Here is a 115,343-nt window from a genome sequence, read left to right as displayed (position 1 = left end):
GAAGAAGCTAAACCTGATGTAGTTCTTGTACATGGTGATACAACAACAACCTTTGCAGGTGCTTTGGCGTCCTTCTATCAAGAGATTCCTGTAGGCCATGTAGAAGCGGGCCTTCGTACCGGTGATATTTACTCTCCGTTCCCAGAAGAAATGAACCGTAAATTGACTGGTTCTATTGCAACCTATCATTTTGCACCAACAGCTAGTTCTGAAAGTAATCTTAAAAAAGAAAACATTAATACAGATCATCTATATGTAACAGGCAATACTGTTATCGATGCCCTTGATACAACAGTGCAAGATAATTATATTTTTGATGATGCTGCTATCAATGCATTAGATCCTGAAAAACGTACAGTTCTTGTTACTACACATCGACGTGAAAACTTGGGTGAGCCTATGCGCCACGTGTACCAAGCTATTCGCGATTTAATTAATGAATTTGAAGATATTCAAGTGGTCTTCCCTGTACATAAGAATCCTAAGGTTCGCCAAGTTGTACAAGAGGAACTCGGTTCTGTAGAACGGGTTACCTTAATTGATCCGCTTGATTATGAACCATTTGCGAACTTAATGGCTAAATCTTATTTGATTCTTACTGACTCTGGTGGGATTCAAGAGGAAGCGCCAGCCCTTGGCAAACCAGTTCTCGTATTGCGCGATACCACAGAACGCCCTGAAGCGGTTGAAGCTGGTACGGTTCGCCTAGTAGGTACTGATAAAGATGCAGTACACGAAGCGGCTCATGAATTGTTGAGCAATGCAGCAGCTTATAAATTGATGTCTAACTCCGTTAACCCTTATGGTGACGGCAAAGCATCTGAACGCATTATTCAAGCGTTGCGCCATGAGTTCTTAGGCGATTCTAATCGTCCTGAACGGTTTGGTAAATAATATGGATAAGGACCTTGTGAAAGCCCTCGCCATGGCAACATCGGCGGGGCTCACACTCGTTTTCTGTATAGGTGGTTTCATTTGGATTGGATATACACTGGATGGTTGGTTTAGAACTGAACCGTTATGTATGATTATATTTGGTCTTATTGGAGCTATAACAGGTTTTTATATGTTATATAAACAAGTTAAGTAGTGAGGTATATATGAATCAATATATTAAATTCATAGTGCGTGTGCTACTAACTTGTTTTTTTATTGCCTTTTTAGGCGGTATAATACAAGTTTTATGTGGCCTAGAACAGTATCTATGGGGATGGTTTTGGGGTATTTTTATAATGGTACTCTACTTGCTAAGTTTAGCTTTGCATGGTCAATCCATTGTATCAGGGGATCCTTACAAAGCTGTTCGTAAAGCTCGTAGACAGATGATATGGCGTCTTATGTTAGTAGGTTCATTAGTAGTCTTAGGATTAAAGATTCCCGGCGTAGAGGCTATTAGCATGTTTGTTGGTATCGCACTTATTCAGCCCGCATTATATGTTGTTTACTGGTGGCTTAGTCGACATTTCTAAGCTTATGATGTGTTAAATTATAGATGTATTCCAATAATGCATTATACACAATACATTCATGAGTAATTTGAATTGTTTACCTTTCAAGTGTTGATTATATATCTATAACGATGTATGATGATACATATATATTATATTTATATTTATTGTAAGTATATTAGTTTTTTATTATGTCTATGGAAGGGGTTGAGAACGTGGAATTACATGCGGGACACCATGAAGTCGTGCAGTGGTTAGGGTTGACATTTAATTTGGATACTCTAATTGCTACATGGGTTACTATGGCTATTGTAATACTGATAACAGTACTAGCCACCCGGGGACGAAAATTGGTGCCTGTAGGCTTGCAAAATATAGTTGAATCTATATTGGAAGGCTTAGAGGGGCAATTAGCTCCGAACTTAGGTCGTCATTGGCCGATGGTGAGTTCCTTGTTATTTACGTTTTTCTTATTTATTTTTGTAGGAAACGAATTAGGTTTAATGCCTACGTTTAAGGCTTTAACATCACCAACATCCGATATTAATACTACTGTTGCATTAGCTCTATGTAGCACATTAGTAGTATGGGTTATGGGGATTAAAGTTAAAGGCTTATCCTATTTCAAGCATTTCGTACGACCTTATAAGGCTTTGCTAATACTGAATATTTTTGAAGAGATTGCTAGACCTGTTACACTTGCCTTCCGTCTATTTGGTAATATCGTAGCTGGTGAAATTCTGTTAGAAGTATTGTACAATTTGCCTTGGTTTGTACCGGTACCATGGGTATGGATTGCTTTTAGTTTATTTATTGGTATTATTCAAGCCTTTATTTTTACCGTTCTTACTGCCTCCTACTTGGGGATGGCTCTTAGTGAGGAACATTAATTTTTTACGGAGGATATATTATGGAAGCTCAAGGTTTATTCGCATTAGCAGCAGCAATCGCAGTAGGTTGTGGTGCCATTGGTGCAGGTATCGGTGACGGTCTTGTATCTAGCAAAGTAATTGAAGGTATTACGCGTCAACCTGAATTGCGTGGTCAATTGATGTCTACTATGTTCGTAGCGATTGGCTTGATCGAAGCGATGCCTATCATCGGTGTAGTAGTAGCATTTATTTTGTTATTCAGATAATAACGAGGAGGAATAACCTTGGTTGACTTAAGCCTTGGAACGATTCTTGCTCAAATGTTGAACTTTTTTATATTAGTTTGGCTATTGGCTCGTTTTGCATATAAACCATTATTGGCTATGATGACAGAACGTAAAGAACGAATTGCTAAAGACTTAGAAGCTGCAGAAAAAGCTCGTGCAGAAGCAGAAGAATTTAAAGCTGATTATGCAGCTCAAATTTCTAATGCTCGTGTAGAGGCACAAAAAATTGTTGAAAAAGCAATTCAAGAAGCAGAAAATACAACACGTGAACAATTAGCAACAGCTCGCGAGCAAATTGAACAAGAAAAAAATCGTGCTCGTCAAGATATTGCCATTGAACGTGATCGTGCTATGAACAGCTTGCGCAATGAAGTTGTTTCTTTATCTGTAGCTATGGCTGGTAAAGTTGTTGCTAAAGATATGAACAGCGAAACTAATACGAAATTGATCGAAGACGCTATTCGTCAACTTGATAGTAAAACGATAGGGTTGTGATACGATGAGCATAGAAATTGTAGCAGATAAATATAGTTCGGCTATGTTTGAATTAGCTCAAGAACAAAATAAGTTGGAACTCATGGAGGAGCAATTAGGTTATGTAGCATCCGTAATGGTTGATCAACCTGAGTTGCGTTCATTTCTAGAGAATCCAATCGTTACAGAAGATGCAAAGATTAAGCTTATTGGTAAAATTTTTGACTCTAGTATCGATAAAGTTGCTCTACACTTTATTTATGTGATGATTAAGCGCGGTCGTTATCGCTATATAGCATCGACTATCGAAGCGTTTATTAAGAAATCACGTGCAGCACGTGGTATTTTGGAAGCTACTGTAACAGTAGCTGAACCAATTACAGCTGATGTAGAAGCATCTGTACAAGCTAAACTAAGAGAAGTAACAGGAAAAGATGTCATCTTATCCGTGCGTCAAGATCCATCCATTATGGGTGGTATCGTTATCCAAGTAGGGGATAAACGCATCGATGGCTCTGTAGCTCGCCGTTTAGAGGAATTAGAAAAATCTTTATTAAGAACGAACTCTATTAGATAGGGGTGAATGGGTATATATGAAAATGAAGCCTGAAGAAATCACTGCTATAATTAAACAGCAGATTCAGGACTATGATGTTGACCTCAATGTCGATGACGTGGGTACTGTTCTTGACGTAGGGGATGGCATCGCCCATATTTATGGTCTTGAAAGAGCCATGGCTGGTGAGTTGTTAGAGTTACCACACGGCGTATATGGCTTGGTTTTGAACTTAGAATTAGATAATGTTGGTGCCGTACTATTAGGTGACGACTTCTTGATTAAAGAAGGCGATGAAGTACGCCGTACTGGCAAAATTATGGACGTACCAGTAGGTGATGCTCTTATTGGTCGTGTAGTAAATCCATTGGGGCAGCCTATCGATGGCAAGGGTGCTATTCAAGCGACTGAACGTCGTCCTGTAGAACATCCAGCGCCTGGTATTGCGGATCGTCAATCTGTAAACGAACCATTGCAAACAGGTTTGAAAGCGATTGATGCGATGGTACCAATTGGCCGTGGCCAACGTGAGCTTATCATTGGTGACCGTGGTACAGGTAAAACTGCAATTGCTCTTGATACAATTATCAATCAAAAAGGTAAAGATGTAATTTGTATCTATGTAGCAATTGGTCAAAAAGAATCTACCGTAGCTCGTGTAGTACAAAAATTGGAAGAAACAGGTGCGTTGGAATATACAATCGTTGTTTCTGCTAGTGCTTCTACAGGGGCTCCATTACAATACATCGCTCCGTATGCAGGTGTTGCTATGGGTGAATACTTCATGTACAAAGGCAAACATGTACTTTGTGTATATGATGACTTAACTAAGCAAGCGGCTGCTTACCGTGCTATGTCTTTATTATTACGCCGTCCACCAGGGCGTGAAGCGTATCCAGGCGACGTATTCTACTTACACAGCCGTCTATTAGAACGTGCTGCGAAACTTTCACCAGAACTTGGTGGTGGTTCCATTACTGCGTTGCCAATCATTGAAACACAAGCAGGTGACGTATCTGCATACATCCCAACAAACGTAATTTCCATTACTGATGGTCAAATTTTCTTGGGTACAGATATGTTCTACTCTGGCATCCGCCCAGCGGTTGATGTAGGTTTGTCCGTATCCCGTGTAGGTGGTAGTGCGCAAACTAAAGCGATGAAACAAGTAGCAGGCCAATTGCGTTTGGACCTTGCTCAATATCGTGAGTTAGCTGCGTTCGCTCAGTTCGGTTCCGATCTTGATGCGGCTACTAAAGCACAATTAGACCGTGGTGAACGTTTGACTGAAATGTTAAAACAAGGTCAATATGAACCTATGAGCGTAGCAGAAATGGTTATTAATCTTTACGCTGGTACAAAAGGGTATTTAGCAAGTATTCAAGTGGATGATATTTTAGCATTTGAAGCTGAACTTTTACGTTATATAAAAGCTAACTATCCTGAAATCATCACAAATATTGAAACGTCTAAGAAAATTGATGAAGATACTGAAAATCTATTGAAACAAGCAATTCCAGAATGTGTAGAAGCATTTGGTTCTACGCATACATTAGTGTCTCATAAGGAGGCGTAATGTATGGCTAGTGCACAAGATTTGCGAAAACGCATAAAAAGTGTTACCAATACGCAACAAATTACAAAAGCGATGAAGATGGTAGCCTCTGCTCGTCTTCGTAAGGCGCAAACGAAAGCGGAAGGTACTCGTCCTTACGCAGAGAAGATTGGGCAAATCTTGCGTCATATGTCTAATAGTGATTTAGAAGGCTTTAGCAGCCCTTTGTTAGAGGTACGCCCTATAAAACGCACATGCTATATCGTAATAGGTGCCGATAAGGGCCTTGCAGGGGCATTCTCGTCTAATGTGTTGAAGTTTGCTATGGAACAATTGCATGGTAAATCTTCCGATACATACCGTGTTATCACGGCAGGTAAAAAGCCTAGAGACAGCATGAAATCAAGAGGAATTCATATCGATAAGTCCTATGCAGGCTTCTCTGATAAACCTTCTTATGAACATGCCCGTGCCATTATGCATGAAGCACTTTCACTATACGAACGTCATGAAGTTGACGAAGTCATCATGATCTATACACGTTTTGTAAATTCTATGACGCAAATTGCACAGGCTGAGCGCTTGTTGCCGATAGAGCAACCACAAGATGAGGTAAAGGGCGAAGAGTATGATTTCATGCCATCTGCTGTATCTGTCTTGGAGGCGTTGTTACCAAAATATTTAGAGATTACTGTTTATAATGGATTGTTGCAATCTGCAGCAAGTGAATTGGGTGCTCGTATGACAGCTATGACATCTGCTACAGATAATGCAGGGGAACTCATTGATTCCTTAGGTCTTGAATATAACAAGTTACGTCAATCTAGCATTACAAACGAAATTTCTGAAATCGTTGGTGGCGCTAATGCCTTGCAATAAATAAGGAGACATTTGTCGATGAGTAATAATATTGGTAAAGTTGTGCAGGTCATTGGCCCAGTTGTAGACGTGCGCTTCGATGCTGGTCATTTGCCAAGCATCTACAACGCCATCAACATCTACCATGATCATAAGGCACATGATAGACAAAAAATTGTAGTAGAGGTTATGCAACACTTAGGCGACGATACTGTACGTTGTGTTGCGATGAGCTCTACTGACGGTATGACCCGTAATATGGATGCCGAAGATACTGGTGCTGCAATTGCGGTTCCTGTAGGCGAAGGCGTGTTGGGTCGTATCTTTAACGTATTGGGTGAAACTGTAGACCATGATCCAGCTCCAGTTGTAGCTGATGAAAAATGGCCTATTCACCGTCCAGCACCTAAATTTGATGACCTTTCTCCAGATACTAAAATCTTGGAAACAGGTATTAAGGTCGTTGACCTTATCGCTCCATATGTAAAAGGTGGTAAAATCGGCCTCTTCGGTGGTGCCGGTGTAGGTAAAACCGTATTAATTATGGAATTGATTCACAATGTTGCCACAGAGCACGGTGGTTACTCCGTATTCTCCGGTGTAGGCGAACGTACTCGTGAAGGTAACGACTTGTGGAACGAAATGAAAGAGTCCGGCGTTATCAACAAAACAGCTCTTGTATATGGCCAAATGAATGAGCCACCTGGGGCACGTATGCGCGTAGGTCTTACAGGCCTTACAATGGCTGAATATTTCCGTGATGTGAAGAAACAAGACGTGCTCTTGTTTATCGATAACATCTTCCGCTTTATCCAAGCGGGCTCTGAAGTATCTGCCCTCTTAGGCCGTATGCCATCTGCCGTAGGTTACCAACCTACATTGGCTAATGACGTAGGGGCATTACAAGAACGTATTACATCTACTAAAGAAGGTTCTATTACTTCAGTACAAGCTGTATACGTACCTGCCGATGACTTAACTGACCCTGCTCCAGCGGCAACATTCGCTCACTTGGATGCGACAACAGTATTGTCTCGTTCCATTGCGGAACTTGGTATCTATCCAGCGGTGGATCCGTTAGATTCTACAAGCCGTATTTTGGACCCACATGTACTTGGTGAAGAACACTATGAAGTAGCGCGTGGCGTGCAAGAAGTATTGCAAAAATATAAAGATCTTCAAGATATTATCGCAATCCTTGGTATGGAAGAATTGTCTGACGAAGATAAATTGACTGTATCTCGTGCGCGTAAGATTCAACGTTTCTTGAGTCAACCGTTCTTCGTAGCTGAAGTATTTACTGGTTCTCCTGGTAAATACGTACCATTGTCCGAAACATTGAGAGGCTTTAGAGAAATCCTTGATGGTAAACATGATGATTTACCTGAAGGTGCATTCTACATGGTTGGTACCATCGATGAAGCCGTTCAAAAAGCAAAGGAAATGCAAGAGAAGGGGGAATAATCCATGGCGGAACCTATGACCCTACAAATAATCACACCTGATGCAATTGTCTTTGAAGGCAAGTCTACATTCTTTGTAGGTAAAGCTATCGATGGTCAATTTGGTATTTTGCCAAATCATGCACCTATGATTATCGCATTAGATTTAGCGCCATTACGCATAGACCAACCAGATGGAACATCTCGTGAACTTGCCGTATTTGGTGGCTTCTGTGAAATCGAACATAATAAGGTGAGTATTGTAACACCAGATTGCCAAGATCCAGCATCCATTGATGTGGAACGTGCTCAGCGTGCCAAAGAACGTGCTGAAGGCCGTTTGGCTAATCCTACACCTGATATTGATGTAGAGCGAGCAGAAGCGGCATTGCAACGTGCATTATTGCGCTTGCATGTAACTAAACAACTATAAAGAAAAAGGCTAGCCATAGGGCTAGCCTTTTTCTATAGAATTTCATTTTGTTTATAGGAAACACTCATCTAACATTAAGGTCATCTACTTATACTAAAATTTGTCATTTAAATTTAATGACTTATTGTGTTAATTTGGAGGTTTTCTAATGAACGTATCAAAAAAATCTTTCATTGCTTTTGCTGTATTAGCATGCTGTTTTGGTGCATCTACACTAGGAACACATGTAGACGCATCTTATGGTTATAAATATACTGACTCGGTTCGTCCACCAGTAGAAACTCCTACAAATGATGCTTTTAGAGCTAACATGGTTAAACAAAATGAAGCTGATAATGCTAAATATGCTGCGACTACTAATACAAGTACAGCAAGTGTAAAAGATGATGATTCAATTTATTACGTAAGCGATTTGTCTGATTCCTTCCGTAGTTCATTTACTGCACTTTTAAGAAATGCTGGTTTTACAGAGCATCAACTTAGATTAATCGGCTTGATTCACTAAGTTATGTATAGTTAATAGGTGAATACAAAAAGACCGTTAAGCAATTGCTTAACGGTCTTTTTTGTGTCTCTTATAATACGCTAACACCTTTTAAGGAGTAAGCAGTATTTCTAGGTTGTTCTACTTGGAAGTCAAGTACAACTGGAGATTCAGAGTTGATGCCAGGCGCTTGATAGCGGTCGCGGTCTGTTGGAATACGTTTGTATGGTAATTTATCAAGTAATACAGTCATAACTTTGTTCCATACAGCCTTATGTGTTGGCATTGTTAAGGAATCATCAGTTTGATTGAATCCACTGCGTACAGTGTGAATTACTTGATCATTCACATCGTAATAATATAAAAGTGCATTTACCTTTGCGGCGATATACATTTCACGATCATCATTATTATATGCATATGGGCTATTAACACCATTGATTTGTACATATACGTCTTGTAATGGTACAGGCATAATAACAATTTCAGAATTTTGTGCAGCTGCAATTTGTGCAAGGTCAACAGCTCTAATTTCAGCTGTTGGCGTATTAGTACTTACGATTGCTGTATCATAGTATGGATACTTAAGCGTATTAGATAGACGGTCTGTCATGTAACGACCTAATTGGGCTGTGTTTTCGTTGCGCAATTTTGCAGGTACAACAATTGTAACTTTGCGACTAGGGAAATTATCTAAGTGACCATCATAATTAGAATTAGAAGTATTGATAGTCGCTTTTTCAGGTGTTCCAACAATTGGTGTTGAAACAGGTGTGTTTGCAACCTTCAAAATAGGTTGACCATTATTATCGGCTTGTAATGTAGGGGTAGTCGTATCTACATTGGATGGCATAGAGTTAATGACTACCGGTTGAGCGGTATTTGATGTTAACTGGCTCATATTAATAGTGGCAGCACTTGCTGTAGCGAGTGTAGATGCCAATAGTACACCTAGTACTGTAAGTAGCGAACGTTTATAGCGTCCGAATGTATAAAACATAGTTCCTCCTCTAAATAAGACTCTTTAAAATTCACAAACAAAACAACTGGTACTATTATATCACATATACAAAAAAAAGAAGCAAGCTTTATGCTTGCTTCTAGGTCTGGTGGACGATGACAGGATCGAACTGCCGACATCCTGCTTGTAAGGCAGGCGCTCTCCCAGCTGAGCTAATCGTCCATATGGTGACCCGTCCGGGAATCGAACCCGGGATACCGCCGTGAAAGGGCGGTGTCTTAACCGCTTGACCAACGGGCCAGAATGGCTCCTCGAGTAGGACTCGAACCTACGACCGATCGGTTAACAGCCGATTGCTCTACCAACTGAGCTATCGAGGAATGGTACGATTGTTATTATATGTTAGATTAATTATAAAAGCAAGCGTTTTTTTTAAAATTACTATAAATCAAAAGACGTTAACTATGACTAAAACACATAACGTTATACAAAAAATCAATTATTAAAAATTTTGATAAGTAAGTCATTAAAATTAATATAATCTATATAAATGAATAAACACAGATAAATACTGTGTTTATAGAGATATCTTGAGGGATATTTTACTAAGAGTTAGCAATATAAGTATATTGAATATAATCGGTATACATATGCATTACAAAAAAGTTTAAACCTTTTATTTGAAAAATAATATCAAGTAGTCTGAAAGTGTATTTATCATCTTAGATATACTCTGCATTTATACGGTGATTTCAACCTAATTTTGGCCTCTAAAAGTGGATTAATATATAGGGTATAAAAATTCTTTCAACCTATGATTAACTATGACTTTTATCATATTGGAAATATAGTTTTTATAGTCGAAAATATGATGAAAAAGAACTATTGAAATACCGAAATATATACAGCAATATTCATGAAAATAATTCTCAAAACATGAAAAAGCATTGAGAAAACTGTATAGTTAAGCCGTTGAAAGCATGTATGTTGTGTGTTACGATTGATGCATAGAGTTAATCTCGATGTGTATGAGAAACATATGTCTTATACACTTGAGAGTTAAAAGTTATCTCACGGTAATTTAGAATTAATATTCAACTATGTTCCTGAGGAGGGATTATCTTGCGCGAGATTCAAGTATCTGAAATCACAAAAACAGTCCGTCAAATGTGTATGGACGCAGCTTACCACTTGCCAAAAGACATCTATGAAGGCTTGAAAAAAGGCCGTGAAACAGAAGAGTCTCCAGTTGGTTGCATCGTTCTCGATCAAATCATCAAAAATGCAGAAATTGCTGATGCTGAAGATCGTCCATACTGCCAAGATACTGGTATGACATTGGTATTCGTAGAAGTAGGTCAAGATGTTCATTTCGTTGGTGGCGATCTTAAAGAAGCTATCAATGAAGGTGTTGCTCAAGGTTATGTAGAAGGTTACCTTCGTAAATCCGTTGTAGCAGAACCATTGTTCAACCGTAAAAACACTCAAAACAACACACCTGCAATCATCTACATCGATATCGTTCCTGGCGATAAAGTAGAAATCAACGTAGAACTTAAAGGCTTCGGTTCTGAAAATAAATCTGACGTAGCTATGTTGGTACCTGCAGATGGCGTTGAAGGCGTTAAAAATGCAGTTCTTGAAATCGTAAAACATGCTGGCCCTAACCCATGCCCTCCAATCGTACTTGGCGTTGGTATTGGTGGTACTATGGACCAAGCAGCTGTTATGTCCAAAAAAGCTTTGCTTCGCGATATTAGCACTCCTCACAAAGATCCTGAGTATGCAAAATTGGAAGAAGAAATTTTGGAAATGGTTAACAAAACTGGTATCGGTCCACAATTGGGCGGCACAACAACTTGTATCGGTGTAAACATCGAATGGGGTGCAACTCATATCGCCGGCCTTCCTGTTGCTGTTACTATTATGTGTCATGCTGCTCGTCATAAACACGTAGTACTTTAATCGGTAGGAGGTAATTACAATGGCTGAAACAATTCGCATTAATACTGAAGAATATAATGAAGAGTTTTCCCGTAAATTAAAAGTTGGTGATAGCGTTCTTATCACTGGCAAAATTTACTCCGCTCGTGACGCTGCTCATAAAGTTATGACTGAAGCTTTAGCACGTGGCGAAAAATTACCAATCGATTGGACTAACAAATTCGTTTACTACCTTGGCCCAACACCTGCAAAACCTGGTGACCCAATTGGTTCCGCTGGTCCTACAACTTCTGGTCGTATGGATGCTTACACACCAACAATGCTTGATCAAGGTATTAAAGGCATGATCGGTAAAGGTTCCCGTAAACCAGCAGTAGTTGAATCCATGAAGAAAAATGGTTGCACATACTTCGCAGCAGTTGGTGGCGCTGCAGCATTGATTGCAAAATCCATCAAAAAATACGAAGTACTTGCTTATGGTGAACTTGGTCCAGAAGCTTTGGCTGAATTGACAGTTGAAGATTTCCCTTGCATCGTAGTTGGCGATACTGAAGGTAACAACTTCTACGAACAAGGCCAAAAACCTTATAGAAAAATCTAATATCACCGTTGAGTGATTGAAAGAGGCTTGCTAATGCAAGCCTCTTTTTTATCTATAGAGATCAATAATTATCACTGTACATGTATATATTTAATGATTATTACATTGTTTATTAGTATGATAGTAATATATGAAATTACTTTTATAGTTTATATATTATTATGTTAGATTCACTTTTGTTTAGTAGAGTAAAGTCTACCGATTCTGTCCATTTTGTGATAATATACATATAGATTTATACATTCAAAGTGAGTGAGGCGATATCATGACTTCTGTAGAAACTATTCGTCAGTCAGTGCGTACAGCGATGGCTGAATTGCTAGATTTGGCAAAGGTTCGAGAAGGTCAATTATTCGTGGTGGGTTGTTCCACTAGCGAAGTTATGGGTAAGAAAATTGGCACTGATTCCCACATTGATGTGGCTCAGATCCTATTTGATGAAATATATAAAGCTGTTAAAGCTAAAGGTCTTAATTTGGCTGTTCAATGTTGTGAGCATATTAATCGAGCTCTTGTTATGGAACGTAGTGCAGTAACTTGGGAGGAAGAGGTTAATGTAGTACCTCAACGTCATGCAGGTGGAGCCATGGCTGTTACTGCCTATGAACGTTTTGACGATCCAGTGATGGTTGAATTTATTAAAGCTGATGCAGGTATCGACATCGGGGACACTTTCATAGGTATGCATATGAAACATGTTACTGTACCAGTGCGCCTCAGTATTAAAGAAATTGGTGAGGCTCATGTAACTGCTTGTCGTGTTCGACCTAAGAGCATTGGTGGTGAACGTGCTGCATATAATGAAGCGTTGATGTAGGGGGATAGTATGTCAAACGTAATACCATATTTTGTATTAGCTGTTGTAGCGCTTGGATTTTTTGCCATTTGTTACGCCGTTTTTAATCGTAATGATAGTGAAAGCCAAGCTAAAGATGAGCACCATGATAGATCTGTTACTAAGTTTGATGGCGAACATCATAGAGAAAAGTCCGTTAATGAATCTAGGGTAGGCGATGTAACTGTTACACATGAAGGTGGAACCAATGTGTATACGGCCTCTGTGTTAGAGAATAATGAGGATTCTAATGCTTCTGAACCTGTGGAAGCTCATAAAGATACATCTTATAACCGACGAGATGGTAATCAATTACATGTGGAAAACTCCGAAATAGGATATTCCTTGGCCTTAGGTCATCATGCAGGCGAGACTGAGACTAAATCAAGTCAAGCTGACTTAAAAGGACAAGAACCTGTTCAAGATACATCTGTTTCTGCTGATTCTATTCCGCATGAATCTGTTTCACATGAATCTATTCAAGTAAATTCTGGTTCTCTAGAGAAGACAGAATCTGCTCCAACAGAACATAGTAATGATGAAACTATTATAATGCCTGCAGTTTCTGATGGTAAACGCTCTAATAGTGAGCATCATTCCACTCCATTGATGGATAAGACTATTGTTCTTGATGCTGTTACAGATGAACTTCGCAATCGCGCTAATTCTGTAGAGGATACGATTGCTATGGGCGAATCTGTAGAGGCTCTTGAAGCTGATGAAGCAGAACATATTGAGGCTACACAAATGATTGGTGGTGTCGATGAGATTAAAACAGCAGAAGGCCCATCTGTATTGGATGAAACACGCTTGTTTGATGCTTCAGAAATAGAGGCTCAATTGGCAGCCGCTAGTATGGTTGAAGAAGAGGTACCGACAGGGCAATGGGCTAAAGCGGCACATGAAGATAAATGTATTGAATTGGCAATCGCGCCATTTATTCATGCCTTCGGCGTGTTGCATGGAGATACACAACATTATGTGGAATCTATTACAAGAGATGCATTAGCAGCTCTTAATATTACAAAGTTAGCTGAAGTCAACGCACTTCTTGATAATATTGTTATTCAAGAAGCCTTGATGAGTATGCAAAAGGCCTATGCTGCTACGAATACAGAGTGGATGAAATCCGCCGCCTTAGGTTCGTTCTTAGATGTAGTACAATCGCCTAAGTCTAGTACGCCGTACCTTGTAGCCTTTGATGCGTTACGTGTATTGCCACATTTGACATTAGGTCATTTCCAAGTCATGGCATTGACCCTATTGCTACAATATTCTAGAAACTCTAATAATTATGGATTAATTCATTTCCAACATTATGTAGAGAAATATATTGAGCCATTTATTTCTGATTTACCTCAAAATAATTCTTTCTATCGTCAATTAGATTACTTACGCTGTACACAAGAGGAACGTGAACCGATTACATTAGCCCAAGTATTATCCAATTCTTATCCATTCGTGTTCAATTATCGTGGTTTCTCCAAGGAGGAACTCTTCCGTGCTACCGATGGTCATGGTGTGGATCCGCGCTATGTAGTGCGTAGCTTGAACTCCAATCTATATAAATTGGCTTTGGTTGATGAGTCTTTAGCACCACGATTCTTTAGACAAACACGCATTTCCGATTCTATGGTACAACGAGATCTCATCGCTCTTATGAAGAGTAAACCGACTGCTTTCAGAGGTCAAGAAGCACGTGATATTATGGATGATATTTCTCCAGTTCTCTTAGATTTAGCAGATGTATTTGATCATACGCCTATGTCTAAAATCAGTTTAACATTACTTGGCCTATATTTAGGTCGTGCTCATGTGAAAGCTACGATTGGTGAAGAATTCGATTTATCTCATTGGTTCTAATGTGTAAAATTAATTGTAAAGAATTAATGCTAAAGAACTAATACTAAAGAAATAATAACTGTATACTAAAAGGTCTCCCTAGATTATATAGGGAGACCTTTTTACGTTTATTGTATATTATTAGTTTTATTATAGGTTAAAAGATATGCTAGAAGCTATTAAAACCGAATTCTTCGATTCCTTCCACGTCTTTTAGTGTTACTGTACGGCCTGTAATATCGATAATGCCTTCATCTCTTAGGCGACCGAGTTCGCGGCTAAGTGCTGTGCGAGATACATTGAGTACCTCTGCCATTTGCTCGCGGTTATGTGGTAAATGGATTGTTGTAGACTGCTGACGTTTATAAATGTCTGTTAAGTACGCGAAAATCTTCTCGCGCATACCTTTCAAGGTAAGATAATGAACCTTTCTTGTAAGGAGAATAGCTTTTTCAGATAAGTCCTCTAATAGGTTAGATAAGATTTTAGTTTGGCATTGTTGGCAATCTGGCAATGTATCAATAAATGTTTCGAGCGGAATGAACATAATTTTTGTAGCCTTCGTAGCCTTAATAGTAGCAGGCCATAGAGGTTGCTTACTAAATAGTAATGCTTCACCAAAAATATCAGATTGTTCAAGGTTAGCCATAATAACGCGTTGGCCCATAACATTTTCTCGAGTCAGTAAAGCGCTACCTTCGAGAATAACGCCAATGCCTTCCATAGGATCCCCAGAGAGGGCGATGAAGTCATTTTTCTTATAGCTATGAACAATAACCTTTGCATTATGTAAATAGCCTTTTAATTCAGGCTCACCTAATTTATTGAATAGAGGACAGTGTATAAGAGTGGGCAGATATTGGTTGATAATATCGTTTGAAAGTATTTGCTTCATGAGCACCTCCGGTGTGACGAAGTCTATAGTAAATTTAAATGATTATTGTATAATAATAGTATAAGGTCAAATGACCTACCTGTTCCACAAGGGGAGTCAGGTAAAAATTTTGAAAAAGTTTTTTATTTGTTGCTCAAGCTACAGAAATTGTATCATCTTTACGTTATACTTTCAAATGTAATCAATCAGACACCTGATAATTCATCAGTGTAATGTATAGGTTTTATATTATCTAGCTTGAATGCGAGGAAGTCTCGCAAAGGAGGATTTTTAAATGAGCATGTTCTGTTATCAATGCGAACAATCTGCAGCACCAGGCGGCTGTACTGTACAAGGTGTATGTGGTAAAACTGCACCAGTTGCTAACTTACAAGACGAATTAACTGCTGCTTTAGTTGGTTTAGCACGCGCTTTAGACGTAAAAGGCCAAACTAAAGAAGGCGTTGACTATTTAATGCGTGGTTTGTTCATGTGTGTAACAAACGTAAACTTCTCTGAAGACCGCGTTCAAGAATTCATCGACGAAGTAAACGCTTATCATGCAAAAATCGATAGCGCAGCTCAAAACTTCGATTGGGAACAATTGTGGAAAGGTGAAGAAGATATCGTATCCCTTCGCTCCACATTATTGTTAGGTATGCGTGGTATGGCTGCTTATGCATGGCATGCTGCACGCCTTGGTTTCCATGATCCTGAAGTTGATGCTTGGTTCATCAAAGGCATGGTAGAATTCGCTAAAGACCACAGTGCTGAAGAATGGTTGAACTTGTTGATGGAATTCGGTCAAATCAACTTGAAATGCATGGCTATTCTTGATAAAGCTAACACTGAAACATATGGTACTCCAGTACCAACTACAGTACCTTTGACTGTAGAACCAGGTCCTTTCATCGTTGTAACTGGTCATGACCTTCACGACTTGAATCAATTGTTGGAACAAACTGATGGTAAAGGTGTAAACATCTATACTCATGGTGAAATGTTACCTTGCCACGCTTACCCTGAATTGAAAAAACATCCTCAATTGAAAGGTAACTTCGGTACTGCATGGCAAAACCAACAAAAAGAATTCGTTGACGTTCCTGGCGCATTCTTGTTCACTACAAACTGCATTATGCCACCAAAAGAAAACTACAGAGCTAATATCTTCACTACAGATATGGTAGGTTTCGACGGCTGTGCACACGTAGAAGAAAAAGCTGATGGCACTAAAGACTTCTCCGCTGTTATTGAACGCGCAATCGAATTGGGCGGCTACAAAGAAGCTCAAGAATTCACTGGCATCAACGGTGGTCACGAAGTAACTACTGGTTTCGGTCACGGTACAGTATTGGGTATTGCTGATAAAGTAATCGACGCTGTAAAAGCTGGCGCAATCAAACACTTCTTCTTAGTTGGTGGTTGTGACGGTGCTAAAGTAGGCCGTAACTACTACACAGAATTCGTAAAACAAACTCCAGATGATACTGTAGTATTGACATTGGCTTGTGGTAAATTCCGCTTCAACGACCTTAACATCGGTGAAATCGGTGGTATCCCTCGTATCCTTGATATGGGTCAATGTAACGATGCTTACTCCGCTATTCAAGTAGCAGTAGCTTTGGCTGGTGCATTTGAATGTGACGTAAACGACTTGCCATTAACATTGGTATTGTCTTGGTACGAACAAAAAGCAGTATGTATCTTGTTAACATTGTTGGCATTGGGTATCCGCAACATCTACATCGGACCTTCCTTGCCTAAATTCTTCTCCAGCAATGTATTGAACATTTTGGTAGAAAAATTCCAATTACATCCAATTACAACTCCAGAAGCTGACATGAAAGCTATCTTGGGCTAATAGGATCCATTAACTTATTAACTACAGTCCTACTTCCCCTCTCTTTTATGATTTAGGACTGTTGTTATAAATAACGCACCTTAGGTTCGCCTAAGGTGCGTTTTTTACTATTTTTGTGAAAGATATCTGTTAGTGGCTGTATATTGATGGGGCCCGACATTATTACGACAATTAGATTACTAATGGGCACCACCTATCTCATGCCTCCATACGACGCGTAAGTCGGCCCTCAATAGGTGGTGCCCATTAGTAAAACGTTTGTGGAATATAAGTCCCATCAATATACAAACTCTTAGAACAACGTTTACGAGAATAGTAATGGGGTGGCAGGGAATTGAGTTGCTACTAGATGAGTTCTACTTATATAATTATTCGTAACGGTATTTATTTCTTTTTACGTAATGAGTTGTAGTTTTATAGGGGGACGTTGTGTTTGGTATTTCACTGTTTTTAATGTTTTTATACTGCCTCTATTTTATAAAGCATCCTTATTTTGAGCTAAAGAAAGTTAATATTAAACGATCTAAAGTAATGCTTTATACGGAAGTTGGGTTTGGTATTTTTTGGTTCATTCTTTTAAATACACTATATTATCAATGGGTTGTAGCTAAAATATTAAGCATAACAGGAGCCCTGTTTTGGCTTGTAGAATTGTGGCTAAGAAGAGGGGCTATTATTCAAGATTCAGCATTGGATGAGGAAAGAAAGGATGTACTTATAAAAAAGGCAAAATGGGATTTTTATACTGTTCTCCCTATAGTAATTTGCCTTATCCTAATGTTTATTTTTAATATTATTGCTGATATTAATTCTTTAGGGGATGGGATCTATTAGTTGAAAGAGAAAATATAGAAATGTATTTTATATTTTCTTAAAAAATAGAGATGTTAAAGAAGTTTAATGTATCTTGAATAAGTTGTTTGTCCATTTAGGACAAACAAAAATGCCTCTAATGTGCATATAGACATTAATTAATATCGATTGTTATACTATAGGTAAAGTAAGAATTTTCTCACATTGTTTATGTGTATATAGAGGCGTGTATGAATAGTATTTTTGATATTATAGGGCCTGTTATGATTGGCCCGTCTAGTTCGCATACAGCTGGTGCTGCGCGGCTAGGTAAGATGGCGCGGTGCATTTTCCGTTCCACACCTAAAAAGGTAGATTTAACCTTATATGGCTCTTTTGCTAAGACCTATAAAGGCCATGGTACAGACCGTGCCTTGATTGGGGGCCTATTAGGTTTTAAAGAGGATGATACGAATATTCGTATTGCTCATAAATTAGCTGAAAAAGAGGGCATGGAGTATAACTTTATCGAGTCTCCTCTTGATGTAGGTCATCCTAATGTAGTTCGTTTTGATATGTACGATGAACATAATCGTCATATGACTGTGATTGGTCGATCTCTTGGTGGCGGTCAAATTATGATTACCGAAGTAGATGGCAATGATATGTCTATTACTGGCGATGAGTTTACTCTTGTTGTATTCCATGAAGATAGACCTGGTGCCATCTCTTTGGTGAGCCAAGCATTGAGTGAGTCCGATATTAATATCGCTACCATGCGCGTGTTTCGGAAGGGTAAGCACAAGGATGCAGTGATGGTCATTACTACAGATACAGTAGTAAATCCTATTACCGTTCAGTTTATGCGCGAGTGTCCAGGTATTCAAGATGTTATGACCTTTGAAGCGTTATAGGAGGGCGAATGATGAGTTATGCATACGATACAATTGCAGATATTATTCGCTTAGCTGAGGAAAATAACATTTCCTTTGGCGAAGTAGTGCTGCGTTATGAATTAGAAAATTATGACCGCAGTGAAGAAGCGGTTATTCGTGAAATAGAGCATCGTTTAGACATCTTTGAAGGTTCTATTCAAGATGGTATAGACTATGCAGAAAAAACAGCGTCTGGTATGTCCGGTGGCCAGGCAGCACAGCTTAATGGACAAACACCAAGATTTATGAGTGATATTGCGTACAAAGCTATGACCTATGCTATTGCTGTTAATGAAGCAAATGCAAAGATGTTCCGCATTGTTGCGTGCCCTACGGCTGGATCTTGTGGTGTTATGCCTGGTGCGGTGAAAGCAGTAGCGGACCATTACAAGCTAGATAGAGCAACCATGGTAAAGGGCTTCTTGGCTGCCTCTGGCATTGGCAATGTCGTAGCGAATCGCGCTTGTGTGGCCGGTGCCGTTGGCGGATGCCAAGCAGAAATTGGTACGGCCGCTTGTATGGCTGCCGGTGCCATTGTAGAAATGATGGGTGGTACGCCTCGTCAAGTAGGACATGCTATTGCATTGTGCATGAAAAACTTATTAGGCCTTGCCTGTGATCCAGTAGCAGGACTTGTAGAGGTACCGTGCGTTAAACGTAATGGTTTCTATGCAGTTCATGCCATTACTGCATCTGAATTGGCGTTGATGAATATTGAAAGTCAAATTCCACCAGATGAAGTTATTGAAGCAATGAATAATATCGGGCGCGCTATGCCAGCAGCATTGCGTGAAACAAGTGATGGCGGCCTTGCGGTAACACCGACGGGTACAGCTATTGCAGAACGAGTGCAATCCTTATAGGATTGCACTTTTTTCATGCTTTCATTTGTAGTAAAATAAAGGTTAGACTAGTTCAGAAAGGAGTGTGCATGATGGAACAAGCCAATCGAATATTGACTGTATTGGAAGAAGCAGGTTATGAAGCCTATATCATTGGCGGAGCAGTGCGTGATATTTTGATGCATCAAAAGCCTCATGACTTTGATATTGTGACGTCTGCACGCCCTGATACGGTAATTGAAGTCCTACGCGGTCAAGATATTCAAACGACAGACTTAGTAGGAAAATCCTTTGGTGTAGTAGTAGCTACACTAGAAGGAAAGCAATATGAAATTGCAACGTATCGCACTGAACGATATGGAGCGGATAGTCATCGACCAGAAGAAATCGCTTATGCCGATACCTTGGAGGAAGACGTGTTGCGTCGCGACTTTACGGTCAATGGCATGGCGATGAATCGTTTTGGTGAGGTCATAGACCTAGTAGGGGGACGTCGAGATATCAAGCATAAGACATTGCGAACCATTGGCAATGCACAGCAACGCTTTGAAGAAGACGCATTGCGATTATTTAGAGCATGCCGCTTTGTGGCAAAGCTAGATTTCTTACCTACCGAAGACTTATTAGAAGCTATGCCAAAGGCATTTTATCGTGTGTCTGGGTTATCTCTTGAGAGAGTCCGTAGTGAACTGGACCGACTCATGTTAGAGCCTGCTGTGGCTAAAGGCCTTGATGTATTAGTACAATCTCGCTTGGCCGAGTGCTCTTGTCGCGTTGTAGAAAATGGCGTCGCTCATGAAGTGCCTATTTTACCAGAGCTATACCATCTTGTGAATTTACCACAAGAAAAAGACTTTCACGAATTTGATGGTTGGTATCATACATTAGCCGTTGTATCTCATACAGAACCAGATTTAATATTGCGTTGGGGTGCACTGTTACACGATGTAGCAAAGGGTATGCCAGCGGTACGGGCTGTTATTAACGGACGTTTGACGGATCGTGGCCATGATACATTAGGGGCTGAAATGACAGAAACCTTGCTTACTCGTTTAGGTTACCCTAAGAGTTTTGTGCGCCGTGTAGCTTGGATTGTAAAAAATCATATGCGCTTTCACTATTTTGTACAAAATGGGGAAGCTAATGAGAAGAAGTGGATCCGTAAAGAGGCTCGCAGCGGTGAGTTTCGAGATAGTCAAATTATGCGAATTGCATGGGAACAATTATCTAAGGTTTGTGCTGCCGATGTATTAGGCTGTGGGAAGCCTTATGCATCGACTGATGGCACCTTAGCCTTTGGTGAATGTATGGCAGATCTTAGCCTAGAGATGCCTATCCATACAAAGGATTTAAATTATGACGAACGAGTTATTAAGCTTGCAGGGAAAAAAGTGGGGGAAGGATTGCAGTATTTATTAGGTCAGGTACAAAATGGGGTGATTCCCAATGAACCAGATGCATTATATGATGCATTAGATCATAAGTTACGCCGTCCAGTGGAGAAATGATGAAGTTATTAAATAAAGCGTTATTACGCATGAGTGATTGGAGTCGCACTACGTGGTGCCTTGCCATACTCATGACCGTTGCCTTCGTCCTTATCGGGCGTTTAGCACAGTTACAGGTCTTTGATACCTTTGACCTAGAGAAGAAAAACTTATTACAAGTTCAAGTAGATAGAAAATTACAATCGCCGCGTGGTACAATCTATGACCGTAATGGCAAGCCTTTGGCGATGAGTGTAGTTACAAAATCTTTATATGCAGATCCAAAGATGATTAAACAGTCTCCTCAAGAGATTGCCGAGCTCATCTCACCGTATGTAACGATGTCAAAAGAGAATATTGTGAAAGCTTTGCAAGAGGATACCGCCTTTGTCTGGTTGAATCGTATGATGGATGCAGATAAATCAAAAGGGGTACAACAAGTTATTAAGGATAATAATATTGCAGGCCTTAATTTCGTTGAAGAATCTAAGCGCTATTATCCAAATGGTGTCTTAGCGGCACAAGTATTAGGCTTTGTCGGTACTGATGATAAAGGTCTTGATGGTCTAGAACTGGTTCTTGATGACGAATTAAAGGGGGGCGTACAACAAGAAATTGTAGCTACTGATAATAAAGGGAATGCCATCTTTGGTTCCGTACTATCTAAATTTTTACCAGATAAGGGTAAAAGTGTAACCTTAACCATCGATGCAACAATTCAATTTATTGCAGAACGCGCTCTTGATAAGGCAATGGTTGATACAGGAGCTAAGCATGCCAGCGTTATCGTTATGGATCCAAAGACCGGTGAAATATTAGCGATGGCCAATCGTCCAAGTTATGATCCTAATAACTACAACCAAAGTGGTGAAGAGGCTTTCAAAAATATTGCGGTTACCAATTTATATGAACCAGGTTCTACATTCAAACCTATCATTGCATCTGCAGCTCTTGCAGCAGGCAAATGGAAGTTAGACACTGTGTATAACGATAAAGGGGCCTTCGCTGCCAATGGACATATCATTAGAAACTGGGATGGTGAGGGATATGGTCCTGTTCGTTTGCTAGATATTTTGAAGTACTCTCTTAATACTGGTATGGCTGAAATTGGTACATTAACAGGGGCAGATATTCTCTCGAAATATGTACGTGATTATGGCTTTGGTTCTGAAACAGGTATTGAATTGCCTGGTGAAGGAGCAGGTATTTTGTATAATCCAGAGGATATGAGTAAGCTAGACGTTGCGACTATGTCCATCGGTCAAGGTATTGCGGTTACACCATTACAAATGGTTCGCGCTTTTGGTGCCCTTGCTAATGGCGGTGCTATGATGAAACCGCATATTATCAAGTCCTATAGTAATTCTCAAGGGGATGTGACAAGTACGACAGAAACATCTGTTGTAGGCCAACCAGTTCCTGCGGAAACTGTTAAAACCATCGTAGATATTCTAGAAAAAGAAGTATCTGAAGGTGGCGGTACAAAAGCGATGGTAGAAGGCTATCACTTTGCTGGTAAAACTGGTACGGCGCAAAAACTAGATACCAAACATGGCGGTTATCTCGACGGACAATACATTGCGTCCTTTATTGGCTTTGGCCCTGTAGAGGATCCAAAATTTGTAGTTCTTGTCGTTATTGATGACCCACAAAAGGGTTCTTATTATGGTAGTCAAATTGTAGCCCCTGTATTTAAGGACATCGTATCTCAACTTGTACGGTATTACCAAATGAGTCCGTATGTTAAAGAAAGTACACCAGTAGCTGTTAAAGCTGCTAATACATTACCTGAACCAAAACCGGGAAGTGATGGTTCTGTTACATTGCCTAACTTTACTGGTTTTACCTATGGTGAAGTGCGTGATTGGTTACATAAGGCGGGACTTGCCTTTAAACCGGATGGAACTGGTACGGCTACATCTCAAGATGAAAGTAGCGGTACAACTGTTCAGGCTGGTACAGCAATTACTGTTCATTTCCGTAGATAAAACGAATTCGGTCATAATTAGAAATTATAGACAGTTCGTTATATAATAGAATAAGAGACTTAGGTGCCTCTCCGGAGGCGCCTTATTTTATAGATAGTTTAAATGAATGGAGATACTTATGATCGAATTACGCGGTAAAGCAGTAGCAGATGCTCACAAGGCGATTTTACAAGAAAAAGTTGCAGCAGTAGGCGACTCTGTAATTACTATGGCAGTATTACTCGTTGGTGAGGACCACGGTGCTCATATGTATGCTACATTTATGGAAAAGACAGCCAAGAACTTTGGCTATGGCTTTGTATTAAAGCAATTACCTGAAACGGCTACACAGGATGAAGTGGTGGCAGCATTGCAAGAATTAAATAATGATGCGGCTGTTCATGGAATTTTACCGTTAATGCCGATGCCTAAACACATTGATACAGAGGCTCTTATCGATATGCTAGATCCTAAAAAAGATATCGATGGTTTAACTACGTATAATATTGGCCTTGTAACTGCAGGCAAAGGTGGTTTTGCCCCTTGTACTGCAAAGGCGTGTATGGCAATTTTGAATCACTACGATATTCCTGTAGAGGGGAAACATGTGGTAGTAATCGGTCGTAGCCAAGTTATTGGCAAACCAGTAGCTCTTATGACCCTTGGTGCACATGGTACTGTTACAATGTGCCATTCTAGAACTCCTGATTTGGCAGAGCAAGTAAAACGAGGCGATATCGTTATTGCTGCAGCTGGTCGTGCTCATATGATTACAGCAGATATGATTAAGCCAGGTGCTGTTGTTATCGATGTAGGCATTAATGAACTAGAAGGTAAGACGGTAGGCGATGTTGATTATGAAGCGGTAAAAGATATTGCATCTGCAATTACTCCAGTGCCTGGTGGTGTAGGCTCTGTAACGACTACTATGATGCTTGAAGCTGTATATGAGGCATACCATGCATGAGATGTCTATAGCAGAAGGTATACTTGATGTGGCCCTTGATACATTGCGCCAACACGATGCATCTGTGATTCATTCCGTTCAACTCGATTTGGGTCTTATGAGTGGCGTGGAACCAGATTCCCTTCTTTTTTGTTGGGAAGCAGTTACAAAGGGGACTGCAGCTGAAGGTTCGCGTATAGAAATTAACACGATTCCTATTGAAGGAAAGTGCTTGGATTGTGATAAAACATTTCCTGTAGAAAATTATAAGTTTATCTGTCCCTATTGTGACAGTCATTTCGTACAAACCATTGGTGGCCGCGAACTACAAGTGACCTCCATGGATATCGATTGATAGAAAGGTTAGGACATGCAAGTTCAAGTTAAAACTAATGTATTGGCAAAAAATGATGCCATTGCAGAGTCCTTACAACAGTTGTTTAAGGAAAAAAATATTTTTGTATTTAATCTATTAGGTTCTCCAGGGGCTGGTAAAACATCTCTATTGGAGGCAACTTTACATGATTTGAAAAAAGATTACCGCCTTGCTGTTATTGAAGGTGATTTATTTACTGCTAAGGATGCGGAACGGATTCATGAATTAGGCGTTCCTGTTATTCAAATCAATACAGTGGGAGGTTGCCATCTTGATGCACAAATGATTCAAGATGCACTAGGTGATTTAAATCTTGATGAACTCGATATGATCATTATCGAGAATGTAGGTAACCTTGTATGCCCTGCAGAATTTGAGATTGGTGAAAGCATGAAGGTAACTGTATTATCTGTTACTGAAGGTGAAGATAAGCCTCTTAAATACCCATTAATCTTTAAAGAGTCAAAGGCTATTCTCATTAATAAGATAGATTTATTGCCTTATGTACCATTTAAAAAAGACAAGGCAATACAAGATATACGTAATTTGAATCCAACAGGAGAGATTTTTGAAGTAAGTTGCACGGCCCATAATGGACTTGAGCCATGGTTGACATGGTTGCGTGCGCAATTGGAGAGTAATCGATGAATCATTCTATTAAGAGCCGTATCGTAGCGGCACTTTTAGTTGGCCTATCTGCTACAACGGTAGGGTATGCGGCAGAACCGGCTATTTCGACTGTGAAACAAACTGCGGTGGAATCTACAGAGAATGCAAATGATGTTGCACATACGGATGATAAGACAACTGTAGAAGCAGCGGGAACTGATGCGGCTGAGTCTGTTGCGTATATAGATAATGCACCGATTAAAGCTGTTAAAATCGATACAAAGACAAAAAAGGAAAGCACTAAAACAGGATGGCTAGCTGAACAAATGGCAGTTACCGAGTTTGGTGATTCCATACAGTTTTGGCAAGCAGCTAGCGAAAATGAAGGTCCATTGCCTAGCGTAACGCAAAATAACTTGGCTGATATTGGTAAGTCTTATACGGCTAATAATTTGCCAGCTTTAGGGTCTGAAGATGATTATGCTATTGATGGGTATCGCTTAGGAGATCAGTTTGTAGCGCCTAAAGATGTAGAAAAAACAGTGGTTCGTGATAACTTTACGACGTACTATATGAAAGACTTGGAGGTGACCGTTTATACGGGACCTGCTCAAGAGCGTTTAGTAAATAATCAATTGCGCGGTCAAGGTGCTACTTATTTCTTTGAACCGAATACTATTACTAATATTCATAGTACGAAAAAAGGCGTCCACACTGTACGCGATATTGGTGTTGGTAGCACGCGCATGGAATTGGTATTTGCCTATGGTAGCCCTATTGCGATGTGGCGTGATTTGAAAAATGAAAGTTATATTTTCCTATATGAAGGTCATTCCGAAAATTCATGGTCTCGAAAAAAGGAATTTAATAGCTCGATAGAGAATACAAATAATAATAGCCAACAACAATCTATGCTAGGACAACAGAAAGAATATATTGCTTTCACCATCAAACAAAGCAATGTAGAGGCTGTTGATATGATTAGTGGGCAAGTATGGCCAAGATTTGGATTGCCTAAAGCTCCAGTATATGATTTTCAAGCAGGTAAATTGACTGCTGATGATTTTGTGTTGCGTGGCTATAAATTAAATGATTATTTTGTTAATGATCCCAATAATGATTGGAAACATCAAGGTATGTTGTTTGGGTCCACATTTATTGGCTATAACGAATATGGCGTGAGTGTTGATAAAAAAAATCTCATCAATCGTGTTCTATTAAATATTTACACACCTACTCGTCGCGGCATTGCGATGGGGGATACTAAATACTTATTGCTCTTTGTATATGGTATGCCTACTCGTATTGTTGAATCTACAACAAATGCGGGCACATCTACTGTATATGAATATAAAAATCCAGCGGCAAGCGACTCATATTTGCAGTTTGCCCTAGATGATAAAAACCAATATATCAAATCCGTTATGTTATCTGACCGTCCAGTTAAGTAGGAACGGTTACAGCGAGGAGGCAAGGGATATGGTTACAGTTCAAGATGTAAGAGAACGTTGGGAACAAATTCAAGGTGATGATGAACGCATATTGTTTATCGTTGGTGGTCCTGGTTCTGGTAAAAGTTTGTTAATTCGTGAATTATCTGAACAAAAAGGTTGGAAGTACTTAGAGGCAAAACAACTTATTGAAGAAGAGTTTTTATTAGTACCTCGTGATGAAAGACCACAACTTGCAGAAGAAGTAATTCGTCGTGCATTAAGTCGCAGTGATACAGAAGTTGTTCTTATCGATGGTATTAATGTATTGTTTGCACCGATATTAAATTTAAATCCTCTTGAACTATTAAAGACTATTAGTAAAACATATCCGATTGTTGTAGGTTGGCGTGGTCATCTCGAAGGTGATCAATTGTACTTAGAACACAATAATGATCCAAAACATGCGGTAGTGACAATCACTAAACCTGATCGTGTTATGGTTATTGATTAATAGAGTTATATTGATTGCTGAGGGCATTATATATTGCCATGAGTTATGACCGCATATAAAAGGCAGGTGATATCATGGACCAATATGTAATTGCCCTCATTTTAGGTGTTATAGAAGGTATAACAGAATGTATTCCTGTATCTAGTACAGGGCATATGATTATTATTGGGCCGATTCCTGTGATAATAGGTCTTTTGGTAGGCGCCCTTTTTATGATTTATGCAGAAAAAAGACGAGTGACTACAAGACTGGTAGATTCTGTAAATAATTTATCTATATACCAATGCTTCCAGATTGGGCTCTATCAAATGCTCTGTTTGTGGCCTGGATTTTCGCGGTCTGGCGCTACCATTGCAGGGGGCATGTTAATCGGTTGTACTCGAAGAGCTGCTGCTGATTTTTCGTTTATCATGGCTGTACCAGTCTTTATCCTCCTTTGGGTACTATCGGATAATGGTAGCTATATTAGCAATTATCTCTCTTTATCTATGATTGCCGATGAGGAAAAAATGAAGTTTAAAAAGTTTAGAAAAAATACTTGCATAGGGTATCGTTTCATGTTATTATGATTAAGCACTAAGGGATACCGCAGTGAACGAAAAAACTTCAAAAAAGTTTTTAAAAAGTTCTTGACACTTAGTGAGGCGGATGATAAAATACATCTTGTCGTAATGATGCTGGCGTAGCTCAATTGGTAGAGCAGCTGACTTGTAATCAGCAGGTTGTGGGTTCAATTCCTATCGCCAGCTCCATTTTATTTTTGGAGGGATTCCCGAGCGGCCAAAGGGAGCAGACTGTAAATCTGCCGTCTTCGACTTCGAAGGTTCGAATCCTTCTCCCTCCACCATTTATAGCGGGGTGGAGCAGTTGGTAGCTCGTCGGGCTCATAACCCGAAGGTCGCAGGTTCAAGTCCTGTCCCCGCAACCACAAAAATTCACAGTGAAATGATCGTTCATTGTGCTGGTGTAGCTCAGTCGGCAGAGCGTATCCTTGGTAAGGATAAGGTCACCGGTTCAATCCCGGTCACTAGCTCCATACATGGCGGCATAGCTCAGTTGGCTAGAGCAATCGGTTCATACCCGGTGTGTCCGCGGTTCAAATCCGTGTGCCGCCACCATTAAACCTCACATTGGTGAGGATTTTTTTATTTCTCCATAAAATACAAATTGAAGCTGATGAGTGTAAGGATTACATTTGTCAGTTTTTTATTTTAGAAGAATATTTGTATTTTTAGAAGTTTTTCTATATATGGTATAATAATGTATAAGGGAATCTTATATTCCATTGATAAATTAGGGTTAATATATTATATTAATACTAGAATGTAATTTGTTTTTGTGAAGGAGGATACAATCCTAATGGCAAAAGAAAAATTTGAACGTACGAAACCGCATGTTAACATTGGTACAATCGGTCACGTTGACCATGGTAAAACTACTTTGACAGCTGCAATCACTAAAGTATTGGCTGAAAAAGGCCAAGCTGATTTCCAAGATTACAGCATGATCGATAAAGCTCCAGAAGAACGTGAACGCGGTATCACAATCAACACTGCACACGTTGAATACGAAACTGAAAACCGTCACTATGCGCACGTTGACTGCCCAGGCCATGCTGACTATGTTAAAAACATGATCACTGGTGCGGCTCAAATGGACGGCGCTATCTTGGTATGTTCCGCAGCTGACGGCCCTATGCCTCAAACTCGCGAACACATCTTGTTGGCTCGCCAAGTTGGTGTTCCTGCAATCGTAGTATTCTTGAACAAAGCTGACATGGTTGACGATGAAGAATTGATCGAATTAGTAGAAATGGAAGTTCGTGAACTTCTTTCCTCCTACGAATTCCCTGGCGACGAAGTACCTATCGTTGTAGGTTCCGCTTTGAAAGCTTTGGAAGGCGACGCTCAATATGTAGCTAAAATCGACGAATTGATGGCAGCTGTAGACTCCTACATCCCAACTCCAGTTCGTGATACTGACAAACCTTTCTTGATGCCTGTGGAAGACGTATTCACAATCACTGGTCGTGGTACAGTAGCAACTGGCCGTGTTGAACGTGGTCAAGTAAACGTAGGCGACACAGTAGAAGTTGTAGGCTTGAAAGAAAAAGCTGAACAATACGTAGTAACTGGTCTTGAAATGTTCCGTAAAACTTTGGATTCTGCAGTAGCAGGTGATAACGTTGGTGCATTGCTTCGTGGTGTAGACCGCAAAGACATCGAACGTGGTCAAGTATTGGCTAAACCAGGTTCCATCAAACCACACACAAAATTCAAAGCAGAAGTATACGTATTGACTAAAGAAGAAGGTGGCCGTCATACTCCATTCTTCTCCAACTACCGTCCACAATTCTACTTCCGTACAACAGACGTAACAGGTGTTGTAAACCTTCCTGAAGGTGTAGAAATGTGTATGCCTGGCGATAACGTAACAATGGATATCGAATTGATCACTCCAATCGCTATCGAAGAAGGTCTTCGTTTCGCGATCCGCGAAGGTGGCCATACAGTAGGCGCTGGCGTTGTAACTGAAATCGAAGGTTAATTCATAATCTTTGTAGTAAATAGGACCCCAATTGGGGTCCTATTTTTGTATTAATTTATATATTGTTTATTGTATTTGTAACCAAAGATACAGAATTATTATACTAATAGTGCTATTATTACCTCAAGGAGAGCAAAGGCTCTCCTTTTGTGTTTTTATAGAAAAGGAGGTAATGTGATGGGTGAATACAAAAAGTATTGGATAGCCGTAGTAGCTGTTCTTATTATTGGTTTTTCTATTCTTGGTTATCTAGGTACTGATGTGTATCATCAAGCACCGCCAGTGCCGACTGCGTATGTATCTCAAGATGGACAGGTCTTGTTCACTAAGGAAGATATTTTACATGGTCAATCGGCATGGCAATCTACAGGTGGTCAATCGGTAGGGACCGTTTTAGGTCATGGCGCATATCAAGCGCCTGACTGGACAGCAGATTGGTTACATAAAGAAGTATCCGTGATGTTGGATATTAAATCTCAAGAGGCCTTTGGAGCTCTTTATGACCAATTGGGACCTGTACAACAAGCAGCTGTTAAAGAAGTTGTGAAAAAAGAGTATTTAGGTAGTGCAGTTCGTGAAGATGGAACTGTTGTTTTATCTCCAGAACGAATTACAGCAATGAATTTAACTGGTCGTTATTTTGTTGAGTTGTACGGTGATAATCCTGATTTGACATTGACTCGTGATCATTTTGCGATGAAGGATAACACACTACCTGAGTTACAAGATCGCATTGATATGGCACGCTTCTTCTTCTGGACTACTTGGATGGCATCTACACAACGTCCTGGTACAGATGCAACGTATACAAACAACTGGCCACATGAACCTTTATTGGATCATAATCCTACACCTGAAAGTATCGCATGGTCTGTTGTGAGTGTTATTATCTTATTATGTGGCATTGGTGTAGTTGTATGGTTATGGGCCTTTGGTAAAAAGGATGATGACCATGCATTGGTTCCACCAACAGAAGATCCAATTAGCAAGATCACGTTAACGCCATCTCAACGTGCATTAGGTAAATATTTGTTTACAATCCTAGCATTGTTCTTATTCCAATTGGGGATGGGTGGGATTATTGCCCACTATACTGTAGAAGGTCAAGCGTTCTATGGTATTCCATTAGCGCAATATTTCCCTTATTCTATTGCGCGTACATGGCATATTCAGGCATCTTTGTTCTGGATTGCGATGGCATTCTTGAGTGCTGGTCTATTCTTGGCACCAATCATTAATGGTGGTAAAGATCCTAAATATCAAAAGCTTGGGGTGGACATCTTATTCTGGGCTCTTGTAGTTCTTGTAGTAGGTTCCTTCGCTGGTACATATTTAGGCGTAGCACATCAAATTCCAGCAGCGTGGAATTTCCTTCTCGGACACCAAGGTTACGAATATATCGAGTTGGGTCGTATTTGGCAGTGGATTGAATACATTGGTATTTTATTCTGGCTTGTACTCATGATACGTAGCATTATTGGTGCCTTCAAGCAAAAAGGGGATAAAAACCTCATTGCAGCCTTCATATTCTCCGTTATCATGGTAGGTATCTTCTATGGTCCAGGGTTATTCTATGGTGAACATAGCCATTTGGCAATTATGGAGTATTGGCGTTGGTGGGTAATCCATCTTTGGGTTGAAGGCTTCTTCGAAGTATTCTCCACTACATTGATGGCATTTATCTTTGTTACATTAGGGCTTGTGTCCTATCGTGCCGGTACAGTGGCAGCGATTTCCTCTGGTGCTATTTATCTCATCGGTGGCATTCCTGGTACATTCCATCATCTATACTTCACAGGTGTTACATCTACTATTGTGGCGACAGGCGCATCCTTCTCTGCGTTAGAAGTAGTACCACTTGTACTATTAGGTTATGAAGCCTTTGAAAACTATACACGTCTTCACAGCGCACCTTGGATGCATCGTTTGAAATGGCCAGTATACTGCTTTATTGCGGTATCTTTCTGGAATCTTGTCGGTGCAGGGGTCTTCGGCTTCTTGATCAATATGCCTGTATCCTTGTTCTACATTCAAGGTCTTAATACAACTGCAGTGCATGCGCATACTGCATTGTTCGGCGTATATGGTTTCTTAAGCTTAGGCTTTGTATTCCTTATTGCCCGTTATATTCGACCTGAAGTAGAATTCAACGATAAATTGATGAAATTCGGGTTCTGGGTTCTCAATATAGGCCTTGCCTTAATGGTGCTCATTAGCTTATTGCCGATTGGTCTTATCCAAGCGTGGGCAAGCATTACACATGGCTTGTGGTTTGCACGTAGCGAAGAATTTATGCAACAACCATTGTTACAAAACTTACGTTGGCTTCGTATGATTGGTGATACAATACTAATCATTGGTGCCGTAGCATTCTTCTGGCAAATTGTGAAAGTTCTATTTCCGAAGAAATCCTAATTGACAGACATAATATAATTCTATGCATTAACGGCATAAATTGTATGAAAAATATGTGATAATTTATTACCATATTAATGGCGTTCCTTTCTAGACAAGGAACGCCATTTTTTGTTATACTATCCCTGTCAGGTACATGTGCCTGGCTTTTTTGAGTTACTCAAAATTCTTGACATAGCTTGCTACGTATGATATATTTCTTTAGTATGTAGTCGAGCGTTTTCGAGTACAAGAGACAGATTTAGTAAATACAAAGCGAGGTGTATCCGGATGCGTAATGCCATTACTTTAGCTTGCACAGATTGCAAACAACGTAACTATCAAACGAACAAGAACAAAAAGAACAATCCTGATCGTATTGAAATGATGAAATATTGCAAATTCTGCGGTAAACATACATTACACCGTGAAACAAAATAATTCTTATCATTCATTACCTGTTGATTTGAGGATGTGAAACAATGGCAAAGTCTAACTCAGCAGTGCAGCAGCGTGGTGGATTTGGAAAATTCTTCCGCGGTGTGAAAGCTGAACTTAAAAAAGTAGTCTGGCCAACAAAAAAAGAACTCATCAATTATACAATAGTAGTATTTTTAGTGACGATTTTTATCGCCTTTATTATCTATATACTTGATGCAGTCTTTGCCCAACTTTTTAATACGTTGTTGCACTTTGTTGGATAAGGGGGCCATTTCATGGAAGCAGATAAGAAGTGGTATGTAATTCATACCTATTCAGGCTACGAAAATAAAGTTAAAACCACTCTTGAACTTAAAGTTCAGTCTATGGGTCTACAAGATGTGATTAGCCGTATTTTGGTACCTCTTGAAGACGAAATAGATGAAAAAGATGGGGTTAAAAAAGTAGTAAAACGTAAGATATTTCCTGGGTACGTATTGGTTGAAATGGAGGTTAACGACCGCTCTTGGTATGTTGTACGCAACACACCAGGTGTAACAGGTTTCGTTGGTTCTGCCACTAAACCAGTTCCACTTTCTGATTCCGAAGTAGAACATATACTTAAGTCTCAGGGCTTGGATAAGAAACCAAGCATCAACATCGATGTAGAAGTTGGTGAAACGGTACGCATTACGTCCGGGGCCTTTGAAGATAAACTAGGTGTTATTACCGAACTTAACCCTGAAAAAGGAACATTGAAACTTAATGTGGAAATGTTCAACCGAGATACCGAGGTAGAGGTAGAGTTCTCTCAAATTGAGAAAGCTCTTTAATATATATATTATAACTCTAAAAAAGAGCAATCGATTTTGGTTGCCAGTGGGAGGATATATATCCGTTACCACCACAGTATAAGCATAGGAGGTTTAATTACCCATGGCTAAGAAATTAGTTAAACAAGTAAAACTACAAATTGAAGCCGCTAAAGCTACTCCAGCACCACCAGTTGGTCCTGCACTAGGTCAAGCAGGTGTTAACATCGTTGCTTTCACAAAAGAATTCAACGAACGTACTGCTAAACAAGCTGGCTTAATTATCCCAGTAGTTATTAACGTATATGAAGATCGTAGCTTCGACTTCATCACTAAGACTCCACCAGCTGCAGTATTATTGAAAAAAGCTGCAGGTATCCCAAAAGGTTCTGGTGTACCTAACCGTGATAAAGTAGCAAAAGTAGGTCGCGATAAAGTTCGTGAAATTGCTGAATTGAAAATGCCTGACTTGAATGCTAATACCGTAGAACAAGGTATGCGCATGGTAGAAGGTACTGCTCGCAGCATGGGCATTGAAATCGTTGACTAATAAGCGTACGACTTGCGCATAAGCGCAAATCGGTGGGAGGGAATTCCCGTTTGACCACATAAGGAGGATATTATAATGGCAAAAGTAGGTAAGAAATACGCTGAGGCAGTAAAACTTATTGAAGCTGGTAAGTTCTACGAACCAGTAGAAGCAATCGAGTTGGTTAAGAAAACTGCAACTGCAAATTTCGATGAAACAGTTGAAATCGCTTTCAACTTGAATGTCGACCCTAAATACGCTGATCAACAAGTTCGTGGTGCAGTAGTATTGCCTCATGGTACTGGCAAAACTAAACGCGTTCTTGTATTCGCAAAAGGCGACAATATTAAAGCAGCTGAAGAAGCTGGTGCAGATTTCGTAGGTTCTGAAGAGTTAGTAGCTAAAATCCAAGGTGGTTGGAGCGACTTCGACGTAGTAGTTGCTACACCAGACATGATGGGTCAAGTTGGCCGTCTTGGTAAAATCTTGGGTCCTAAAGGCTTGATGCCAAACCCTAAAGTTGGTACAGTAACTCCAGACGTTGCTCGTGCAGTAAACGAAATCAAAGCTGGTAAAATCGAATACCGTACTGATAAAGCAGGTATTATTTCTTGCTCCATCGGTAAAGCGTCCTTCGATGAAGAAAAATTACTTGACAACTACCGTACAATCGTTGATACTATTATCAAGGCTAAACCTGTAGCAGCTAAAGGTCAATACATTAAATCTGTAACCTTGTCCGCTACAATGGGCCCTGGTGTGCCTTTGAACGTGTTCAAATTGAGCAACGTTACGAAAGAGCAATAATCACATATGTCTCTTAGCTGTAGACGGCTGGTATGTATAATGGATGAAAATCCGCCCGCTGAGGCTGACACTAGAACAATCTAGGACTAGTTCGACCTCATCGCGTGCGATGGGGTCGTTTTTTACGCTAAGATAGTACATAGAGCACCAAAAAATCTACAAGGAGGTAATCTAATGGCTGTCACTGAACAAAAGAAAGCAATCGTTGCTCAAATGAAAGAAACTCTTTCTGAAGCAAAAGGCGCTGTATTGATTGGTTACTCTGGTTTGACTGTTGCGCAAGCAACTGATCTTCGCCGCAAAATGTTGGCTGAAGGTGTTGAATACAAAGTAATCAAAAATACTTTGACTCGCATTGCTGCAAATGAATTGAATCTTGAAGGTTTCGCTGAGCATTTGGAAGGTCCAACTGCATTGGCTACTTCTAAAGAAGATGCTGTTGCACCTGCGCGTGTAATTGAACAATTCATCAAAACTACTGAGAAAGAAGTTGTAACAGTTAAAGCTGGTATCGTTGAAGGCGAAGTTATGGACGCTGCAGGCGTTAAAGCAATTGCATCTCTTCCAAACCGCGAAGGTATGCTTTCCATGTTGCTTTCCGTATTGCAAGCACCTGTTCGCAACGTTGCATACGCTGTCAAAGCTGTTGCAGAAGCTCAACCTGCAGAAGCTGCAGAATAATAATTTCTGCGCATTATCAATTGGTCGCTTAAGACTGATACAATAAACTATTTTATGGAGGAAAACTAAAATGGCATTGAACATTGAAAACATCGTTGCTGAATTGAAAGAAGCAACTATTCTTGAACTTAATGATCTTGTAAAAGCAATTGAAGAAGAATTTGGCGTAACTGCAGCAGCTCCTGTAGCTGTAGCAGCTGCTGGTGGTGCTGAAGGCGGCGCTGCTAAAGATTCCTTCGACGTAATCTTGAAAGATGCTGGCGCATCCAAAATCAACGTAATCAAAGTTGTTCGTGAAGCAACTGGTCTTGGCTTGAAAGAAGCTAAAGCTATCGTTGACGGCGCTCCTGCACCTGTAAAAGAAGGCGTAGCTACTGAAGCAGCTGAAGCTTTGAAAGCTCAATTGGAAGAAGCTGGCGCAACTGTAGAATTGAAATAATTCTAGCCATAATAAAAGGCGTACCCTCGGGTACGCCTTTTTTGTTATTGTCTTTAGACTGGTTCGCGACGTAGTCGCGAATCATTAAACCACCCGCTATGCGGGTGCGGCAACGAAAGTTATACAAAAAAATCACCTTGCTTAAGTATAATGTAGGTGTTCAAGCCGCATTATATGCAAAAGAAAGGTGATTTTATATGGCAACAAAGACACAGAGCCTTGCGCACACAAAATGGTTATGCAAATACCACATAGTATTTACACCTAAGTATAGACGTAAAGTTATATATAATCAATACAGAAATAGTTTACGTGAAATACTGAGACGTTTGTGTGAATATAAGGGCGTCAAGATTATAGAGGGGGAGCTTATGGCAGATCATGTGCATATGCTAGTATTAATCCCACCTAAAATATCAGTTTCATCTTTTATGGGATATCTAAAGGGTAAAAGTGCACTAATGATGTTCGATAAACACGCAAACTTAAAGTATAAATTTGGAAATAGACACTTTTGGTCCGAGGGATATTATGTAAGTACGGTAGGTTTAAATGAAGCTACCGTAAAAAAATATATACGTGAGCAAGAGTTACATGACCAGATGAAAGATAAACTTAGTGTAAAAGAATATGAGGACCCTTTTAAGGGTAGCAAGTAATACATATCCCCTTTAAGGGGAGCGTTACGAGTCAATGGCTATGCGGCTTGAACGTAGTGAAAGCCAGCGCCTTTAGACGCTGGCCTAGTACTACGGGCTTATAGCCCGTGAGCAAACCACCCGTTTTACGGGTGGTTCTGATTTAGTTACTGAATTTGATAAATTCTAGCTGATCCATTTTTACCAATTTCTGTGGCCATTATATTTGTTGGAGAATTAGTAAATTCTTTACTATATTTGTTCGGTACAATAATGAGAGCACCTTTTTCTGCAGATACTCTTCTGTCAAATTCCTCCAGTGTTATGGTTGGCATTAATGTTTTTCCTGCTGTCCATAGGGGGTTATCTGTAGTATGTACAAATACTTGTGTTGGTGTATTTTCGGTATAATACAAAATCGATGTATAGTATGTACCATATATATAAGTATGCTGTGTATTAGATTTAATATATGGTTTGAATTGAAGGCCTGATTGGTCATATAAAATAGGAGTTACCGTTATCGTAATAGCCGTATATAAAATGATTAACGGTGTAGCTAAACCTATAGATAATGGTAACTTCTTGTTTCTATACTGTTTTGCTAATAGTGTAAATAATACTATTGTGATTAATGCAATGATTAGTGGTATTGGATTTAATTCAGGTGTTGCAATGCTGGCTACTAGGAATAAGATTGTATATATGCCTAATGGAATCGTTACAATATATTTAAAACTACTACTCTTGTTATGGCAGCTAGTTGTGATAGCTTCAGCGCCCCAGATAAGACATGGGATTATTGCTGGTAACGTATAGGTTATATACTTTGTGGCCACTAGTGAATAGAATAATACAATTACTACAAACCAGATGGCGCCGAGAAGATAAAAATTATTTTTCCATGTAATGTTTTTGAGTCGGTAAATAACGGCTGGTGTCCATGGTAATAGAGCAAGAGGGACAATGATTAGGTAATAATACCAAACATTGAATTTTGGATGCTCAGATACAAGTGCTCGCTCCATGTTGTGAAGCCCTAGGAAACCAGATATGAATTCTTGACCGTGAATCGAGTACATAGCGATGTACCATGGACTGGCAAGAACTATAAATAAGAGAATTCCCAAAGGATTAAATAATAATGTAATATCCTTAGCAAGTGAGTAATCATCCTTATCTTTTTTGGTGAACCATCGTGCAGCAATGAATAGTAATAGTATTAATCCAGGAAGAACAATACCAACGGGCCCTTTAGTTACGACCGCTAAGGCTGCTGCCCCATAGGCTTTCACCATGGAATGTTTATCGTTCTTGGTGAAAGCTAGATAAGAATAGCCGAAGATGGCTAGTGAAAAGAAGAATAGGAAGCCGTCTGTTATGACTGCGTGAGAAATGTACCAGAACTGTAAGGCACCAAACAAAAGTATGGCACTCGTAATTGCTATATGCGTGGACTCTTTAATGCGATACACAAGATGGTACATAAACGCAACACTGCCACCAGCAATAAGTGTATTGGGTATGCGCGATGTAAAGTCAGATATGCCAAATAGTTTATAGCTTATCATGAGAGCCCAATAGGTGAGGGGCGGTTTATCATACCAAACTTGGTCATATATCATGGGGGATATCCATGAGTTATGTTTTAACATTGTAATAGCAGATAAAACATAGTTGGATTCTACCGGATCTGTTATGGGGAGATAGGCGTTATAGAAACCGTAACTCAGTACGGTCAATAAAAAAAGCGCACCTATGCGCAGCATGTGATTGTTAATCATAGTGACTCCTTACTTACATAGTTTATATTATTGTACTATAGGGCGTGTAATAATTAAACCGATGAAAGTTAAAGATAGATCTTTTACAATACAGAAACAGTTATAAAAAGAATTATTTATGACATAATATATTGTATAGAATATTGTTTGTACAGAATATATGAAATGACTTTTATGTATACAAAATACATGCTATAATGAGCGCGTAAGATAAAACCGTTTCATTGAAATACTATTTTGTATAAAAATGGTAGAAAGAGGATTTATTATGAGAAAAGAACATGATTTTCTAGGTGAATTAGAAGTAGCTGATGAATTATATTACGGTGTACAAACAATTCGTGCATTAGAAAACTTCCATATTACAGGCAAACATTTGGACCAAGACTTTATTAAAGCGTTGGCGATGGTTAAAAAAGCATCTGCGTTAGCGAATATGAAAACTGGTCGCTTAAATGTATCTATTGGTAAAGCTATCGTACAAGCTGCAGACGAAGTAATTGAAGGTAAATTTGCTGATCAATTCCCTGTTGATCCAATTCAAGGTGGTGCAGGTACTTCTGTAAATATGAATATGAACGAAGTATTGGCTAACCGGGCATGTGAAATTTTAGGTCATCCAAAAGGAAGTTATGATATTGTAAGCCCTAACAACCATTGTAATATGGCACAATCTACAAATGATGCTTTCCCAACAGCTATCAAGGTATGTGCGATCTTAAAATCTAAACCTTTACTTGAAGCATTACAACGCCTTGTTGACGAGCTTGAGAAAAAGGCTGATGAATATAGCGAAATTTTGAAGATGGGGCGTACTCACTTACAAGATGCGGTGCCAATTACATTAGGTCAAGAAATGGGTGCTTATGCATCCGGTGTTCGCCGCGGTATTAAACGTATTAAATCTGCCGTTGAAGGTGCACATGTAATTAACATGGGTGCTACTGCAGTTGGTACAGGTCTTAATGCGGAACCTAATTATATTCATGATGTAGCATACGAACTTAGTGAAGTAGTAGGCGAACCATTCTACACTGCGGAAAACTTAATTGATGCTACAAACAATACAGATATCTTTGCAGATATCTCCAGTGGTTTGAAAGTAACAGCTCTTGTATTGATTAAAATGGCTAACGACTTCCGCTTGATGGCATCCGGTCCTCGTTGTGGTATTGGGGAATTAAAATTGCCTGCTCGCCAACCTGGTTCTTCCATCATGCCAGGCAAGGTTAATCCTGTTATCGCCGAAGTATTGAACCAAGTATGTTACCAAGTTATCGGTAATGACTTAACCATTACATTGGCTGTAGAAAATGGTCAATTCGAATTGAACGTAATGGAACCTGTATTGGCTTACAATTTGTTCAATAATCTTTGCTACCTCAAAAACGGCGTAAATACATTCGTTGATAAATTACTCGTGGATCTTGAAGTGGATCGTGAACAATGCGAATACTGGTTGAATCGTTCCGTTGGTATCGTAACAGCATTGTTGCCACATCTTGGCTATGAAACAGCATCTTCTCTTGCGAAAGAAGCGTATACTACTGGTCGTGCTATCCGTGATATCATCTTGGAAAAAGGTTTATTGACTGAAGATGAAATCAATCATATCCTTTCTCCTAAAGAAATGACTCGTCCTGGTATTGCTGGTGCTAATCTTTTAAAACAAAAAGGCAACTAACATAGTCAGTTGTTTTAATACATGAATAAAGCATGAAAATGAAAGACTGTCAACCCTTTTGGTTGACAGTCTTTTTTAATACTGATAGAATTATATATTGCAAAAGTAGCGTTTCCTGCTTTTGGATATAAAAACTATAACTTGAATAGTGATGAGGTTTTCTTCCAAGGTTGTGCTTGGTTAATGGAAAGCAAGGTTATTTTTAAAAATGAAATGGGCCTTGCTTTATTTGACGTTATCCGAGCAGGAAAACTGAGACCTGTAAGATGTCTTTTCCGTGCCGTTATAGAAAATGGTAGACCAGTGTGTTTTGATAGGGGTGAAAGCAAATATGTTCAAACCTGAACAGGTAGGCAAACGAACTCGTTATACGTACGCTAAAATTAACGAAGTTATCAAGATGCCGCATTTATTGGACATTCAGCGTAAATCGTATGAGTGGTTCTTGGAGAGTGGTTTACAAAATATTTTCAACGATATTTCTCCGATTAAAGACAATTCAGGTAATCTAGTACTTTCTTTCGAAGGTTTCAGCTTAGGTGAACCTAAGTATGATATTAATGAATGTAAAAACCGTGATGCTACTTATGCAGCACCACTTCGTGTAAATGTTCGCTTGGTAAATAATGATCCAGAAAATATGGACATTAAAGAACAAGAAGTATTCATGGGCGATTTCCCATTGATGACTGATACAGGTACTTTCATCATCAATGGTGCAGAACGTGTTATCGTATCCCAATTGGTACGTTCTCCAGGCGTTTACTACAATAAAGAAATCGATACAATGGGTAACCGTTTGTACGATTCCACAGTTATTCCTAACCGTGGCGCATGGATTGAGCTTGAAACTGATGCAAGCGAAGTTGTTGCTGTTCGTATTGACCGTAACCGTAAATTACCAGCTACTGTATTGGTACGTGCATTAGGTTGGGATACTAATGAAAGCATCCTTGACCTCTTCTGGAATGGTAAAACTGATGAAGATGGTTTACCAGTATATGATGAACGCATCGTTCGTACATTAGAAAAAGATACAACTCAATCTGCTGATGAAGCATTGGTTGAAATCTATAAAAAATTACGTCCAGGCGAGCCTCCTACTGTAGAGTCCGCTCGTAACTTGTTCGATAACTTGTTCTTCGATGCACGTCGTTATGACTTGGCGCGCGTTGGTCGTTACAAATTGAACAAAAAACTTGGCTGGCGTCAACGTATGTTGGGTCAAACATTGGCACAACCTATCGTAGATCCAGAGACTGGCGAAATTATCCTTGATGCAGGTGTACAAGTTGGGGAAGAACAACTTGATATCGTTGCTAATAGCCATGTATTCGATGGCGAAGGTTTCGCTGAATTCTACATCGTAAATAACGATGGTGTAGAGTCCAAAGTTATCTGTAATAACTGCAACTTGCCATATGATCACCGTACAGTCACAAGAGAAGACATGATCGCTAACATCTCTTACTTGCTCAACCTTATGGATGGCGCAGGTCATACAGATGATATCGACCACTTGGGTAACCGTCGTCTTCGTTGCGTAGGTGAATTGTTGCAAAACCAATTCCGTATTGGTTTAACTCGTATGGAACGTGTTGTTCGTGAACGTATGACAATTCAAGAAATCGAATCTATCACGCCTCAAGCGTTGATTAATATTCGTCCTGTAGTGGCAGCAATCAAAGAATTCTTTGGTTCTTCCCAATTGTCTCAGTTCATGGACCAAACAAACCCATTAGCAGAATTGACTCACAAACGTCGTCTATCTGCCCTTGGCCCTGGTGGTTTATCTCGTGAGCGTGCAGGCTTCGAAGTTCGTGACGTGCATCACTCTCACTATGGCCGCATGTGTCCAATCGAAACTCCAGAAGGTCCAAACATCGGTTTGATCAACTCCTTGTCTAACTATGCGAAAGTAAATGAATTTGGTTTCATTGAAGCTCCATACCGTAAGGTTGAAAAAATCTATGGTACAGGTGAAGATGCAGACAAAGTTATCAAGGTTCGTGTATCTGATTCCGTTGTATATATGACAGCTGATGAAGAAGAAGGCATGACAATTGCCCAAGCGAACTCTCCAATCGATGCTGAAGGTTACTTTACTAATGAACACGTAGCTTGTCGTCGTGGTCATGATGTATTAGAAGTTACACCTGATAAGGTTGACTACATGGACGTTAGTCCAAAAGAAGTTGTATCCATCGGTACAGCCATGATTCCATTCCTTGAAAATGACGATGCTAACCGTGCCTTGATGGGTGCGAACATGCAACGTCAAGCGGTACCACTTTTGCGTGCGCAAGCTCCACTTGTTGGTACAGGTATGGAATATACAGCAGCTACTGACTCCGGTGTTTGCGTACTTGCCCGTGAAGCTGGTAAAGTTGTACGTTGCTGGGGTAATGAAATCCACGTTCTTCGCGATAGCGATGGTCGTGTTGATGTATACCGTATGAATAAATTCCTTCGTTCTAACCAATCCACATGCTTTAACCAAAAACCAATCGTTAATCGTGGCGACCATGTTGTAAAAGGTCAAGTGTTGGCTGATGGTCCTGCTACTGATGGCGGCGAATTGGCATTAGGTTACAACGTTCTTGTAGCGTTCATGCCTTGGGAAGGTTATAACTACGAAGATGCGATCTTGCTTAGTGAAGAACTTTGCAAAGAAGATATCTACACATCCATTCATATTGAAGAATACGAATGTGATGCGCGCGACACTAAATTAGGTGCTGAAGAAATTACTCGTGAATTGCCTAATACTGGTGACGACACTCTTAAAAACTTAGATGAAGAAGGTATTATCTGCATTGGTGCAGAAGTACACCCTGGCGATATCCTCGTAGGTAAAGCTACACCAAAAGGCGAAACTGAACTTACTCCAGAAGAACGTTTATTGCGCGCTATCTTTGGCGACAAAGAACGTGAAGTTCGCGACACATCCTTGCGCGTACCTCATGGCGAATCTGGTAAAGTAGTAGACGTTAAAGTCTTCACTCGTGAAAACGGCGACGAATTACAACCAGGTGTAAATAAACTTGTTCGCGTATACATCGCTCAAAAACGTAAGATTCATGAAGGCGATAAAATGGCGGGCCGTCATGGTAACAAAGGTGTCGTTTCTCGCGTTATGAGAAAAGAAGATATGCCATTCCTTCCAGATGGTACTCCAGTACAAATCGTATTGAACCCATTGGGCGTACCTTCTCGTATGAACATCGGTCAGGTTCTTGAAACTCACTTGGGTTGGGCTGTTCAAGGCTTAGGTATGAAAATCAAAGCTACAGATCTTCACATTCAAAATGTATTGAAAGAAGCTCGTACTGATGCATCTTATTGGGAACAAATTGACGCTATTCGCGGCTTATATGCTGAAATTGAAGAATTAGAAGCAAAAGCTAAAGAAGATGTGACTGTTCCTCATTTCGACATCGATGAAAAAATCATCGACTTGAAATCTCAAATTCTTGGTCATGTAGAATCTGCAGCGCAAAAGAAACTTGAAGCTCTTGGCGGCGAAGCTCGTTATCAAGAACTTAAAGCTATTGAAGCTAAATACAATGCACTTCATGTAGAATTCTTTGACTCTGAAGAAGATGCTCCAGAAATGGATCCAGCTCTTGTAGAAGAATTAGAAGCTATTAATAAAGTTAAAACTACATTGAACCATATTGAATCTGCTCGTGCTAAACGCGTTGAAATTCGTCATGAACTCGAAGGCCTTGGTTACGATTATGAAACATATGGCATGCCAAAACCAGATGTAGCTGGTATTCACATTGCTACACCTGTATTTGATGGTGCGCATGAAAAAGACGTATTTGAAACATTAGGCATTGCTGGTCGTTCCGATGATGGTAAAACAGTATTGTACGATGGTCGTACTGGTGAACCTATGGATAACCGTGTAACTGTTGGTTACGTATACATGCTTAAACTCCATCACTTGGTTGATGATAAAATCCATGCTCGTTCCACAGGTCCGTACTCCCTTGTTACACAACAACCATTGGGCGGTAAAGCTCAATTCGGTGGTCAACGTTTCGGGGAAATGGAAGTTTGGGCTCTCGAAGCATATGGCGCAGCTTATACACTTCAAGAGCTATTAACTGTTAAGTCTGACGACGTTGTTGGTCGTGTGAAAGCATACGAAAAAATCGTTAAAGGCGAAAACATCCCTGAACCAGGTGTACCTGAGTCCTTCAAGGTATTGCTCAAAGAACTTCAAAGTATTGGTCTTGATGTAAAAATCTTGAATGAAGATCAAGAAGAAGTTGTTATGAAAGAACTTGATGACGAAGATGAAGTGGTAGAAACTGGCATTGAAGAAGTTATGGAAGGCAGTGCAGTAGAAACTGATGAAGTAACTGTAGTAGAGCCAGAAGTAGAGGAAGAAGCACCAGCTGATAACGGCGGTGAAGACGATATCCTTAGCCAATTGGCATTCCCAATGGGCGATTCCTCTAACGATGAAGACTAAAACTATCTATAAGGAAGGGAGCGATAGTAGTGCTAGACGTAAATGAATTCGATTCCATGCGAATCGGTTTAGCCTCTCCAGAGCAGATCTTAGCTTGGTCTCATGGGGAAGTTAAGAAACCTGAAACTATTAACTACCGTACGTTGAAGCCAGAACGTGATGGTCTATTCTGCGAACGCATTTTTGGACCAACAAAGGACTGGGAATGTCACTGCGGCAAATATAAACGCATTCGCCATAAAGGCGTAGTCTGCGATAAATGTGGTGTAGAGGTTACACGTGCAAAAGTACGTCGTGAACGTATGGGCCATATCCAATTGGCTACTCCTGTATCTCACATTTGGTACTTTAAAGGTATCCCATCTCGCATGGGCCTTATCCTTGATGTATCCCCACGTTCCTTGGAACGCGTATTATACTTTGCTTCCTACATCGTAGTAGATCCAGCTGGTACTCCATTGGCAAAACGCCAATTGTTGTCCGAGCAAGAGTACCGCGAATATGAAGCTCAGTTTAACGAAGACGGTTATACTATCGGTGGTAAATCCGTCGTAATCGAAACAGTAGCTCAACGTAACGAACGTTTAGCTATCGTTCGTGAAGCACAACGCAAAGAGCGCTATAATGCTGCTCTTCGCGATGATGCAACAATCCCAGAAGCAGATAAAGAATACGAAGAACTAACTCGTGAAGAGCGTTATGAATTAGGCGCTGCTGAAGAAGTTCTCTTCGCATGTATCGACATGGGTGCTGAGGCTGTAAAAGCTCTTTTAGCAGAACTTGATCTTGAAGCATTGAATGCTGAATTGCGCGAAGAATTGAACACTGCAAGTGGTCAACGTAAAATTCGTGCGGTTCGTCGTTTAGAAGTGGTAGAAGCATTCCGTCAATCTGGCAATCGCCCAGAATGGATGATTATGGATGTTGTTCCTGTTATCCCACCTGAATTGCGCCCTATGGTTCAATTAGATGGTGGTCGTTTCGCTACATCTGACCTCAATGATTTGTACCGTCGTGTTATCAACCGTAACAACCGTTTGAAACGTTTGTTAGATTTAGGTGCTCCTGATATCATTGTGCGCAACGAAAAACGTATGCTTCAAGAAGCTGTTGACGCATTGATTGATAATGGTCGCCGTGGCCGTCCTGTAACAGGTCCTGGTAATCGTCCATTAAAATCTTTGTCCGATATGCTTAAAGGTAAACAAGGTCGTTTCCGTCAAAACTTGCTTGGTAAACGTGTTGACTACTCCGGTCGTTCCGTTATCGTAGTAGGTCCTGAACTTAAAATGCACCAATGTGGTTTGCCTAAAGAAATGGCATTGGAATTGTTCAAACCTTTCGTTATGAAACGTTTGGTAGAGCGTGGTCAAGCATCCAACATTAAGGCTGCTAAACGCCAAGTAGAAAGAATCGGTCTTGGTGTATGGGAAGCCTTGGAAGAGGTAATCAAAGAACATCCAGTTCTCTTGAACCGTGCCCCTACATTGCATAGACTTGGTATCCAAGCCTTCGAACCAATCCTTTGGGAAGGCCGTGCTATCAAATTGCATCCATTAGTATGTACAGCCTTCAACGCCGACTTTGACGGTGACCAAATGGCATGTCACTTACCATTGTCCGTAGAAGCACAAGCGGAAGCTCGTACATTGATGCTTTCTAGCCATAATATCTTGTCCACTAAGGACGGTAAGCCAGTAGCAGTACCATCTCAAGATATGATCTTGGGTACATACTACTTAACAGTTGTACGTGAAGATACTCGTGATAAAGCAAAAACATTTGCTACTTATGATGAAGTAATGCTTGCATACGAATCTCATATTATTGGCTTGCAAGATATTCTTTATATCCGTTTACCTGACCATGGCCGTGTAGAAACAACGGCAGGTCGCTTGATCTTCAACAATGCACTATTCCCAGAATTGTGGCAATATGAAAAACGTGAAGATGGCACTTACTCTTTAGGTAAGGTTATGGATAAGAAAACAGTTGGTAAATTGGTTGACCAATGCTTCCAATTGTTTGGCAATGAAAAGACTGCAGAACTCTTGGACCGTATTAAATCCTTGGGTTACTCCTTCGCACGTCGCGCAGGTATGACTGTAGCTATTGCAGATATTAAAGTACCAGAAGTAAAAACTGGCTTGTTAGACACAGCGGAACAAGAAGTAGAAAAAGTATCTCGCTTGTATCGTCGTGGTCTTATTACAGAAGAAGAACGTTACCGTAAAACTATCCAATTGTGGACTCAAGCAACAGAAGATGTTACTGATGCCATGATGGATAATATGGCGCGCGATAAAGATGGCTTCAACCCTGTTTACATGATGGCTATCTCTGGTGCCCGTGGTAACAAACAACAGATCCGTCAGCTTGCTGGTATGCGTGGTTTGATGGCCGATCCATCTGGTCGTATCATCGACTTGCCAATCAAAGCAAACTTTAAAGAAGGCTTGACTGTATTGGATTACTTTACATCCTCTCATGGTGCTCGTAAAGGTTTGGCCGATACAGCGCTTCGTACAGCTGACTCCGGTTACTTGACTCGTCGTCTTGTTGACGTATCTCAAGACGTTATCGTTCGCGAGGACGATTGTGACGTTGTAGGTATCGATCTCGTTCGTGAACGCGCTCGTTTGGCTACATCTCCACGTCAAGCATTGGAATTGTTGAAAGATAAACTTATTGGTCGTGTATTAGATAAAGATGTTGTGAATGTAGAAACAGGGGAACTTGTTGTACCTTCCGAAACTATCTTAGACGAACAATGTTTAGCTGATATTGCTGAATCCGGTGTAACATCTATCGCATTGCGCGGTGTACATTTAGGTTCTGACAGCGATATCAACCATACTAACTTGGTTCAAAAAATTATTCTTGGTGAAAGCGATGACAGCATCCGTGCAACATTAAAAGAAACTATGGTTCAAAATATGTTGAATAAGGACACTGTACATGCTATCGTTGACAGCGAAGGTGTAGAAATCTTCCCTGCTGATACACGTCTCACTGAAGAAGGCATCGAAGCTATCCTTAACTCCGATGTAAAAGAAGTACAAGTACGCAACAACGAAATCCACGGTATCGAAGTGGAGGCAATCGTTGAGGGTACTGGCGTTATTGAACCATTAAAAGATCGTATCGTAGGTCGTATTGCAGCTGAAGAATTGGTTAATAAAGAAACTGGCGAAGTTATCGTTCCTCTTAACGGTGAAATCACAGAACCATTGGCTGATGAAGTTGTAAAACACTATGAAACAGTTAAAATCCGTTCCGTATTGACTTGCCGCAGCCCTTATGGCGTATGTCGCAAGTGCTATGGTCGCGACCTTGGTACAGGTGGTCAAGTTCAAGTTGGTGAAGCTGTAGGTATTATTGCAGCGCAATCCATCGGTGAACCTGGTACTCAGTTGACAATGCGTACATTCCATACAGGTGGTGTCGCAGGTGACGATATTACACAAGGTTTGCCACGTGTCGAAGAATTGTTCGAAGCGCGTAAACCAAAACGTAATGCTATCATCGCAGAAAATGAAGGTACAGTTCGCGTTGTACCTAACGAAGGTAAAAAAGGTACTAATACAATCTTCATCACTGGTGAAGACGGTATTGAACTTGATTACCTCATCCCTTACGGTTCTCGCATTATCGTTAAAGACGGTGATGTTGTATCCTTAGGCGCACGTTTGACAGAAGGTTCTATTAACCCTCATGACATTATGCGTGTAATGGGTACAGAAGCAACTCAACGTTACCTCGTTTACGAAGTACAAAAAGTATATAAATCTCAAGGTGTAGAAATTAACGATAAACATATCGAAGTTATCGTTCGTCAAATGCTTCATAAAGTAAAAGTTGAAACAGCTGGCGATGCAGATATGCTTCCAGGGGATATGGTCGACGTTAATACCTTTGACGAAGAAAACCGTCGTCTTACTCTTAATGGCCGTGAAAATGCTACAGGCAAACGTACATTGTTGGGTATTACTAAAGCTGCATTGGCTACGGATTCCTTCTTGTCTGCTGCGTCCTTCCAAGAAACAACACGTGTTCTTACAGATGCCGCTATCAAAGGTAAAATCGATCCATTATTGGGCTTAAAAGAAAACGTAATCATCGGTAAATTGATCCCTGCTGGTACTGGCATGAGCCGTTACCGTAAGATTGAGGTTGTTAAAAACACACCTGAAATCATCGATATTACAGAAGAAGCTGCTGTAGAAGAATAATCTATTGCAATAGAAGAGAGCGTGCCTTAGGGCACGCTCTTTTTTTATAGATACTAAATTTCTCTGTTAAGATGTAATTGTCAGAAAGAATAAATAAACCTATTCGTTTAATAATATAGATATATTGAATATGGTTAATAAAATTGAACTAAAAAATGACTATTTATTTTTCAGTTATATCAATTATGCATACATGAAATGTAATTAATTAAAATAATATGAAAATCATGTATAAAAATGAGAATAAAATAGCTGTTTTTGCATAAAAATTACATATATTGTTATATGATTCGCCATTATGAAACGCACGGAAACGTGTACACATAAAATGCAGTTGTATAGCGGTGTGAAGCGTCGAAAAACGTTTGACATGTGATTGTGTAATTGGTATACTTACATAGTGCTCAGGGGCAAGTATGCCTAAGTAGCATAATTTCGTAAGGAGAATTTTACTATGGACATTGCCCATCTGAAGTCGATGAACAAAACAATCGGTGCCAAGCAAACGTTGAAAAACATTGCACGAGGGACTGTGAAGTATGTGTTCGTAGGACATGATAGTGATGAAAGTGTAGTTGGACCTATACGAAATGCTTGTGCTGAACAGGGAATACCTGTGAATGACAAGCACACTATGGATGACCTTGGTCGTGCGTGTCGCATTAAGGTGCGGGCCACAGCGGTAGGTATCCTACGTTAATCTTGGTAATATCCGATGTAACACTTTGTTATGACGGATCAATTATAAATCTCAAATTTGGAAAGGAGGTGCCCAAATGCCAACAATTAATCAGCTAGTACGCAAAGGTCGCATGAGCTTGACTAAAAAATCTACAGCTCCAGCACTTCAAGAATCTCCACAAAAACGTGGTGTATGTACTCGTGTGTACACAGCTACTCCAAAGAAACCAAACTCCGCGCTTCGTAAAGTTGCCCGTGTACGTTTGACAAACGCTATTGAAGTAACTGCTTACATCCCAGGCATTGGTCACAATTTACAAGAACACAGTGTTGTACTTATCAGAGGCGGTCGTGTAAAAGACCTTCCAGGTGTGCGTTATCACATCGTTCGTGGTGCATTGGATACAGCTGGCGTACAAAACCGTATGCAAAGTCGTTCCAAATACGGCGCGAAAAAAGCTAAAAAATAATTTTAGCCATTAAACGAAACTAACACACATCATTATAAAGGAGGAATTGAACATGCCAAGAAAAGGCCCTGTTCCGAAACGTGATGTACTTCCAGATCCGGTGTACAACAGCAAATTAGTAACACGTTTCATTAACAAAGTTATGTACGATGGCAAAAAAGGCATTGCTGAAACTATCGTATATGATGCATTCGAAATTATTCGTTCCAAAATGGGTCAAGACCCAATGGAAGTTTTTGATCAAGCATTGAAAAATGTTATGCCTGTACTTGAAGTACGTGCTCGCCGTATCGGTGGTGCGAACTACCAAGTGCCAGTTGAAGTTCGTGCTGATCGCCGTCAAACACTCGGTATTCGCTGGGTTGTAAACTATGCTCGTCTTCGTGGTGAACGCACTATGAAAGAACGCTTAGCAGGCGAATTGATGGACGCTTTCAACAATGCAGGCGCTGCAATCAAGAAAAAAGAAGATACTCATAAAATGGCAGAAGCTAATAAAGCATTTGCTCATTATCGTTGGTAATAAGAGGTGACAACTGTGGCAAGAGAGTTTTCCCTAGCAAAAACTCGTAATATCGGTATCATGGCTCACATCGATGCTGGTAAAACAACAACTACAGAACGTATCCTCTACTATACAGGTATTGTTCACAAAATCGGCGAAGTACATGAAGGTGCTGCTACGATGGACTGGATGGCGCAAGAACAAGAACGTGGTATCACAATCACTTCTGCTGCGACAACATGTCACTGGAAAGATCATCGTATCAACATCATCGATACTCCTGGTCACGTTGACTTTACTGTAGAAGTAGAACGTTCTCTACGTGTACTTGACGGTTCTGTTGCGGTATTCAGTGCTAAAGGCGGCGTTGAACCACAATCCGAAACAGTATGGCGTCAAGCTTCTAACTACGGCGTACCTCGTATCGCTTATGTAAATAAGATGGATACTGTAGGTGCTGACTTCTTCAACGTAGTTGATATGATGAAATCCCGTTTGGGTGCAAATTCCGTAGCTATTCAAGTGCCAATCGGCGCTGAAGATACTTTCGAAGGCATCATCGATTTGATGACTATGAAAGCGGAAATTTACAAATCCGATGACGGTAAAGAATATGAAATCACTGATATCCCAGCAGAATATCAAGAAGTAGCTGAAGCTCGTCGCGAAATGATGATCGATGCTATCGCTGAAACTGATGACGATATTATGATGAAATATTTGGAAGGTGAAGAAATCTCCATTGAAGAATTGAAAACAGCATTGCGTAAAGCAGTTATTGCTAACCAATTGTTCCCAGTTCTTTGTGGTTCTTCCTACAAAAACAAAGGTGTACAAATGTTATTGGATGCTGTTGTAGATTACATGCCAGCTCCTATCGACATTCCAGCTATTAAAGGTGTCGTTCCTGGTACTGAAGAAGAAACTACTCGTCCTTCTTCCGATGATGAACCATTCTCCGCATTGGCATTCAAAATCATGGCTGACCCTTATGTTGGTAAATTAGCGTTCTTCCGTGTGTACTCCGGTACATTGGAATCCGGTTCCTACGTTTTCAACTCCACAAAAGGTAAGAAAGAACGTATCGGCCGTATTCTTCAAATGCACGCTAACACTCGTAAAGAAATCGACATGGTTTACGCTGGCGACATCGCTGCAGCTGTAGGCTTGAAAGATACTACTACTGGTGATACTCTTTGTGATGAAAAGAATCCTGTAATTCTTGAATCCATGGAATTCCCTGAACCAGTTATCTCCGTTGCTGTTGAACCTAAAACAAAAGCTGACCAAGAAAAAATGGGTACAGCTCTTGCTCGTTTGGCAGAAGAAGATCCTACTTTCAAAGTTCGTACTGATGAAGAAACAGGTCAAACTATTATCTCCGGTATGGGCGAACTTCACTTGGATATCATCGTTGACCGTATGAACCGTGAATTCAAAGTAGAATGTAACGTAGGTAAACCTCAAGTAGCTTATCGCGAAACTATCCGTAAAGCTGTTAAATCTGAAGGTAAATTCGTTCGTCAATCTGGTGGTCGTGGTCAATATGGTCACTGCTGGTTGGAATTAATTCCTCAAGAACCAGGTGCTGGCTTCGAATTTGAAAATAAGGTCGTAGGTGGTGCAATTCCTCGTGAATACATCGGACCTGTTGAAAATGGTGTTAAAGAAGCTATGGAATCCGGTGTTATCGCTGGTTATCCAATGGTTGACATCAAAGTTATCGTATTTGACGGCTCCTACCATGACGTTGACTCCAACGAAATGGCCTTCAAAATCGCTGGTTCCATGGGCTTTAAAGAAGGTGCTCGCAAAGCAGACCCTGCATTGCTTGAACCATACATGTCCGTAGAAGTAGACGTTCCTGAAGAATACATGGGCGACGTTATCGGTGACTTGAACTCCCGTCGTGGTCGCATGGACGGCATGGAAGCTCGTAATGGTAACCAACATATCAAAGCATATGTTCCATTGAGCGAAATGTTCGGTTACGCAACTGACCTTCGTTCCAAAACTCAAGGTCGCGGTAACTACTCCATGACATTCGATCATTACGAAGAAGTTCCTAAGAAAATTGCTGAAGAAATTCAAGCAAAGAAAAACGGTTAATCTTACATTAGATTAATAGAATTACTATTTTCCTCGGAGGATAATTTAAAATGGCTAAAGAAAAATTTGAACGTACGAAACCGCATGTTAACATCGGTACAATCGGTCACGTTGACCATGGTAAAACTACTTTGACTGCTGCAATCACTAAAGTATTGGCTGAAAAAGGCCAAGCTGATTTCCAAGATTACAGCATGATCGATAAAGCTCCAGAAGAACGTGAACGCGGTATCACAATCAACACTGCACACGTTGAATACGAAACTGAAAACCGTCACTATGCACACGTTGACTGCCCAGGCCATGCTGACTATGTTAAAAACATGATCACTGGTGCGGCTCAAATGGACGGCGCTATCTTGGTATGTTCCGCAGCTGACGGCCCTATGCCTCAAACTCGCGAACACATCTTGTTGGCTCGCCAAGTTGGTGTTCCTGCAATCGTAGTATTCTTGAACAAAGCTGACATGGTTGACGACGAAGAATTGATCGAATTAGTAGAAATGGAAGTTCGTGAACTTCTTTCCTCCTACGAATTCCCTGGCGACGAAGTACCTATCGTTGTAGGTTCCGCTTTGAAAGCTTTGGAAGGCGACGCTCAATATGTAGCTAAAATCGACGAATTGATGGCAGCTGTAGACTCCTACATCCCAACTCCAGTTCGTGATACTGACAAACCTTTCTTGATGCCTGTGGAAGACGTATTCACAATCACTGGTCGTGGTACAGTAGCAACTGGCCGTGTTGAACGTGGTCAAGTAAACGTAGGCGACACAGTAGAAGTTGTAGGCTTGAAAGAAAAAGCTGAACAATACGTAGTAACTGGTCTTGAAATGTTCCGTAAAACTTTGGATTCTGCAGTAGCAGGTGATAACGTTGGTGCATTGCTTCGTGGTGTAGACCGCAAAGACATCGAACGTGGTCAAGTATTGGCTAAACCAGGTTCCATCAAACCACACACAAAATTCAAAGCAGAAGTATACGTATTGACTAAAGAAGAAGGTGGCCGTCATACTCCATTCTTCTCCAACTACCGTCCACAATTCTACTTCCGTACAACAGACGTAACAGGTGTTGTAAACCTTCCTGAAGGTGTAGAAATGTGTATGCCTGGCGATAACGTAACAATGGATATCGAATTGATCACTCCAATCGCTATCGAAGAAGGTCTTCGTTTCGCGATCCGCGAAGGTGGCCATACAGTAGGCGCTGGCGTTGTAACTGAAATCGAAGGTTAATTTAACCTTTTATGCTCATCGTAGTGATGCGTTGAGCACAATACATGCAGCATTCAGAGCGGCAGTAATGCCGCTCTAGTGTTGTGTTTTTAAACTATGAAGTAGAAGGTTGCCTCTGCGGAGGAGAATTTCTATGGAGCAGCCCATTCATGAAATGGACGACAGGAGGAATTATTAATAATGGCTAAACAGCAAAAAATCCGTATTCGCCTTAAGGCATACGACCACAAAGCTCTCGATCAAAGCGCTGCTAAGATCGTAGACACTGCAAAAAGAAATGGCGCTATGGTATCTGGTCCGATTCCATTGCCAACAGAAAAGAATATCTTCACAATTCTTCGTTCTGTACACGTAAACAAAGATTCTCGTGAACAATTCGAAATGCGTACACATAAACGCTTAATCGATATTCTTGAACCAAATTCGAAAACAGTAGATGCTATCACTCGTTTAGATTTACCAGCTGGTGTATCTATTGAAATAAAACTATAAGGAGGTGCGATAATGTCTAAAGCTATTTTGGGTAAAAAATTAGGAATGACTCAAGTCTTCACAGCTGAAGGCCAATTAGTTCCTGTAACAGTAGTGGAAACTACCCCAAGCGTTGTAGTGCGCGTTAAGACTGTTGAAACAGACGGCTACGAAGCAGTACAAATTGGTTACGGTTCCATTAAAGAAAAACATTTAACAAAACCTGTAAAAGGTCAGTTCGACAAAGCTGGCGTAGCTCCAGTTAAATATCTTCGCGAAGTTCGCGTAGCTAATGCAGCTGACTACACAGTAGGCCAAACTCTGGCAGCTGATATCTTCGCAGAAGGTGAATTGGTGGACGTAGTGGGTACAGGTAAAGGTAAGGGTTTTGCTGGCACAATTAAACGCCATAACTTCTCCCGTGGTCCTGAAACTCATGGTTCTAAATCTCACCGTGAACCTGGTTCCATCGGTCCTATGATCTCCGGTGGCGGCGGTAAGGTATACAAAGGTAAAAAACTCCCTGGACAAATGGGTGGTTACAGAGTTACCGTACAACGCTTATCCGTTGTGAAAGTTGATGCTGAACGTAACCTTTTATTGGTTAAAGGTGGTATCCCAGGCGCTAAAGGTAGCTTGGTTATGGTTCGCAACACGGTTAAACCTGTTAAATAATCATTTGTCGAAAGGAGGATTATGTAATGCCTACAGTAGCAACATATAATCAATCCGGCGTTAAAGTCGGTGAAATACAGTTAAACGATGCAGTATTCGGCGTTGAAGTTAACGAAGCCGTAATGCATCAAGCCGTAGTTCGTCAATTGTCTAACGAACGTCTCGGCACACATGCAACAAAAACTAGAGGTATGGTTCGTGGCGGTGGCCGCAAACCTTGGAAACAAAAAGGTACTGGTCGTGCACGTTCCGGTTCCAGCCGTTCCCCAATCTGGATTGGTGGCGGTACTACATTTGGTCCACAACCTCGCAGCTATTACAAAGCTATGCCTCGTAAGGCTAGACGTTTAGCAGTTAAATCTGCTCTTAGCGATAAAGTGAATAATAGCGAATTATACGTTTTGGAAGAAATCACATTAGCAGCTCCTAAAACTAAAGAAGTATTGAATATTATCAATAGCTTCAATGTTGGTGATGCAAAAGTATTGTTCATCACTGAAGGTGATGTAAATGTTGAACGTTCCGCTCGCAATATCCAAGGTGTTAAAGCATTGGCTTGCGAAGGTATGAACATTTTCGATCTTCTTCATTACGATAAGCTCTTCATTACTAAAGGTGCTGTCGCAAAAATCGAGGAGGTACTTGGATAATGCAATTACATGATGTACTAATCCGCCCGGTTATTACCGAAAAATCCACTATGCTTATGGAAGAAGGCAAATATACTTTCCGTGTGCCTTTGACTGCAAATAAAGTGCAAATCCGTCAAGCAGTTGAAAAAATCTTCAATGTAAAAGTAGAAAAAGTAGCTACTATTCGTGTTTTAGGCAAAACTAAACGCATGGGTCGTACACAAGGTAAACGCAGCGATTACAAAAAAGCTATCGTTACTTTGAAAGCTGGCGAATCCATTGAATTCTTTGAAGGTGTCTAAGAGTCTAGTTGTAAGGAGGCCCACTAATGGCAATTAAATCATTTAAACCGTACTCCGCTGGTCGCCGGTTTATGACAGTATCCGCCTTCGACGAAATCACAGCAAGCAAACCAGAAAAATCTTTGCTAGCTAAGATTTCTCAAAAAGGTGGTCGTAACAATACTGGTAAAATGACAGTTCGTCACCAAGGTGGCGGTCATAAACGTCAATATCGTATTATTGACTTCAAACGTACTAAAGATAATATTCCAGCTAAAGTAGCAACAATCGAGTATGATCCTAACCGTTCTTCTCGTATCGCTTTGCTTAACTACGCTGATGGTGAAAAACGCTACATTTTAGCTCCTAACGGTCTAAAAGTTGGTGACGTTGTATTCTCCGGTCCTGAGTCCGATATTAAACCTGGTAACTGCTTACCATTGGCTAATATTCCAGACGGTACACAAATCCACAATATCGAATTGAAAATCGGTAAAGGTGGCCAAATCGTTCGTTCCGCTGGTACATCTGCTCAATTGATGGGTAAAGATAATGGCTATGCTATTCTTCGTTTACCATCTGGTGAAATGCGTCGTGTTCGTCAAGAGTGCCGTGCAACAGTAGGTGTTGTTGGTAACGCTGACCACAGCAACCTTGTAATTGGTAAAGCTGGTCGTCATCGTTGGATGGGCGTTCGCCCTGGCAACCGTGGTGTTGTAATGAACCCTTGTGACCATCCACATGGTGGTGGTGAAGGTAAATCTCCTGTTGGTCGTAAACATCCTGTTACACCTTGGGGCAAACCAGCACATGGTGTTAAAACTCGCGACAAGAAAAAAGCTTCTAACAGCTTAATCATTAAACGTCGTACAAAATAGGATAAAGGAAAGGAGATAAAATAGTGTCCAGATCTATTAAAAAAGGCCCTTTCGTAGCAGATCATTTGCTTAAGAAAGTTGAAGCTTTAAACGAAACTAACGAAAAGAAAGTTGTAAAAACCTGGTCCCGTGCCTCTACTATTATCCCAAGTTTTGTAGGCCACACAATTGCTGTGCATGATGGTCGCAAACATGTACCTGTATTCATTACAGAAGATATGGTAGGTCATAAATTAGGTGAGTTCGCTCCTACACGTACTTATAAAGGTCATGGTAAGGACGAAAAATCTACAGGCAAAAAATAGGAGGAAATAATACATGGAAGCAAAAGCAATCGCTAGACATATCCGAATCGCGCCTCGTAAAATCCGTATCGTTGCAGATTTAGTGCGCGGTAAAAACATCGGCGAAGCATTTGCCATCTTGAAGTTCACTCCGAAAGTTGGCGCTGATGTAGTAGAAAAAGTTATGCGTTCTGCAATCGCAAACGCTGAACATAATTTCGATATGAATGTTGACAATCTTTACGTATCCGAGATCTTCGTTGATCAAGGCCCTACATTAAAACGCATTCATCCTCGTTCCCGTGGTCAAGCTTTCAAAATTTTGAAACGCACTAGCCATGTAACAGTAGTAGTTAAAGAAAGAGCTTAAGAAGGAGGGAAACAGAGTGGGTCAAAAAGTTAATCCACACGGTTTGCGTGTCGGTATCGTAAAAGATTGGGACGCAAAATGGTATGCAGATAAAGATTTCGCTGCTAATCTTCATGAAGACGTAAAAATTCGTAACTTCTTGAAAGAAACCCTTTTCATTGCTGGTATTTCCCGCATTGAAATCGAGCGTACAAATAAACGTATTAAATTGACTATCCACACTGCAAAACCAGGTATGGTTATCGGTCGTGGTGGTGCTGGTATCGAAGATATCAAAAAAGCAATGACTCGTTTCACTGACAAACAAGTGGACGTTAACATCGCAGAAATTAAACAAGCAGACATGGATGCAATCTTGGTTGCAGAAAACATTGCTGGCCAATTGGAACGCCGTATTGGTTTCCGTCGTGCAATGAAACAAGCTGTAGGTCGTACAATGCGCTTAGGTGCAAAAGGTATTAAAATCATGGTAAGTGGTCGTCTTGGCGGCGCTGAAATCGCTCGTAGCGAATCCTACCGTGAAGGTTCTATTCCTTTGCATACACTTCGTGCAGACATCGACTACGGTACTGCTGAAGCTCATACAACATATGGTTGTATCGGCATTAAAGTATGGATTTACAAAGGTGAAGTTTTGCCAGAAGCGAAACAACCTGCTAAGAAGGAAGAAGGTGGCAAGTAATGCTTATTCCAAAGCGCGTAAAACATCGTAAGCAATTCCGCGGCCGTATGAAAGGTCGTGCTATGCGCGGTAATACAGTGTCTCATGGTGAGTTCGGCTTGGTAGCATGCGAACCATCTTGGATCACTAACCGTCAAATCGAAGCTGCCCGTATTGCTATGACTCGTTATATCAAACGTGGTGGTAAAGTATGGATTAAAATTTTCCCTGACAAACCAATCACAGCTAAACCAGCTGGTACTCGTATGGGTTCCGGTAAAGGTTCTCCTGAATACTGGGTAGCAGTAGTTAAACCAGGTCGTGTAATGTTTGAAATGGACGGTGTGCCAGAAGCTACAGCTCGTGAAGCTATGCGTCTTGCAAGCCATAAACTTCCAATCAAATGCAAATTTGTTGTTAAGGGTAAAGAATTGGGTGGTGACGTAAATGAAGGTTAATGACATTCGCAATATGAGCGCTGCCGAAATGGAACAAAAAGTTTCCGGTCTTAAGGAAGAGTTATTTAACCTCCGTTTTCAGCTTGCAACAGGTCAATTAGAAAATCCTATGCGCATTCGTGAAGTTAAGAAGACAATCGCTCGTATTAAAACTGTACAACGTGAAGTTGAACTTAAATCTGAAAACGCATAATAACAGATTTGTTAAAGGTTGAAAAGGAGGCTTAAAATCGTGGCAGAAGAAAGAAACGTACGTAAAGTCCGCGTAGGTAAAGTTGTTAGCGACAAAATGAATAAAACTGTTGTTGTTGCTGTAGAACGTAAAGTACCTCACGCATTATATAACAAGCCAATGGTTAGCACTAAACGCTTCAAAGCTCATGATGAAAACAATGAGTGTCAAATTGGCGATACAGTTAAAATTGTAGAAACTCGTCCACTTTCTAAAGATAAATGTTGGAGAGTTGTTGAAATTCTTGAAAGACAAAAATAAGAGTGATGTAAGGAGGAATAGACGATGATCCAGCAACAAACAATTTTGAATGTTGCCGACAACACTGGTGCAAAACGTATTATGTGTATCCAAGTCATGGGCGGTTCTTATCGCAAATTCGGCAATATCGGTGACGTAATCGTTGCTTCTGTAAAAGATGCATCACCCGGTGGCGTTGTCAAGAAAGGCGACGTAGTTAAAGCTGTTATTGTTCGTTCTAAAAAAGGTATCCGCCGTCAAGACGGTTCCTATATTCGTTTCGATGAAAACGCAGCAGTAGTTATTAAAGAAGATAAAACCCCTCGTGGTACTCGTATCTTCGGACCTGTAGCAAGAGAACTTCGTGAAAAAGATTTCATGAAAATTGTTTCCTTGGCTCCAGAAGTATTATAAGAAGGAGGAACGCAGCATATGGCTAAACTACAAATCAAAAAAGGCGATACAGTTGTTGTTATCTCCGGTAAAGATAAAGGTAAGCAAGGTACAGTAATTGCAACTGAACCTAAAAAAGAACGCGTATTTGTTGAAGGCGTTAACACTGTAAAACGTCACACAAAACCTTCTCAAGCTAACCCACAAGGTGGCATCATTACTAAAGAAGCTGGTATCCATGTTTCTAACGTAATGGTTGTTGACCCAGAAACTAAAACAGCTACTCGTATCAAAAAAGTTGAAGGCAAAGACGGTAAATTCGTTCGCGCTACAGTTAAATCTGGTACAGTACTTAAATAATCAGGAAAGGAGGAGCTAAATAAATGTCTCGTTTATTTGAACAATACAACTCTGAAATTAAAAAGAGTTTGCAAGAAAAATTCCAATACGGCAACGTTATGGAAATCCCTAAATTGGAAAAAATCGTTATCAACATCGGCGTTGGTGATGCAGTAGGCAATGCAAAAGCATTGGAAGCAGCAGTTAATGATTTGACTATCATCGCTGGTCAAAAACCTGTAATCACAAAAGCTAAAAAATCCATTGCGAACTTCAAAGTTCGTGAAGGTATGGCGTTGGGTACTAAAGTTACTCTTCGTGGCGAACGCATGTATGAATTCCTCGACAAATTGATCAATGCGGCATTACCTCGTGTACGTGACTTCCGCGGTATCAGCGCAACAGCATTTGATGGCCGTGGTAACTACGCTTTGGGTCTTAAAGAACAGCTCATCTTCCCTGAGATCGAATATGATCAAGTAGAACGTGTTACTGGTATGGATATCATTGTAGTAACAACTGCTAAAACAGATGAAGAAGCTCGTGAATTGTTGACTCAATTCGGTATGCCTTTTGAAAAATAATAGGAGGAACATATAGATGGCTAAAAAATCTATGATTGAACGCGAAAAGAAACGCGCTAAAATCGTTGAAAAATATGCAGCTAAACGTGCAGCGTTAAAAGCAGCAGGTGATTATGAAGGCTTGTCCAAATTACCAGCAAATGCATCCCCAACACGCTTACACAACCGTTGCAACTTAACTGGTCGTCCTCACGGCTATATGCGCAAATTCGGTATCAGCCGTATTGCGTTCCGTGAATTGGCGTACAAAGGACAAATTCCTGGTGTTAAAAAAGCCAGCTGGTAATATTAGACGAGAGGAGGTTTTTAGATTATGGTAATGACCGATCCTATCGCGGATATGCTTACGCGCATCCGTAATGCAAATGCTGCACTTCATGAAACGGTAAACATTCCTGCATCTAGAATGAAAGCAGCTGTTCTTGACATCCTTTTACAAGAAGGTTTCGTAAAGAACGTAGAAAAAGAAGAAAACACTTTAAAAGTAACTTTGAAATATGGTTCCAATAACGAAAAAGTTATTACAGGAATTAAACGTATTTCCAAACCTGGTTTACGTGTTTACGCGAAAAAGGAAGAACTTCCTCGTGTACTTGGTGGTTTGGGTATCGCAGTTATTTCCACATCCAAAGGCGTTATGAGCGACAAACAAGCTCGTAAAGAAGGTCTTGGTGGCGAAGTAATCGCATACGTTTGGTAATAGTAGCAATAGGAGGTAGAAATAATGTCACGTATCGGTAGAATGCCTATCGAGATCCCTGCAGGCGTTACTGTTACATATGATAACCATCATATGAACGTAAAAGGTCCTAAAGGTGAATTATCTCGCGATTTGCATCCAGATATGAATATCACTGTTGAAGGTAACACAATTACAGTAGCTCGTCCTTCCGACAATAAAGCTCATCGTTCCCTTCACGGTTTGACTCGCGCTCTTGTTGCTAATATGGTAACAGGCGTATCTGAAGGATTCACAAAAACTCTTGAAATCAACGGTGTTGGTTACAGAGCGGCTAAACAAGGCAATAAATTAGCTCTTACACTTGGCTTCTCTCATCCAGTAGAAATGGAAGCTCCAGCTGGTATTACAATTGAAGTTCCAGCTCCTAACAAAATCGTTGTTTCTGGTGCAGACAAAGAAGTTGTAGGCGCAGTAGCAGCTGATATCCGTAAATGGAGAAAACCAGAACCTTACAAAGGTAAAGGTATCCGCTATGAAGGCGAAGTTGTTCGTCGTAAAGCTGGTAAAGCTGGTGCAAAAGGTAAATAGTAATATCATCTATATGAATGAAAGGAGTGAATATCTTGCCTCGTAAATCTAGTAGAAACATCGCTCGAGCAAAACGTCATCTTCGTATTCGCCGTCACATCTCTGGTACGGCAACTTGCCCACGTTTGAACGTATTCCGTTCTTTAGGCAACATCTATGCTCAAGTTATCGATGACGTAGCAGGTACAACTTTGGTTGCTGCTAGCTCTTTAGATAAAGATTTGAACTTATCCTATGGTGGTAACGTAGCTGCTGCTAAAGCTGTTGGTGAAGCAGTTGCTAAAAAAGCTATCGCTAAAGGTATTGACACAGTAGTGTTTGACCGTGGTGGTTACATTTACCACGGCCGCGTAGCAGCCCTTGCAGAAGGTGCTCGTGAAGCAGGCTTAAAATTCTAAGAAGGAGGAACTATAGACATGGCGAGAATTGACTACACCAGTCTTGATCTTAAAGAAAGAGTAGTATTCATCAACCGCGTAGCCAAAGTAGTTAAAGGCGGTCGTCGTTTTTCCTTCAGCGCTCTTGTAGTTGTTGGTGATGGCAACGGTTATGTAGGCGTTGGCTTAGGTAAAGCAGCGGAAGTACCAGAAGCAATTCGCAAAGGTATTGATGATGCTAAGAAAAATATTGTAAACGTAGCAGTTAAAAATGGTACAATCCCTCACAGCGTAACAGGCGTATTCGGCGCAGGCCGCGTATTCTTGAAACCAGCTGCTGAAGGTACTGGCGTTATCGCTGGTGGCCCTGTTCGTGCCGTATTGGAATTAGTAGGTGTTCGTAACATCTTGACTAAATCTTTGGGCTCTTCTAACCCTAACAATATGGTTCGCGCTACTATCGAAGGTTTGAAAGATTTGAAACGCGCAAGCGAAGTTGCAGAACTTCGTGGTAAAACCGTTGAAGAAATTTATAACGCGTAATAAGGAGACAAGAAATGGCACAAGTTAAAGTAACATTAACAAGAAGCTTAATCGGTCGTCCTGAAGATCAACGCGCGACAGTTAAAGCTTTGGGCTTGAAAAAAACTAATTCTCAAGTTGTAAAAGAAGTAACACCTCAAATCGAAGGTATGCTTCACAAAGTTAGACATTTAGTAAAAGTTGAAGAAGTTTAATACTGATAAGGAGGTGCACTGAATGAAACTTCATGAATTACAACCAGCTGCTGGTTCCCAAAAAGCTCGTACTCGTGTAGGCCGTGGTTTAGGTTCTGGCTTGGGTAAAACATCTGGTCGTGGTCAAAAAGGTCAAAACTCCCGTTCTGGCGGTGGCGTTCGCTCCGGTTTTGAAGGCGGCCAAATGCCTCTTTATCGTCGTTTACCAAAACGTGGTTTCAACAACGTTTTTGCTAAACAATATGCTGAAGTTAACGTAGAACAATTGAACCGTTTTGAAGACGGTGCAACAGTTGATCCAGTAGCTCTTATTGAAGCTGGCATTTTGAAAAATGTACGCGATGGCATTCGTATTTTAGGTAACGGTACATTGGAAACTAAAAACTTAACTGTTATCGCTAATGGCTTCACTAAATCTGCTGAAGAAAAAATTACAGCAGCAGGCGGAAAAGTAGAGGTGATCTAGGGTGCTAGATAGCCTCTCGAACATCTTTAAGATTACCGAACTACGTAATAAGATTCTTTACACATTAATGATGTTTGCCATCTTTAGAGCTGGTATTCACATTCCTGTTCCAGGTGTTGATGCATCTGTTATCGAATCCTTGTTTACATCTGGTAACCTATTCGGTCTATTAGACTTGTTTGCTGGTGGTGCGCTTAGTAAGTTCTCTATCTTTGCGATGAGTATTACACCTTACATCAATGCTTCCATCATCATGCAACTGCTTCAGTCTGTAGTTCCTCAGTTTGAAGCATGGAGTAAAGATGGTGAAGACGGGCGTAAGAAAATAGCGAAGGTAACTCGTTATGGCACCGTAGTCCTCGGCTTTGTACAAGCCGCAGGCATGGCATTTGCTCTTAGAGCAAACAACGCTTTGGTAAATAATGATTTCCTTAGTGTATTCGTTGTGGCCATCATTCTAACAGCAGGCACATGCTTGTTGATGTGGATTGGTGAACAAATCACAGCATATGGTATAGGTAATGGTATTTCCTTGATCATCTTTGCTGGTATCGTAGCTCGATTACCTGATGGTTTAGAAACTATTTATCAATATATCCAAAACGGAACAATCAATATGTTCCAAGCATTCTTATTTGCTGTAATTGCTCTTGCGATGATTGCTGTCGTAGTTGCAGTTACACAAGGCCAACGTCGCATTCCGATTCAATATGCTAAACGCGTAGTAGGTCGTAAAATGTACGGTGGTCACTCTACATTCTTGCCGTTGAAAGTTAATCAGGCAGGTGTAATCCCAATTATCTTTGCGTCATCTGTATTGATGTTCCCTGTGACGATTGCGCAATTTATTGACAATGAATATGTTCATAAAGCTGCGGATCTATTTACATGGGGTACGCCGTTACAAACGGCATTGTATGCATTATTGATTTTTATCTTTACGTATTTCTATACTGCAATCTCTATCAACATTACAGATATGGCAGATAATATGAAAAAATACGGTGGTTTTATCCCAGGTATTCGTGCGGGTAAACCAACTGCTGATTATGTGGATAACGTGATGACCAAGATCACTTTGGCTGGCGCTGTATTCTTAGCTGTCGTTGCTATTATACCGAATTTCCTCGGTAGCATTACCGGCGTCCAAGGCGTATACTTTGGTGGTACGGCTCTCCTCATCGTTGTAGGTGTAGCGCTTGATACAATGCAACAAATTGAGTCGCTCATGGTAACACGCCACTATAAAGGCTTTGTGAAATAGGAGGGAAACAATATGTATATTCTATTAATGGGACCTCCTGGTGCTGGTAAAGGCACTCAGGCAGCTCGACTTATTGAAAAATACGGTATTCCCCAAATTTCAACAGGTGATATGTTCCGCGCTGCGATTAAGAACGAAACACCTCTTGGAGTTGAGGCTAAGAAATACATCGATGCTGGTCAATTGGTACCAGACAGTGTAACTGTTGGTATCGTACGTGATCGCTTGGTGAAAGATGACTGCAAATCTGGATTTATTCTTGATGGATTCCCAAGAACTACAGCGCAAGCTGTATCCTTGGATGCAATCCTTAAAGAATTAGGAATTTCTTTGGACGCTGTACTTAACTTAAACGTTCCTTCCGAGGAATTAGTTAAACGTATTAGCGAACGAGCTGTTCTAGAAAATCGTGCTGATGATAACCCTGAAACAGTACAGAAACGTCTAGCTGTGTACGAAGAATCTACTAAACCTTTAATTGACTACTATCGCAATAGCGGTTTATATGAAGAAATTAATGGTTTACAAGATGTAGACGCAGTATTTGCTGACATCATTAAGGCTTTGGAGAAATAATCCATGATTATTTTGAAATCGCCCCATGAAATTGAATGTATCCGCAAGGCAAGTAAGCTTACAGCAGACACGTTGTCCTTGTTAGTAGAAAAGGCTAAACCTGGCATCACGACGCTTGAGTTAGATACAATTGCCGAAGAATATATTCGCAGCCACGGTGGTATACCAAGTTGTAAAGGGTACTATGGATTCCCTGCTACAATCTGTGCTTCTATCAATGATGAAGTTGTTCATGGTATTCCGAGCGCTAAGCGTAAGCTTAAAAACGGTGATGTCCTCAGTATTGATCTTGTATCATCTATTGATGGATATCACGGCGATTCGGCTGTGACGATTCCTATCGGTCACGTCAAACCTGATGTGATGAAATTGTTAAAAGTGACAGAAGAAAGTCTGTTCAAGGGAATTGAACAAGTGAAAGTTGGCAACCGTATCGGTGCTATCGGTCATGCTGTTCAAACGTATTGTGAGAAACATGGTTACGGTGTCGTTCGCGACTTCGTAGGTCATGGTTTAGGCCGCGAAATGCATGAAGATCCGCAAATACCAAACTATGGTAGTCCTGATCAAGGACCTCTTATGAAACCTGGTATGGTATTGTGTATCGAACCGATGATTACTCTAGGTACGCATCGTGTTCGTGTATTAGGGGATGACTGGACAGCAGTTACCATAGATGGTAAAGCTGCTGCTCATTTCGAACATACAGTGGTTGTTACAGAAAACGGCCCTGAAATATTAACCATGCGTGATGAACCGCGGTTAATTAAATAAAACAGGTAACCGGAGGAAAAGATATGTCAAAAGAAGACGTTATTGAGGTGGAAGGTACGGTAGTTGAGGCTTTACCGAATGCCATGTTCCAAGTTGAATTGGAAAATGGTCATATCGTATTGGCTCATGTGTCAGGTAAAATGCGTATGAATTTTATCCGTATTCTTCCTGGTGATAAAGTTACTATGGAACTGACACCGTATGACTTAAATCGTGGTCGCATCACCTATCGCTTTAAATAAGCATAGGGTCCACAAAGGAGGTACTAATGAAGGTTCAACCATCAGTTAAAAAGATATGCGAAAAATGTAAAATCATTAAACGCAAAGGCCGTGTAATGGTTATTTGCGAAAATCCAAAACATAAACAAAAACAAGGATAATCTGATAGGAGGTGGATGATTAGATGGCACGTATCGCCGGTGTAGATTTACCTCGTGATAAACGAGTGGAAATTGGTTTAACTTATATTTATGGTATTGGTCCAACTTTAGCATCTGAAATCATTGCTAAAACTGGCATCAATCCTGACACACGTGTTCGTGATCTTTCTGAAGATGAAGTAGCGAAAATCCGTGAATTGTTAGATGCTGATTACAAAGTTGAAGGTGACCTTCGTCGTGAAGAAGCTCTTAACATTAAACGCTTAATTGAAATCAACTCCTATCGAGGCAAACGTCATCGTATGGGTTTACCACTTCGTGGTCAACGTACTAAAACGAATGCACGTACTCGCAAAGGTCCTAGAAAAGCAATTGCTGGTAAAAAGAAATAAGATAAAGGAGGGATAAAGCGTGGCTAAAAAAGTTGTTAGAACTAAAAGAAAAGAAAAGAAACATATTGAATCCGGTGCGGCTCATATTCGTTCTACATTCAATAACACTATCGTAACTTTGACAGATACAAACGGTAATGCGTTGTCTTGGGCTTCCGCTGGTGGCTTGGGCTTCCGTGGTTCCCGTAAATCCACTCCATTCGCTGCTCAAATGGCTGCTGAACAAGCTGCTAAAGCTGCAATGGAACATGGTCTTCGCACTGTTGAAGTATTCGTAAAAGGTCCTGGATCCGGCCGTGAAGCTGCAATCCGTGCTTTACAAGCTGCAGGTCTTGAAGTTACTTCCATTAAAGACGTAACTCCAATTCCTCACAATGGTTGTCGCCCTCCAAAACGCCGTCGTGTATAATTTATAGCGGCCGATTTGATACGGTGCTATAATTAAACTATGAACGTGTGTTGTATAGGAGGATGTTCCTGATGAGCGAAGAAAAGAAACTTAAAATCGAGAAAGTGGACATCGCCGAAGGCGGTCGCTATGGTAAGTTTGTATGTGAACCATTAGACCGTGGCTATGGTATCACTCTCGGTAATAGCTTACGCAGAATTTTGCTTTCATCCTTGGATGGGGCAGCTATCACCTCTATCAAAATTGATGGAGTTCTTCATGAGTTCTCTACTATTCCTGGTATTCGCGAAGACGTTACGGATATCATCCTTAACTTAAAGCAATTGTGCATTAAAGTTGAAGAAGATGTTCAATTACCTTTGGAAGTTCATTTTGACTTCCAAAAGGACGGCGTATTGACAGCTGCTGACTTAGCTGAGCAATTCCCACCAGAAGTAGAAGTATTGAATCCTGAACTAGTGATTGCGACAATGGATGAGACAGCTCATCTCGTAATGGACGTAGTAATCGAACGTGGCAAAGGTTACGTTCCTTCCACGAAGAATAAAAAAGATACAGATGTAATCGGTTGTATTCCAATCGATTCCATCTTCTCTCCAATTCTTCGTGCCAAATACGAAGTGAGTGATGTTCGTGTAGGCAATGAAATGGACTTTGACAAACTTACATTAGAAGTTTGGACTGATGGTTCCATTACTGCTGCTGATGCAGTAGCAAAATCTGCTGCCATTATGATTGGTTATTTAGGGAACTTCACTAAATTAGCGCACTCTGCAGATGTTGTAGATGTAAACACAGGTGAAGGCGGTATCGTTGTTGATCCAGTAGGTTCCGATAATGAAGAACCGGCTGTAGATGACGGCCCAGCAAAGATTTCCATCGATGAGTTGGAACTCTCTGTTCGTGCGTATAACTGCTTGAAACGTGCTGGCATTAATACAATTGCAGATTTGCTAGACAAAACCATTGATGACTTAGGAAAAGTTCGCAATTTAGGTAAAAAATCCATCGATGAAATTGAGGAAAAACTCAACAATCATCCAGGTGGTTTTCACCTTAAACAAAAAGGCGAATAAGGAGGAAGACGAATGTACAGAAAATTAGGCCGCGACAGCTCCGCTCGTAAAGCGTTGTTCCGTAGCATGTTAACATCTTTCTTCCAATATGAGCGTATTGAAACTACAGAAGCTAAAGCGAAAGAACTTCGCTCTTTAGCTGATCAAATGGTAACTTTGGCTAAACGTGGTGATCTTCATGCACGTCGCCAAGTTCTTGCATACCTCATGGATGAAAGCGTAGTAAAAAAATTGTTTGATACAATTGCTCCAAAATATGCAGACCGTCAAGGTGGTTACACTCGTGTAATCAAAACTGGTCTTCGCAAAGGTGACGCTGCACCTTTGGCTATTATCGAGTTAGTTTAATCAAACTCATACGGTGTTGTAACTTATGTTGCAGCACCGTTTTTTTATTGTCAATTTTATGGTACAATCGATTAGTATAATATCGTAATATGTTAGCAGTTATCGTAATATTGAATATGTATTGTTAACCGTAAAGGGGTTTACTTTCATAGAAACGAAATTGACTAGAAAGATATGAGGTTATCCATGAATGAAAAGGACATTATGATTGAGGTCAATCATATGAGTCATATTTATACTGATGAAAATGGCAATGATGTACATGCACTAAATGATGTGAGTTTATCCATCAAGCGTGGTGAGTTTGTTTGTATTATCGGTACTAATGGTAGTGGTAAAAGTACACTAGCCAAGCATTTCAACGTGTTATTACAACCTAGTGAAGGTTATATCAATGTATGTGGCTATGATACGCGTGATGAAGAACATATTTGGGATATACGCCAACATGTAGGTATGGTGTTCCAAAATCCGGATAACCAAATAGTGGCAGCTGTCGTAGAAGAAGATGTTGCCTTTGGTCCAGAAAATCTTGGAATTCCTAGTGCTGAAATTAGAAAACGTGTCGATGCAGCATTAGAGGCTGTTAATATGACTGAATATAGAGAGCATGGTCCTCATTTGTTGTCTGGTGGTCAAAAGCAACGTATTGCTATTGCTGGCGTACTTGCCATGAAACCTGATTGTATCGTTCTTGACGAACCAACGGCTATGCTCGATCCAAAAGGTCGTCGTGAGGTATTAGAGACAGTTCATAAACTCAATAAAGAAGAAGGTATCACTATCGTGTACATTACACACTTTATGGAGGAAGCTGTCACAGCTGATCGTGTGGTAGTTATGAAAAATGGTGTGAAATTACATGATGGCACTCCTCGTGAAATCTTCAGTCATGTAGATACCTTAAAAGGTCTTGGCCTTGATGTTCCAGTTGCATCTGAAATTGCTTTTAAATTAAATGAAAAAGGTTATGAGGTCGGTAAAAGTATCATCAATAATGAAGAATTAGCTGTAGGTCTTAAACATTCTAAATTAGCTGACCAACTACTAGATAATCATAATGTAGGGGCTAACACTATAAGTTCTCCTACCAATAAAGATGTAAATGTGGTAAGAGGGGAGGGCACACACTAATGGCGATTGTATTAGATAATATTACTTATACCTATGGTGTAGGTACTCCATTTGAAAAGACAGCCCTTCACGGTGTATCTCTTACTGTTGAAAACGGTGAGTTTTTAGGCATCATTGGTCATACCGGCTCTGGTAAATCTACCTTTGTACAACATTTAAATGGCTTATTACACCCTACAACAGGAACGGTTACCGTTAATGGCGTAGATATTAGTGCTTCTACGGAGGAAGCTAAAAAGATGCGCCATAAGGTAGGCATGGTGTTCCAATATCCAGAACATCAGTTGTTTGAAGAAACTATTGCTGAAGATATTGCCTTTGGCCCTAAAAACTTAGGCCTCAGTGCTGATGAAGTAGATGAACGGGTACGGGAGGCAATGAAATTTGTAGGTCTTGATTACGACACCTACGCGGAGCGTTCTCCATTCCATCTATCTGGTGGACAAATGCGCCGTGTTGCCATTGCTGGTGTAGTGGCTATGGATCCAGATTTCCTAGTTCTTGATGAGCCATCTGCAGGCCTTGACCCATTTGGTCGTGAAGAAATCTTTGAAGAAATCATTCGACTTCATAAAGAAAAGGGCATTACTGTAATCCTTGTATCACATAACATGGAGGATATTTCTCGCATGGCATCTCGCCTCGTGGTACTCGATAAAGGTCGTATCGTTCTCGATGGAGAACCGATGGATATCTTTAATCATCACCGTGATGAATTGCAAGCTGTTGGTGTAGACGTACCACCAGTATCTGTAACCATGGAATATTTGCGTGAACAAGGATTAGATGTATCTAATCGTGTATTATCCGTGGATGATGCAGTACAAGCCATTCTAGAAGGAGGTAGCCATGTTAAATAACATTACTATTGGGCAATACTTCCCAGGAAACTCCTTCTTGCATCGCATGGATCCTCGTGCCAAGATTATTGCTACAACTATCTTTGTGGTAGCTATCTTCCTAGCAAATTCTCCTCTTGCGTATGGCTTGGTAGGGGCATTTACCATCTTTGCTATGCTGTTATCAAGATTGCCATTACGCTTGATGTGGTCAGCTATTAAACCACTTTGGATTATTATTGTATTTACTATGGGTATTCATATCTTTACGACCCCAGGTAATTCACTTTTCCAATGGGGCATTATTAATATTACAGATCAAGGCTTAGCTATGGGTCTACAAATGGCGGCACGATTAATCTTTTTAATCTTGTTCTCATCCCTATTGACCTATACGACATCACCAATTCGTTTGACCGATGGTATTGAGCATTTGCTAAACCCATTCCGTTGTATTGGCGTACCTGCTCATGAATTGGCTATGATGATGACCATTGCATTGCGTTTCATTCCTACTTTATTGGATGAAACAGATCGTATTATGAAAGCTCAATCTGCTCGTGGTGCAGACTTTGTAACAGGGTCTATCATTCAACGGGCAAAAAATATGGTACCTTTATTGGTTCCTTTATTCATCAGTGCATTTAGACGTGCTGATGAACTGGCTATTGCTATGGAAGCGCGTTGCTATCGAGGTGGTGTAAACCGTACGCGCATGAAAGAACTACAAGTTACCTATGTAGATTATATCGGCGTAGGAGCTGTCATTTTGGTTACCATCGTACTCATCGTTTTATGGTGGCTTGATCTATGAGGAATATACGGATTATAGTTGCTTATGATGGCACCGATTTAGCGGGCTATCAAAAACAGCCTGATGATAAGGGCTTAACCGTACAAGGTTGTTTAGAATATGGCTTATCAAAAATCTGTAATGAGCCTATTCAAATCTACGGTGCTTCTCGTACGGATGCAGGAGTACATGCGAAGTTTCAAGTCTGTACATTCCAAACATCTGGATCTATACCGGTAGAAAATATTCCTCGCGCTATGATTGCGCATATCCCAAAGGATATAGTCGTTCTTGAAGCCGTGGAAATTCCTCTTGATTGGAGGCCTCGATGGAATATATATGGTAAGGAATATGTATATACCATTCATAATCAGCTCATTGCAAATCCTTTAACAAAACGATACCATTGGCATGTTAAGAAGCCTCTTAATATAGACCTCATGCAAGCTGCAGGCAATGAATTATTAGGCACCCATGACTTTACAACCTTAAAGGGGACGAATTCAACGCCCGCTGATCCGGTAAAAACAATTATAGGAATTCATGTAGAGGCAGAAGGCTCTCATGTTACCATTTCTGTAGTGGGAGATGGGTTCTTATACCACATGGTTCGCAATATTGCAGGGCTTCTCGTCGATGTAGGCCTTGGAAGACGCAAGGTGGAGGATATTAAGGGCTATTTGGCTGCTAAAGATCGTCGTGTTATAGGCAAAACGGCGCCAGCCCAAGGGTTATGTTTAGAGGAGATATTCTTTACGGAAGAACGTCAGCAAGAGGTGTTACAGAATAAATATTCTATATAATTTTGTATAGACTGCATTCTCCTAGAATTTATTTAAAACGATAACTATTAATACTAAAAGGATACTACTTAGCATGTAGTATCCTTTTTTCTTATAATTTTTAGTTATAATGCCTTAATTTATACCTATTATTATGTGAAATGATACATTGTAAACCCAATATATACATGATACAATGACGATATGGACAGGTTCGTACTATAAAACATTAACATAGTAAGGTAGACTCTTGTCAGCAGTGTAATTTTTATCCTAAGGAGGGTGAATCTCTTGCAAAAACGTAAAGATTTTATCTGGAAAATGGGCGGCCAACAAGGTGAAGGTATCGAGAGTTGTGGCGAAATTATGGCGACAATCCTCGCTAAAGAAGGTTATTCCTTGTATAGCCAACGTTTATTTGCATCTCGTATCAAAGGTGGTCATACTACATTCGCATTGCGCGTTGCATTAGAACAAGTTATGTCTATTGGTGAAGGCGTAGACTTCTTGCTTTCTCTTGATCAAGAAACAGTTGATATGCATGGTTCTGAAGTTCGTGAGGGCGGTTACATCATCTGTGACAGCAAAGTAAATCCTGACTTCTCTAAATTTGAAGGTACAAAGGTTAATTGCTTGTCCTTGCCAATCTCTGAAACTGCAATGAAACAAGGTTCCTTGTTGATGCGTAATATCGTAGCACTTGGTATGTCTGTTGCACTTCTTGGTTTCGATACTAAGATGTTTAAAGATGCGATTGCTGCTAAATTTGCGAAAAAATCCCAAGAAATCGTGGATAAAAACTTAGCTGCCTTTGACGACGGTCATGGCCTTGTAATGGAAAAATTGGGTGATGTGGAAATCGATACATTGCCAGCTCCTGGTAAGAAAGATCAAATGTTCTTATTAGGTAATGAAGCATGTGCTTTAGGTGCTATTGCTGCGGGTTCTCGTTTCATGGCATCTTATCCTATTACTCCAGCATCTGAAGTAATGGAATATATGATTAAAAATATGGATAAATTGGGTGCTACTATCGTTCAAACAGAGGACGAAATCGCAGCATGCATGACAGCTATGGGTGGCGTATACGCAGGTGTTCGTGGCTTCACATGTACTTCTGGCCCTGGTCTTTCCTTGATGGCTGAATCCTTATCCATGGCTTCCATGGCTGAATTACCAATGGTTGTTATCGATGTTCAACGTTCTGGCCCATCTACAGGTATGGCTACAAAGGTTGAACAATCCGATATTGATGCGGCTTGCTATAATGCACATGGCGATTACTCTGGTATCGTTATTTCTCCAACATCTATTGAAGAATGCTTCTATGAAATTCAAAAAGCTTTCAACTTGGCAGAAATGTACCAATGTCCAGTTATCTTCATGCCTGATTTACAACAAGGTTTGAATAAACAATCCGTTCCTTCCTTCGATTTGAACCGTGTACCTATTAACCGCGGTAAAATGATGAAAGAAGCTGACCTTCCTGCATTGGAACAACCTAATTACTTCAAACGCTTTGAATTGACTGAAGATGGTATTTCTCCTCGTACAATTCCTGGTATGAAAAATGGTCTATTCCTTTCCACTGGTTTAGAACATAATGAAGAAGGTAAACCAGCAGAAGCGCCTACAATGCACGTAGCGCAAACTGATAAACGTTTCCGCAAATTGGAAACTGTAGCTGATAACTACGAACCATTCTTGAATAACGCTAAATACGACGAAGCAGATGTACTTGTTGTAGGTATGGCTTCTAGCCGTGGCGCTATCGAAGAAGCTGTTGCTGAATTCGATCAAGAAGGTGTTAAAGTTAACCACTTGCAATTGCGCTTGATTAAACCATTCCCAGCAAAACAATTACAACCATTCATGGATGCTGCGAAAAAAGTGGTTATCGTTGAGCACAATGCAACAGGTCAATTGACTAACTTATTTAAAATCAACATGCATAAGAAATCTAAAATTTCCAGCTGCTTGAAATACGATGGTAATCCATTCACAAAAAGTTATGTGAAAAATGCGATTAAGGAGGTCCTATAATATGACAACAGCTAAAGATTACAGAAACGATATTCGTCCTAACTGGTGTCCAGGCTGTGGCCATTATGGGGTTCAAGCAGCGATTACTGACGCTGTAGTAGCGAAAAATATTCCACCAGAAAAATTAGCAGTAATTTCCGGTATCGGTTGCTCTAGCCGTATCGGTGGTTATTTCTACGCATATGGTGCTCATACAACTCATGGTCGTGCGCTTCCTTACGCACAAGGCGTTAAACTTGCTAACCAAGACTTAGAAGTTATCGCTTGCTCTGGTGATGGTGATGCGTTCGCTATCGGTATGGGTCATACTATTCATGCTTTCAAACGTAATGTAAATATGACATACGTCGTAATGGATAACCATGTATATGGTTTGACTAAAGGTCAAGCATCCCCTCGTTCCGATATCGGTTTTGTTACAAAAACAACACCTCGTGGGGCATTCGAATCTCCATTGTCTGTTTGTGAAACTGCAATTGCTGCAGGTGCTACATTCGTAGCACAAGGTTACATGATTAATCGTGCACAACTTGTAGAGTTGATTCAAAAAGCAATGGATCATGAAGGTTTCTCCTTCATCAACGTTTTCAGCCCATGTGTTACATACAATAAACACAACAGCTATGACTGGTTCAAAGAACATTTGGTAGAATTGCCAGAAGGTTATGACCCAACAGATCGTGCAGCAGCACTTAAAACATTGGGTGAAACTGATGGCTTGGTAACAGGTGTTATCTATCAAGATACTACTAAACCTTCCTTCGAAAAAGCTCTGGCAGCAGCAAATGGTGGTCCACATCCTCGTCCATTAACTGAAGATGTTGTAAAACCAGATCAAGCGCTATTCGATAGCCTTTGCAATCAATTTAAATAATCTTATCTAAATTGAATCATGTATAATCTGAACCCCTCTTTACTGAATGTCTGGTAAAGAGGGGTTTTTACATTATGACATTATGAATAGTATGATTACTTTAGAGTGTTCTGAATGATACGGTTATTTTATAGTGGTATGAATCGTATTATTACTTTACGGAGGTTTTCTTAATTGATATACTAATTTATAATTTAGGATATTTATAATTAAGTAAAAATTGAACGCTTATAAGTATAAGAGGCTATTATTTCAGAATATGAGGCATAATGGAAACGTATAGATGTATTACTTACTATGCGATTCATTAAGGAGAGGGAATGAGTAACGTGTCGAATGAATATAATGAATCATTACTAGAGCCACTTAAGTATTATCGGGAAGAGTTAAAAGACGCCTTCCAACAAGTAACCGAAGAATACTTTCAACAATTAGTAGATCAATCAAAGGTAGATATAGATAACAATAAAGTATTAATAGATAAGTATACTGCTGTATCAGAAAATCGGGACCAATCGAATACATCCTATAAACGATTTGGCCTTATCAAAAAGGTTGATATTGTTATTGGTATAGGTGCCATTATTTATGGTATTTATCAGTTTTCACAAGACCATATTGATATTGTAGCGGTTATTGTTTCTATACTTATATTAGTTCTATGTGTAGGGCTTTACCTATATTGGATTAAGCCTAATAGTAAGAGTCTTGAGGAAAAGCTTAATGATCTAGATGCTACATTAGCTAAAATGCGCCAAGAAGGTTATGAGATGATGGCACCTTTGAATAATCTTTTTCATAGTGAAATGACTAGTGAACTCTTAAAAAAGGCGATTCCCTTTATTCATATGGATTCTAACTTTAATATTGAACGGTACGAACAGCTCGTTAAAGATTATGGATTCTTGGAAAAAGGTAGTGTAAATCATTCCACCTTAGATATTGCTTCTGGTGATATTTTAGGAAACCCCTTTGTTTTTCTGAAGCGCATAATCCACTGGATGGATGATTATACCTATGAGGGAACCTTAGATGTTACCTATACAGAGGAATATGTCGATTCTAATGGGAATCTAAAAACTCGTGATGTTAACGAAACATTACGGGCCGTTATAAGACAACCAGGTCCTTATTATGCGAATAGAGTATCTTTAGTGTATGGTAATCATGCAGCACCTAACTTAACATTCCATAGAAAACCACCTGAAAAAGGATTCTTCAATTTTGGTGGTGCCAAGAGTCGGATAGCCAAAGGCATTGCTAGTCTTAGACAGAAGGGTCAGGATTCATTGGAGAATGGTGGAGGCTTCCAAGCTCTGGCCAATGAAGAGTTTGATGCACAATTTAATGCATTAGATCGCAACAATGAGGTTGAGTTCCGCGTACTATTTACGCCATTAGCACAAAACAACTATAAGGATATTTTTGAAAACTCTCCATATGGAGATGACTTTATATTTAATAAAGAGTGTAAAATTAATGAGATTAAAGCTGACAATTCTCAAAATTGGGACTTTGATACATCACCATCTCAGTATTATGATTTTTCATTCCAAAAGATTAAAGAGAAGTTCATTAATTACAACTGCAGTTACTTTGATCACATGTATTTCTCATTCCTACCAATTTTAGCGATTCCTGTGTATCAACAAATGGCTTCTAATGATTATATTTATGGCAAGTCTTATAATTTCAAATATAATGATTACATTACAGAAATGCTAGCAAATAAAATGGGACTTAATTTATTTGTTCCTCCTGATGCGGCTCAGCGGAATAATGTAAAAACAATTCTTAAGACTAGCCACCATAAAAATGAAGGTGACTCTGAGGTAATTAAGGTAGATGCCTATTCTTATAGGACCATCGAACACGTAGATCAAGTACCTGTACGAGCTGGTAATGGTAGAACCTATTATGTTCCAGTCCGCTGGGACGAGTATGTTCCTGTTACAAAATACGAATTGATAGAGGTTTCAGAAATTAAATCTGCTGGAGAGGATTTTAATCATATTAAAGGTCTAGATCAGTATCAAAAATCTGAAAATAATAGAGATAGGTCTTTTGCATACGATCACTTTATGGCAGGTAAACTATATCGACAAAATCAGTCTCTCGACGATTTATTAAATACTATTTACAAAGAATTTGGAGGTACCCAAAATGGCTAACCAACTCGACGAAATGAATCCGGAAATTATGTCTGAAGGCAGAGATGTGCATGTTATTGCTAAGGTAATCCCTGTTGAAACTAGTGGCTTTGAAAAACTTCTTCCAACGATCCTTATGGCAGTTGGTGTTATCGGTATCGTTTTAGGCATAGTTATAGACAAGTATTTAGTATCTATTATTGGCGCCATTGTATTGATTTATCCATGGTGGCGATTAAAACAAATTAGCTCAGAGTTTAATATGATGGAACAAAGAATTCAAAATGCTGCATCTGAAATTGATAACTATATGGAGCAACGTGTTGTGATTCTTTCTAATGCGGCTAAACTTGTGGAAAAATCTATTGAAGTTGATAAGGATATCCTTGTAGACATTGCTAAGTATAGAAGTGGTAATTTTTCTGAAGAATCTAGAAGTGATGTGAATGCACAACTTAACAAGGCTACAAGAGCCCTCAACGTAGCTATAGAAAATTATCCTGAATTACAAAGCCAAGATACAATTCGTGATGCAATGCAACAAAATTCTTACTTACAAAAAGAAATTACTGCAGCTAGAACGTTGTATAATGATGCTGTAAATACTTGGAATAGAGAAATCTTTGAATTCCCATTTAAAAAGATTGTAGCTGCAAAAGAAGGTAGAACTACTAGAATTCCATTTATTGCAGATCAAGAAACTAAAGAAAAAGCTAAAGGCGTTTTCTTTTAAGGGATAGGCAATTGGACGTTAGTATATAAAGGGCATACTATAAAATCTGACATTAGTATATAAGGGGATACTATGAAGTCTTATGAAAAAGGGATTAGCTTGTCTATCTGGACATTGAGCTGGCCTATATTTATTGAAGTATTCCTACAGCTGTTAGTAGGTAATATAGACCAAGTGATGATGAGCCATTACTCTCCTCAAGCGGTAGCAGCTGTGGCTAATGCCAATCAAATTTTAAATATATTTATTATGCTCATTATTGTTATGAGTACAGCTACGACGATTTTGATTGCCCAGTATTTAGGGGCTCGAAATCAGTCTAAGCTATCTGAGGTATGTACGGTCAGTTTGATGTTGAACTTTTTGTTTTCATCTGTTGCGGCCGTATTCTTTATCACCTGTCATGAATGGATTTTTACATGGCTAGGTATACCTCCCGAAACGATGAGTGATACGTCGATATATACGACCATTGTGGCCGCTGGATTACCGATTCAGGCTATGTATTATGCGCTGGTTGCCGTATTTAGAGGCCATTCATTAACGCGTGTTACTATGTATATCGCGTTAGTTATGAATGTTATCCATATCACAACTAACTATGTATTAATATTTGGTCATGGTCCCATACCAAGCCTTGGTGTACTAGGGGTATCAATTTCTACCTGGTTATCTAAGGTGGTAGGCCTCGTAATTATTGGCTATACCTTTAAGAAGTTGCTTACTTTAGAGGTGAGCTTCAAATTTTTAAAACCATTCCCGTGGCATACGGTTAAGTCTTTACTGAATATCAGTGTTCCCTCTGGTGGTGAAACCTTAAGTTATCAGTTATCTCAGACAACGATTATGAAAATGGTCAATATCCTAGGGCTAGCTGTTATTAATACAAAGGTGTATGTATCAGTTGTTGCCATGCTTTGCTATGTATATACCATAGCATTAGCAAATGCATCTCAAGTTATTGTGGGTTACCTGATGGGGGCTAAACGACAAGCTGAGGTGACAAATCGCGTATGGCATTCTATGTTGTTAGCCATTGCCATTAGTGTAGGACTGGCTACGTTCTTTTATATTACCAGTGATATTGTACTATCCATATTTACTACGGATCCAGAAATCCTATCGTTAGCACATAATGTATTACTGATTGAGATTTTTCTTGAGTTAGGTCGTGCCGTTAATATTGTTATGGTTGGCTGCTTACAAGCAGCAGGGGATATTCGGACGCCGATGCTCGTAGGCATTTTTGGCATGTGGTTATGTGCTGTACCATTGTCCTATCTATTTGGAATTTACTGGGAATGGGGGCTCGTAGGCATTTGGATTGCCATGGCGGTAGATGAAATTTTACGAGGTTTATTATTTGTATATCGCTGGTATAGTGGGAAGTGGAAAAATAGACGCCTCATAGAGGCATAGTCTTATATTTACACGATTTCAATATACTTTTAGTAGTTTGTAGATATAGTTAGCCTTACATTAGAGAGTGTAAGGCTAATTATTTGTGAAAGTAGGTTTATATGAGTAAGACAGTAGGCATTATTGGCTTAGGTCTATTAGGTGGTTCGTTGGCGAAGGCTTTAAAGGCCTATACCGATTATGAGGTGGTAGGGTATGCTCGTCGCCAAGAGGTTTGTGATGCGGCCATTCAGGATGGGGTGGTAAAAGCTGCTTGGACTGAGGTAGAACTATTGATTGAAAATTCAGATATTGTTGTATTTTCATTGCCTCCAGATACAAATGCAAGACTATTTACAGAAATGGCATATCTTTTTAGACCAGGACAAGTGGTGACTGATGTATCTAGTGCAAAGGAAAACTTTGTACGAGCTGTATATGATTCTATTCCGAAAGGGACAATTTTTGTGTCTGTTCATCCTATGGCTGGCTCTGAAAAGGGTGGCTACGAAGTATCTCATAAAAACCTATTTAAAGGTATGGGTTGGATTGTACTAGAGGATAAGGCCTCTGATGTATATAGTGAAGAGGTTGCTCAAGAACTAGCTGAAATGGGACGCGCTGTAGGATCACGTATTGAATTCGTCGATATCTATGCTCACGATGCGTATTTAGCTATGGTGAGTCATATGCCACATTTATTGGCATCCATTTTAACTCAAGTTTCCGGTGGTGATGAACTAGGCGAGTTGCGCATGAAATTATCTGCAGGGGGCTTTAGAGATTGTACACGTGTTGCCGGTGGGTTACCATCTATGTGGCGTGAAATCATTTACGGTAATAGACACAATGTAATTGAAGGTCTTTCACAAATCGAATCCGAAATCAAACGGGTAAAAGAGATACTTTCACAAGAAGATGAAGGTCAAGCTTTAGAATCCTATCTTGAACGAGGAAGAGAAATCCGCGGTAAATTACCATATTTAACAGGACAAATAAAGAATAGCTAATGATAAATAATTATTAGCTAAGGCTATACATTGGTTAGCACTCATAGAGTACTAATAATGAATAATTAACATTCATTTGAGCTTGATGTATATTTATGTAGCTGAAGCAACGTGGTTTATGCAGTATAATGTATATACTAGAGTTCGTAAAGAATATACGTTTAACATATTATTTAGTTAAGGAGATACCATGAGTTTGTTACAAGAAACTTGTGACGCTATTAGAGGTCGCAGTCATGAAATTGAACAACATATAATCGATAATTGGAATGCAGGTTCGTCTGTAGAACAATATGGGCGACTTGTGAACGTGGTGGCTCAATATGGTGCGGCTACAAATCAGGAACAGTTAACGGTTCCAAAACCTTGTATGATTATTGCCTCTGCCGATCATGGCGTGGCCGATATGGGCGTAAGTGCGTACCCAAAGGAAACAACTGTAGGGATGACACAAAACTACCTAATTCCTAAGGGGGCGGGCGCAAATTCCTTAGCTAATTACTGTGGTGCTCAAATGGAAGTCATCGATATGGGCATTGATGCAGACATGAGCTGGGTACCAGGACTCCGTAGTCATAAACTTGGTATGGGCACAAAAAACTTTGTAGAAGAACCGGCCATGACACGTGAACAAGCCATTGAAGGCATTGAAACAGGTATCCGTCTTGTAAAAGAGAAAATCGACGAAGGCTTTAATGTTTTCTTAGTAGGGGAAATGGGCATTTCTAATACTACTGCAAGTGCTCTTATGACTGCTAAATTTGCAGGACTCACTGCAGAGGAAGCTACAGGGCGAGGAACTAATATTTCTGATGAGCGTCTAAAATTAAAGCAACGCATTGTGCATGATGTATTAGAAAAATATAAAAATATTCCGAAAGATGATGCAATCGGAATTTTATCCTCTGTGGGCGGCTTTGAATTTACCTGTATCGTAGGTGTTATTCTAGGTGCTGCAGCGAATAATGCACTTGTTATTATTGATGGTTTTAATACATCCGCTTGTGCATTGGTTGCTAAAACATTAGTTCCACAGGCGATGGATTATGTAATGGCATCTCATTTATCTGCTGAAAAAGCGGCTAAATCTTCTTTAGAAAATTTAGGCCTTGAAGCCTATGTTGATTTAGGGCTATGTCTCGGTGAGGCCTCTGGTGGTTCCATTCAAATGGGAATGCTAGATCTTGCCGTTCATATGTATTTGGCTGTTACAGGAGGTAAGGCATGAGAACTTTTACAATTGAACCATTACATGCACCATCCATGGAAGCATGCCGATTACGTATCGATAATTTAACAAAACCTATTTATAGCCTTGCAACATTAGAGTTAATAGCTGAGCGTTTTGCAGGTATTCTGGCAGATCCTCAACCAAATCATTTACGATATGGCGTACTTGTGGTGGCGTCGGACCACTTGGTAGATGGTCCCCAAAATAGTCAGCATGGTAGTGAAAGTTATGAGGATATCAAGCGTTTCAATGAAGGTAGAACGGCTACGCAGGGGGCCGCATCTAAGTTGAATGCAGCTGTGCACGTTGTAAATATAGGTCTTGAACAAGATACTAGTAATCTAGAATATATTGATCAACAAGTCATTCGTAAAGGATCTCATTTCTTTGGTGTAGAACCTGTTATTTCTCAAGATGAACTTGAGCGAGCTCTAGAGCTTGGCTTTACCTATGCTGATAAATTATATGCTGATGGATTACAAGTGGTGGCGATTGGTAATGTAGGGGAAAGGGCATTCCTTGATTCTCTCGTAACGACTGCAACTATCACAGGATGTGAATTTAGTGATATTCTCGTTCATACTGAATGTGGCCCTACTGTTGAACAGCGAGCGGCTCATATTCATTCCTTTGTAGATCGTTTTAATATCGCTGTTGATGATTGGCCTGCTATGAGTGAAAGCGAGCGCCGTGATGCGGTATTACACTTACTTCAGGTAGCAGGGGGACTAGATATTGCATTCTTAACAGGTTTTATCTTAGGTGCCGCAAGTCACCGTATGGCCGTAGTATTTGATAATGCCGTAACAGGCGCAGCTGTATTGGCTGCAGCTACTATTGAGCCATTAGTTAAGGACTATATATTCCCATCAGCTGCCTATGAGGAACCAATTCATAAGGAACAATGTCGATTCCTTGGAATAAAACCATGTTTACACTACAATTTACAAATTGATGAAGCATTGGGTTCCACAATGGGTCTATCTATTATCGATGCATCTATGCATATGTTAAATGATATGAAAACCTTCGTTGAAGCTGAGGTTAAAGCGGCTGAAGATGGTGCCGGTAAAGGTAGACAAAAGAATAAAGAGTAATCTATATAAAAGAGGGAGTTTTAAATCCCTCTTTTTGTATGTTTTATGCTCAATTATGTAAAATTAACTGAGAATTTCATGGAAAAACCATTGACACTATATGTGTAAATTGATATTATTATAGGGCAGTCAGGACAGACTTAAATTCTTCTTGACGACAGATTGATGATTATGTTATATTAATTATCGGTTCTGTATGCGGGAATAGCTCAGCGGTAGAGCACCGCCTTGCCAAGGCGGGGGTCGCGAGTTCGAATCTCGTTTCCCGCTCCATACATTCCTCGATAGCTCAGTTGGTAGAGCAATCGGCTGTTAACCGATCGGTCGTAGGTTCGAGTCCTACTCGAGGAGCCATTTATGACTCACTAGCTCAGTTGGCAGAGCACCTGACTTTTAATCAGGGTGTCCCGCGTTCGAGTCGCGGGTGAGTCACCATTCTGGCCCGTTGGTCAAGCGGTTAAGACACCGCCCTTTCACGGCGGTATCCCGGGTTCGATTCCCGGACGGGTCACCACATATGGACGATTAGCTCAGCTGGGAGAGCGCCTGCCTTACAAGCAGGATGTCGGCAGTTCGATCCTGTCATCGTCCACCACATGCGGGAATAGCTCAGCGGTAGAGCACCGCCTTGCCAAGGCGGGGGTCGCGAGTTCGAATCTCGTTTCCCGCTCCATTAATATTCCTCGATAGCTCAGTTGGTAGAGCAATCGGCTGTTAACCGATCGGTCGTAGGTTCGAGTCCTACTCGAGGAGCCAATTTCATATGGCCCGTTGGTCAAGCGGTTAAGACACCGCCCTTTCACGGCGGTATCCCGGGTTCGATTCCCGGACGGGTCACCACATGGACGATTAGCTCAGCTGGGAGAGCGCCTGCCTTACAAGCAGGATGTCGGCAGTTCGATCCTGTCATCGTCCACCAACGTAAGCGGTTATCTTCGGATGGCCGCTTTTTGTTATATAACACAATAGCTATTTATATATATCAATAGTTATTTCTATTTATATGATGAATTGTAAAATATATTGCGACAAATAAAAAGACTCATATTGGAGATCTCGTGTAAAATGTAAATAACCACAAATACATGACACGGAGGTCTCTAATATGAGCTACATACATCTTACCATAGAAAAACGAAGTCAAATAGAAGTTTTACGAAAAGAAGGATACTCTGTTCGTAGAATTGCTAGCTTAATCGGTGTCCACCATTCTACTGTAGCAAGAGAATTAAATCGCGTTAAAGGTGAATATTCTGCGATTAAAGCTCAACAGTTAGCAATTAGTAAGTCTGCTAATAAAGGTAGACCAACAAAGTTAACCCCTCAATTAGCGGCTTTAATTGAATCCAGGTTACAACAAACTTGGTCTCCAGAAGAAATAGTTGGTTCTGAATTAGTTGGGGTTCTAAGCTTTAAAACAATATATTCTTGGATCCATCGTGGTTTTCTTGCTGTAACAGAGAAAGTACTTCGCCGGAAAGGAAAAAAGCCCGGCACACAGGAAACCCGTGGACGCTTCAATGTTAAAAGGACCATTAAAGAACGACCTCAAGAAGTTGAAAACCGGGAGATTTTTGGTCATTGGGAACTAGATACAATGGTTTCTTCCAGAGGTCAAAGCAAAGGCTGTTTAGCTACATTTGTTGAACGTAAAACACGATTCTATGTGGCCATAAAAATGAATGATCGATCTAAAGATTCTATGTTTTTAGCTATTAGTTCTCTGTACAATACATTAACCAGCAAATTACTTAAAACCTTTACGGTGGATCGTGGTAAGGAATTTGCTTGCTATGAACAGGTTGAAAACGAGTTTGGAATCCCCATGTATTTTGCCGATGCCTATGCAGCATGGCAACGAGGTTCTAATGAAAATAGTAATGGTTTACTTCGAGAATTTTTTCCTAAGAAAACCGATTTAACTAAAGTTACACTAGATAAACTAACAGAAGCATTAATGTTGATTAATAATCGACCTAGGAAATGCCTTGGGTTTAAAACACCATTTGACATGTTTAAACATGAGATTAGAAAATTGATTTAATTTTGTCGCATTACTTATTGCAATTCATCATATAAAAATAGTTATTGATTTAGAAAATATTAGTTATAGATATAAAATAGGCATAGAAATAGACATAGAAATAGACATAGAAAAAAGAGTACAACTGTAGCAGTTGTACTCTTTGTATTTAACGCGGCGCGTACATGATGATATAAACGCCTACAAGACAGACGAGACCGCCGATGATATCATATGTGTCTGGTCGCAAACCATCGACGAGCCAACCCCATAGGATGGAAAGGGCAATAAATACGCCACCGTAGGCTGCATAAACCTTACCGAAGCTTGCTTCTGGTTGGAAGGTAGGGATAATACCGTATAAGAACAGGATGAAAGCACCAGCCAGTAAATATACAGGGCCTTTATCGTCGCGCATATAGAGCCATACTAAATAGCCGCCACCGATTTCGGCTAAACCGGCTAATATAAAGAAGAAAATAGATAAGAGCATAATAACCTCACAGTATTAATTGAAATCTATTCTCTATTGTACAACTTGTTAGCGTAGAGAGCAATTATTTAATGACCAAGGTGGATAGTTACTAGTGGTAAAGAAAAGAATGTTAAAAGACAAAGATATTAAAAGACAAAGATATTAAAAGATAAAAATGTTAAATATAGACATTAATAGAGGATATAATAAAATTAAAAACCCGTACACATATAAGTGTACGGGTTTTGTTTCGTTCTTATAAACGAGCTGGTGATTCGCTGTGTACATAATCCATGAAGGTATGCATTGTTTCCGATTTAGAATTGTTTTTCTTAAAGGCGAAGCACACTTGTAGTTTAAATGGTTTTTCTAAAGGTATGTAGCCATCATTGATATTTAAAGAATTTAGAATTTGGCGTGCTACGATGCAGCCTGATTTATTTTTTTGACAGTAGTCGATCATTGTATATGGGTTAGATAAGCGGCTACCTCTAATGTGTAGATTTTGTTGACCGTTACCAACATAATTTTTCAATGTACGATACATAAAGTACTTAGGTGGATACATAAGTAATGGTTGTTGTTGAATTGCTTTCAAGCTAGCAACTTCCATATTATCGATGATGTTTGGTGCATAGTATACGAATTCGTCCTCGCGAAGGGCTGTAGATTCATATGCTGACATATCCTTGTTATTTGGTAAGTAGAGGAGGGCAATGTCGATACGATTTTCGCGTAAGTCGAGCATCAACTCTTCTTCTTCCATGTCATAAATGCTGACAGAGAACTCAGGGTGATTTTGGAAGAAGTGAGATACATATCCGTTAAGGCGAATGTCCCCTAAACTACGCAATACACCAATATTTAAGATTGGACGTTCTACCTTGCTGGCTAAACGAATCGATTGAATAGCACGTTCCAATGTGTCGAGAACTTGTTCTGCTTCTGGTAGGAATAATTCACCTTCTGGTGTCAAACGGCTACCTCGTGTAGAGCGGGAAATTAATTTCACACCAACTAGACGCTCTAATTTTTTCATTTGAGCACTGAAAGCTGATTGTGTAATGTTCATAGATTGTGCAGCTAATGTAAAGCTTCCTGTTTTATTATAGGTAATAAAACTTTGTAGCTCTTGCATTGTAGGTAACTCTTTCATAGTATTCCCCCAATATTGACATAAAACTCCAATGATACCTATTACCTTTCTTACTAATATTGTAGCATACTATAATTGTTTTTTCATCTAAATCTATAAAATATGATGAAGCATGCACAATCGATATAGTGAGCAATATTATCGCAAAAAAGTGTAATATAATTTCGCTATTATGCACTTATTTCAATGACTTCCACCATTATCAATAATTGACATAAGTAAATGAAAATGATATTATACATGAGTACCATTATGTGTAGGTACAAGTTTATATTAATCTTATGAGGTGATAATCACATGGCAACGAGAAGAGAGGCTCGATTCAAACTTTGTCGTCGCTTTGGTGTGAACGTATTCGGTCACGCAAAAGCCTTGAATCGCGTCAAAAAAGACCAACGTCAGAAAAAAATGTCTGAGTATGGCACACAATTATTAGAAAAACAAAAAGTTAAAGCTTACTACAACTTGCTAGAACGCCAGTTCGTACGCTATTATGATAAAGCGAAAAAAATGCAAGGTGTTACAGGTCAAAACATGTTGATCCTTTTGGAACAACGTCTTGATAACCTTGTATATCGCATCGGCTTCGGTAACTCCATTCGTCAAGCTCGTCAAATGGTAAACCATGGCCACATCTTGGTAAACGGTCGTCGCGTAGACATTCCTTCCTTCTCCTGCAAACCAGGCGATGTAATCGAATTGCGCGAAGCATCTCGTGACAACGAAATGTTCAAAACTAACTTCCAAGAACTTCGTTCTTTCGAACTTCCTTACATTGAAAAAGACTTGGAAGGCTTCAAAGCTACATTCACTCGTCTTCCTCAACGTGAAGAACTTCCTATCGAAGTTAACGAAACACTTATCGTCGAATTGTACTCCAAATAATTTGGCGCTTATGGGAAAACCACTCAGAATTGGGTGGTTTTTTCTTTATGACATGTCACTGTTAAAGGGCTATAACAGTGTAAAAAACAATTGACATAGAACACCAAAATCTGTATACTATTTTGAGTAAGCTTTAGTCGTGTTTCCATTAGCCCCGGAAGCAAAGGACAAGCTGATTTTGGTAGAATTATGACGTTATTAGGAGGATATGCAGCATGAAAACTACATTTATGGCCAATCCGAACACAATCGAACGGAAATGGTATGTTGTTGACGCTGAAGGTAAAACTTTAGGACGCCTTGCTGCCGAAGTTGCAAAAGTTCTTCGGGGCAAAAATAAACCAACTTTCACACCACACGTAGACACTGGTGACCATGTGATCGTTGTAAACGCAGAAAAAATTCGCGTAACTGGTAAAAAATTGGAACAAAAGGAATACTTCCGTCACTCTGGTTACCCAGGTGGTTCCCGTTTCACTAAATTGTCCATGATGCTTGAAAAACAACCTGAACGTGTTGTTGAAATGGCAGTTCGTGGTATGCTTCCAAAAAATAAATTGGGTGCACAACAATACCGTAAATTAAACGTATACGCTGGTCCTGAGCATCCACATGCAGCTCAAAAACCAGAAGTATTAGAAATTTCCGTACGATAATCTAGAGGGAGGAACATATAATGGCAGTAGCACAATATTACGGCACTGGTCGTAGAAAATCTTCCGTTGCTAGAGTTCGTCTGGTACCGGGCACAGGTAAAATCACTGTTAACAAACGTGAACTTAATGAATATTTCGGTCGCCAAACTTTGGAATTGATCGTAAAACAACCTTTGAACTTGACTAACACAGTTGAACAATACGATGTAATCGCAACTGTAGCTGGTGGCGGTCCTTCCGGTCAAGCTGGTGCAATTCGTCACGGTATCTCCCGTGCGTTATTGGACGTAGATGGCGAACTTCGTCAATCTTTGAAAAAAGCTGGCTTCTTGACTCGTGACCCACGTATGAAAGAACGTAAAAAATACGGTCTTAAAAAAGCCCGCAAAGCAAGCCAATTCTCCAAACGTTAATATTTGGACAACAGGTTATTACACCTGCAGACAATGTCTGCAGGTGTTTTTGGTTGCTCGGATTATGGTGACACTAATAATTATCTGTTATGATGATAGTAATGATAAAAGAAAGCGTATTTATAGTGTATCCGCTCTTGGACGAGAACAAGAGATTGTAGGTAATGAAATCAGTGATGCTTTGAGCGATATTTTCTATGATGGATTCAGTGATGTTGATTCTGGTAAGAATGCAGGTAAAAAGGTAGTCGTTCTTTCATAATATATTTACCTGTGTATAGGGGGCTGTATGATACAAAATATATATCATTTACTAGTGGAGAATTGGAGCTTTTTCTCAGGTCTATTATGGGAACATATTGGCATAGCTTTGCTTTCTAGTATAATTGCTATTATTCTAGGAGTAGTTGCGGGTATTTTACTTAACGAGTATCGGCGAGCAGTTAATCCGACCATGATGGTTATTAATTTCTTGTATACTATACCATCCATATCCATGCTGGGATTTTTGATTCCCTTTTCAGGAATTGGTAACGCAACGGCAGTGATTGCTCTTGTGATATATGCATTATTGCCGATGGTGAGAAATACATATACTGGGTTAAGCAGTATTGACAAGGAAATGATTGAAGCGGCTACATCACTGGGGTTATCTCGTGTACAACGTTTACGATATATTGAATTGCCTTTAGCCTTTCCAGTAATCATGGTCGGTATACGAAATATGCTAGTTATGACTATAGCGCTTACTGGGGTAGCATCATTTATTGGTGCCGGAGGTCTTGGTGTAGCTATTTATCGAGGTATTACTACAAATAATACGACTATGACTGTAGCTGGCAGTTTACTAATTGCTTTTTTAGCATTGATTATGGATGGTGTATTGGGCTTTTTTGAGAAAATCATACTATATAGAGGGCATTGCAAACGTACTTTTAAACGTATTGGTATTGTAGCCTCAATTGTGATAATTGGTGGTATTGGTGTATTTATGTGGCCGTCGCAACAATCCAATGTAATTCATGTAGCTACAAAACCGATGACAGAACAGTTGATTTTGGGCGATATGCTGAAACTTCTTATTGAACAAGATACAGATTTAACTGTTGAAGTAACAGCCGGAGTAGGCGGAGGAACCTCAAATATTCAACCGGCCATGGAGTCCGGTCAATTCGATATCTATCCTGAATATACAGGAACCGGTTGGAATGCAGTACTAAAACGAGACACGCAATATAGTGAAAATTTATTTGATGAATTACAGCGCGCTTACGAGGATACATATCAATTTAAATGGGTCGGTATGTATGGTTTCAATAATACATATGGAATGGCTGTACGTAAGGATATTGCTAACAAATATAATTTAAAAACATATTCAGACTTAGCGAGGGTTTCGTCACAATTGATTTTAGGTGGGGAATATGATTTCTTCGGGCGCCAAGATGGGTATTCGGGATTACAGCGAGTATATGGCATGGACTTTAAAGATACGAAGGATATGGATATAGGTTTGAAATATCAGGCTATTGAAAGCGGACATGTAGATGCTATGCCTATATTTACTACTGACGGTCAGTTGAGCCATGCGTCTGTTGTTGTTCTTGAGGACGATAAACATTTATATCCGTCGTATCTTTGTGGTAATGTCGTCAGAATGGATGTGTTAAAGAAGCATCCTGAGCTAGAAGCGGTATTACTAAAATTGACACATACGATTACGGATCAGGATATGTCATATATGAACTATGAGGTGGAATCGGAAGGACAGAAACCTCATGATGTTGCTGAGCGATACTTACGCACCAAAGGTTTGTTATACTAACGTGGGTTGATAGAGGGTACATAGTATTGTTTTGTGATTATAAGATTACGTTTACATCTATAATTAATTCCCCTATAATAGATATATAATAATCGAATTTTTTCGAAAATAGATTTTCATATAGGAGAATTCATATGATTTATAATACAATTCAATACGTAGTGGACAATGGCATTGGTACGTTGACATTTAATCGCCCTACAGTGGCGAATGGTTTTAATATCGAGATGTGCAAGGAAATCCTTGAGGTTTTAGATAACGCACATAATGATGAAAGTGTTCGTGCATTGCTCATCAATGCTGAAGGTAAGGTATTCTCTGCTGGTGGCGATTTAACAGAAATGGAACGGGCTGTAAATGATGGTGATACAGAGTCTTTATTTGAAATTGTTGAACTAGTAGCTCAAATTTCTATGGCTATGAAACGCTTACCTAAACCTGTTATCATGAGCCTTCAAGGTGCTGCAGCAGGTGCGGCGTTCAACATGGCGTTAGCTGCAGACTTTGTTGTAGCGGCTAACAATGTACGCTTTATCCAAGCTTTCGTAAACGTAGGTCTTGCTCCAGATGCAGGTGGTTTGTTCTTGTTGACTCGATCCATTGGCATGAACCGTGCTATGCATATCGTTATGACTGGTGAAGCCGTATCTGCTGAAAAAGGTAAAGAACTTGGCTTTGTATATAAAGTTTGTGAATTAGAAGATTTAGAAACTGCTACAAGACGTCTTGTAGAGAAATTAGCAAAAGGTCCTGCACAATCTTACCGCGTTATGAAAGAAATGATGTGGAATAGCTTCTTATCTGGCTGGGAAGAGTACAAGAAGTTTGAAGTAGAAAATCAATGCTCCTTAGGTCTTTCTGAAGACTTTAAGGAAGGTGTACGAGCTTTCACAGAACGCCGTCGCCCTAAATTTGGTCAAAAATAATAATTATTCTCTTGTAATTCTTTGGAATATCATGTATTTTATAAGCAGTTACTAATATAATTCGAACCGATGTGGCTCTATATATTGAGTTACATCGGTTTTTGCTTTCATAAAAAAGCAAAAGTGTATATAATAGTACTATTATAATAGTTTTAGGAGGTCATTATTACATGGCTCAAGATACAATTAAATGTTATGACGGTCCTAGTGATGTAGTCCAAGCATTGGCGGAGGATTTTATTGATTTTACTAATGATGAAATTAGCCGTACTGAAACGTGCATCGTTGGTATTACTGGGGGTACTGTTATAAATGGTTTGTTAGAATTACTTAACTCTCCTGAATATATTGAGCGCCTTAATTGGGAACGGATATTCTTCTTGTGGACTGATGAGCGTTTCTTACCACAAGCGCATGAGGATAATTACTTCAATCGCGTAAAACCTCATTTGCTATGCAAGGCAAAGGGGGCTGCTCATTTCTTGCCCATTAATACGGATTCTAAAACCGTACATGAAGCGGCTGAAGAATATGAAAAAGAGGTTCGCAATGTCCTAAAGGCATGTAAAAAATCTGGTCTTGATTTAGCGTTGCTTGATTTAGGCGAGGATGGTCATACGGCAGGATTATTTGCAGGCTCTCACGCATTGCGTGTAGCTGATCAAGATGTAGTGGCCGTTGAAGATGGCAAGGTATGGGAACGCATTTCTATGACATTTTCTTTCCTAGCAAAATCTGATGCTGTCTGGTTTACTGTGACTGGTGAAAGCAAGCGAACTGCATTGACAAAGGTATTATACCAACGCGAAGATTACGAGGATTTAACGTGGGAAAAACGCATTGGTCGTACATTGCCTGGTGCTGTGCTTTCACAAGAAGCTGTGACCTGGTATGTGGACAAGGCAGCCTATAATGATGTACACTAAAAGATGTAAGTTTTAGTAAATATAAAGGAGATACATATGGGATCTATAGGAACACCTGAATTAATAGTTATATTAGTGATCGCTTTAGTTATCTTCGGACCTGGTAAGTTGCCTGAAGTAGGTAAAGCTATTGGTAAGGGCATCAATGAATTTAAAGATGCTATTTCGGGCCCTAAAAAAGCTGTTGATGAAACGAAAGAAGCCGTTAAAAAGGCGACTACTATCGACGTAACAGCAGGGGCTAAAAACGACGATAAACATAAAGAAGCTAATGATTAATAGGAGGTATCACTATGTGTAAAGATTGTGGTTGCGGTGAAGATAATGGTGTTGTAACAAAGGTATTTACTGTGCCTGGTATGATGTGCAATAACTGTAAAGAAACTGTTGAAGGTGCATCCCTTGGTTTACCTGGCGTTTTGAGCGCAGAGGTAAATTTGCCAGAGAAAACAGCGACTGTTTCTTTTGATCCAGCAAAAGCATCTGTTGAAGTTATTACAAAAGCTATTGAACGTACAGGCTTTGAAGTAGAAAGCGTTGCAGATGGTGTACAAGAACATAGTCATGGTTTACTAGGAACATTGAAACGTTTCTTCAAATAATCGAACCCATAGGGCTGTATTGAAACACTGTTTCGATGCAGCCTTTTTTCATAAAGAGGTAATAAAATGATACGCAAGTTTGATGCTAAAAATTTCAAGTGGGATGGCGTCGATACCTTGGTATATAAACAAGATGGTAGCCCTTTTAAAGATGTAACACGTCAAGTTTTATACGATGGGGCTTTTGATATTCCATGCCAATTCCGCTATTTTGAATGCTTGCCAGGTGGGTATTCTACGCTTGAATATCATGAACATACACATATGGTTATGATATTCCGCGGGAAGGGTCAAGTCTTATTAGGCAATGAAATCCATGATGTAGAAGCTGGTGATTTTATTGAAATTCCAGGTAAAACGATACATCAATTTCGGGCTAATAAAGGCGATTATATCGGGTTCCTTTGCTTAGTTAACCAAGATCGGGACAAGGTAAAATTATTAACCCCTGAAGAGATGGATACATTGCGCTCTAATCCAAAGATTAAAGAATTTTTGGAAAGTTGCTAATTTATATGGCGGTTATGTGTGATGACCGCCATATAGTTTTTTATAATCAACAGTAACTATTGATATGTGTAGTTTGATAGGGAGGTTCTATGAATACCTTTACACGCGCCGCACTGACGGTACTGGTAGGACTTGTAATTTGGTTCTTGCCTCACACGGAGGCGATTAAGCCTGAAGGATGGCATTTATTAGCTATCTTCACGGCTACAATTGTAGGTTTTATTTTACGACCTTGGCCAACAGGTATTATGGCACTCTTTGGTATCGTTGCGGCAGTAGCAACAAATTCTATTACCATGGTGCAAGCATTAGGTGGTTACGCTGAAGCCAATGTATGGCTTATCGTAGCAGCTGTATTCTTTTCTAGAGGCATTATTAATTCTGGCCTTGGTAAGCGTATCGCGTATACTTTGATTCGCTCCTTTGGTACTAGTTCCTTAAAGCTAGCTTATGCATTGGCTTGTACGGATCTTATTATTTCTCCTGCCACGCCATCTAATACGGCTCGTGGGGGCGGTATTATTTTCCCCATTGTTCAAAACATTTCGTTAGCCTTTGATTCTGAGCCAAATGGTAGTACGGCCCGTCGTATTGGGGCGTACTTGATGACCACGGCTCATACGATAAACACCATTACTGTAACAATCTTCTTAACTGCTTGTAGTGGTAACTTATTGATTACATCCTTAGGTGCAAAATTATTTGGCTATGATATTTCATGGTGGGAATGGTTCCAAGCAGGTGTAATCCCTGGTGTAATTTGCATGATTTTGATGCCTTGGTTTATTTATAAAATCTATCCACCTGAAATCAAGGAGACACCTCAAGCAGCGGTAATGGCCCAAAAAGAGCTAGATATACTAGGTCCTATTACAAAGGCTGAAATTTCAGTGGCTATTATTTTTGTACTTTGTATTTTGCTGTGGTCCACAGCGATTTGGACGAAGTTACATCCTACTGTAGTTGCTATGATGGGCGTACTTGCTTGTGTAGTTACAGGCTCCCTTACATGGGAAGATATTCTAGGTGAACGCACAGGTTGGGATATTCTAATCTGGATGGGTACCCTCGTTGGTATGGCTGGTTTACTTGGCAAGCTCGGTGTTGTTGCAGTATTTGCTGATTTTGTAAGTCAACATCTTGTAGGTATTGATTGGTTCTGGGCATCCTTCATTATCTCTGCAACCTTTGTATACTCTCAATATTTCTTTGCCAGTGGTACAGCGCGTATTACAGCGTTATTCTCCGCCTTTGCAGCTATCTTGGTAGCAATGGGCGCACCAATTCCGTTTACCATCTTGCTCTTTGGTTTGATGAATAGCCCTGGCTGTACATTAACGCATTATAGTTCTGGTGTAACACCAATCTTCTTCGGTGCTGGTTATGTACCACAAGGAACATGGTGGCGTGTAGGCCTTGCTATTTCTGTGGTTAGCTTCTTAATTCACTTCTGGGGCGGTACCCTTGGCATGTGGCTATTCGGTATTCTATAATGTTCAAAAATCTCTCACGGTAGTGGGGGATTTTTTGTTTGCGCTATCTGTTTAGCAGTTTGTTATCGTTTTATTTTCTATGTGTATTAGATAGGCAGTGTATTATTGTTATTGCTATAGTTTTTATATATGGTAAACTTTAAAAATTTATATAATAAATCTATAGAATATTTATTGCACGACATTATATAAAGTGTTATTATTATTTTATGATTACAGATTACTTTAGGAGGAAACATGTTGGGTTTAGTCATTAGCTTGTTGATTATCGCGCTCGTCGTGATTATTAAAGACATTCGAATTATGAACAACAACTTAACACGTTTTTGTCTTAGAAGTTCCACGAATGGTTTAATATACAATCAATAAGAATTGACTATACGGTTTGTTTCTTATGTGTATTTATTCCAAGGGATACATAGGTCGTTTATGTATATAGGGATTCTGTAAACAAAAGGAATATCATTTGTAAACTTTTAAGACGATTCATAAGAATCGTCTTTTTTTATTAAGTTGAAAAGTATCCAAGTGGATGCTTTCAAGAAAAGTGAGGAGATTAACATGAGTTGTAGAAGTGACAATTTAAAAACAGGCGTAGCACGTGCACCACACAGATCTTTGCTAAAAGCTCTTGGTTTTGTTGATGAAGAAATGGGCAGACCAGTCATTGGTATTGCGAACTCTTTCAACGAAATTATCCCTGGTCACGTGGGCTTGAAAAATATTGTACAAGCCGTAAAAGACGGCATTCGCAACGCAGGTGGTGTGCCAATCGAGTTCAATACAATTGGTATTTGTGACGGCTTGGCGATGAACCACATCGGTATGAAATACTCCTTGGTAACTCGTAATATCATCGCTGATTCCATCGAAGCAACAGCTATGGCAACACCATTTGATGCTATGGTATTCATTCCAAACTGCGATAAAGTAGTACCTGGTATGTTGATAGCTGCAGCTCGTCTAAACATTCCATCCGTATTCGTGTCTGGTGGTGCTATGCTTGCAGGTGTACATAATGGCAAAAAAATCGGTTTGTCTGATGTATTCGAAGCAGTAGGTAAACATCAAACTGGTGAAATGGATGATGCTGAATTATCTGAAATCGAAAATACAGCATGTCCTACATGTGGTTCTTGCTCTGGTATGTATACAGCTAATACAATGAACTGCTTAACAGAAGCTCTTGGTATGGGCCTTCCTGGTAATGGTACAATTCCAGCAGTATACTCCGAACGTTTACGTCTTGCTAAATTAGCAGGTATGCAAGCAGTAGAGGTATTGAAAGCAAACCTTCGTCCTAAAGACATTATGACACGCGAAGCCTTTGAAAATGCAGTAGCTCTAGATATGGCTTTGGGTGGTTCCTCTAATACAGCACTTCATTTGCCAGCTATCGCTCACGAAGCAGGCGTACCATTGTCCTTGGACGACTTCGATCGCATTGCACAAAACACACCTCAATTGTCTAAACTTTCTCCATCTGGTAAATACTTCATCGAAGACTTGTATGCTGCCGGCGGCGTATCTGCTGTGTTGAAACGTTTAGCCGAAAATGGTCGTTTGCATACAGATTGCAAAACTGTAGCTCTTAAAACACAAGGTGAAATTGCAGCGTTAGCTCATGTAACTGATGAAGACGTTATTCATCCTTGGAATAATCCTGTTCATGAAACAGGTGGTATTGCCGTTCTTAAAGGTAACCTTGCTGTAGACGGTTCCGTTGTAAAAGCAGGTGCCGTAGATGATGATATGCTCGTTCACTCTGGCCCAGCAAAGGTCTTCAACAGCGAAGAAGAAGCTGTTGAAGCTATTACAGGCGGTAAAATCGTAAAAGGCGATGTGGTAGTTATCCGTTACGAAGGTCCTAAAGGCGGCCCTGGCATGCGCGAAATGTTAACACCAACATCCATGATTGCTGGTATGGGTCTTGATAAAGACGTAGCCTTGTTGACTGATGGTCGTTTCTCTGGTGCTACACGTGGTGCATCCATTGGTCACGTATCTCCAGAAGCTGCGGCTGGTGGTACAATCGCTGTTGTTGAAGATGGTGACATTATCAACATCGATATTCCAAACGGTAAATTGGAATTGGCTGTATCTGATGAAGAAATCGCTCGTCGTAAAGCCGCATTGAAACCATTCAAATCCAATGTAACTGGATACCTAAAAAAATACGCTCTTCATGTATCCTCTGCAGCACAAGGTGCTATCGAAGTATTTGAAGACTAATAGTAGATTTTCATTAATACTAACTAGAGGAGATAGAGTACATGCATAAGTTGTATGATTTTATGGAGGCTCGTGAGCGATTAAGCACAATCACGGTGAAAACAAAATTGCTTCACAGTGATGTGTTCTCCGATGAAAGTGGCAATGATGTATATATCAAGCCAGAAAACTTGCAAATAACAGGTTCCTTTAAGGTTCGTGGTGCCTATAATAAAATTGCAAAATTAACAGAAGAAGAAAAGGCGCGCGGCGTTATTGCCGCGTCTGCCGGTAACCATGCGCAAGGCGTGGCCCTTGCTGCAAAACGTCTAGGCATTAAAGCGACAATCGTTATGCCAAAACATACACCTCTCATCAAGGTGAATGCTACAAAACAATATGGCGCAGAAGTGGTTCTACATGGTGAGATTTATGATGAAGCTTACCAAAAAGCGATGGAATTACAACAAGAGCACGGATATGTGTTCGTCCATCCTTTTGATGACGAAGATGTTATCGAAGGACAAGGTACAATTGCATTAGAAGTTCTTGAGGAATTGCCTGATGCGGATGTATTGCTAGTTCCTGTTGGTGGTGGCGGTATTGTTTCTGGTATCGCAGCTGCGGCAAAATTAAAAAATCCTAGCATTAAAATTATTGGTGTAGAACCAGAAGGTGCGGCTAGTGCAATAGCTGCGTTAAAAGAAGATCATCCTGTACCACTTAGTGAGGTGGCAACTATCGCAGATGGTACAGCTGTACGTCAAATCGGCGAAACTACATTAAAATATATTAAGAAATATGTAGATGAAATTGTTACTGTCTCTGACTATGAGTTGATGGAAGCATTTTTGTTGCTTGTAGAAAAACATAAATTAGTAGCAGAAAACTCCGGTATTTTACCATTAGCAGGTCTAAAAAAATTAGACTGTAAAGGCAAAAAGGCAGTAGCCATTGTTAGTGGTGGTAATATCGACGTACTTACCATTTCCTCTATGATCAATAAAGGTCTTGTATTACGTGGTCGTATCTTCACTTTCTCTGTCAACCTTCCTGATAAACCAGGTCAATTGGTTGCTGTATCTCAAATGCTTGCAGATGCGGATGCAAATGTTATTAAACTCGATCATAATCAGTTTAAAAACCTTGACCGCTTCCATGAAGTGGAATTGCAAGTGACTGTAGAAACAAATGGTGAAGAACACATCAAACACATTATTGATACTTTCAAAAATAATGGTTACATTATTAAACGATTAAATTCCAGCGAGATTTTATCTGAATAGCTGGTCGAAAGGGTTCCTATGAGCGCAGAAACAATCAATGGGGCACGCATTGTCCTTGAAACATTGCATCGCCTTGGTGTAACCGACATGTTCGGTTATCCAGGTGGCGCGGTAATTCCAATTTATGATGAAATTTATAGCTTCCCTGAAATTAAACATTATTTTGTTCGTCATGAACAAGGTGCAGCTCATGCAGCAGATGGTTATGCCCGCGTATCTGGAAAAGTAGGCGTATGCCTTGCTACATCCGGTCCTGGTGCAACTAATCTTGTTACAGGTATTATGACTGCTTACATGGATTCTGTACCTATGGTGGCCATTACTGGTCAGGTTGGTCGTCCGTTTATTGGTAAGGATTCCTTCCAAGAAGCAGATATCCAAGGTATTACCATGCCGATTACAAAACATAACTACCTTGTTCAAGATATTCGCGATTTACCTCGCATCATCAAAGAAGCGTATTTTATTGCTAGTACAGGTCGTCCAGGACCTGTTCTTATCGATATTCCTAAGGATATTCAAACAGAAAAAATATCCATGACAGAATACAATAAATTATATGAAGTACCTATCCATCTTGAAGGTTATGATCCAACCTATAAAGGTCATCAAGGGCAAATTAAGAAAGCGGCTACACTCATTAAAAATGCAAAACGTCCGCTCATCATTGCCGGTGCCGGTGTATTGAAATCTGGCGCTATGGATGAGTTAAAGGAATTGGCCGAAAAGGCTCAAATTCCTGTAACAAATACATTAGTTGGCCTTGGTGGTTTCCCAGGTAACCATGAGCTTGCTCTTGGTATGGTGGGCATGCATGGCTCTGTAGCGGCTAATAATAGTACAGAAGAAGCAGACCTTGTTATTGCAGCCGGTATTCGTTTCCACGATCGCATTACAGGTCATCCAGATTTCTTCTGTAAAAAAGCTAAAATCATTCATATCGATATCGATCCAGCAGAAATTGATAAAAACGTTACTATTAACGTACCAATTGTAGGTGACTTGAAGCGAGTTTTATCTGAACTTAATGCACTTGTAGAACCTACAAGTCATGAAGCGTGGATTGCACAAATTCGTGAATGGCAAGCGGAATATCCTATGGTAATTCCTGAATCTAAAGATGGTGTACTACATCCTCAATACGTATTATCCGAACTTAACAAGATTGCTAAAGAGGATGCAGTTATTGTAACTGACGTAGGCCAACATCAAATGTGGGCGGCTCAATTCTTAACTCATAAAAAACCTCATACCATTGTTACATCTGGTGGTGCAGGTACCATGGGCTATGGTTTACCAGCTGCAATTGGGGCTCAAGTGGGGGCACCTCATAAACAAGTTATCCTTGTTGTTGGTGATGGTGGATTCCAAATGACCTTCGAAGAGCTCATGATGGTTCGCCAATATAATTTACCAATTAAGATTGTTATCATTAATAATGGTTACCTTGGCATGGTTCGTCAATGGCAACAAATCTTTAATAACCGCCGTTATTCCTATGTAGATTTGGAAACGAGTCCAGACTTCTTGAAATTGGCAGATGCCTTTGATTTGAAAGCCGCGCGTATCGATAATGTAGAGGATTTCAATAAAGAATTTAAATCTTTCATTACATCTGATGAAAGTATCATCTTGGATTGCCGTGTAGCAAGAGAAGATAATGTATTGCCGATGATTCCAGCTGGCGGTACCGTAAGTGGTATGATGGGCAAGAAAGGGGTGCTATAATGGCGAAAGAACATCAAGTCTTAGTAATTGCAAAAAATACAGCAGGCATTGGTGCACGTATATTGGCACTCTTTAACCGTCGTGGTTTTAATGTTACAAAGATGACATCTGGTATTACAAATACACCAGGCTACGCTCGTATTACCCTCACCGTTGAGGCAGATGATCGCATCTTAGACCAAATTCAAAAACAAATTTACAAGCTCATTGATGTTGTAAAGGTTAAAGTTTTTGAAGATCATGATGTGGTGTGCCGTGAGTTAATGCTTATCAAGGTAAAAGCAACTGCTGCAACACGCTCTCAAATTGTACAAATTGCCGATGTATATCGTGGCAATGTGCTCGATATTTCTCCTACTTCTATGATTATTGAAGTAATTGGTAGCGTAGAAAAATTACGCGGTTTCATTCAAATTATGGAAACTTATGGTGTCCTTGAAATTGCCAAAACTGGCATTACCGCAATGAGCCGTGGAGAAAAGATTTAGGAGATGGTTGTGTGAGTAGTGAATTACTCCATTATGAAGACGTCAAGTTTCGTCGTGAAGGCCGCGAAATTTTAAAAGGCATTAATTGGCATGTTGAAGAAGGGGAGAATTGGGCCTTATTAGGTCTCAATGGGGCTGGTAAATCGACGATGCTCAGCATGATTCCAGCTTACCAAATTCCTACAACAGGTCTATTACGCGTATTTGGTCATGAATTTGGCAAATATGCATGGCCTAAGATCAAGGCGCGATTAGGCTTTGTTAGTTCGGCGCTTGGACAATTTCAGTCTACCTTGGATAAACAAGTCGTAGAAGATGTTGTTATTTCTGGTGCCTTTAATAGTATTGGTATTTATCAACAGGTAGAGCCTGAAGTACGTGAACGAGGACTGCAATTATTATCCGAGTTTGGTTTGTCCTATTTGGAAGGCCATAGATTTCATACCTTGTCCGCTGGTGAACAGCGCCGCGTATTATTAGCACGCGCTATTATGGCTAATCCAGATTTGCTTATTTTAGATGAGCCTTGCTCTGGTCTTGATTTGCCTGCTCGCGAGCAATTCTTAGCAACTGTTGAGAATATGGCACGAGAGGAACATAAGCCTTTTATTTATGTATCTCATCAAATTGAAGAGATTATGCCCAGTATTACACATGTAGCTATTATTAAAGATGGCCTCATTGTGTATAAAGGCAAGAAGCGGGACATCTTAACAGATGAAATTCTAAGCGACGTATTTGGTATTGATGTATCTGTTGTATGGGAGAAAAATCGCCCATGGATTATAGTTAAATAAGAGCTAAAATTGGGATAATTCATTTTTTCTTAATACAAAAAGGGTACAAATTTAAGTTGTAGATTAGTCTATTTGACTATTCGATAAATTACGATATACACTACAAATCTTGCATTTATTTGTGAGATTGTGTACAGTATATATATTAAATATTCTATTGAATATATTTTGGAGGTTGTCTAGTATGGCAGGTAAAATTTTAGGTACTACAGTTTATTATGATGCAGATTGTAATTTGAGCAAATTGGAAGGCAAAAAAATTACAGTTTTAGGTTACGGTTCTCAAGGTCATGCGCATGCATTGAACTTAAAAGAAAATGGTATGGACGTAACAATTGGTCTTCGTGGTGGTTCTTCTAGCTGGAAAGCTGCAGAAGAAGCAGGTCTTACTGTAAAAGAAACTGCAGAAGCGGTTAAAGGTGCTGACATCGTTATGGTATTGATTCCTGACGAATTACAAGCAGACGTATATGCACAAGATATCGCTCCTAACTTGAAACAAGGTGCATACTTGGCATTTGCTCACGGCTTCAACATTCACTTCGGTAAAATCGTACCTCGTGAAGACATCAACGTATTCATGGTAGCTCCTAAAGGTCCTGGTCATTTAGTACGTCGTACATACCAAGAAGGCTCCGGTGTTCCTTGCTTGTACGCTGTAGAAAAAGATCCATCTGGTGATACTGAAGAAGTTGCATTAGCATGGGCATCCGGTATCGGTGGTGGCCGTTCCGGTATCTTGGAAACTAACTTCAAATCCGAAACTGAAACTGACCTCTTCGGTGAACAAGCTGTATTGTGCGGTGGTGTTACTGAATTGATCAAAACAGGTTTCGAAGTATTAACTGAAGCTGGTTATGAACCTGTAAACGCTTACTTCGAGTGCTTACATGAAATGAAATTGATCGTAGACCTTATCTACGAAGGTGGCTTCCAAAAAATGCGCCACTCCATTTCCAACACAGCTGAATATGGTGACTACCATGCAGGTCCTCGCGTAATTACTGCAGATACTAAAAAAGCGATGGAACAAATCTTGGCTGATATCCAATCCGGTAAATTCGCTGATGAATTCTTGGCTGATTCCAAAAATGGTCAAAAATTCCTTAAAGAACATCGTGAAGCAGCTGCTAACCATCCAATCGAACCAGTTGGTGCAGAACTTCGCAACTTGATGAGCTGGTTGAAATAAGAGTATTATTTAGTAATCTCTTGTAAGATAAAGCATACCAAAGCGACTCCTAAGGGGGTCGCTTTTTTATCGTTTTATAATATATTTCTTGGTACTATACATTGTTATATCGAAAATATTGGCATAAGGTATGGTATAATAAAAAGTAATCTATGAAAGGAGAACGATATGGATTTCTACACATTATCCTATGTTGAAAGTTTGGCTGTAGGGGGCCAAACATGGGGCTTTATTATCTTTGTTGCTGTTTTATTAGCACTACTCGTTTTGGGCATACAAGTTCTGCGAAATGGCTTTACTAGTCGCTATCGTGACTTGATGGTTATCTTGTCTTTAATTGTAGTGTTCTTCTTAGGGCTTGAATACCAAGAGTATAATCGGATGAAAACTTATTCTGAAGATTCTTCTCGTATGGCTCAATTTTTACATTCTTTTAGTGCTGATCGTTCTGTACCAAGTGAGCAATTAGCAGTCAACTCCTTAAAAATTCGCAATGGTATGATTTTAAAGGTAAGCGATGATTATTATGAGGTTCAGTTTAATCCAGAATTTTCAACCTATACAATTACTCGTGTGTATAAGGTGAGCCCAACAGAGCGTATTCATGATAAAGCGGACGTATTACCATAAGGAGGAGCGTAAATGACAGAAGCTATGGCCGTCTATGGAATGGTCTTTGCCAAACTCGCCATCGGTCTCTTGGCGATTATCTTACAAATCAACTTAATGGGGAAGGGCAACTTAGCGCCAACCTCTGCTTTGGACCAATTACAAAACTATGTACTTGGTGGTATTATCGGTGCCATTATTTACAATGACCAAATCGGTATTTTACAGTTTATGTTAGTCCTCATTTTATGGACTATACTTGTAATGACGCTTAAGTTCTTAAAAGGAAATTTCCGATTCTTTAAAACTATTTTGGATGGACATCCTGTAATTGTTATTGAAAATGGTCATATCTTAACAGAAGAATGTATGCGTTATGGCATTCAAGCGGCGGAGCTTAAGTTAAAGCTTCGTACAGCAGGTGTTCAATATGTTACGGATGTTAAGCGTGCTGTATTGGAGCAAAATGGTCAGCTCAGCGTAGTTCAATTTGGTGATGAGAATATTAAATTTGACCTTATTGATGATGGTCAAATTAACCATTTTACATTAGATATAATTGAAAAAGGCCAGGATTGGCTAGAAGAAGAAGTTGAAAAGCAAGGCTATAAAATTAAGGATGTATACATTGCAGAATACAAAGATGGGGAAGTTGTTATTTACCCTTATGAAAAAAAACATCGCCCTCAAATTGTAAAAACACTTAAAGATAAGACCTCTCATACAAAGGATAAATTGAAATCTAAATTGTAATGTTTCTTGGTCTTATAGTATAGTTAAGATAAGTATTATATACTACTCTTATAGACATACAAATATAGACATACAAACGATATATAAAATGTTTTTAAGCCCACTATTCGTAGTGGGCTTATATAGAAAGGAAATTAGTGAACCGTAAAGATTTAATTGATCGATTACAAGAACTTTATAAAGATGAAGATAGCCGCGTAACTATTAACCCGCATGCAGAGCAAAAGGTTGCCATCGTCTATCCTAATACATATTTCGTTGGCATGAGTAATCTAGGCCTCCACATTATTTATGAGGAAATCAACTTACGTCATGATAGCGTATGCGAACGCATCTTTTTACCTGAGAAGAAGGAATTGGAAGCGTACGATAAAACTAAGACATCATTGATGAGTGTTGAAACACAGCGGCCTATGCATCAATTTGATGTAGTGGCCTTTGACGTGACCTTTGAAATGGATTATTTCAACATTCCTCTTATGTTGCGTCATGGTCGTGTACCAATTATGGGGAAAGACCGTACGGAGTTCGATCCTATCGTTATTGCCGGTGGTCCTTGTGCCACCTTTAATCCAGAGCCTTTTGCTGATTTTATCGATGCTTTTATCATCGGTGAAGGGGAAGGCATCGTTAGTCGCGTGCTCGATATTATTCGAGATGGCAAACTAGAAGGCTTAGATCGCCACGCTATTTTACGCCAATTAGCAGACGTATCAGGTGTATACGTACCGTCCTTATATGTGCCTATTTATAGTGAAAATGGTGTATTTAAAGGTTATGATATCGCAGAAGGTGTACCGAAAACGATTAAACGTCATTTTGAAATGCTCACTAGCGGTGGTGAAACCGTAGTGGCTACAAACTATACCGAGTTTGGCGCCATGTATATCATCGAGGTGGCCCGTGGATGTGGGCGCCATTGTCGATTCTGTATGGCTGGCTATTGCTTCCGTGTACCTCGCGTACGACCGTTGGAAATATTAAAAGAAGGCGTAGATAGAGCAGAAAAATTAGGTAAAAAAGTAGGCCTTATGGGGGCTGCTATTTCTGATTATCCAGAGGTAGACGAACTAGTTAATTATATTCGCTCAAAAGATATGCGTTATTCCTGTGCATCCTTACGGGCGGACTCCTTAACGCAAGCCGTAGTAGATGGCTTGGCAGACAGCGGTCAAAAGACGATTACCATTGCCCCAGAAACAGGCAGTGAACGGTTACGCCGTGTTATTAATAAAGGGATTAGTGAAGAGCATTTGAAAAATGCTGCCACTTTATCTGCTAAGTCTGGCATTCAACATATGCGCCTCTATATTATGATTGGATTACCTACAGAAACAGACGAAGATATTGAAGCAATCGTAGGCCTTGCAGAACGGACGCAAGCCCATATGGCAGAGGTGGGATGTAAAGGGCGATTAACGCTCAGCATTAATCCATTTATTCCGAAGCCTTTTACACCGTTCCAATGGATGGCCATGGATAATCAAAAAACGGTAGAGAAAAAGTTACAGTATATTAAAAAAGCACTACAAAAGAACCGCCGTATTGAGGTGCTCGTAGAGTCCCCAAAAGAAGCATATATTCAAGGTATACTAGCTCGTGGAGATCGTCGCCTTGGTGCGGTTCTTGCAGCCTGTGCAGCAGACCGAGGTAGTAAGTCCTTTAAGGCTGAAATGAAGGCGGCAGGTCTTGATATGGATGAGCTGAATTATCGAGAACGTAGTTTTGATGAATTCTTGCCATGGAGCCACTTAGATATGGGCATGGACGAAGGTTATCTTGAAATGGAATGGAAGCGCTCCGTCGATGAAGCGTATACACCGCCGTGTGTGCAAGGCTGTAAACGTTGTGGTGTTTGTAAATAGGAGATACTCATGAATGAATCTGTAAAACGTATAGATGTAAAAGGACCTCATGGTACTTGGTCCTATGAAGCACCTAATTGGGCGGAACAGTTCCCTATCCTTATGGGTGATACCTATCGTCATGGTGGCGTATCTCAGGCCCCTTATGCATCACTAAATTTAGCATTTCACGTAGGGGATGAGCCTCAGAATGTACGGGCTAATCGAGCTATTGTGGCGGACCATCTAAGCGTAGATCCAAAGCGTATTTCCTGTGGTAATCAAGTACATGGTCTGAAGGCTGTAGAAATTACAGAAAATCTCATTGGTGCTGGTGCCCTTGGAGAGGATACGGCTATTGCTGATTGTGATGCTGTATTTACAAAGTTACCAAATGTACCACTCTTTTTATTTACTGCCGATTGTGTAGCTGTAGGTATTTATGATGCTAAGCATCATGCTATCGCTACAGTGCATGCAGGCTGGCGTGGAGCGATAGGACATTTGCCTGTACTTACCATTGAAGCTATGAAAGAAGCTTATGGTACTGAATTTAAAGATTGTTATATCTATCTTGGGCCTAGTATTGGACCAGAATCCTTTGAAGTCGATGTAGAGTTAGGGAAACGTTTTGAATTAGCATGGCGTGGTATGACCGACCGTAGTGTGGCTGATGTTGTAAACTATCCAGGTGATAAACTAGATAAAGCCTATATCAACTTATGGAACTTTATTGCCGAAGGACTTATGGTGAATGGTGTACCTAAAGAAAATATCTCTATTGGTGGTACTGATACAGTAACAGATAGAGATTGTTATTCCTATCGTCGGGAATCTGGTAAAACAGGTCGCATGGCTTTATTTGGTATGCTACAAGAACGGTAGTATATACATACATAGATTTATAGGCTTTATAAGCCCTAAATGATGTACAATCAATAATAAATACTATATAATAGAATAGTCTATACAAATATATTTTATGGTTTTTAAATATAGATTGAAGGGGCATCAAATGATTGAAGAATCCCTACACGCTATACAGCAGCGCATGGCAGATGCTATGGCGCGCGTTGGTCGCGTAGATACAGCACTATTGGTAGCTGTTACTAAGAACCACCCTGTATCGGCGGTGGAAGAGGTGGCTCGTCTCGGTGTGACTCATGTGGGGGAAAATCGAGTACAAGAGGCTAAAGAAAAACAGCTTACCTATAAAGGTCCACAGTTAACATGGCACTTGATTGGCCATTTACAGGTCAATAAGGTGCGTCAAGCGGTGCCTATGTTTGATTTAATTCATTCTGTAGACAGCCGTAAATTATTAGATGAAATCGAAAAGGTTGCTACAAAGCACGACAAGGTGCAAGACGTATTGTTGCAAGTCAATGTAGCTCGAGAGGCATCCAAAACGGGCATGTCCGTAGAGGAGTTTCCAGAGATTCGAGATTATGCAAAGACATTACCTCATGTACGTGTACGGGGCTTGATGTGTATGGCGCCATTTTTCGACGATCCAGAGGAAGCACGTCCAATCTTCCGCGTAGCAAATGCCTTGTATGAGGATATGAAGGGCTACTTTGAAGAGGGGCAGATTCAATATTTATCTATGGGGATGACTCACGACTTTGAAGTCGCTTTGGAAGAAGGGGCTAATATTGTTCGTGTAGGCACAGCAATTTTTGGGGAACGTGTGTATGATTAAGGCTCGGGTTGCCTGATAATCGATAGCGTTAAGTATTAGGAGGAAATCCAAATGGCATTGGGAGATTATTTAGACAAAGCAAAAAACTTATTCTTAGGCAAAAATGATGATGACTATGAATATGATGATTATGACTATGAAGATGAAGAGGAATATGAAGCGGAACCTACACCAGTAGCTCCAGTAGCTCCAGTATCCGGCGCATCTGAATTTCATCCACGCAAGGTAGGAGGCCAATCTACGATGACACAACGTCCAACAGCTATGAAAGTAGTTGTAATTGAACCAAAAGTATTTGAAGACTCTGAAAATATTACACATCAATTGCGCGACATGCGTCCTGTATTGATCAACTTTGAAAATACAGATCCTCATGAAGCAGCTCGTATTGTGGACTTCGTATCTGGTGCGACTTTTGCATTGGATGGCAAATTGGAAAAAGTAGGTAAAGACATTTTCATGTGTGTACCTGTAAACATTTCCATTGATTATTCTGATAATGACAATAGCAAAACTGAGCAAAACGAATACGCTTGGGACAATAAATAATTTCTCTATAAATGGTGGTGACAACGATGTTAGGTAAAACCTTATTTATCGGCGTTGGCTCAATGGGTGGCGCTCTATTGCGCGGTGCATTACAGCATGGCGTCTTGAAAGCAAGTGATACACATATTCTCGTGCGTCGCGAAGAACAATGTAAGGCTCTAACTGAGGAACTCGGTGTAGTAGGTTTTACTACATTGCCGAATGTAAACGAGTACAATACGATTTTATTGGCCGTAAAACCACAAGTGTTACCATCTGTATTAGAGACGTTAAAAGAAGTACCTTATGGGACTGTTATGATTTCCGTTGCAGCAGGTATCACTTTAGATACTCTAGATGCAGCGATTCCACAAGCTAACTGGTTTAGAGCTATGCCAAATACACCGGCTTCTATCGGTGCAGGCATGACGGCTCTTGCTGGGGATGATGTAAATACAGACTTAGGTCGCGCTGTGCAAGCCTTGTTTGAGGCTGTCGGCGAAGTGGCCGTGGTAAGCGAAGCCGATTTAGATCGCTTAGGTGCACTGTCTGGGGCAGGTCCTGGCTATATGTTCGTCATTCTTGATGCGTTAGCTGATGCGGGCGTTCGTATCGGATTGCCTCGTCACTTGGCAATCAAGGCAGCGGCTCAAACGATGTATGGTGCTGGCAAGATGGCTCTTGAAAGTGGCAATCATCCAGCAGTACTACGAGATCAAGTAACAAGTCCCGGTGGCACGACCATTGCCGGTATTGGTGCCATGGAAAAAGGTGGACTTCGCAGTGCTCTCCAAGACGGCGTAGTAGCATGTCTTGCTCGGTCGAATGAATTGGGGAAATAACTTTGGCAGATACTAGTAAATTAATACGATATTTTGAAGCCAGTGGCAGCGGTGAGGAAGCGCGCCGCATGCTAGACTTGGCTGAGCAGGTTGTAAAAGGTCGCCCTTATCGCGTGGCGGACTTTACGAGCCCTGCAGGCCTTGTCATTGCAGACGCAATCAAGGCTAACTACCCACAGCTTATTGTTAAGACAGACGGTGGCTATGAAGGGGCGGAACGTATCCGCATCGCCTTTGTAGATAGCGACTTTAATGGTACTGTGGATATGGGCATTCGCGCCCTTAAGGTAAATTGGGACCCACGGTTCCGATTGCTTACCCATCGCGATGTGCTGGGCTCTTTGATGGGCCTCGGTATCGATCGCTCCAAATTTGGGGACGTTATCGTTCAACAAGGGGGCGCTCAAATTATGGTGGATGAAAGCGTAGCAGACTTCGTGATTCAAAACTTTACGAAAATCGCTATGGTTTCCGTATCTGTAGAGGCTATTGAGCTTTCAGATATTGCACCAAAAGAAGAAAAAATTAAAGAAGTCCGCACTACAGTTGCTTCGTTGCGCTTAGATGCGGTGGCAAGTTCTGGTTTTAGCGTGTCTCGTACTAAATTAGTAAGCGCTATTAATGCAGGATTATTGCAAGTAAACTGGCAACCAGCTAAGGGTGCATCCCAAGAGGTTAAAGAAGGGGATGTGATCTCTATGCGTGGTCGTGGCCGAATGAAGGTAGAAGCCATTACAGGTACATCTCGTAAGGGGCGTATCGGCGTATATCTGAAACGATTCATGTAGGCAATTGAAAATCGGCTTGACCATCAAGCCGATTTTTTTATATATAGTAGGACAGCCATGGTATCCATAACATTTCAACCTACAACTGAAGATACAATCCTATTCGTTGGCGGCGGTGAGGTCGCAGAGCGACGAATACAGCTCTTTATTGATGAGCCGTGCAACATTGTGGTAATTGCTCCCAATGTAACAGATAGGATTAGCCAATGGGCAAAGGATAATCGTATTACTTGGTACGACCGTGCTTTCACAATGGACGATGAACACCATATTATAACGAGCAGTTTGTTCTTTATCTGCACAGATAATAGCAAATTAAACGATACGTTATATGATATGGGTAAAAAACACCGCGTTTGGACTAATCGCAGTGATGCCCCTAGTGCGTGCAGATTTACTGTACCTTCATCCCTTGAACTAGGTGATCTTCATATCGCTATTAGTGCTAATAACGTAGGACCTCGTATCAATCGCCTCGTAAAGCAAGATATGATGAATCGTTATGGTCAGTTGCAAAAGGCTATGCCTAGACTTAAAATATTTAGAGAAGAAGTAAAGTTACTACTTCCTACTCCAGAGGCTCGACAGAAATTTTGGCGAAACCATCTGACTGTAGAAACTTTTGAAGCCATTCTCAAGGGAGAGTGGAGGACTATAGAGGAGAAACTTGCCCATGAAATTAGTGGTATTAGGTCTAAATCATAGAAGTGCCGCTGTTGAGGTGCGTGAACGTTTCTCGTTTGATAAGGACGAGGTCGCTTCAGCACTGAACCGCCTCTATGAATTCGACTGTGTAGCAGAATGCGTTATATTGTCTACATGCAATAGAACTGAAATCTATGCGGCCTTAGAAGGTGTAGAGTTCCCTAAAGAATATATGCTGGCGGTGTTAAAGGATTTAAAAGGTGCCGACCACATCGATGAAGATGCCTTTTTCTTCTACGAAGAGCGCGATTGCATTGAACATCTATTCCGCGTATCTGCAAGCCTTGATTCCCTTGTGTTGGGGGAAGGTCAAATTTTGAGCCAATTAAAAGGCGCTTATATTCAAGCTTATAGCGCAGGTTGCACAGGCACAATTTTTAATATCTTATTCCAACGAGCTATTAGTGTTGGTAAAAAGGTACGGACGAACACAGGTATTGCTAATACGCCTGTATCCGTTAGCTACACTGCTGTTAACCTCGCTGAGGACAGCCTAGATAAACCATTATCTGAAGCGACGGTGCTCATCTTAGGTGCTGGCACCATGAGTGAGTTAACAGCAACGCATCTACAAGCAAAGGGCGTAAAAACGATTTTTGTATCCAATAGAACCTTTACGAAGGCAGAGGCTCTAGCAGAGCGATTTAATGGTAAAGCTGTTAAGCTAGATAACTTTGTAGATTACGCTAAAGATGCGGATATCCTCATTACATCTACAGGGGCGCCACATTATATTATTACGGAACGTGAAGCAAAGAAAATTACCTCCCTTCGCAAAGGTGAGCCAATCGTTATGATTGATATTGCGGTACCACGCGATATCGATCCCGGCGTAGCAGATATGGAAGGTATTTACCTGTTTAATATCGACTCTCTTGAAAGTGTAGTTGAAGAAAATAAGGCACAGCGCGAAGAGGAAGCTCGTCGTGCAGAGCCTATCATTCACGATGCTATTGAAGAATTATTAGATAAATTGAGTTATTTAACGGTGCGCCCTATGATGGCATTGCTCACAGAAAAAGCAGAACGCATTCGCCGTCGTGAGTTACATCGCGCATTAGCGAAATTGCCTGATATTTCTGATAAGGAGCGCCGTATTATGGACTCTATGAGTCGCATGATCATTCGCAAAATGTTGCGTGAACCGATGATTCACTTCAACGAAATCGCTGGTACAGAGGAAGAAGGTTTGTACTGGGATTTATTCAAAGATATGTTTAATCTTGAGAAAGAAGGCTAAGGCCATGAGAGACCATATTCGAATCGGCACGCGAAAAAGTGCCCTTGCCCTATGGCAGGCTGAACATATTAGTGCAGAGTTACAACGTCTGTACCCAAACATTACGGTCGAGCTAGTTCACTTTAATACAAAAGGGGACCGTATCTTGGAAAAACCACTGGCTCAAGTGGGTGGTAAAGGTTTATTTACTGCTGAGCTAGAAGAGGCCATGCATAAAGGCGATATTGATATCGCCGTACATAGCTTGAAAGATATGCCTACAGAGTTGCCAGAAGGGCTAACTCTTGGTGCTATCTCTGCTCGTGAAGTGCCTTACGATGCGCTTGTGAGCCCCGTGTATAAAACATTAGATAAATTGCCTCATGGTGCACGCATCGGTACGAGCAGCTTGCGCCGTCAAGCGCAATTATTGCATGTAAGACCGGACCTTAAGGTAGAGGTGATTCGAGGAAATGTACAAACTCGTTTGAGTAAGATTGAAACAGAAAAACTAGATGGCGTTATCTTGGCACAAGCCGGTCTCAAACGGTTGGGCTTAGATGATCAAATTACCCAAGTATTTAAAGCAGATGAAATGATTCCTGCTGTTGGTCAAGGGGCTCTCGCCATCGAGTGTCGTGCTGACGATACGGAAATGCTTGAAATGCTAGCTCCTATTAACGATGAAGCTACGCGCTATACCGTTGAAGGGGAACGCAGCTTCTTGCGTCAGTTAAATGGTGGTTGCCAAGTGCCGATGGGGGTACATGGTACTATCAATAAAGGTCAATTGACCTTAAAGGCCATGATCGCATCCCTCGACGGTAAAACGGTATACGAAGGAGAAATTTCTGGCCCAGCAAAGAAAGCTGAAATTCTTGGTAAAAACCTTGCAAAAGCCTTATATGAAGAAGGGGGCAAACATATTGTAGATGCTCTCATAGAGGAAGGAATCATAAAATGACAGGTATGGTATATCTAATCGGTGCAGGCCCTGGCGATGTTAAACTCATTACTGTAAAAGGCCGCGAATGCATTGAAAAAGCAGATGTAATTGTATATGACTATTTAGCAGATGCTCATTTGTTAGAATGGGCTCGCCCAGATGCAGAGTTGATTTATGCTGGTAAACAATGTAAAGATCACACAATGCACCAATGGGAAATCAACGAGTTATTAGTTCAAAAAGGTAAAGAAGGAAAAATCGTAGCGCGCTTAAAAGGCGGTGATCCACTCGTGTTCGGTCGCGGTGGTGAAGAGGCGATGGCTCTTGGGGAAGCTGGTGTACCATTTGAATTCGTACCAGGCGTAACATCTCCAATTGCAGCACCTGCTTATGCAGGTATTCCTGTAACACAACGCGCTATGGCTACCTCCTTTGCGGTTGTAACCGGTCATGAGGATCCAACTAAAGCAGTATCTGGTATTCACTGGGAAGGCCTTGCTACAGCCGTTGATACACTTTGCTTTGTAATGGGGGTTGGCAATTTGCCTACCATTGCAGAAAAATTGATGGCTCATGGACGCCCAGCTTCTACGCCAGTAGCGCTTGTTCGTTGGGGTACAAAAACGATTCAAGAGGTTCTCGTATCTACCCTTGAACATGTAGTAGAAGACGTAGAAAAGGCACAACTAAAAGCGCCAGCTATCATCGTAGTAGGCGATGTAGTTAACCTTCGTGAAAAATTACAATGGTTCGATAATAAACCGTTATTCGGTAAAACTATTGTAGTTACACGCGCTCGCTCCCAAGCTAGTGCATTCCGTGAAAAATTAGCAGATCAAGGTGCTAATGTAGTAGAAGCGGCAGCGATTAAAACATCTCCATTGGAGTTGTTTGATGAAGATCGTCGTATCATCAATAATACAAAACAATACCAATGCATCGTATTCACATCTGGTGAAGGGGTTCGCTACTTCTTCGATGCTCTCTATAAAGAAGGCAAGGATACACGTGCATTAGGTAATTCTAAAGTAGCAGCCATCGGCTGTGCTACAGCTCGTGAACTTCAAAAATATGGCATTGTTCCAGATATTATTCCTGCAGACTATAAGGCTGAATCTGCTGTAGAGGCTCTCGAAGAAGAACTGAAAGCAGGGGATTCCGTATTGCTCATTCAACCAAAAGTAGCGCGCGACGTAATTCCACGCTCCTTGCGTCATCATGATATAGATGTAGATATTTTGCGTTTATATGAAACTACACAAGATACATCTCAACAAGAAGCATTAGTGAATGCCTTAACAGAAGGTACTGTAGACTACATTACGTTTACAAGTTCTTCTACCGTAACAAATACAATTCAATTATTGGGCGATGATGCATTGAAACTATTAGGTAATACTAAGATTGCTTGCATCGGACCTATCACAGCTGCTACGGCTATGAGTGCAGGTCTTAAACCTGCTGTTATCAGCGATGTATATACTACTGATGGCTTAGTTAACGCTATCATAAAGGACATTTAGGAGGATTACATGTACGATTTAACATACCGTCCTCGCCGCTTGCGTATCAATCCAGAAATGCGTGATTTGGTGCGCGAAACGACACTCGACGTAACTGACTTAATTTATCCATTATTTATTGTTCCTGGTGAAGGTATCAAAAAAGAAATCGATACGTTACCAGGCCAATATCACTTATCCGTTGATGAAGCTGTAAAAATGGCTCAAGAGGTATATGATCTTGGTATTCTTGGGGTAGAAATCTTCGGTATTCCTACATATAAGGACGAACAAGGTTCCTCTGCATGGGATATGTCCCAACCTGTACAACAAGCTATCAAAGCCATCCGTGCAGCTGTGCCAAACCTATTGGTGGTAGCTGATGTTTGCTTGTGTCAATACACAACAACAGGACATTGTGGCATGATTGATGATCATGAAATCTTAAATGATGAAACATTGCCATTGCTTTGTAAAGTAGCGGTAAGCCAAGCAGAAGCAGGTGCCCATATGGTGGCTCCATCCGATATGATGGATGGCCGTGTAGGTGCTATCCGTGAAGCCCTTGATGCGGCAGGTTATACTAATGTATCTATTATGAGCTATGCTGCAAAATACGCATCCGCTTACTATGGTCCGTTCCGTGGTGCCGTTAACTCTGCACCTAAATTTGGGGATCGCAAATCCTATCAAATGGACCCAGCTAATCGCTTGGAAGCTTTCAGAGAAATCGAACTCGATATCGCTGAAGGTGCAGATATTATCATGATTAAACCAGCCTTGTCCTATTTGGATATCGTTCGTGAAACACGTGACCGCTATGAATTACCTGTAGCGGTATACAATGTATCTGGCGAATATGCGATGGTTAAATCTGCTGCTGCAGCTGGCCTTATCGACGAAGAACGCCTCGTTATGGAAACAATGCTTTCCATGAAGCGCGCTGGTGCTAAAATCATTATTACATACCATGCCTTAGATATTGCTAAATGGTTACAACAATAAGGAGGAACTATGTTCCAACTCGGTAAATCTGAAAAAGCCTTTGAAGAGGCTAAACGTTATATGCCAGGCGGCGTAAACAGTCCTGTTCGTTCCTACCGCAGTGTAGGTTCTAATCCTCCGTTTATCAGCAGCGCTAGCGGCAGCCGTATTTATGATATCGACAATAACGAATATATCGACTATGTGTTGAGCTGGGGCCCTATGATCTTGGGCCATGCGAATCCTGAGGTTATCGCTAGCTTACAGGAGGCGATTCCTCGCGGTACTAGCTACGGTGCGCCTACACTACTAGAAACAGAATTGGCTAAAAAGGTACAAGCCTTCATGCCATCTATGGAGGTTATCCGCCTCGTTAACTCTGGTACAGAGGCTACTATGAGCGCCTTGCGCGTAGCTCGTGGCTATACAGGTCGCGATCGTATCGTGAAATTTGTTGGTTGTTACCATGGTCATAGTGATGCTCTTTTGGTAAAAGCTGGCTCTGGCCTTGCTACCTTTGGTGTGCCAGATAGTCCTGGCGTTCCTCAAGGTGTGGCAGAAAATACAATTACCTTGCCGTACAATGACTCTGATGCGGTTCGCAAATTATTCGATGATATCGGCGATACTATTGCGGCTATCATCGTAGAACCAGTTGCAGGTAATATGGGCTGTGTGCCTCCAGAACCAGGCTTCCTTGAAACATTGCGAGAAGTGACTAAGGCTCATGGTGCATTGTTGATCTTTGACGAAGTAATGTGTGGCTTCCGCGCTAGCAGTGGCGGTGCACAAAAACGTTACAATATCAAGCCTGACCTTACATGCCTTGGTAAAATCGTTGGCGGTGGCATGCCACTTGCTGTATTTGGTGGCTCCCGTGAGATTATGAACCAAATCGCTCCAGCTGGTCCTATTTACCAAGCCGGTACATTGAGCGGTAACCCAATTGCCGTTACCTCTGGTCTTGCAACATTATCTATCTTACAACGAGATCC

125 protein-coding genes and 17 tRNA genes (2 of these 142 cut by a window edge) are annotated in these 115,343 nt (G+C 40.3%); 134 read left to right on the top strand and 8 right to left on the bottom strand.

Going from position 1 to position 115,343, the window contains the following annotated elements; translation table 11 throughout:
* From wecB to VEIS1202513_RS07775, 12 genes are all read left to right on the top strand, one after another.
* On the top strand, positions 1-894 hold the 3' portion of the coding sequence (wecB, locus tag VEIS1202513_RS07830; protein WP_213467222.1) for a non-hydrolyzing UDP-N-acetylglucosamine 2-epimerase. Its footprint begins 249 nt before the window's first position; only the last 894 of its 1,143 coding nucleotides appear in the window; its start codon lies beyond the left edge, outside the window; it ends in the stop codon at positions 892-894.
* A 1-nt stretch (position 895) separates the two neighbouring features.
* On the top strand, positions 896-1,090 hold the full coding sequence (locus VEIS1202513_RS07825; RefSeq protein WP_009352385.1) for an AtpZ/AtpI family protein: 195 nt from the start codon (positions 896-898) through the stop codon (positions 1,088-1,090).
* 142 nt (positions 1,091-1,232) lie between these two features.
* The gene (locus VEIS1202513_RS07820; protein WP_244856233.1) at positions 1,233-1,469 is read left to right on the top strand and encodes a hypothetical protein; all 237 of its coding nucleotides are present in this window, start codon (positions 1,233-1,235) and stop codon (positions 1,467-1,469) included.
* A 170-nt stretch (positions 1,470-1,639) separates the two neighbouring features.
* Positions 1,640-2,338, top strand: a complete 699-nt coding sequence (atpB, locus tag VEIS1202513_RS07815; RefSeq protein ID WP_105084946.1) for a F0F1 ATP synthase subunit A — start codon at positions 1,640-1,642, stop codon at positions 2,336-2,338.
* Positions 2,339-2,358: 20 nt separating this feature from the next.
* The gene (gene atpE, locus VEIS1202513_RS07810) at positions 2,359-2,586 is read left to right on the top strand and encodes a F0F1 ATP synthase subunit C (RefSeq protein ID WP_004695064.1); all 228 of its coding nucleotides are present in this window, start codon (positions 2,359-2,361) and stop codon (positions 2,584-2,586) included.
* 18 nt (positions 2,587-2,604) lie between these two features.
* The gene (atpF, locus tag VEIS1202513_RS07805) at positions 2,605-3,102 is read left to right on the top strand and encodes a F0F1 ATP synthase subunit B (protein WP_105089726.1); all 498 of its coding nucleotides are present in this window, start codon (positions 2,605-2,607) and stop codon (positions 3,100-3,102) included.
* A gap of 4 nt (positions 3,103-3,106) precedes the next feature.
* Positions 3,107-3,658, top strand: coding sequence for an ATP synthase F1 subunit delta (gene atpH, locus VEIS1202513_RS07800; RefSeq protein WP_105094204.1), 552 nt, complete (start codon positions 3,107-3,109; stop codon positions 3,656-3,658).
* A gap of 16 nt (positions 3,659-3,674) precedes the next feature.
* The gene (gene atpA / locus VEIS1202513_RS07795) at positions 3,675-5,213 is read left to right on the top strand and encodes a F0F1 ATP synthase subunit alpha (RefSeq protein ID WP_105094203.1); all 1,539 of its coding nucleotides are present in this window, start codon (positions 3,675-3,677) and stop codon (positions 5,211-5,213) included.
* 3 nt (positions 5,214-5,216) lie between these two features.
* A complete protein-coding gene (atpG, locus tag VEIS1202513_RS07790; RefSeq protein ID WP_105094202.1) occupies positions 5,217-6,071 on the top strand; it encodes an ATP synthase F1 subunit gamma in 855 nt (284 codons plus the stop codon).
* Between the two features lie 18 nt (positions 6,072-6,089).
* Positions 6,090-7,514, top strand: a complete 1,425-nt coding sequence (atpD, locus tag VEIS1202513_RS07785; RefSeq protein WP_105084942.1) for a F0F1 ATP synthase subunit beta — start codon at positions 6,090-6,092, stop codon at positions 7,512-7,514.
* A 3-nt stretch (positions 7,515-7,517) separates the two neighbouring features.
* Positions 7,518-7,925 carry an ATP synthase F1 subunit epsilon gene (atpC, locus tag VEIS1202513_RS07780; protein ID WP_213467220.1) on the top strand — a complete coding sequence of 136 codons (408 nt, stop codon included), beginning with the start codon at positions 7,518-7,520 and terminating at the stop codon, positions 7,923-7,925.
* A gap of 148 nt (positions 7,926-8,073) precedes the next feature.
* Positions 8,074-8,430 (top strand): hypothetical protein, encoded by a 357-nt coding sequence (locus VEIS1202513_RS07775; RefSeq protein ID WP_213467219.1) that lies wholly within the window; start codon positions 8,074-8,076, stop codon positions 8,428-8,430.
* Between the two features lie 70 nt (positions 8,431-8,500).
* Here the strand turns inward: VEIS1202513_RS07775 and VEIS1202513_RS07770 are convergent, their stop codons facing one another.
* From VEIS1202513_RS07770 to VEIS1202513_RS07755, 4 genes are all read right to left on the bottom strand, one after another.
* Positions 8,501-9,409, bottom strand: coding sequence for a hypothetical protein (locus tag VEIS1202513_RS07770; RefSeq protein ID WP_156720012.1), 909 nt, complete (start codon positions 9,407-9,409; stop codon positions 8,501-8,503).
* A 107-nt stretch (positions 9,410-9,516) separates the two neighbouring features.
* Positions 9,517-9,592 (bottom strand) — tRNA-Val (locus VEIS1202513_RS07765).
* 3 nt (positions 9,593-9,595) lie between these two features.
* A tRNA-Glu gene (locus VEIS1202513_RS07760) sits at positions 9,596-9,670 on the bottom strand.
* Positions 9,671-9,674: 4 nt separating this feature from the next.
* Positions 9,675-9,750: transfer RNA gene (locus VEIS1202513_RS07755), tRNA-Asn, on the bottom strand.
* A gap of 742 nt (positions 9,751-10,492) precedes the next feature.
* On the opposite strand from VEIS1202513_RS07755, the gene VEIS1202513_RS07750 reads away from it, so the two are divergent.
* The 4 genes from VEIS1202513_RS07750 (at position 10,493) to VEIS1202513_RS07735 (ending at position 14,613) form a co-directional block, all read left to right on the top strand.
* Positions 10,493-11,335, top strand: coding sequence for a fumarate hydratase (locus tag VEIS1202513_RS07750; RefSeq protein ID WP_009660830.1), 843 nt, complete (start codon positions 10,493-10,495; stop codon positions 11,333-11,335).
* A gap of 19 nt (positions 11,336-11,354) precedes the next feature.
* Positions 11,355-11,915: a Fe-S-containing hydro-lyase gene (locus tag VEIS1202513_RS07745; protein ID WP_005385442.1), complete on the top strand. Its 561-nt coding sequence runs from the start codon at positions 11,355-11,357 to the stop codon at positions 11,913-11,915.
* A 265-nt stretch (positions 11,916-12,180) separates the two neighbouring features.
* Positions 12,181-12,732: a TIGR01440 family protein gene (locus tag VEIS1202513_RS07740; RefSeq protein ID WP_105094198.1), complete on the top strand. Its 552-nt coding sequence runs from the start codon at positions 12,181-12,183 to the stop codon at positions 12,730-12,732.
* 9 nt (positions 12,733-12,741) lie between these two features.
* Positions 12,742-14,613, top strand: a complete 1,872-nt coding sequence (locus tag VEIS1202513_RS07735; RefSeq protein WP_213467218.1) for an LPO_1073/Vpar_1526 family protein — start codon at positions 12,742-12,744, stop codon at positions 14,611-14,613.
* Positions 14,614-14,761: 148 nt separating this feature from the next.
* Here the strand turns inward: VEIS1202513_RS07735 and VEIS1202513_RS07730 are convergent, their stop codons facing one another.
* Positions 14,762-15,487, bottom strand: coding sequence for a Crp/Fnr family transcriptional regulator (locus tag VEIS1202513_RS07730; protein ID WP_213467217.1), 726 nt, complete (start codon positions 15,485-15,487; stop codon positions 14,762-14,764).
* Between the two features lie 274 nt (positions 15,488-15,761).
* On the opposite strand from VEIS1202513_RS07730, the gene hcp reads away from it, so the two are divergent.
* The 27 genes from hcp (at position 15,762) to tnpA (ending at position 36,513) form a co-directional block, all read left to right on the top strand.
* The gene (gene hcp / locus VEIS1202513_RS07725) at positions 15,762-17,327 is read left to right on the top strand and encodes a hydroxylamine reductase (protein ID WP_005377073.1); all 1,566 of its coding nucleotides are present in this window, start codon (positions 15,762-15,764) and stop codon (positions 17,325-17,327) included.
* A 429-nt stretch (positions 17,328-17,756) separates the two neighbouring features.
* On the top strand, positions 17,757-18,161 hold the full coding sequence (locus tag VEIS1202513_RS07720) for a hypothetical protein (RefSeq protein ID WP_231723924.1): 405 nt from the start codon (positions 17,757-17,759) through the stop codon (positions 18,159-18,161).
* 209 nt (positions 18,162-18,370) lie between these two features.
* A complete protein-coding gene (gene sdaAB, locus VEIS1202513_RS07715; protein ID WP_105094194.1) occupies positions 18,371-19,033 on the top strand; it encodes an L-serine ammonia-lyase, iron-sulfur-dependent subunit beta in 663 nt (220 codons plus the stop codon).
* 11 nt (positions 19,034-19,044) lie between these two features.
* The gene (gene sdaAA / locus VEIS1202513_RS07710) at positions 19,045-19,917 is read left to right on the top strand and encodes an L-serine ammonia-lyase, iron-sulfur-dependent, subunit alpha (RefSeq protein WP_005385447.1); all 873 of its coding nucleotides are present in this window, start codon (positions 19,045-19,047) and stop codon (positions 19,915-19,917) included.
* 68 nt (positions 19,918-19,985) lie between these two features.
* The gene (locus tag VEIS1202513_RS07705; RefSeq protein WP_213467216.1) at positions 19,986-21,404 is read left to right on the top strand and encodes a CCA tRNA nucleotidyltransferase; all 1,419 of its coding nucleotides are present in this window, start codon (positions 19,986-19,988) and stop codon (positions 21,402-21,404) included.
* Complete coding sequence (locus VEIS1202513_RS07700) at positions 21,404-23,371, top strand: penicillin-binding transpeptidase domain-containing protein (RefSeq protein WP_213467215.1); 1,968 nt, start codon at positions 21,404-21,406, stop codon at positions 23,369-23,371. Before VEIS1202513_RS07705 ends, VEIS1202513_RS07700 begins: the two co-directional genes overlap by 1 nt.
* Before the next feature lie 118 nt (positions 23,372-23,489).
* Complete coding sequence (locus tag VEIS1202513_RS07695) at positions 23,490-24,317, top strand: bifunctional 5,10-methylenetetrahydrofolate dehydrogenase/5,10-methenyltetrahydrofolate cyclohydrolase (RefSeq protein WP_156720017.1); 828 nt, start codon at positions 23,490-23,492, stop codon at positions 24,315-24,317.
* Positions 24,310-24,651 carry a hydrogenase maturation nickel metallochaperone HypA gene (gene hypA, locus VEIS1202513_RS07690; protein WP_005385455.1) on the top strand — a complete coding sequence of 114 codons (342 nt, stop codon included), beginning with the start codon at positions 24,310-24,312 and terminating at the stop codon, positions 24,649-24,651. Before VEIS1202513_RS07695 ends, hypA begins: the two co-directional genes overlap by 8 nt.
* 15 nt (positions 24,652-24,666) lie before the next feature.
* The gene (hypB, locus tag VEIS1202513_RS07685) at positions 24,667-25,320 is read left to right on the top strand and encodes a hydrogenase nickel incorporation protein HypB (protein WP_005385456.1); all 654 of its coding nucleotides are present in this window, start codon (positions 24,667-24,669) and stop codon (positions 25,318-25,320) included.
* On the top strand, positions 25,317-26,732 hold the full coding sequence (locus VEIS1202513_RS07680; RefSeq protein WP_105084933.1) for a hypothetical protein: 1,416 nt from the start codon (positions 25,317-25,319) through the stop codon (positions 26,730-26,732). The genes hypB and VEIS1202513_RS07680 overlap by 4 nt, the downstream gene beginning before the upstream one ends.
* A gap of 28 nt (positions 26,733-26,760) precedes the next feature.
* Positions 26,761-27,225, top strand: coding sequence for a BREX-3 system P-loop-containing protein BrxF (gene brxF, locus VEIS1202513_RS07675; protein WP_005379848.1), 465 nt, complete (start codon positions 26,761-26,763; stop codon positions 27,223-27,225).
* A 74-nt stretch (positions 27,226-27,299) separates the two neighbouring features.
* Entirely contained in the window at positions 27,300-27,794 is a 495-nt protein-coding gene (locus tag VEIS1202513_RS07670) for an undecaprenyl-diphosphate phosphatase (RefSeq protein ID WP_244856231.1), read from the top strand.
* A gap of 107 nt (positions 27,795-27,901) precedes the next feature.
* Positions 27,902-27,977: transfer RNA gene (locus tag VEIS1202513_RS07665), tRNA-Thr, on the top strand.
* A 10-nt stretch (positions 27,978-27,987) separates the two neighbouring features.
* Positions 27,988-28,072: transfer RNA gene (locus VEIS1202513_RS07660), tRNA-Tyr, on the top strand.
* Positions 28,073-28,077: 5 nt separating this feature from the next.
* Positions 28,078-28,153 (top strand) — tRNA-Met (locus tag VEIS1202513_RS07655).
* A 32-nt stretch (positions 28,154-28,185) separates the two neighbouring features.
* Positions 28,186-28,261, top strand: a tRNA-Thr gene (locus tag VEIS1202513_RS07650).
* A 5-nt stretch (positions 28,262-28,266) separates the two neighbouring features.
* Positions 28,267-28,343: transfer RNA gene (locus VEIS1202513_RS07645), tRNA-Met, on the top strand.
* A 241-nt stretch (positions 28,344-28,584) separates the two neighbouring features.
* Positions 28,585-29,772, top strand: a complete 1,188-nt coding sequence (gene tuf / locus VEIS1202513_RS07640; protein ID WP_105084932.1) for an elongation factor Tu — start codon at positions 28,585-28,587, stop codon at positions 29,770-29,772.
* A gap of 177 nt (positions 29,773-29,949) precedes the next feature.
* Positions 29,950-32,187 carry a nitric-oxide reductase large subunit gene (locus VEIS1202513_RS07635; RefSeq protein ID WP_213467214.1) on the top strand — a complete coding sequence of 746 codons (2,238 nt, stop codon included), beginning with the start codon at positions 29,950-29,952 and terminating at the stop codon, positions 32,185-32,187.
* A 270-nt stretch (positions 32,188-32,457) separates the two neighbouring features.
* The gene (rpmG, locus tag VEIS1202513_RS07630) at positions 32,458-32,607 is read left to right on the top strand and encodes a 50S ribosomal protein L33 (RefSeq protein WP_004693530.1); all 150 of its coding nucleotides are present in this window, start codon (positions 32,458-32,460) and stop codon (positions 32,605-32,607) included.
* Between the two features lie 41 nt (positions 32,608-32,648).
* Positions 32,649-32,870 carry a preprotein translocase subunit SecE gene (gene secE / locus VEIS1202513_RS07625; protein ID WP_060924347.1) on the top strand — a complete coding sequence of 74 codons (222 nt, stop codon included), beginning with the start codon at positions 32,649-32,651 and terminating at the stop codon, positions 32,868-32,870.
* Between the two features lie 12 nt (positions 32,871-32,882).
* The gene (gene nusG / locus VEIS1202513_RS07620; protein WP_005385471.1) at positions 32,883-33,419 is read left to right on the top strand and encodes a transcription termination/antitermination protein NusG; all 537 of its coding nucleotides are present in this window, start codon (positions 32,883-32,885) and stop codon (positions 33,417-33,419) included.
* Positions 33,420-33,522: 103 nt separating this feature from the next.
* The gene (gene rplK / locus VEIS1202513_RS07615; protein ID WP_004693535.1) at positions 33,523-33,948 is read left to right on the top strand and encodes a 50S ribosomal protein L11; all 426 of its coding nucleotides are present in this window, start codon (positions 33,523-33,525) and stop codon (positions 33,946-33,948) included.
* A 75-nt stretch (positions 33,949-34,023) separates the two neighbouring features.
* Positions 34,024-34,734: a 50S ribosomal protein L1 gene (gene rplA / locus VEIS1202513_RS07610; protein ID WP_005385473.1), complete on the top strand. Its 711-nt coding sequence runs from the start codon at positions 34,024-34,026 to the stop codon at positions 34,732-34,734.
* Positions 34,735-34,908: 174 nt separating this feature from the next.
* Entirely contained in the window at positions 34,909-35,415 is a 507-nt protein-coding gene (rplJ, locus tag VEIS1202513_RS07605; RefSeq protein WP_060924345.1) for a 50S ribosomal protein L10, read from the top strand.
* A gap of 70 nt (positions 35,416-35,485) precedes the next feature.
* Positions 35,486-35,854: a 50S ribosomal protein L7/L12 gene (rplL, locus tag VEIS1202513_RS07600; protein WP_005385476.1), complete on the top strand. Its 369-nt coding sequence runs from the start codon at positions 35,486-35,488 to the stop codon at positions 35,852-35,854.
* A gap of 197 nt (positions 35,855-36,051) precedes the next feature.
* Entirely contained in the window at positions 36,052-36,513 is a 462-nt protein-coding gene (gene tnpA, locus VEIS1202513_RS07595; protein WP_005380067.1) for an IS200/IS605 family transposase, read from the top strand.
* Between the two features lie 146 nt (positions 36,514-36,659).
* On the opposite strand, the gene VEIS1202513_RS07590 is transcribed toward tnpA, so the two are convergent.
* Positions 36,660-38,276 carry an ArnT family glycosyltransferase gene (locus VEIS1202513_RS07590; RefSeq protein ID WP_213467213.1) on the bottom strand — a complete coding sequence of 539 codons (1,617 nt, stop codon included), beginning with the start codon at positions 38,274-38,276 and terminating at the stop codon, positions 36,660-36,662.
* Positions 38,277-38,544: 268 nt separating this feature from the next.
* On the opposite strand from VEIS1202513_RS07590, the gene VEIS1202513_RS07585 reads away from it, so the two are divergent.
* The 60 genes from VEIS1202513_RS07585 (at position 38,545) to VEIS1202513_RS07290 (ending at position 84,378) form a co-directional block, all read left to right on the top strand.
* Positions 38,545-39,960, top strand: a complete 1,416-nt coding sequence (locus tag VEIS1202513_RS07585; RefSeq protein WP_213467212.1) for an aspartate ammonia-lyase — start codon at positions 38,545-38,547, stop codon at positions 39,958-39,960.
* 331 nt (positions 39,961-40,291) lie between these two features.
* Positions 40,292-44,446 carry a DNA-directed RNA polymerase subunit beta gene (gene rpoB / locus VEIS1202513_RS07580; RefSeq protein ID WP_213467211.1) on the top strand — a complete coding sequence of 1,385 codons (4,155 nt, stop codon included), beginning with the start codon at positions 40,292-40,294 and terminating at the stop codon, positions 44,444-44,446.
* Between the two features lie 29 nt (positions 44,447-44,475).
* A complete protein-coding gene (gene rpoC, locus VEIS1202513_RS07575; protein ID WP_156720024.1) occupies positions 44,476-48,678 on the top strand; it encodes a DNA-directed RNA polymerase subunit beta' in 4,203 nt (1,400 codons plus the stop codon).
* Between the two features lie 454 nt (positions 48,679-49,132).
* Entirely contained in the window at positions 49,133-49,378 is a 246-nt protein-coding gene (locus VEIS1202513_RS07570; protein ID WP_005385487.1) for a ribosomal L7Ae/L30e/S12e/Gadd45 family protein, read from the top strand.
* Positions 49,379-49,454: 76 nt separating this feature from the next.
* Positions 49,455-49,829, top strand: coding sequence for a 30S ribosomal protein S12 (gene rpsL / locus VEIS1202513_RS07565; protein WP_004693554.1), 375 nt, complete (start codon positions 49,455-49,457; stop codon positions 49,827-49,829).
* A gap of 52 nt (positions 49,830-49,881) precedes the next feature.
* On the top strand, positions 49,882-50,352 hold the full coding sequence (gene rpsG, locus VEIS1202513_RS07560) for a 30S ribosomal protein S7 (RefSeq protein WP_004693556.1): 471 nt from the start codon (positions 49,882-49,884) through the stop codon (positions 50,350-50,352).
* A gap of 15 nt (positions 50,353-50,367) precedes the next feature.
* A complete protein-coding gene (gene fusA, locus VEIS1202513_RS07555; RefSeq protein WP_005385490.1) occupies positions 50,368-52,443 on the top strand; it encodes an elongation factor G in 2,076 nt (691 codons plus the stop codon).
* Between the two features lie 50 nt (positions 52,444-52,493).
* Positions 52,494-53,681 (top strand): elongation factor Tu, encoded by a 1,188-nt coding sequence (gene tuf, locus VEIS1202513_RS07550; protein ID WP_105084932.1) that lies wholly within the window; start codon positions 52,494-52,496, stop codon positions 53,679-53,681.
* Between the two features lie 180 nt (positions 53,682-53,861).
* Complete coding sequence (rpsJ, locus tag VEIS1202513_RS07545) at positions 53,862-54,173, top strand: 30S ribosomal protein S10 (RefSeq protein ID WP_004695100.1); 312 nt, start codon at positions 53,862-53,864, stop codon at positions 54,171-54,173.
* Between the two features lie 12 nt (positions 54,174-54,185).
* On the top strand, positions 54,186-54,827 hold the full coding sequence (gene rplC / locus VEIS1202513_RS07540; protein ID WP_004695102.1) for a 50S ribosomal protein L3: 642 nt from the start codon (positions 54,186-54,188) through the stop codon (positions 54,825-54,827).
* 26 nt (positions 54,828-54,853) lie between these two features.
* Entirely contained in the window at positions 54,854-55,477 is a 624-nt protein-coding gene (gene rplD, locus VEIS1202513_RS07535) for a 50S ribosomal protein L4 (RefSeq protein ID WP_005377066.1), read from the top strand.
* Positions 55,477-55,761 (top strand): 50S ribosomal protein L23, encoded by a 285-nt coding sequence (gene rplW / locus VEIS1202513_RS07530; RefSeq protein ID WP_004695108.1) that lies wholly within the window; start codon positions 55,477-55,479, stop codon positions 55,759-55,761. The genes rplD and rplW overlap by 1 nt, the downstream gene beginning before the upstream one ends.
* 26 nt (positions 55,762-55,787) lie before the next feature.
* The gene (gene rplB / locus VEIS1202513_RS07525) at positions 55,788-56,618 is read left to right on the top strand and encodes a 50S ribosomal protein L2 (protein WP_005385496.1); all 831 of its coding nucleotides are present in this window, start codon (positions 55,788-55,790) and stop codon (positions 56,616-56,618) included.
* Between the two features lie 23 nt (positions 56,619-56,641).
* Complete coding sequence (rpsS, locus tag VEIS1202513_RS07520; RefSeq protein WP_005385498.1) at positions 56,642-56,923, top strand: 30S ribosomal protein S19; 282 nt, start codon at positions 56,642-56,644, stop codon at positions 56,921-56,923.
* A 13-nt stretch (positions 56,924-56,936) separates the two neighbouring features.
* Positions 56,937-57,272: a 50S ribosomal protein L22 gene (gene rplV, locus VEIS1202513_RS07515; protein WP_004695112.1), complete on the top strand. Its 336-nt coding sequence runs from the start codon at positions 56,937-56,939 to the stop codon at positions 57,270-57,272.
* Positions 57,273-57,288: 16 nt separating this feature from the next.
* Positions 57,289-57,954 carry a 30S ribosomal protein S3 gene (rpsC, locus tag VEIS1202513_RS07510; RefSeq protein ID WP_005385501.1) on the top strand — a complete coding sequence of 222 codons (666 nt, stop codon included), beginning with the start codon at positions 57,289-57,291 and terminating at the stop codon, positions 57,952-57,954.
* Complete coding sequence (rplP, locus tag VEIS1202513_RS07505; RefSeq protein ID WP_004695114.1) at positions 57,954-58,391, top strand: 50S ribosomal protein L16; 438 nt, start codon at positions 57,954-57,956, stop codon at positions 58,389-58,391. The genes rpsC and rplP overlap by 1 nt, the downstream gene beginning before the upstream one ends.
* Positions 58,381-58,584, top strand: a complete 204-nt coding sequence (rpmC, locus tag VEIS1202513_RS07500; protein ID WP_004695115.1) for a 50S ribosomal protein L29 — start codon at positions 58,381-58,383, stop codon at positions 58,582-58,584. The genes rplP and rpmC overlap by 11 nt, the downstream gene beginning before the upstream one ends.
* 39 nt (positions 58,585-58,623) lie before the next feature.
* Complete coding sequence (gene rpsQ, locus VEIS1202513_RS07495; RefSeq protein WP_005385504.1) at positions 58,624-58,884, top strand: 30S ribosomal protein S17; 261 nt, start codon at positions 58,624-58,626, stop codon at positions 58,882-58,884.
* Positions 58,885-58,908: 24 nt separating this feature from the next.
* A complete protein-coding gene (rplN, locus tag VEIS1202513_RS07490; protein WP_005376994.1) occupies positions 58,909-59,277 on the top strand; it encodes a 50S ribosomal protein L14 in 369 nt (122 codons plus the stop codon).
* A gap of 18 nt (positions 59,278-59,295) precedes the next feature.
* A complete protein-coding gene (rplX, locus tag VEIS1202513_RS07485) occupies positions 59,296-59,616 on the top strand; it encodes a 50S ribosomal protein L24 (protein WP_213467210.1) in 321 nt (106 codons plus the stop codon).
* A 23-nt stretch (positions 59,617-59,639) separates the two neighbouring features.
* On the top strand, positions 59,640-60,179 hold the full coding sequence (gene rplE / locus VEIS1202513_RS07480; protein WP_024065152.1) for a 50S ribosomal protein L5: 540 nt from the start codon (positions 59,640-59,642) through the stop codon (positions 60,177-60,179).
* 16 nt (positions 60,180-60,195) lie between these two features.
* Entirely contained in the window at positions 60,196-60,465 is a 270-nt protein-coding gene (gene rpsN / locus VEIS1202513_RS07475) for a 30S ribosomal protein S14 (RefSeq protein WP_005377140.1), read from the top strand.
* A gap of 27 nt (positions 60,466-60,492) precedes the next feature.
* Positions 60,493-60,879, top strand: coding sequence for a 30S ribosomal protein S8 (gene rpsH / locus VEIS1202513_RS07470; RefSeq protein WP_004695128.1), 387 nt, complete (start codon positions 60,493-60,495; stop codon positions 60,877-60,879).
* A gap of 24 nt (positions 60,880-60,903) precedes the next feature.
* A complete protein-coding gene (rplF, locus tag VEIS1202513_RS07465) occupies positions 60,904-61,449 on the top strand; it encodes a 50S ribosomal protein L6 (protein ID WP_039968986.1) in 546 nt (181 codons plus the stop codon).
* 17 nt (positions 61,450-61,466) lie between these two features.
* A complete protein-coding gene (gene rplR / locus VEIS1202513_RS07460) occupies positions 61,467-61,847 on the top strand; it encodes a 50S ribosomal protein L18 (RefSeq protein ID WP_050781715.1) in 381 nt (126 codons plus the stop codon).
* A gap of 18 nt (positions 61,848-61,865) precedes the next feature.
* On the top strand, positions 61,866-62,369 hold the full coding sequence (gene rpsE, locus VEIS1202513_RS07455) for a 30S ribosomal protein S5 (protein WP_213467209.1): 504 nt from the start codon (positions 61,866-61,868) through the stop codon (positions 62,367-62,369).
* Positions 62,370-62,383: 14 nt separating this feature from the next.
* Positions 62,384-62,563: a 50S ribosomal protein L30 gene (gene rpmD / locus VEIS1202513_RS07450; protein ID WP_004695138.1), complete on the top strand. Its 180-nt coding sequence runs from the start codon at positions 62,384-62,386 to the stop codon at positions 62,561-62,563.
* A gap of 22 nt (positions 62,564-62,585) precedes the next feature.
* Positions 62,586-63,029, top strand: a complete 444-nt coding sequence (gene rplO / locus VEIS1202513_RS07445) for a 50S ribosomal protein L15 (RefSeq protein WP_213467208.1) — start codon at positions 62,586-62,588, stop codon at positions 63,027-63,029.
* A gap of 1 nt (position 63,030) precedes the next feature.
* Complete coding sequence (gene secY, locus VEIS1202513_RS07440) at positions 63,031-64,293, top strand: preprotein translocase subunit SecY (protein ID WP_060923781.1); 1,263 nt, start codon at positions 63,031-63,033, stop codon at positions 64,291-64,293.
* Positions 64,294-64,305: 12 nt separating this feature from the next.
* On the top strand, positions 64,306-64,869 hold the full coding sequence (locus VEIS1202513_RS07435; protein ID WP_005385513.1) for an adenylate kinase: 564 nt from the start codon (positions 64,306-64,308) through the stop codon (positions 64,867-64,869).
* Positions 64,870-64,872: 3 nt separating this feature from the next.
* Positions 64,873-65,643: a type I methionyl aminopeptidase gene (gene map, locus VEIS1202513_RS07430; protein ID WP_213467207.1), complete on the top strand. Its 771-nt coding sequence runs from the start codon at positions 64,873-64,875 to the stop codon at positions 65,641-65,643.
* Between the two features lie 23 nt (positions 65,644-65,666).
* Positions 65,667-65,885 (top strand): translation initiation factor IF-1, encoded by a 219-nt coding sequence (gene infA, locus VEIS1202513_RS07425; protein ID WP_004695147.1) that lies wholly within the window; start codon positions 65,667-65,669, stop codon positions 65,883-65,885.
* Positions 65,886-65,911: 26 nt separating this feature from the next.
* The gene (gene rpmJ / locus VEIS1202513_RS07420; RefSeq protein WP_004695148.1) at positions 65,912-66,025 is read left to right on the top strand and encodes a 50S ribosomal protein L36; all 114 of its coding nucleotides are present in this window, start codon (positions 65,912-65,914) and stop codon (positions 66,023-66,025) included.
* 23 nt (positions 66,026-66,048) lie between these two features.
* Complete coding sequence (gene rpsM / locus VEIS1202513_RS07415) at positions 66,049-66,417, top strand: 30S ribosomal protein S13 (protein WP_004695149.1); 369 nt, start codon at positions 66,049-66,051, stop codon at positions 66,415-66,417.
* A 19-nt stretch (positions 66,418-66,436) separates the two neighbouring features.
* Entirely contained in the window at positions 66,437-66,826 is a 390-nt protein-coding gene (rpsK, locus tag VEIS1202513_RS07410; protein ID WP_004695151.1) for a 30S ribosomal protein S11, read from the top strand.
* A gap of 71 nt (positions 66,827-66,897) precedes the next feature.
* A complete protein-coding gene (locus VEIS1202513_RS07405; RefSeq protein WP_105084920.1) occupies positions 66,898-67,902 on the top strand; it encodes a DNA-directed RNA polymerase subunit alpha in 1,005 nt (334 codons plus the stop codon).
* Positions 67,903-67,914: 12 nt separating this feature from the next.
* The gene (rplQ, locus tag VEIS1202513_RS07400) at positions 67,915-68,250 is read left to right on the top strand and encodes a 50S ribosomal protein L17 (protein WP_004695155.1); all 336 of its coding nucleotides are present in this window, start codon (positions 67,915-67,917) and stop codon (positions 68,248-68,250) included.
* Positions 68,251-68,436: 186 nt separating this feature from the next.
* Positions 68,437-69,384: an energy-coupling factor transporter ATPase gene (locus VEIS1202513_RS07395; protein ID WP_213467206.1), complete on the top strand. Its 948-nt coding sequence runs from the start codon at positions 68,437-68,439 to the stop codon at positions 69,382-69,384.
* Positions 69,384-70,244, top strand: coding sequence for an energy-coupling factor transporter ATPase (locus VEIS1202513_RS07390; RefSeq protein ID WP_213467205.1), 861 nt, complete (start codon positions 69,384-69,386; stop codon positions 70,242-70,244). The genes VEIS1202513_RS07395 and VEIS1202513_RS07390 overlap by 1 nt, the downstream gene beginning before the upstream one ends.
* Positions 70,234-71,037, top strand: coding sequence for an energy-coupling factor transporter transmembrane component T family protein (locus VEIS1202513_RS07385; RefSeq protein WP_105084918.1), 804 nt, complete (start codon positions 70,234-70,236; stop codon positions 71,035-71,037). Before VEIS1202513_RS07390 ends, VEIS1202513_RS07385 begins: the two co-directional genes overlap by 11 nt.
* Entirely contained in the window at positions 71,034-71,819 is a 786-nt protein-coding gene (gene truA, locus VEIS1202513_RS07380) for a tRNA pseudouridine(38-40) synthase TruA (RefSeq protein WP_213467204.1), read from the top strand. The genes VEIS1202513_RS07385 and truA overlap by 4 nt, the downstream gene beginning before the upstream one ends.
* Positions 71,820-72,089: 270 nt before the next feature.
* The gene (locus VEIS1202513_RS07375; RefSeq protein ID WP_213467203.1) at positions 72,090-73,841 is read left to right on the top strand and encodes a 2-oxoacid:acceptor oxidoreductase subunit alpha; all 1,752 of its coding nucleotides are present in this window, start codon (positions 72,090-72,092) and stop codon (positions 73,839-73,841) included.
* 1 nt (position 73,842) lies between these two features.
* Positions 73,843-74,715: a 2-oxoacid:ferredoxin oxidoreductase subunit beta gene (locus VEIS1202513_RS07370; protein WP_105084915.1), complete on the top strand. Its 873-nt coding sequence runs from the start codon at positions 73,843-73,845 to the stop codon at positions 74,713-74,715.
* A 320-nt stretch (positions 74,716-75,035) separates the two neighbouring features.
* Positions 75,036-76,886, top strand: coding sequence for an MAG1210 family protein (locus VEIS1202513_RS07365; RefSeq protein WP_244856228.1), 1,851 nt, complete (start codon positions 75,036-75,038; stop codon positions 76,884-76,886).
* Complete coding sequence (locus tag VEIS1202513_RS07360) at positions 76,879-77,598, top strand: LemA family protein (protein ID WP_024064444.1); 720 nt, start codon at positions 76,879-76,881, stop codon at positions 77,596-77,598. The genes VEIS1202513_RS07365 and VEIS1202513_RS07360 overlap by 8 nt, the downstream gene beginning before the upstream one ends.
* 72 nt (positions 77,599-77,670) lie before the next feature.
* Positions 77,671-79,017 (top strand): MATE family efflux transporter, encoded by a 1,347-nt coding sequence (locus VEIS1202513_RS07355; RefSeq protein WP_213467202.1) that lies wholly within the window; start codon positions 77,671-77,673, stop codon positions 79,015-79,017.
* A gap of 101 nt (positions 79,018-79,118) precedes the next feature.
* Positions 79,119-80,006, top strand: coding sequence for a prephenate dehydrogenase (locus tag VEIS1202513_RS07350; protein ID WP_119206348.1), 888 nt, complete (start codon positions 79,119-79,121; stop codon positions 80,004-80,006).
* A gap of 190 nt (positions 80,007-80,196) precedes the next feature.
* Complete coding sequence (locus tag VEIS1202513_RS07345; protein ID WP_119206347.1) at positions 80,197-81,234, top strand: nicotinate-nucleotide--dimethylbenzimidazole phosphoribosyltransferase; 1,038 nt, start codon at positions 80,197-80,199, stop codon at positions 81,232-81,234.
* Positions 81,231-82,334 carry a nicotinate-nucleotide--dimethylbenzimidazole phosphoribosyltransferase gene (locus tag VEIS1202513_RS07340; protein ID WP_213467201.1) on the top strand — a complete coding sequence of 368 codons (1,104 nt, stop codon included), beginning with the start codon at positions 81,231-81,233 and terminating at the stop codon, positions 82,332-82,334. Before VEIS1202513_RS07345 ends, VEIS1202513_RS07340 begins: the two co-directional genes overlap by 4 nt.
* A gap of 198 nt (positions 82,335-82,532) precedes the next feature.
* Positions 82,533-82,607: transfer RNA gene (locus tag VEIS1202513_RS07335), tRNA-Gly, on the top strand.
* Between the two features lie 5 nt (positions 82,608-82,612).
* Positions 82,613-82,688: transfer RNA gene (locus VEIS1202513_RS07330), tRNA-Asn, on the top strand.
* A gap of 5 nt (positions 82,689-82,693) precedes the next feature.
* A tRNA-Lys gene (locus VEIS1202513_RS07325) sits at positions 82,694-82,769 on the top strand.
* Between the two features lie 4 nt (positions 82,770-82,773).
* Positions 82,774-82,848: transfer RNA gene (locus VEIS1202513_RS07320), tRNA-Glu, on the top strand.
* Between the two features lie 5 nt (positions 82,849-82,853).
* Positions 82,854-82,929 (top strand) — tRNA-Val (locus tag VEIS1202513_RS07315).
* A gap of 3 nt (positions 82,930-82,932) precedes the next feature.
* Positions 82,933-83,007 (top strand) — tRNA-Gly (locus tag VEIS1202513_RS07310).
* Positions 83,008-83,014: 7 nt separating this feature from the next.
* Positions 83,015-83,090, top strand: a tRNA-Asn gene (locus tag VEIS1202513_RS07305).
* 9 nt (positions 83,091-83,099) lie between these two features.
* A tRNA-Glu gene (locus VEIS1202513_RS07300) sits at positions 83,100-83,174 on the top strand.
* Between the two features lie 3 nt (positions 83,175-83,177).
* Positions 83,178-83,253: transfer RNA gene (locus VEIS1202513_RS07295), tRNA-Val, on the top strand.
* Between the two features lie 186 nt (positions 83,254-83,439).
* Positions 83,440-84,378, top strand: a complete 939-nt coding sequence (locus VEIS1202513_RS07290) for an IS30 family transposase (protein ID WP_213467200.1) — start codon at positions 83,440-83,442, stop codon at positions 84,376-84,378.
* 148 nt (positions 84,379-84,526) lie between these two features.
* Here VEIS1202513_RS07290 and VEIS1202513_RS07285 read toward each other — a convergent pair whose 3' ends face one another.
* Both VEIS1202513_RS07285 and VEIS1202513_RS07280 read right to left on the bottom strand, forming a co-directional pair.
* Positions 84,527-84,850, bottom strand: coding sequence for a YnfA family protein (locus VEIS1202513_RS07285; protein ID WP_119206345.1), 324 nt, complete (start codon positions 84,848-84,850; stop codon positions 84,527-84,529).
* Positions 84,851-85,088: 238 nt separating this feature from the next.
* Positions 85,089-85,988, bottom strand: a complete 900-nt coding sequence (locus VEIS1202513_RS07280; RefSeq protein WP_060923797.1) for a LysR family transcriptional regulator — start codon at positions 85,986-85,988, stop codon at positions 85,089-85,091.
* Positions 85,989-86,285: 297 nt separating this feature from the next.
* Here VEIS1202513_RS07280 and rpsD point away from each other — a divergent pair, with 297 nt between their 5' ends.
* The 31 genes from rpsD to hemL all read left to right on the top strand — a co-directional run.
* Positions 86,286-86,873 (top strand): 30S ribosomal protein S4, encoded by a 588-nt coding sequence (gene rpsD / locus VEIS1202513_RS07275; RefSeq protein WP_004695181.1) that lies wholly within the window; start codon positions 86,286-86,288, stop codon positions 86,871-86,873.
* A gap of 215 nt (positions 86,874-87,088) precedes the next feature.
* Positions 87,089-87,529, top strand: a complete 441-nt coding sequence (rplM, locus tag VEIS1202513_RS07270; protein WP_005381375.1) for a 50S ribosomal protein L13 — start codon at positions 87,089-87,091, stop codon at positions 87,527-87,529.
* Positions 87,530-87,549: 20 nt separating this feature from the next.
* Positions 87,550-87,942 (top strand): 30S ribosomal protein S9, encoded by a 393-nt coding sequence (rpsI, locus tag VEIS1202513_RS07265; RefSeq protein ID WP_005377846.1) that lies wholly within the window; start codon positions 87,550-87,552, stop codon positions 87,940-87,942.
* Between the two features lie 64 nt (positions 87,943-88,006).
* A complete protein-coding gene (locus VEIS1202513_RS07260) occupies positions 88,007-88,204 on the top strand; it encodes a hypothetical protein (protein WP_156719969.1) in 198 nt (65 codons plus the stop codon).
* A 27-nt stretch (positions 88,205-88,231) separates the two neighbouring features.
* Positions 88,232-89,767, top strand: coding sequence for an ABC transporter permease/substrate-binding protein (locus VEIS1202513_RS07255; RefSeq protein ID WP_213467199.1), 1,536 nt, complete (start codon positions 88,232-88,234; stop codon positions 89,765-89,767).
* 134 nt (positions 89,768-89,901) lie between these two features.
* Positions 89,902-90,693 (top strand): trans-2-decenoyl-ACP isomerase, encoded by a 792-nt coding sequence (gene fabM, locus VEIS1202513_RS07250; RefSeq protein WP_024066640.1) that lies wholly within the window; start codon positions 89,902-89,904, stop codon positions 90,691-90,693.
* Positions 90,694-90,863: 170 nt separating this feature from the next.
* Positions 90,864-91,619 carry a 6-phosphogluconolactonase gene (gene pgl, locus VEIS1202513_RS07245; RefSeq protein WP_060923795.1) on the top strand — a complete coding sequence of 252 codons (756 nt, stop codon included), beginning with the start codon at positions 90,864-90,866 and terminating at the stop codon, positions 91,617-91,619.
* A gap of 36 nt (positions 91,620-91,655) precedes the next feature.
* The gene (locus VEIS1202513_RS07240) at positions 91,656-91,898 is read left to right on the top strand and encodes a Sec-independent protein translocase subunit TatA/TatB (protein WP_004695192.1); all 243 of its coding nucleotides are present in this window, start codon (positions 91,656-91,658) and stop codon (positions 91,896-91,898) included.
* A gap of 14 nt (positions 91,899-91,912) precedes the next feature.
* On the top strand, positions 91,913-92,221 hold the full coding sequence (locus VEIS1202513_RS07235; protein ID WP_129823903.1) for a heavy-metal-associated domain-containing protein: 309 nt from the start codon (positions 91,913-91,915) through the stop codon (positions 92,219-92,221).
* 66 nt (positions 92,222-92,287) lie between these two features.
* The gene (locus VEIS1202513_RS07230; RefSeq protein WP_213467198.1) at positions 92,288-92,731 is read left to right on the top strand and encodes a cupin domain-containing protein; all 444 of its coding nucleotides are present in this window, start codon (positions 92,288-92,290) and stop codon (positions 92,729-92,731) included.
* Between the two features lie 89 nt (positions 92,732-92,820).
* Entirely contained in the window at positions 92,821-94,224 is a 1,404-nt protein-coding gene (locus VEIS1202513_RS07225; protein ID WP_024066645.1) for a DASS family sodium-coupled anion symporter, read from the top strand.
* 561 nt (positions 94,225-94,785) lie between these two features.
* Positions 94,786-96,456, top strand: a complete 1,671-nt coding sequence (gene ilvD, locus VEIS1202513_RS07220) for a dihydroxy-acid dehydratase (RefSeq protein ID WP_213467197.1) — start codon at positions 94,786-94,788, stop codon at positions 96,454-96,456.
* Positions 96,457-96,497: 41 nt separating this feature from the next.
* Positions 96,498-97,721, top strand: coding sequence for a threonine ammonia-lyase (gene ilvA / locus VEIS1202513_RS07215; RefSeq protein ID WP_213467196.1), 1,224 nt, complete (start codon positions 96,498-96,500; stop codon positions 97,719-97,721).
* Positions 97,722-97,739: 18 nt separating this feature from the next.
* Complete coding sequence (ilvB, locus tag VEIS1202513_RS07210; RefSeq protein WP_213467195.1) at positions 97,740-99,449, top strand: biosynthetic-type acetolactate synthase large subunit; 1,710 nt, start codon at positions 97,740-97,742, stop codon at positions 99,447-99,449.
* Positions 99,449-99,937: an acetolactate synthase small subunit gene (gene ilvN / locus VEIS1202513_RS07205; RefSeq protein WP_060924499.1), complete on the top strand. Its 489-nt coding sequence runs from the start codon at positions 99,449-99,451 to the stop codon at positions 99,935-99,937. The genes ilvB and ilvN overlap by 1 nt, the downstream gene beginning before the upstream one ends.
* Before the next feature lie 11 nt (positions 99,938-99,948).
* The gene (locus tag VEIS1202513_RS07200; RefSeq protein ID WP_213467194.1) at positions 99,949-100,734 is read left to right on the top strand and encodes an ABC transporter ATP-binding protein; all 786 of its coding nucleotides are present in this window, start codon (positions 99,949-99,951) and stop codon (positions 100,732-100,734) included.
* Between the two features lie 184 nt (positions 100,735-100,918).
* Positions 100,919-101,926, top strand: coding sequence for a ketol-acid reductoisomerase (ilvC, locus tag VEIS1202513_RS07195; RefSeq protein WP_004695212.1), 1,008 nt, complete (start codon positions 100,919-100,921; stop codon positions 101,924-101,926).
* 168 nt (positions 101,927-102,094) lie between these two features.
* Positions 102,095-102,556 (top strand): DUF3290 family protein, encoded by a 462-nt coding sequence (locus VEIS1202513_RS07190; RefSeq protein ID WP_105084900.1) that lies wholly within the window; start codon positions 102,095-102,097, stop codon positions 102,554-102,556.
* Between the two features lie 12 nt (positions 102,557-102,568).
* Positions 102,569-103,288, top strand: coding sequence for a DUF421 domain-containing protein (locus VEIS1202513_RS07185; RefSeq protein WP_105084899.1), 720 nt, complete (start codon positions 102,569-102,571; stop codon positions 103,286-103,288).
* A gap of 137 nt (positions 103,289-103,425) precedes the next feature.
* The gene (locus tag VEIS1202513_RS07180) at positions 103,426-105,153 is read left to right on the top strand and encodes a radical SAM protein (protein ID WP_213467193.1); all 1,728 of its coding nucleotides are present in this window, start codon (positions 103,426-103,428) and stop codon (positions 105,151-105,153) included.
* A 9-nt stretch (positions 105,154-105,162) separates the two neighbouring features.
* Positions 105,163-106,017 carry a peptidoglycan editing factor PgeF gene (gene pgeF, locus VEIS1202513_RS07175; RefSeq protein WP_213467192.1) on the top strand — a complete coding sequence of 285 codons (855 nt, stop codon included), beginning with the start codon at positions 105,163-105,165 and terminating at the stop codon, positions 106,015-106,017.
* A gap of 130 nt (positions 106,018-106,147) precedes the next feature.
* The gene (locus VEIS1202513_RS07170) at positions 106,148-106,834 is read left to right on the top strand and encodes a YggS family pyridoxal phosphate-dependent enzyme (RefSeq protein ID WP_213467191.1); all 687 of its coding nucleotides are present in this window, start codon (positions 106,148-106,150) and stop codon (positions 106,832-106,834) included.
* A 51-nt stretch (positions 106,835-106,885) separates the two neighbouring features.
* A complete protein-coding gene (locus VEIS1202513_RS07165; protein ID WP_213467190.1) occupies positions 106,886-107,383 on the top strand; it encodes a cell division protein SepF in 498 nt (165 codons plus the stop codon).
* Positions 107,384-107,409: 26 nt separating this feature from the next.
* On the top strand, positions 107,410-108,204 hold the full coding sequence (proC, locus tag VEIS1202513_RS07160; protein ID WP_213467189.1) for a pyrroline-5-carboxylate reductase: 795 nt from the start codon (positions 107,410-107,412) through the stop codon (positions 108,202-108,204).
* A gap of 2 nt (positions 108,205-108,206) precedes the next feature.
* A complete protein-coding gene (locus tag VEIS1202513_RS07155; RefSeq protein ID WP_009350993.1) occupies positions 108,207-108,992 on the top strand; it encodes a YlmH family RNA-binding protein in 786 nt (261 codons plus the stop codon).
* 57 nt (positions 108,993-109,049) lie between these two features.
* Positions 109,050-109,697: a precorrin-2 dehydrogenase/sirohydrochlorin ferrochelatase family protein gene (locus tag VEIS1202513_RS07150; RefSeq protein ID WP_213467188.1), complete on the top strand. Its 648-nt coding sequence runs from the start codon at positions 109,050-109,052 to the stop codon at positions 109,695-109,697.
* The gene (hemA, locus tag VEIS1202513_RS07145; protein WP_105084892.1) at positions 109,666-110,937 is read left to right on the top strand and encodes a glutamyl-tRNA reductase; all 1,272 of its coding nucleotides are present in this window, start codon (positions 109,666-109,668) and stop codon (positions 110,935-110,937) included. The genes VEIS1202513_RS07150 and hemA overlap by 32 nt, the downstream gene beginning before the upstream one ends.
* A gap of 4 nt (positions 110,938-110,941) precedes the next feature.
* The gene (hemC, locus tag VEIS1202513_RS07140; protein WP_213467187.1) at positions 110,942-111,880 is read left to right on the top strand and encodes a hydroxymethylbilane synthase; all 939 of its coding nucleotides are present in this window, start codon (positions 110,942-110,944) and stop codon (positions 111,878-111,880) included.
* On the top strand, positions 111,877-113,385 hold the full coding sequence (gene cobA, locus VEIS1202513_RS07135) for a uroporphyrinogen-III C-methyltransferase (RefSeq protein WP_213467186.1): 1,509 nt from the start codon (positions 111,877-111,879) through the stop codon (positions 113,383-113,385). The genes hemC and cobA overlap by 4 nt, the downstream gene beginning before the upstream one ends.
* 9 nt (positions 113,386-113,394) lie before the next feature.
* Entirely contained in the window at positions 113,395-114,369 is a 975-nt protein-coding gene (gene hemB / locus VEIS1202513_RS07130) for a porphobilinogen synthase (RefSeq protein WP_213467185.1), read from the top strand.
* Positions 114,370-114,378: 9 nt separating this feature from the next.
* A protein-coding gene (hemL, locus tag VEIS1202513_RS07125) for a glutamate-1-semialdehyde 2,1-aminomutase (protein ID WP_195186589.1) crosses the window boundary here: on the top strand, positions 114,379-115,343 show its 5' portion. 340 nt of this gene lie beyond the right edge of the window; the window shows 965 of its 1,305 coding nt (coding positions 1-965); it begins with the start codon at positions 114,379-114,381; the stop codon falls past the right edge of the window.

The sequence above is a fragment of the Veillonella orientalis genome (assembly GCF_018406505.1).
GTDB classification, from domain to species: domain Bacteria; phylum Bacillota; class Negativicutes; order Veillonellales; family Veillonellaceae; genus Veillonella; species Veillonella nakazawae.
This window is presented reverse-complemented; position numbering and strand designations above follow the sequence as displayed.

Excerpts from the sequence above, each read along its gene's own strand:
- VEIS1202513_RS07700 (WP_213467215.1), top strand. The coding sequence starts at position 21,404 with ATGAAGTTATTAAATAAAGCGTTATTACGCATGAGTGATTGGAGTCGC.
- tuf (WP_105084932.1), top strand. The coding sequence starts at position 28,585 with ATGGCAAAAGAAAAATTTGAACGTACGAAACCGCATGTTAACATTGGT.
- ilvD (WP_213467197.1), top strand. The coding sequence starts at position 94,786 with ATGAGTTGTAGAAGTGACAATTTAAAAACAGGCGTAGCACGTGCACCA.
- VEIS1202513_RS07355 (WP_213467202.1), top strand. The coding sequence starts at position 77,671 with ATGAAGTCTTATGAAAAAGGGATTAGCTTGTCTATCTGGACATTGAGC.
- rplP (WP_004695114.1), top strand. The coding sequence starts at position 57,954 with ATGCTTATTCCAAAGCGCGTAAAACATCGTAAGCAATTCCGCGGCCGT.
- VEIS1202513_RS07775 (WP_213467219.1), top strand. The coding sequence starts at position 8,074 with ATGAACGTATCAAAAAAATCTTTCATTGCTTTTGCTGTATTAGCATGC.
- rplK (WP_004693535.1), top strand. The coding sequence starts at position 33,523 with ATGGCTAAGAAATTAGTTAAACAAGTAAAACTACAAATTGAAGCCGCT.
- tuf (WP_105084932.1), top strand. The coding sequence starts at position 52,494 with ATGGCTAAAGAAAAATTTGAACGTACGAAACCGCATGTTAACATCGGT.
- VEIS1202513_RS07340 (WP_213467201.1), top strand. The coding sequence starts at position 81,231 with ATGAGAACTTTTACAATTGAACCATTACATGCACCATCCATGGAAGCA.
- secE (WP_060924347.1), top strand. The coding sequence starts at position 32,649 with ATGGCAAAGTCTAACTCAGCAGTGCAGCAGCGTGGTGGATTTGGAAAA.
- VEIS1202513_RS07590 (WP_213467213.1), bottom strand. The coding sequence starts at position 38,276 with ATGATTAACAATCACATGCTGCGCATAGGTGCGCTTTTTTTATTGACC.
- hemC (WP_213467187.1), top strand. The coding sequence starts at position 110,942 with ATGAGAGACCATATTCGAATCGGCACGCGAAAAAGTGCCCTTGCCCTA.
- VEIS1202513_RS07235 (WP_129823903.1), top strand. The coding sequence starts at position 91,913 with ATGTGTAAAGATTGTGGTTGCGGTGAAGATAATGGTGTTGTAACAAAG.
- pgeF (WP_213467192.1), top strand. The coding sequence starts at position 105,163 with ATGAATGAATCTGTAAAACGTATAGATGTAAAAGGACCTCATGGTACT.
- VEIS1202513_RS07280 (WP_060923797.1), bottom strand. The coding sequence starts at position 85,988 with ATGAAAGAGTTACCTACAATGCAAGAGCTACAAAGTTTTATTACCTAT.
- VEIS1202513_RS07695 (WP_156720017.1), top strand. The coding sequence starts at position 23,490 with ATGATCGAATTACGCGGTAAAGCAGTAGCAGATGCTCACAAGGCGATT.
- VEIS1202513_RS07680 (WP_105084933.1), top strand. The coding sequence starts at position 25,317 with ATGAATCATTCTATTAAGAGCCGTATCGTAGCGGCACTTTTAGTTGGC.
- VEIS1202513_RS07820 (WP_244856233.1), top strand. The coding sequence starts at position 1,233 with ATGGTACTCTACTTGCTAAGTTTAGCTTTGCATGGTCAATCCATTGTA.
- nusG (WP_005385471.1), top strand. The coding sequence starts at position 32,883 with ATGGAAGCAGATAAGAAGTGGTATGTAATTCATACCTATTCAGGCTAC.
- rpsL (WP_004693554.1), top strand. The coding sequence starts at position 49,455 with ATGCCAACAATTAATCAGCTAGTACGCAAAGGTCGCATGAGCTTGACT.
- VEIS1202513_RS07670 (WP_244856231.1), top strand. The coding sequence starts at position 27,300 with ATGGACCAATATGTAATTGCCCTCATTTTAGGTGTTATAGAAGGTATA.
- VEIS1202513_RS07190 (WP_105084900.1), top strand. The coding sequence starts at position 102,095 with ATGGATTTCTACACATTATCCTATGTTGAAAGTTTGGCTGTAGGGGGC.
- atpD (WP_105084942.1), top strand. The coding sequence starts at position 6,090 with ATGAGTAATAATATTGGTAAAGTTGTGCAGGTCATTGGCCCAGTTGTA.
- VEIS1202513_RS07260 (WP_156719969.1), top strand. The coding sequence starts at position 88,007 with ATGGTGACACTAATAATTATCTGTTATGATGATAGTAATGATAAAAGA.
- rplC (WP_004695102.1), top strand. The coding sequence starts at position 54,186 with ATGTCTAAAGCTATTTTGGGTAAAAAATTAGGAATGACTCAAGTCTTC.
- VEIS1202513_RS07360 (WP_024064444.1), top strand. The coding sequence starts at position 76,879 with ATGGCTAACCAACTCGACGAAATGAATCCGGAAATTATGTCTGAAGGC.
- VEIS1202513_RS07745 (WP_005385442.1), top strand. The coding sequence starts at position 11,355 with ATGGCTGAAACAATTCGCATTAATACTGAAGAATATAATGAAGAGTTT.
- rplJ (WP_060924345.1), top strand. The coding sequence starts at position 34,909 with ATGGCTGTCACTGAACAAAAGAAAGCAATCGTTGCTCAAATGAAAGAA.
- rplW (WP_004695108.1), top strand. The coding sequence starts at position 55,477 with ATGCAATTACATGATGTACTAATCCGCCCGGTTATTACCGAAAAATCC.
- rplL (WP_005385476.1), top strand. The coding sequence starts at position 35,486 with ATGGCATTGAACATTGAAAACATCGTTGCTGAATTGAAAGAAGCAACT.
- atpG (WP_105094202.1), top strand. The coding sequence starts at position 5,217 with ATGGCTAGTGCACAAGATTTGCGAAAACGCATAAAAAGTGTTACCAAT.
- VEIS1202513_RS07345 (WP_119206347.1), top strand. The coding sequence starts at position 80,197 with ATGAGTTTGTTACAAGAAACTTGTGACGCTATTAGAGGTCGCAGTCAT.
- rplD (WP_005377066.1), top strand. The coding sequence starts at position 54,854 with ATGCCTACAGTAGCAACATATAATCAATCCGGCGTTAAAGTCGGTGAA.
- atpE (WP_004695064.1), top strand. The coding sequence starts at position 2,359 with ATGGAAGCTCAAGGTTTATTCGCATTAGCAGCAGCAATCGCAGTAGGT.
- VEIS1202513_RS07405 (WP_105084920.1), top strand. The coding sequence starts at position 66,898 with ATGAGCGAAGAAAAGAAACTTAAAATCGAGAAAGTGGACATCGCCGAA.
- ilvN (WP_060924499.1), top strand. The coding sequence starts at position 99,449 with ATGGCGAAAGAACATCAAGTCTTAGTAATTGCAAAAAATACAGCAGGC.
- VEIS1202513_RS07740 (WP_105094198.1), top strand. The coding sequence starts at position 12,181 with ATGACTTCTGTAGAAACTATTCGTCAGTCAGTGCGTACAGCGATGGCT.
- hemA (WP_105084892.1), top strand. The coding sequence starts at position 109,666 with ATGAAATTAGTGGTATTAGGTCTAAATCATAGAAGTGCCGCTGTTGAG.
- rplV (WP_004695112.1), top strand. The coding sequence starts at position 56,937 with ATGGAAGCAAAAGCAATCGCTAGACATATCCGAATCGCGCCTCGTAAA.
- brxF (WP_005379848.1), top strand. The coding sequence starts at position 26,761 with ATGGTTACAGTTCAAGATGTAAGAGAACGTTGGGAACAAATTCAAGGT.
- rplM (WP_005381375.1), top strand. The coding sequence starts at position 87,089 with ATGAAAACTACATTTATGGCCAATCCGAACACAATCGAACGGAAATGG.
- rplQ (WP_004695155.1), top strand. The coding sequence starts at position 67,915 with ATGTACAGAAAATTAGGCCGCGACAGCTCCGCTCGTAAAGCGTTGTTC.
- VEIS1202513_RS07350 (WP_119206348.1), top strand. The coding sequence starts at position 79,119 with ATGAGTAAGACAGTAGGCATTATTGGCTTAGGTCTATTAGGTGGTTCG.
- ilvA (WP_213467196.1), top strand. The coding sequence starts at position 96,498 with ATGCATAAGTTGTATGATTTTATGGAGGCTCGTGAGCGATTAAGCACA.
- VEIS1202513_RS07285 (WP_119206345.1), bottom strand. The coding sequence starts at position 84,850 with ATGCTCTTATCTATTTTCTTCTTTATATTAGCCGGTTTAGCCGAAATC.
- pgl (WP_060923795.1), top strand. The coding sequence starts at position 90,864 with ATGGCTCAAGATACAATTAAATGTTATGACGGTCCTAGTGATGTAGTC.
- rplR (WP_050781715.1), top strand. The coding sequence starts at position 61,467 with ATGAAAGGAGTGAATATCTTGCCTCGTAAATCTAGTAGAAACATCGCT.
- fabM (WP_024066640.1), top strand. The coding sequence starts at position 89,902 with ATGATTTATAATACAATTCAATACGTAGTGGACAATGGCATTGGTACG.
- VEIS1202513_RS07435 (WP_005385513.1), top strand. The coding sequence starts at position 64,306 with ATGTATATTCTATTAATGGGACCTCCTGGTGCTGGTAAAGGCACTCAG.
- map (WP_213467207.1), top strand. The coding sequence starts at position 64,873 with ATGATTATTTTGAAATCGCCCCATGAAATTGAATGTATCCGCAAGGCA.
- proC (WP_213467189.1), top strand. The coding sequence starts at position 107,410 with ATGTTAGGTAAAACCTTATTTATCGGCGTTGGCTCAATGGGTGGCGCT.
- VEIS1202513_RS07290 (WP_213467200.1), top strand. The coding sequence starts at position 83,440 with ATGAGCTACATACATCTTACCATAGAAAAACGAAGTCAAATAGAAGTT.
- infA (WP_004695147.1), top strand. The coding sequence starts at position 65,667 with ATGTCAAAAGAAGACGTTATTGAGGTGGAAGGTACGGTAGTTGAGGCT.
- VEIS1202513_RS07365 (WP_244856228.1), top strand. The coding sequence starts at position 75,036 with ATGAGTAACGTGTCGAATGAATATAATGAATCATTACTAGAGCCACTT.
- hcp (WP_005377073.1), top strand. The coding sequence starts at position 15,762 with ATGAGCATGTTCTGTTATCAATGCGAACAATCTGCAGCACCAGGCGGC.
- rpsD (WP_004695181.1), top strand. The coding sequence starts at position 86,286 with ATGGCAACGAGAAGAGAGGCTCGATTCAAACTTTGTCGTCGCTTTGGT.
- VEIS1202513_RS07395 (WP_213467206.1), top strand. The coding sequence starts at position 68,437 with ATGAATGAAAAGGACATTATGATTGAGGTCAATCATATGAGTCATATT.
- cobA (WP_213467186.1), top strand. The coding sequence starts at position 111,877 with ATGACAGGTATGGTATATCTAATCGGTGCAGGCCCTGGCGATGTTAAA.
- VEIS1202513_RS07585 (WP_213467212.1), top strand. The coding sequence starts at position 38,545 with ATGAGAAAAGAACATGATTTTCTAGGTGAATTAGAAGTAGCTGATGAA.
- rpsE (WP_213467209.1), top strand. The coding sequence starts at position 61,866 with ATGGCGAGAATTGACTACACCAGTCTTGATCTTAAAGAAAGAGTAGTA.
- VEIS1202513_RS07390 (WP_213467205.1), top strand. The coding sequence starts at position 69,384 with ATGGCGATTGTATTAGATAATATTACTTATACCTATGGTGTAGGTACT.
- VEIS1202513_RS07170 (WP_213467191.1), top strand. The coding sequence starts at position 106,148 with ATGATTGAAGAATCCCTACACGCTATACAGCAGCGCATGGCAGATGCT.
- atpH (WP_105094204.1), top strand. The coding sequence starts at position 3,107 with ATGAGCATAGAAATTGTAGCAGATAAATATAGTTCGGCTATGTTTGAA.
- VEIS1202513_RS07185 (WP_105084899.1), top strand. The coding sequence starts at position 102,569 with ATGACAGAAGCTATGGCCGTCTATGGAATGGTCTTTGCCAAACTCGCC.
- VEIS1202513_RS07370 (WP_105084915.1), top strand. The coding sequence starts at position 73,843 with ATGACAACAGCTAAAGATTACAGAAACGATATTCGTCCTAACTGGTGT.
- ilvC (WP_004695212.1), top strand. The coding sequence starts at position 100,919 with ATGGCAGGTAAAATTTTAGGTACTACAGTTTATTATGATGCAGATTGT.
- VEIS1202513_RS07770 (WP_156720012.1), bottom strand. The coding sequence starts at position 9,409 with ATGTTTTATACATTCGGACGCTATAAACGTTCGCTACTTACAGTACTA.
- rplX (WP_213467210.1), top strand. The coding sequence starts at position 59,296 with ATGGCTAAACTACAAATCAAAAAAGGCGATACAGTTGTTGTTATCTCC.
- rpoB (WP_213467211.1), top strand. The coding sequence starts at position 40,292 with ATGTTCAAACCTGAACAGGTAGGCAAACGAACTCGTTATACGTACGCT.
- VEIS1202513_RS07230 (WP_213467198.1), top strand. The coding sequence starts at position 92,288 with ATGATACGCAAGTTTGATGCTAAAAATTTCAAGTGGGATGGCGTCGAT.
- VEIS1202513_RS07385 (WP_105084918.1), top strand. The coding sequence starts at position 70,234 with ATGTTAAATAACATTACTATTGGGCAATACTTCCCAGGAAACTCCTTC.
- VEIS1202513_RS07825 (WP_009352385.1), top strand. The coding sequence starts at position 896 with ATGGATAAGGACCTTGTGAAAGCCCTCGCCATGGCAACATCGGCGGGG.
- truA (WP_213467204.1), top strand. The coding sequence starts at position 71,034 with ATGAGGAATATACGGATTATAGTTGCTTATGATGGCACCGATTTAGCG.
- rplB (WP_005385496.1), top strand. The coding sequence starts at position 55,788 with ATGGCAATTAAATCATTTAAACCGTACTCCGCTGGTCGCCGGTTTATG.
- rpmJ (WP_004695148.1), top strand. The coding sequence starts at position 65,912 with ATGAAGGTTCAACCATCAGTTAAAAAGATATGCGAAAAATGTAAAATC.
- VEIS1202513_RS07735 (WP_213467218.1), top strand. The coding sequence starts at position 12,742 with ATGTCAAACGTAATACCATATTTTGTATTAGCTGTTGTAGCGCTTGGA.
- rpsJ (WP_004695100.1), top strand. The coding sequence starts at position 53,862 with ATGGCTAAACAGCAAAAAATCCGTATTCGCCTTAAGGCATACGACCAC.
- VEIS1202513_RS07165 (WP_213467190.1), top strand. The coding sequence starts at position 106,886 with ATGGCATTGGGAGATTATTTAGACAAAGCAAAAAACTTATTCTTAGGC.
- VEIS1202513_RS07730 (WP_213467217.1), bottom strand. The coding sequence starts at position 15,487 with ATGAAGCAAATACTTTCAAACGATATTATCAACCAATATCTGCCCACT.
- VEIS1202513_RS07635 (WP_213467214.1), top strand. The coding sequence starts at position 29,950 with ATGGGTGAATACAAAAAGTATTGGATAGCCGTAGTAGCTGTTCTTATT.
- hypB (WP_005385456.1), top strand. The coding sequence starts at position 24,667 with ATGCAAGTTCAAGTTAAAACTAATGTATTGGCAAAAAATGATGCCATT.
- rpmC (WP_004695115.1), top strand. The coding sequence starts at position 58,381 with ATGAAGGTTAATGACATTCGCAATATGAGCGCTGCCGAAATGGAACAA.
- VEIS1202513_RS07570 (WP_005385487.1), top strand. The coding sequence starts at position 49,133 with ATGGACATTGCCCATCTGAAGTCGATGAACAAAACAATCGGTGCCAAG.
- rpsM (WP_004695149.1), top strand. The coding sequence starts at position 66,049 with ATGGCACGTATCGCCGGTGTAGATTTACCTCGTGATAAACGAGTGGAA.
- rplN (WP_005376994.1), top strand. The coding sequence starts at position 58,909 with ATGATCCAGCAACAAACAATTTTGAATGTTGCCGACAACACTGGTGCA.
- VEIS1202513_RS07150 (WP_213467188.1), top strand. The coding sequence starts at position 109,050 with ATGGTATCCATAACATTTCAACCTACAACTGAAGATACAATCCTATTC.
- hypA (WP_005385455.1), top strand. The coding sequence starts at position 24,310 with ATGCATGAGATGTCTATAGCAGAAGGTATACTTGATGTGGCCCTTGAT.
- VEIS1202513_RS07225 (WP_024066645.1), top strand. The coding sequence starts at position 92,821 with ATGAATACCTTTACACGCGCCGCACTGACGGTACTGGTAGGACTTGTA.
- atpB (WP_105084946.1), top strand. The coding sequence starts at position 1,640 with ATGTCTATGGAAGGGGTTGAGAACGTGGAATTACATGCGGGACACCAT.
- atpC (WP_213467220.1), top strand. The coding sequence starts at position 7,518 with ATGGCGGAACCTATGACCCTACAAATAATCACACCTGATGCAATTGTC.
- rpsH (WP_004695128.1), top strand. The coding sequence starts at position 60,493 with ATGGTAATGACCGATCCTATCGCGGATATGCTTACGCGCATCCGTAAT.
- rpsN (WP_005377140.1), top strand. The coding sequence starts at position 60,196 with ATGGCTAAAAAATCTATGATTGAACGCGAAAAGAAACGCGCTAAAATC.
- rplA (WP_005385473.1), top strand. The coding sequence starts at position 34,024 with ATGGCAAAAGTAGGTAAGAAATACGCTGAGGCAGTAAAACTTATTGAA.
- atpA (WP_105094203.1), top strand. The coding sequence starts at position 3,675 with ATGAAAATGAAGCCTGAAGAAATCACTGCTATAATTAAACAGCAGATT.
- rplO (WP_213467208.1), top strand. The coding sequence starts at position 62,586 with ATGAAACTTCATGAATTACAACCAGCTGCTGGTTCCCAAAAAGCTCGT.
- rpmG (WP_004693530.1), top strand. The coding sequence starts at position 32,458 with ATGCGTAATGCCATTACTTTAGCTTGCACAGATTGCAAACAACGTAAC.
- rplE (WP_024065152.1), top strand. The coding sequence starts at position 59,640 with ATGTCTCGTTTATTTGAACAATACAACTCTGAAATTAAAAAGAGTTTG.
- VEIS1202513_RS07255 (WP_213467199.1), top strand. The coding sequence starts at position 88,232 with ATGATACAAAATATATATCATTTACTAGTGGAGAATTGGAGCTTTTTC.
- ilvB (WP_213467195.1), top strand. The coding sequence starts at position 97,740 with ATGAGCGCAGAAACAATCAATGGGGCACGCATTGTCCTTGAAACATTG.
- rplF (WP_039968986.1), top strand. The coding sequence starts at position 60,904 with ATGTCACGTATCGGTAGAATGCCTATCGAGATCCCTGCAGGCGTTACT.
- rpmD (WP_004695138.1), top strand. The coding sequence starts at position 62,384 with ATGGCACAAGTTAAAGTAACATTAACAAGAAGCTTAATCGGTCGTCCT.
- sdaAB (WP_105094194.1), top strand. The coding sequence starts at position 18,371 with ATGAATAGTATTTTTGATATTATAGGGCCTGTTATGATTGGCCCGTCT.
- VEIS1202513_RS07240 (WP_004695192.1), top strand. The coding sequence starts at position 91,656 with ATGGGATCTATAGGAACACCTGAATTAATAGTTATATTAGTGATCGCT.
- tnpA (WP_005380067.1), top strand. The coding sequence starts at position 36,052 with ATGGCAACAAAGACACAGAGCCTTGCGCACACAAAATGGTTATGCAAA.
- rpsG (WP_004693556.1), top strand. The coding sequence starts at position 49,882 with ATGCCAAGAAAAGGCCCTGTTCCGAAACGTGATGTACTTCCAGATCCG.
- sdaAA (WP_005385447.1), top strand. The coding sequence starts at position 19,045 with ATGAGTTATGCATACGATACAATTGCAGATATTATTCGCTTAGCTGAG.
- rpsI (WP_005377846.1), top strand. The coding sequence starts at position 87,550 with ATGGCAGTAGCACAATATTACGGCACTGGTCGTAGAAAATCTTCCGTT.
- VEIS1202513_RS07705 (WP_213467216.1), top strand. The coding sequence starts at position 19,986 with ATGATGGAACAAGCCAATCGAATATTGACTGTATTGGAAGAAGCAGGT.
- hemB (WP_213467185.1), top strand. The coding sequence starts at position 113,395 with ATGTACGATTTAACATACCGTCCTCGCCGCTTGCGTATCAATCCAGAA.